We start from the raw sequence: 86,825 nt of genomic DNA, 5'->3' as shown, positions 1-86,825 counted from the left end.
CTGTAGAATTAAGTGACGGAAAAAGTATCACCGTCATGAGTGGAGAAAACGTTAATGCGCTAGTCCCCACTTTATCCGTAGATAACGAAGGATACTGGATTTATAGCACTGATGGAGGCACCACCTACATGCCTCTAAAAGATGCTAATGGCAATAAGATATATGCCATTCCAACCAGTAAGCCGACCGATCCTAACGGGCCGTCCAACCCTATTCAATCTCCTAAACTAAAAGTAGATGCAGAAGGCTATTGGCTAGTTAGCTATGATAATGGAAAAACTTATCAGTATCTGACCAATAATGACGGCAGCAAAATTGAAGCCATTGAAAGTGCCGGAAAAAATTCGATCTTTGACAAGGTAGAATATGATACTACCAGCAAGAAACTAACCATTATATATGGTAGCGATAAGACCATTGAACTTCAAGTGATCGATACATTCTATCTAAAGATAAAAGGTATGGAAAACACTCCTATTTTCCCGTTAAACGAAACACGCCTTTATGAAGTGGAACAACAAGATGTTACAGGAGCGGTGATTAAAGCTCCACAAGGATGGAATGTCGTTTTAAAAGATAATGAACTTTCCATTACTTCACCGAAAGCAAATGATATAGAGAATAAAGAAGAAACAATCAATATTATTATTACTTCTTCTAAAAACTATATCCGCATAATATCTTTCAAAGTACGACTACTGACAACAGGCTATGATGCCAACACATGTGATGTATGGAACAAATTTAACTTAGGACAAGCAGATAATGTACTGCTAGATTTCTCTTATGCTGGTTATAAACATGGTGAAGTCGCACCTCCCGATGTATGGTCTTTAGGTTACACTGTATATAATGTAAAAGATTACGGTGCTATTCCCAATGACGGCAAGTCCGACCGGGAAGCCTTAACCAAAATATTAGCCAAAATAGGCTCAAAAGTGGACAATGCCAAGGCGATAATCTATTTTCCTAAAGGAGAATACATTCTGCATACGGCAGCCGATGATGTAGATGGAAAATCACAAACAATTCAGTTATTAATGGGAGGAGTAATCCTGAAAGGTGACGGACGCGACCAAACTGTCATAAAAATGGATGCCCCTAACCAACCGACCAATCCAAGTGTCATGTATTCCTCACCTGTCATGCTGGAAATCAAGCATAATAGTGGATTATCCCCTATTACCGAGGTTACGGGAAACGCCGAAAAGGGGACTTTCTCAGTAGAAGTGGCCTCCACCACAGGTATTAAAGTCGGAGATTGGGTATGTTTACAACTGGCTGATAATAGTCCGGAACTTATCAAAGCAGAATTAGCACCTTACCAACCCACTTCAAACATGACTAATCTACATGAAGATGGCGTACAGGTCTTCGATTATCATTTAGTAGCAGCCATCGACGGGCAAACTGTTACTTTCAAAGAGCCAATCATGCATGCTGTAGATCCACAATGGAAATGGACTATCCAAAAATATCCCCACTATGAGAATGTAGGTGTGGAAGATATGACCTTTGAAGGAAAAGCTAAAGTTGACTTTACTCATCACGGTTCATGGGAGGACGATGGAGCCTACAAGCCTATCAATCTTATTCGCCTGACAAATTCATGGATGCGCCGCGTGGGCTTTCGTAGCGTCAGCGAAGCAAGTTCGATCGTCAACAGTTCCAATGTATCCGTATACGATGTGGTCATTGACGGAAACCGTGGTCACGCAGCTATCCGTTCGCAAGCCTCGTCACGCGTATTTATAGGCAAAGTGACGGACAAATCAAACGGATTCCTTATAGATAACAAAAATGTATACGAACAAGGAGCAGGCCAATACCACGCATGTGGTGTATCCAAGCAAAGTATAGGTGCTGTCATTTGGAATGTAGACTGGGGAACTGACGGTTGCTTTGAGTCTCATGCCACACAACCTCGTGCAACGCTGATTGACCGTTGTACAGGTGGTTTTATGAGATTCCGCCAGGGAGGTGATTACAACCAAATGCCTAATCACTTAGCCGATTTGACTTTGTGGAACTTTAATGCCAAGAACAATGTTGCGGATTCTCCATTCATCTGGTGGGACAACAATTCTCTTTGGTGGAAGTTCCTTCCTCCTATCGTAGTGGGATATCATGGCGGTAGTATTCATTTCGATGAAAGCCAAATGAAGTTGAATGAAGAACAGGGTAATACCGTTACTCCATATTCACTCTATGAAGCCCAATTACGCAAACGTTTAGGTGCAGTTCCGGCTTGGTTAAATTCACTCCAGTAATAACTTTAAAAACAAGATACAATTATGAAGAAACTTTGGTACGTATGTATGTTACTGACTGTATGTCTGGTAGGATGCAATAAGACAGACGACTTATGGGACGACGTTAACGATTTAAAGACTCGTGTTACCGCCCTTGAAAAAACCGTTCAAGATTTGAACTGGAACATTGAAGCCGTACGCGAACTTTGCAAAGAAGGCGCTACCATTACTGATATTGAATTAAAGGATGGTATATATACCATTACATTAAGTAATGGCAAGACACTCAAACTCGTTGAAGAAACCGGAGCGGGTGCCTTGATTCCTCAAATGGGCATCGACAACGATGGTTATTGGACGGTAAGCTATGACAACGGAAGCACTTTCACACAACTGAAAGATAAAAGCGGGAATCCTATAAAAGCAACGGCTGAAAATGGAAAGACTCCTCTTTTCCAAATCGATGCAGCAACAGGATACTGGCAAGTCAGCTACGACGGTAGTACTTATGAGAACGTAAAGGACTCTGCAGGCAATCCTGTAAAAGCAACCGACGGGGAAGCCGTAAAAGATAAATTTTTCAACTCTGTAGAAAAGGTTGGCAACAACTTCAATATTGAATTAAGAGATGGCACAAAGTTATCTATCCCTATCATCAGCAACTTCTACTGCAAGTTTGATGAAAGTATTGTAGGTATACAAAGAATCGCAGCAGGATCTACGAAAGATTTCATTGTACACATGAAGGGAGTAGAATCTTATATCATTACCGCTCCCGAAGGTTGGGAAGCGACTTTGTCTGAACCGTCCGCAGATAACGATGAAGGAACATTGACAATAAAAGCTCCTGCAACAGCAAAAACTCTATCGCGTGCCGTCGCTGATAATACCAAAGACGTATCTATTCTTGCAACTTCAGGAGCATATGCTGCCATCGCAAAAATACAGGTAGAGCTTGGAGAAGCAGAAACACGGATTGACTATAAAGCAAAATTCGATAACGGAGAAAGTATAACAATCGGTGATATCACATTTGATAAAAATACTTATCCCGATGCAGAAGTAGTAGAGTTGGATGGAACAGAACCAGAACTTGACAGCTATATCAATAATTCCAAGAAAGTCAAAATCTTATTCTTAACAGGAAATAATGATTTTACAACAATCAATCCTGTAAACCTTAATAATACAATTATTATCATTGGGAAATATTCTGATTCTAAACCTGTCATTAAACCTAGTAGGGTTTGGAAAACAGTCTCTGGAAATATCTTCATAAAGAATATTCATTTAGATATGAGTAGTTTCACTACTGATGGACAATATTTCAACAATTCGAATACTTCAAGTGCTACTGATTTCACAGCTTTGATCATAGATGAATGTAAGATCAGCGACGTTAAAAACCCAATTTATCAAGATACAGCAAAAGACAATTTGAATGGTATCAATACGATCATTATTAATAGAACTCGTATTATGGTCAATGCAGACAACAAAGCTCTCATACATCTATATACAACCAAAAACTTGGCTCCATACAAGAAATTTGCATTTACCAATAATATAGTATACAGTAAAACACCTTATGTGGGTCAAATATTGAATTGGGGATTACAAACAGACTTTACAGAAGGAAATCTTACTGCAATAATATCTAATAATACAGTAATTAATATTGCAGGAAACAATCCATATTTCAGACATAATAAAGGTAGTCTCACGATGACAAAAAACATCTTTTATGTAGACTCAAGTTTTGCAAAGAATAGCAACCTTTATACTTACGTGGGAAATGATACTCATCCTGTAAGTGTAACTACAGTAGATGTTAAAGATAATATCGTATATGGATTAACAAGTAACAGTAAATGGTATAATTACCATAGCAACTGTGATGCAAGTGCGAAAGTTGACCCCTATGTATTGACTCCTCACGCCACTGCACCACTGACCATTACTGATGTAGAAAACGGTATATTTGTCTTGGCAACAGATATGGATGGATACGGAGCAAACATAGAATAAGAAAACATTACAACATCAATAAAAAAGGATATCCGAATTTGGATATCCTTTTTTTATTGACTAATATCCCATTCCGAACTGCCACAACGGCACCACATTCATAAAGCCTCTTTCAATATCATCCTTCACCACAAATCCTTTCTGTACCTCCTGAATCTGCTTTTGTCCCTTTTTCTTTCCTCCCACCTCAAATGTCATATCATCAATCAAGAAATCAGAAACAGGAGAAGCTACTACATCCGAAAAAATACGGGTCTGGTTCAAAAAGAAAGTCTCCCTGATATTTCCAATATTAGAATTATCTTGAGCCAGACTATATATCAAATTGGTATTATCCAGATAAATTTTATCTACTTTCCCTAACCCGCGTATTCCGCCGGTAGCATCTCTCAACTGCGCTATCAACCCTGCCTCTTCAATATAAAGGCAATAATCGGATATATTATTACGGCTCACTTCAAGAATTTTAGCTATACTGCTAAAATTAGGCTTGAACGGCACACTCTTAGCAATGATAGCAAGAAGTTGCTTAAGTTTACGCCCAGTGGAAACATTCATATCAGCAAATTGAGGTATGTCCGACTCCAAAGTCAAATTGATGATCTGTCGCAAACGTATATCAAAATCTTCCTCCAATGCAAAAGGATAGTAGCCTTTCTGCAAATAGTCATGAAAGAGTGGAAGCGGATGCTCCAAACCCGGAATTTCCACTTTATGCGCTACAATATCCTGCAAACTGTATATTCCAGAAGGAATACGATGAAATAAATACAAATACTCACGAAAAGAAAGTCCCTGCATCTGATACATGACAGCGCGACGACTCAAATCTGAAGCTCCTTTATTAATATCCAATACAGATGAACCTGTAAAAACAATATTCAACTCTGAATGATAATCGTAAATCAATTTAAGCTCTTTCGACCAATCTTTATATTTATGAATTTCATCAATAAACAAATACTTGCCTCCCATTTTTACAAAAGCATCTGCCAAGTCAAGCAAACGATGGCTGGCAAAATAAAAATCTTCAGCCGTCACATATAAAGAGTCATTTAAATTCAGCTTTTCTTTAATGTGCTGTAATACAAGAGTCGTCTTCCCTACTCCTCTAGGTCCCGTAAGCCCTATCATGCGACTATTCCAATTTATCCTGGAATAAATATACCGGTGAAACTCAATATTAGTCTCCCGTATCATCTTGTGAAAATACTCAAATAACTTATCCATATAGCATTGGTTTATAGACAAAGATACGATTATTTGCACTATAATAGTGCAAATAACAAAACAAATTGCACTATCACAGTGCAATTTCAGCTAAAGCCACATCTTTTCCCCCACCACCTTGCAGAAAAACTTTTTTAATTTATCTTTGCATCCAAAACAACCCTACATGAAATACAAACTTATCGTGCTCGATCTTGACGGCACACTCACCAACTCTAAAAAGGAAATCACTCCCCGCAACAGGGAAACTCTGATACGTATGCAAGAGCAAGGAATACGACTGGTATTAGCTTCCGGTCGACCTACTTATGGTATTGTGCCATTAGCTAATGAGTTACGTATGAATGAATTCGGTGGATTCATCCTGTCCTATAACGGAGGAGAAATCATTAATTGGGAAACACAAGAGATGGTATATGAAAATGTGTTGCCTAATGAAGTTGTTCCAGTGCTCTACGAATGTGCCCGTACCCATCAACTAAGTATATTAACCTATGACGGAGCAGAGATAATAACCGAAAACTCTCAAGATCCATACGTATTAAAAGAAGCCTTTCTCAATAAAATGGCAGTTCGGGAGACAAATGACTTCCTGACAGACATCACACTTCCCGTAGCCAAATGCCTCATCGTAGGAGATGCCGATAAACTGATTCCACTTGAAGCCGAACTTTGTCTCCGGTTACAAGGTCGCATTAATGTTTTCCGTTCAGAACCCTATTTTCTCGAATTAGTCCCGCAAGGTATCGACAAGGCTCTTTCTTTGGCCGTCCTGTTAAAAGAAATAGGAGTAGCGCGTGAAGAAGTTATAGCCATAGGTGATGGATATAATGACCTATCCATGATTAGGTTTGCAGGACTGGGGATTGCCATGGGAAATGCTCAAGAACCTGTAAAGAAAGCAGCAGATTACATCACCCTGAGTAACGAAGAGGATGGTGTAGCCGAAGCAATCAATAAGTTTTGCAATCAACAATAGCCAAACATTTACTGACATGCCGGCAGAGTTTTAGTTTCTCGGTGAGAAACCTTTGGTTTCAAGGAATGAAACTATTGGTTCCTCGGTGTGAAACTGTTAGTTTCATACCGGGAAACAAATCACATTACTGGTAAAAACGACCCGACACTTAAAATCAACCGATTAAAGATAGGGCGCATATTCAGATTTTATACTAACTTTGCGGTTCCAATAAAACAAATATAAAATGTTATGGAACATCAACTTACCATTTACAACACCTTAGATAGAAAGAAAGAGTTGTTTGTACCGCTTCATGCACCTCATGTAGGCATGTATGTGTGTGGACCGACTGTTTACGGAGATGCCCATTTAGGACACGCCCGTCCGGCTATAACCTTCGATGTGTTATTCCGCTATCTCACCCACCTAGGATATAAAGTACGCTACGTACGAAATATTACCGACGTAGGTCATCTGGAACACGATGCCGATGACGGAGAAGACAAGATCGCCAAGAAAGCACGTCTGGAAGAGTTGGAACCAATGGAGGTTGTTCAATATTTCCTGAACCGCTATCATAAAGCAATGGAAGCGTTGAATGTACTTTCTCCAAGCATTGAGCCACATGCTTCAGGACACATCATTGAACAAATCCAACTGGTACAGAAGATTTTGGATGCCGGATACGCCTATGAAAGCGAAGGCTCCGTTTACTTCGATGTAGCCAAATACAATAAAGATTACCACTACGGAAAACTTTCCGGACGTAATCTGGACGACGTCTTGAATACCACCCGTGACCTCGACGGACAAAGCGAGAAACGCAATCCCGCCGACTTTGCCCTTTGGAAAAAGGCACAACCTGAACATATCATGCGCTGGCCGTCTCCATGGAGCGATGGTTTCCCCGGATGGCACGCCGAATGTACCGCTATGGGACGCAAATACCTGGGTGAACACTTCGATATTCACGGAGGAGGAATGGACTTGATTTTCCCTCACCACGAATGTGAAATCGCACAATCGGTAGCCTCACAAGGTGATGACATGGTTCACTACTGGATGCACAACAACATGATTACCATCAACGGAACCAAGATGGGTAAATCACTTGGCAACTTCATCACGCTGGACGAATTCTTCACCGGTACTCATAAGCTGCTGGCACAAGCCTACACACCAATGACAATCCGTTTCTTCATCCTGCAAGCTCATTACCGCAGCACGGTAGATTTCAGCAATGAAGCACTGCAAGCATCCGAAAAAGGCCTGCAGCGTCTGATGGAAGCCATTGACGCATTGGATAAGATTACTCCCGCATCGGCAACTTCAGAGGGAATCAACGTGAAAGAACTGCGCGCTAAATGCTACGAAGCAATGAATGACGACTTAAATACACCGATTGTCATCGCACAGCTTTTCGAAGGCGCCCGCATTATAAACAATATCATTGCCGGTAATGCCACCATCTCCGCCGAAGACCTGAAAGACCTGAAAGAAACATTCCATCTGTTCAGTTTCGACATCATGGGATTGAAAGAAGAAAAAGGCTCTTCAGATGGTCGTGAAGCAGCTTACGGCAAGGTAGTAGATATGTTACTGGAACAACGTATGAAAGCGAAAGCCAACAAAGACTGGGCTACTTCCGACGAAATCCGCAACGCACTGACAGCACTCGGATTTGAAATCAAAGATACTAAAGACGGTTTCGAATGGAGACTGAATAAGTAACAAGAAAAGAAAGTGCTCAACGCACCGTGTAAATACAAAGAAGACCGGCTCCCCATGAACCGGTCTTCTCTTTTTTCATAGAAATATGATGACTAATACCTCTCTTTAAATTCTTGTTTTCTCTTATCTTATTCACTAATTATTTATTTTCCATGAGCATTTCGACCGGCTGTCCATGCTGACAGGTTACTGTCAGTACGGTCTGGTCTCCCTGCTGTTCCAACCGGACATTTTCCATCGGGCTTGTCAATCTCCAATGTCCTTTAAGCCGTATCTCCTTAGTAATAGGACGACTGGGCTCTTTCGTTGTATACGTCTTCTCTTCTATATTCAGATTCGGATCACAGACGCTTAAACGGATACCCTTATCAGATTCTTTTGCATACATCACCATTGTTTCCGCAGGAATAGCGACGACCACTTTATCAGCGGCAGGCTGATAAGCTTCAAAAGCGGCATACGCCGTGATACCAGTCTTTTTATCATAAACAACGTGAGCAGTCTGATCGCGTTGCAACACCTCGTATGCAGGAGTTTTACGCAGTTCGTCGAGATCGGAAGCAGAAGGCTGTATCAATACCATATATTCATAAGTCCCCTCTTTCGGTGCCTTGCCATGTTCTATCCAGGCAGAAGAGAATTTTCCCTTAGTAACTTCACGCGTCTTTTCGTGCCGTGATTCCTGTTCTGCCACCTGTGCGCGAACGGTTCCGTCCACTACATGATAATAATTGTCATAACCATCATGAAGCCAATAGTTATCCTCTCCTACTTTGGGCTCCTTACCATTATATTTTGTCTGGAAAAGAGTCGTTTCCGTAGGATAATCCGCATTGGAGTTCGAAATACCTGTTCCCAGGCAAACCATCCGGTTATCAAAACAGAATACGGATTTACGGGCCACAAAGTCTGGTGTGAAATTCTCATAATCCCGTTCTGCCAATTTCATAGCGAACATTCCATTTTTACCATCTAAAGAACTGCTTCCGGAGAAATTCTCTTTGGAGCGTGCCATAGTCGTTCCTTTCAATGGGCTATCAAGCAAATCGAAAGGCAAATGAATGGTAGTTGTACCCGGCAAACGGTTCCAGTCCCATCCCTCCTGCACAAAACCGCTTCCGGCACGTGACACGGGATTTCCTTTCCCCATAATCTGCACGGAGCCATAACTCTGATAACGTCCGTAACGGTTATCTTTCGTATAAATTTCAGAGCCCCATACGTCAGTGGTATACCCTTTCAATGTCACCATCCAGTCCGCACGACGGAAAATGCCTGCCGAACCATAGTTGTAAACGAAGAATCCCTGTGGAGCCTGTGCCGGTTGAATACCTTCCTTCTTGAAGAAACGCGCATTCGGAGTATCACTATTGCGTATCAGACGTAAATAGTCGGCAGCCAGACCACGATCAAACGTATTTCCCTGACCGGACAAATCGCCGGATAAAGCGATATTGGCAAATGCTTCGATATCATCGCTTCCCATCTTCCCTCCAAAAGGATGACGGCCACTGATTCCGATGCCCCATTCATAGAAATTGCAATAATTGCGCATAGCAATAAAGGCTGATTTCATGTGTTTGCGCGCATCTTCGGTCAGTTCAAAACTTGTACCATTGGTAAATGCAATATATTCTCCTACAGTCGCAAGTACTCCAGTGGTATATCCCGGATAGAAACCGCCATGATGGAAAGTCGTACCGTCTACCTTTATACCACCGATCGTTCCCGGAGTATAACGCAAAGAAGAAGATAGCCAACGTGACAAGCCGCTCAAAGCTTGCGCCTGTTCCCTTGCATCGGGAAACATCATAGCGGAAATAAATTTCGCCATCAATAACGTATGCCAGGAATCCAACAATTCATCACGTGTTGGAGAACATGGCTGACGAGTTTCTTGCAGAGCCGCCCAAAAACGCAATGTGGAGAGATAAGCATCCCGATGAGGATGTTTATAGATAGCATCACGCATCAGCCAGGCAGTTGTATATATCTTACGTACCTGATAACCATAATGATGATTGGTACCCATACCGCTACCGTATGCAAATCCCTGATCGATAGCATAGTCGAATACGGTAAAGTAGTTTTTCTTTGATGTTTCGTTCTGGTTATAATAAGCATCATAGGCAAAGCCGGAAAGCATCGTTTCAATATCGTTCCATGACATTTCTCCTTTCTTCTTGTCCTGTTCATCAGGAGCAACAATAGGAGTTCCTATAAATCCCGTCCCAGCGATGGATGGACTGATAGCCGCTTTCTCAAATGTTTTATAGGCAGCATTAATCGGTCCTTGCGGAGCCTTTTTCACTTCCAGAAAGTCAGTCAAACGTTGTTCGATAGTCTTCAGCTCCTTCTTTTGTTCGCTTGTCAATTTAGAAGGCAGAGGAATATCATACGACTGTTGTTCCCATTTCCACACGAGACACCAATGCCACAGGTCACGATTAGACAGCCCATTATTGGTAGGCAACTGTTGGTCGGGAGTGGTACGAAGATTCATTTTCTTTTCCGGAAAAATCAGACGGTCAAGAAAGATACGTCCCTTCCGTTGCGGGGCAACCAGCCGATAGGCTACGATCTTCTTATCTTTCTTGTCGCCCTGCATATACTCAAAAGAGATCCAGCAAGCCCGCCAGCCTGCTGCCTGCAAACGATAAGAGAACCAGTAAGAGACTTCTCCCTCCTTATTCAGAAACTCAAAACGAATAGAATCCTGCTGCGGTTTCTCATTATAAATCCACAAGGTAATGCCGAACTGCTTCTCGTTTCTCGTATTCAACGATAAAGGAGCAATTTGAACATCCAGCGTAGAACCGGGCTGAAAGTCCCATTCCAGACTACTTTCACCCTCCTTGTAAAAAAGAGAAGAGATTTTCACTTCTCCCTTTCCGGAAACTGTAAATGCTTCGGGCACTTCTTCTTCAAATCCGATGAGTTGAGCGAAAGCTGAAGGAATGATTCCCAAAAGGAATAATACTATAAAACAACTGTTTTTCATTACTATTTTCAATTTAAACGCGGATGCGGATTAACACCTATTATTGTCGCAGAGATTTACTCCTAAAATTGGCACTTATTTGAGTTAATCAGCGTTTTATAAATTACTAATCGCTAATAAGGAATCCGATCCGACAGAATCTTTTCCGTATACCAAGGATCATTAATTTCCTTCAACATAGCTCCCATTTCACCGCAAAGTTGTGCCACAATCTCCTTATTTTCTTCCAAAGGCAGGTTATGCAGTTGATATGGATCTTTTACATCATCGAATAAGAGGCTTTTCTTCAATTGCTTCGTATCACGGTCGATATATAACGCCAATGTATATTGAGCCGTCTTGATACCTCTTGAAGAAGGGAAGTAAGTCTGCACCAATCCATTTTCATCTTTATCGCCATCTACATTCTGAATATACAGTGCACCTGTAGGACGAACAATTTCAGCCTTTTCATCGAAGAAAAGAGGAGCGAAATTACGTCCCTGCACTTCCGCCGGAATAGAATCACCCAGTCCGCACAAGCCAAGCACCGTAGGCATAATATCAGGAGCGGAGAGCAATAAATCATCCACCCTCGGCTGAATCTTACCGGGAAAACGAACCAGGAACGGAATATTCATGGATTCAGAATAAGGGGAATTCTTCGGATCATCAGTGCGCTGGCTACACATCGTCTCACCATGATCGGAAGCAAAGATTACGACTGTATTCTTGTCCAATCCCAATTCTTTCAATGTCGTCAAAATCTGTCCGAAAGCACGGTCTACTCCGGTAACGGAAGCGAAATAATAACGTGCAGACTCCGCTTTCTTCATCTTCAAATCGACATTCGGACGAATCAACAGACTATCCAGAGACTGATCTTTATAAAGATTAAAATCCTGCTCTTCACAGTCATTCAAGGAGCGATACGGGCTGTGAGGAGGATTCATGCCCACCATTATGAAGAAAGGTTTCTTGGTATCACGTACGTTACCGTCATTTTTCAGATAAGAAATGACTTTGCCTGATTCGTGCAAAGGTGACCATTCCTTCGGATCGTGTCTCTTACCATCCGTATCCCAATAATGCGGGTTCTTGTGTTCGTCAAATGTTCCGTAAGAATACCAGTAGTTAAAGCCGTGCCGGCGTTCTTTCGGTGTATAGGCATCCCATGCCGGACGTTTTTCTTCCACATACTGTCCCGGATGTTCGGGATCGTTCGGAGTCGGGAAGTCAGCGTGAAGTTTACCAAAATAAGCACAGTCATAACCTGCTTTGCTGAACACATCGCCGATACATTCCGCATCCTCGCGCAAGGAGCTGATCGGACGTGTAGAGTTGCAATTCAATGGTACACCACTTTTGTTCGGATACATACCGGTCAGTAACATTCCACGATGAGGGCTGCTCAACGGACAGTTACTCTGTGCAGACGACAAGACCATAGATTCACGTGCAAAGGCATCCAGATTAGGAGTATGCACGGGGTCTCCTTCAAAGTTTACTTTATCCCGGAATCCGTCCTGCCTCCAGAAGCCCATCGCCTGGTTACGGTATTGATCGGGAAATACATAGATTATATTAGGATGCTCCGCTTGTTGGGACGCTTGTTTCGGAGCCTTGCAACCTTGTGCGGCAAAGAGCGTCAAGCCTCCTACAAGAAGGTTTATAGGTTTATTCATGATGGTTTATGATAAATGATTAAAACAGGTTAGTGATAAATGATAAGAAGGGAATAATAAATAGCCAATGCTGAATGATAAACGGTAAACATGTTACGTCAGAATCTGTAGAGTATTCATCGTTCACTGTTTACCATTCATTATTTTTTGTTATTTCTTATTCCTTATTTCTTTTCCAAATCTCTTTTACGCATCAGTCCTTCCAGGAAGTAGTAGTCAGCATAATTCAGAGGGACATCGATTTCCTGACCGTGAGGAATACTACCTACTGAATGCATCAGGATAAAGTTTCCATTTGTTCCAACCTTCGCACGATAAGCAGGCGAGCCTAAACTTTCCATAATCTTATCAGCGGTTTCCTTGTAGTGATTACCCGGCAGGTAGCCATTCAGTTCGTAAAGGGCAGAAGCTGTACAAGCGGCAGCAGAAGCATCACGCGGTTCGTTTGGAATATTCGGAGCATCGTAATCCCAGTAAGGAATGAGATCTTCCGGCATATTCTTATTATTAAATATAAAATTATATACTTTTTGTGCCTGGTCGAGATATTTCTTGTCTTTCGTATAACGATAGCAAGTAGTATATCCGTAGAGTGCCCAAGCTTGTCCGCGAGCCCAAGCCGATTCATCCGCATATCCCTGCGCAGTTTGCCTCTTACGCACTTCGCCTGTCTCCGGATCATAATCTACCACATGGTAGCAGCTGTTGTCCGGTCGGAAATGGTGAGCCATCGTTGTATCAGCATGTTTCACTGCAATATTATAGAAAATAGAATCTCCAGAAAGAGCAGTTGCTTCAAATAAAAGTTCGAGATTCATCATATTATCAATAATCACCGGACATTTCCATCCACGTGTTCCCTGCCAGCCTCTATCGGCATCCCACGACTGAATAACGCCTGCGTTCGGACGGAAACGAGTGGAAAGCGACTTAGCCGTTTCAACAATTACATCTTTGTACTCTTTTTTGTTTGCCAGACGATAGCCGTTCAGATAGCTGCAACCAATCATGAAACCTACATCATGGTGCCATTTCAGATATTTCACCGAGTCAAGGGCTTCAGTATATTTCGCAGCCAACGGCAACCATTTCTGATCTCCAGTCAGGTTATATGTCAGCCACATACTGCCTGGGAAAAAGCCGGAACACCAGTCATCAATAGGTATATAAGATATACTACCGTCTTTATTGATAGTTCTCGGATTCAAAATTTTACCGGATTTTTCGATAATATCCGTTTGAATCGTGTTTTGTGCAACTGCGTTGTCGATGTTGTCCTGAATAAAGTCTACTTCAACCTTTTTTTGTCCACCGCAACTCGTTAAGATCAAAAGGGAAACTCCTAATGCGCTAAGAATTGTTTTCATAATACATGGATTATTTGTTAAGTGATTAATTTTCTTAATGGCAAAAGTAGTGCATTTAAATAGAATTGACCGACCCAAATAATCCAAATGAAAGACAATTTTGGTACATTTGCAAAAGAAATAGTAGATTTATAAAGATGAATCACACCTAGAGATACAAATGTTGACAACTTTAAACAAACTCATATGACTCCACAAGATTTCTTTAAGAATGATTTATTTGCCGAAAATACAGGAGTAGTACTGCTGGAAGTACGCAAAGGATACAGTAAAGCCAAGTTAGAAATAAAACCAGAACATCTTAATGCAGGCGCCCGTACACAAGGAGGAGCCATTTTCACATTGGCGGACCTGGCACTGGCCGCAGCAGCCAACTCGCACGGTACACTGGCTTTCTCTCTCTCGTCCAGCATCACTTTTCTACGCGCAAGCGGACCTGGTGACACCCTTTTTGCCGAAGCACGCGAACGCTACATCGGTCGAAGTACAGGCTGCTATCAGGTAGATGTAACGAATCAGAACGGAGATTTGATTGCCACTTTTGAATCCAGCGTATTCCGGAAAGATCAGAAAGTGCCTTTCGAAATTCAGGAATAAAAAACAGATAGGGCTGAAAGTACACCCGCAAAGGTAGCTTTCAGCCCTATCTATTTTTTCTCTTTATCTCTATTTAACGATAGAAGTCAGCGGATGCCGGTTGCCGGTCACATTATTCAAGAATGCTTTTGCCGAACCGAAATTCAGGAACAAGTCCAGACGGATAGGAAGATGGTTCAAATCGTCCGTCACAAAGAAAGTAATCACTTCCTTCTCTTTTCCTTTCTTATCATATTCAACTAATGAGAAAATCAAGCAACGGTAAGTCACTCCATTTTCTGCTTTTACATTTTCTTTACCGCGATAAATAAGCGTCTGTTCTTCCACTTTGCGGCCTGTAGCCATAGGGAACTTAATCTTATCTCCCACCTTATAATCTGCAGGGTCGTAAGAACGCGCTTGCGCCAGAATGCTCAACATATCGTATATACAGCGGCTATCACTATCTTCAGATTCATTAAACGCCCCATCCCGGTAAGTACGCTTCTGATTTACCAGGCAAAGACCGTCCTTATAAGAGAACCAAGCCTCATCGACCGTGTAACGTTTTCCCTCTTCGGCACCTTTGCGGAAATAGCGCGGTTCCAGTTTTTCACCGATCACACAAGTCAGCGTATCGCGCATCTTGAAAAAGAAATCCGCCCGTTTACTGCCCAAAGCAAGCAGGTTAATCCGGTAGGCAGGTTGTGAATGATAAGTAGTAGCATTCGTCGTCAGACTGGCAAGTCCGGCTTTCACCCAGACAAACTTCCAGTTAAAATATAAATCATACATTACGTGTTCGCCGGATTGAAACGCATCATTCTTCGCTTCACATTGAGCACTGGCTGGGAGGGCGAAAGCTCCCATCAGTAAGGCCACTAATCCGATAATAAAATTGCGCCGAACGCTAACGACGGCGGTTCTGACTATTTCGTTCCCGATCCTTTTTCTTCTTGTCTTCATCTGGTTTTTGTTTTTTAAGTTCATCCAGCTTTTGCTTATCCAGCGGAACTGCATGAATATCCCAACTTTGTTCTAGATCCCAGTTGGCTTTCGGCTCTAAAATCTGATTATAATAATACACCTCTTCGGGCTGCACCCCTTTTTCAAAATTGCCGGTATCCCATTCACCGTTTCCATTCCGGTCGTTAATCAACCGGGCGGAGTACTTACCGGGATTTAAGTAATAAAAGTCGGCATAACCTCCTTCCTCTACTCTTCTTCGGCGTACCACTTTATCCTGCGCATCCAACAGTTCAACGAAAGCATTAGGTTCCGCTCCCGTCACCACAAACGTGATTTTGGCATATTCTTCCAAACTACGCACCTTGAACCCTTGTTTTATTTTGTCTGTAAACAATCCGTATATACCATGGAACGCAGTCGAGTCTACCGAAAATTCATATTCCAGTGTCGGCTCCCAATCATAATACAGATTGAACCTCTTTAGATTCACAGAGTCCTGTTCAAAGTCGAATGGTATATCTTTCCAGAGCGTATCTACCTTTTGCCGTAGATGGATGGCCGCAGTATCGAAACTGGCTATCGGTTCTTCAAAACTCAAAGAGATAGAACCATATACATCCATTGACGAAGGAGCACCGACATTTACCGGCAAGAATTTTGTCGGTTCGGGTTCATCCTCTTCACCTTTCTTTTTCTTCTTTTTCTTTTTGTCCTTATCCGGCTCCTCTTTCTTATATTTCTGCTTCGAAACGAGGTTGAGCGTATCCGTACGGGGCACTAACTGATTCAATGTATCCGTATAAAGATAAGTCAGGCTCATGGCCAGCGTATCCTGCTTAAAGAGCAGGGAGTCTTTTACCCAATAATGGATGGTGTCGTTCCGCTGATTCTTTTCGATAACAAAAGCATCCTTTTCATCGAAGTTCAAGCCTTTCAATACAGGCAAAGTATCTGCCTTACCTGCAAAATAGAACGTAAACTTCTGCGGAACCAGTCTTTCCGACTTGATAAGGTATTGCGAATAATTGAGTTCCTTAAAGGCACGGAGGATGACATCATCCGGCAAATAATGCATATATTTCTTCTCAACAATCGTGTCATAAGTCAATGAATCCACCCAAGCCGTATCCATGCGGATACGTTCTTCCATACGAGGGATAATCAACGAGTCATGGAAAGCGATCTTCTCGCTCTTCTGATTAAAAGTGAAGTTCTGGTCGGCATCCATCAAACCGTAGATACGATACTTGCCGGGAGCTATACCCCGGATAGAGAAACGCCCACGGCTGTCCGTACGTGCCACACGGTCGAAAGGCAATTTGTTGAAAGCCGAATCGTTCAAGTTGGAATGTAGTCCGACAAGCATACCTTTAATAGGCTCCAGGTTAGAGGCATCGAGCATCGTTCCTGCTACTTCCATCGTATCGATTTCCGTACCGGTAGAGAACGTAAATGCAAAATTCCCTAGCGGGTTACCTTCATTATTGTCGACAATTGCATCCGAGAAGTCAATCGTATAGGTCGTGTTAGGCTTCAAAGAGTCGAGTAGGTTGACTTGTATTCTCTTGCCGGAAGCCTTGATTTCCGGTTGCTGTATCTGGGGAGGAGAAACAACGACTTTTTCGGTTGCTTTCTCCAGCTTAATAAACTCATCAAACATCAAAGAAATTTTAGTCCTTTCATTATTCAGAGCGCCCGCAGCAGGAGTACTACCGATGAAACGGGGCGGCGTCTCATCATAAGGGCCTCCGTCCGGCCGTCCAATACTGGCGCAGGAATATAACATAGCTCCCAGCGTTACTACCGGAAGCACCTTGCGAACTATTTGCTTTATCTTTTGATTCTCAAATTGTAACATGCTGCAAAAATAAGCGTTCTTATTCAATAAACACCACACTTTCTAGCTAATTTATTAAAAAAGGAAAGGGTGACTTAAGGTAATAAACAATATTTGCGACGTTTTTATTTTTTTCCTGCTAATATAATTAGTTTTATTGCCTAAAGAGATTACCTTTGTTGCCTAATCTTTTTTCGTTCCACTATAGTGTTCCGCAAAGAACACTATAGTTTCCCTTGCGGAGCACTATAGTGGGACGAAAGAGAAACTATAGTGGAACGAAATAAAAGTAGCAAGTGAAGTAAATCCGGATAGGCAAACGGATTTATCAATGTGCCTACACTAAATAAAAACGAATATGAGTATACAATATGACCTTTACGACACGCCTGACATTCAACAAACAGGCGACGCACAACCGCTTCATCCCCGCGTAGTATTCAAAGGAACCGTTGATCAGGAAGAATTTCTAGACCGTGTACACAAATTCACAGGAATAAGCCGCAGTTTACTGGCGGGCGCCATGCAGTCTTTCCAAAACGAGTTGAGAGATTTGATTGCCAACGGATGGATTGTGGAACTGGGAGATATCGGATATTTTTCAGTGTCTTTAAAGGGACCTCGTGTAATGAAGAAAAAAGATGTGCACGCACAATCTATTGAGCTGAAGAATGTCAATTTCCGGGTAGGCAGCCAGTTTAAGAAAGAAGTAGGCCAGCAAATGAGACTAGAACGTGGAGAATCGATGACTCGTCACCATGGGAAAGGGCACAGTGAAGAAGAATGTTTGACAATAATCAACCAGCATCTGAACAAATATCCCTGCCTGACCCGCACCGACTATAGCCGATTGACAGGACACGACAAAAAACGTGCTTTGAAAGAACTGAATGCTTTTATCGAACGTGGACTCTTAATCCGTTATGGAACAGGCAAACAGGTGGTTTATGCAAAGAAAACAGAAAGTTAAGTTAAAATCATCTAGCAGAATTACCTAGAATTCCAATTCTGAACTGAACAAAAAAACAATAATTCAGTGTAGGGTTCTTTTTATATTAATCATATTTATACTGACTTTTAGTAAATCAGAACTATCTATGAAATTATAAAACAAGATTACTTGCTTTATCAATATTTATTGCTACTTTTGTAGCGGTTTCCTTTCATACGTAGAGAGGAACATTTTATTTTTTTACAGAGAACGATTATTTATTGCATTCAACCATAAATTCGGCAAAAATTTACCGCGAATGGCAATAAGTGATGTCAGGTCTCGTGCACACTTCTGTATATAATTTGTTTATATACCCAATGGGCGTGGGACTATCACTTATGTCGCGGAGGGTCTTTGCCGAGCCTATGGTTGGCGTACAGTTGGTAGTTTCCCACGCTCTCTTTTTTAAACCGCGCACCACAGGGAAATGATGCGACAAACATAACAAAGATATGTACGATGACTTGAAAGAAAACATTATTCTATTAATGCAGCACCCTATCGCGCGCCGCCCCATCTCCAACTTATCAGATGAAGAACGAGAAAAAGCATTCGACTTGTTGAACTATCTTTCAACTTTATCCGTTGACGAAAACTATACCTTGTTAGATTACATCCAAATGGCACGTCTTGAATATGCACTTGGAGAGCTTGAGTATAAAACAACCAATGATACAGAAAAAGTAATACGACATTTTAGAACCGCCCTCCAACATCTGGAGAAAGGAGGGTTCGACTTAAGTATAAGCAAGTGGACAGAGTTAGTCAGCCTGCGAACCAAAGAAGATACGGAATAATTCAGAATCATACTCCTTACCAGTATATATAGAAGATAGACAACAAAGCGAAAAAGATTGCTTGTGCAAGTAGTCCTTTCGTTCTATCTTCGAAGAGGATGCCTTCCCCACACTTGACACCCCAATATCTTGATCGGCATCCTCTTCTTCTATCTTTCTGCCAAATTTTTTTTACATAAAATTCCCCAATACAGCAGCATTCTACTTATTAACTAATTTATTAACGCACAATTCTTTTTTAGCTTGGTCATGAATTTCGGAAACCATATCTTTGCATCGTGATCACAAAACAACAATAAAACAGATTAACTAACTATTAAAAGAAGAAAGACTATGGCATTAAAGTATGTTGTCAAGAAAAGAGTTTTCGGCTTTGACAAAACAAAGACTGAAAAGTATGTAGCACAGAATGTAATTACCAATACGGTAAATTTCAGAGATTTATGCAAGGAAGTATCCATGTTCGGTATGATTCCCGAAGGCGCAGTGAAACACGTGATTGACGCACTGATTGATGCGTTGAACACGAACCTAAACAAAGGATTGTCTGTGCAATTAGGTGACTTCGGATGTTTCCGTCCGGGCATGAACTGCAAAAGCCAGAAAGAGGAAAAAGATGTAGATGCCGATACCGTTCGACGAGTGAAAATTGTATTTACTCCGGGATATAAATTTAAGGATATGCTGGATAATGTAAGTATTTACAAGACGGAAGGAAACGGCGGCACCTCTTCTGGAAATGGAGGGGGAAATAAACCGGAAAATCCGGACGAAGGCGGTAGCGGTGAGGCTCCAGATCCTGCAGCATAAAACTGGAACAAGGGACCACACATAGAAAAGGACTTCTTCCCATAAAAATGAACCCTAAAAGTTAGACAAAAACTTTTAGGGTTCGCTTAGTCATAGTTACCAGCCTGTATTTTGACCTAAATTAGGATTCTTATAATATTCAGTCTGTGGTATAGGATATAAGTACATCTTATCATCCCAGTTACGTGTTTCAAGCAATTCTTTCTTATAAACAGGCAAGCCGTTTTCCATAGTGATCTTGATGCAATAAATAGCTTTGGTTTTATCACCGATTTTCCAACGGCGGATATCCCAGAACCTATGGTCTTCGAACGCAAGTTCCACTCGTCTTTCACGACGGACGCTTTCAGTAAACGCGTCGCCGCTTGTTGTAATGGCAGGCATATCAGCAGCAGCACGCACCTGATTCAGTGCCGCACGTGCAGACAACGGATGGTCATTATCCGTATAATCAGCGTCTTTCCAGGCATCCATTGCTTCCGCATAGTTCAGGAGAATTTCCGCATAACGGAATATGATGAAATGGTGCGGTTTCTTTTTCTCATTGGAAGGAGCTAGAGAAACAGTCTCATTCATATACTTCTTCAAATAATAACCTGTGGTAGTCGCTCCGGTTGTTCCGGCACCGTCTTTTCCTCCTTCATAAGACTGGATGGTCGAGTTCATCCATGTATCGCCATTGCAAAGCACCGTTTTATAGAATCTTGGGTCTCTGCCTTCATACGGATTCTGCCCCGGTGTAATCTGTTCCCAGTCAAAGTCTTTTCCATTAGTCATCTGGAAGGCATCCACCAGGTTCTGGGTGGGCACGTTGCCTGTTTTCCCCTTTTCATAACTGATGGGCAAATTGTTAGCTTCAAAATCAAAGCTTTCCCCATTTCTACGTTCAAAAATTAATTGCGGAGATTTCAATACATCGTTTCCACCATTCTTGTCATACAGAGGATCTACATTCGTCTTCGGCAAACTGTACCAGTTCTCTTTTATGATAGCATAAGCCGCATCGGCAGCCGCTTTCCATTTATCGGCATCCTGTGCGGGATTATGCAACAAACTCGCCGCATAAAGAAGAGCACGGGATTTCAATGCCAACGCTGTACCTTTGGTCACACGTCCCGTCTCCGCCCAAAAGTCCTGATGACTGACAGGCAGAGTTTTGGCCGCGTCACTACATTCGTCACAGATATATTTTATCACTTCATTGAAAGAAGTCTTTTCCACGCCGTTGATTTCATCCAAAGCATACGTACGTGTCAAAAGTGGAATATCACCGTATCGTTTAGCCAGTTCGAACAGATAAAAAGCTCGCAACACCCGTAATTCTTCACGATACATGGTAGCTTTGGCAATGTCTTCTTCATACGTGTCGTTCCAGCGGAAACGCTCCAGTTTTTCCTGTGAATAGTTTTCAAGAAATGAATTGACGGAACGGATAGCTCCATAGCACTTCGACCACATATTATCGACTGCATTGTTGGGACTCTAGGCATTGTTATAAAAGTCGTGAACACTATTATCACTCCAGACATAAACAGAATTATCCGTTGCAGACTCCCTCAAAGCCCCGTCGAGCACTCCGAGATCTCCGGGCAACTGGCTATAAACGTAGGTAGCCAAACCTTTCACATTGCTAAAGTAGGAATAGGCCTCTTCCCTGTCCAAGCCTGTCGATTCGTCCAATTCGAGCAAGCTACACCCCGATACGGATAATAGCAAACCTGTATATAATAGGATATATTTTCTCATGGTCATCTCACATTTTAGAAGTTAATATTCAACCCGAAATAAACAGAAGTCATATCCGGATAATTGATTTTCAGATCTTCACAGTTCATATACTTCACATGATCGAGCGAAAAAAGATTGTTAGCTCTCGCATACACCTGAATCTTCTCCATTTTCACTTTCTTCGCCCAAGAGGAAGGAAGGTTATAGTAGACATTCAGGTTACGAAGTTTGAAATAGCTCCCGTTCTCCAACCACTGTGTACTGTTTCTGAAGTTATTGGCATTATCCAGCGTAGTCAGGCGGGGGACATTTGCGATGTCTTTCGTTTCTTCCGTCCAGCGGATTCTGTCATTCAGATACCAGTTGGAAATATTCGTGTTGTTTCTCAACGGCCAGTATACGCTGGCAGTGTTCAACATCACACTATAATGGGCTACTCCTTGAAACAGAGCATCCACGCCAAAACCTTTATATTCAAATCCCAAATTAATGCCATAATAAATCTCCGGTATGGCAGTGGAATATCCTATCGCCTTCTGGTCATTGTTGTCAATCACGTTATCGCCATTCAGATCTCTGTACTTGACATCACCTGGACGTACTTCCGAGAATTTCTGCACCGGACTGCTCTTTATGTCCGCCTCATCTCTGAAATAACCGATAGCCTCCCAGCCAAAACACTGCCCGACAGGGTAACCTTTTTTAGACAAATAGCCATACGGCTGATATCCCTCACCATTTTCTACGACTTTACTTTTGGCATAGGAGAAGTTGGCTCCGATATAATAGTTGAAGTCCTTGTATTCCTTTTTCCACATGGCAGAGAGTTCCGTTCCTTTTGTTTCCACTTTTCCTGCATTCATCTGCGGAATAGTAACCCCGATTGCCGATGAGATCAGCCCACTTCCGTCAATCAGGATATTAGTGCGCTTGTCATAAAAACCGTCAATAGAAAAAGTCAGTCCCTTGAACAGGCTCATATCCAAACCGATATTATATTTATCCGCAACTTCCAGATCCAGTTGTTCCATTGCCAACACTCCTTCCTTCAGGCTACTTCCGGCAGAAGTATTTCCGGCCTGAAAATAGTAAGCACCGCTTCCTACCCAATATTGCTTATCCATGTCATAATCATAAGTATCATATCCGGAGCGTCCGTAAGAAGCACGAAGTTTCAGATAATCAAAAGCAGAAATTTCTTTCATGAAATTCTCGTTCGAAAGTATCCAGGCGGCAGAAATGGCGGGATATGCACGATACTTGTCGTTCTTCCCCAATACGCTGCTGCCAAAACAGTTGGCTACGATATCCACCATATAACGGTTGTCAAAATTATAACCTGCGGTTCCGATGATGTATTGACGGTAACGACTGTTATTAGCCCCTGTCAACGTCATTGATTCTTGACGAAACATAGCACTGGCCGTAAAATCATGTTTATCCCATGTCCGGTGATAATTGACCTTCGCTTCAAAATTGGCATGTATGTATTGATTGGCCAATCCTTTGTTGCTGATTTCCAGTTCATCGTTAGGATTTCCGTAATTCGTGTAAATCGGTTCTCCGTCTATGCCTTTTTCAATGGTCTGGTACATAAAACTTTTCTTAGCTGTTTCCTGATAGGTTGCATTATTATCATAAGCAATAGCGAGTTCCGCACTCAACCCGCGAGTCAATACAGACAAATCCTGCACCAACCGCAAATCCGCCTGCAACATACGCTGATTCAGTTTATAATAACCTACGTCCGCCAGATTGGCTATCGGATTTGTTTTCAGCACATTGTTACTGCCCCAGAATCCATTCTGTGTCTGCACGGGAAATGCGGCGGACGGGGTGTTGAAAATCTGTTCAAACAAAGTAGCTTCCGATGTGGTGGGACGCTTGGTCTCTCGCAGCATACCGAGCATACTCAATTTCAATTTTGTCGCGTCCGTAATATCCACATCCAGATTCATGCGAAGATTGAGGAAGTATTTCTTCATCTGGGAGTTATAGCGATCTGTATAATCAGTGTACTTGCTATTCAGCAGTCCCATATCGTTTTTGTAATTGAGGACACTGAAATAACGAAGCCGCTTGCCACCTCCGCGGAAAGTGATGTCCAGTTGATGACTGGTTGTATGATTGCGTAACGCTTCTTTCTGCCAGTCCACATTCGGATAAAGATCGCTATTGCCTCCGGACAGGAAAGAAGCCTCATCCATGTCCGGTTGCAAGCCATCATATCTCAATGCTTCATTACGGGCTTTGGCATAGGTATAAGCATCGGCAAATTCCGGCTGATTAACAGGTAAGCCTAAACCAAACTTGTAGTCTACTTTTATATCCTTCTGGTTATATATACCGCGTTTGGTAGTTATCAATACCACTCCGTTAGCGCCTCTGCCTCCCCAAAGAGCAGTAGCAGCACCGTCTTTCAAAACGGATATTGATTCTATTTCCGAAAGGTTGATATATTCGAGAGGGCGTGCAAAACCATCTACTACAAATAAAGGTGTATCTCCATTCAAAGAACCGCGTCCCCGCACATTGAGACGAGATTTATCTGTGCCCCAACTAGTGTTCTGCATCACACTCAATCCCGGCAACAGGCCATAAATGGCATTGTAAGGACTAGTGGTAGCATTTTTATCTAATTCATCCGAATAAATGGTAGAGACAGCCTGTGTCTTCCGTAATTCGGTGGTCGTCTGTGTGCCCAGATCGATTACCTTATCTTGTCCTTCATTATTTTGCGCTATACCCGTAGTGGCAAATGCCAACGAGAAAGCTACGATATAAAGTGATTTATTCATAATCATTCTTCTTATTGTTCAACGATTTGATTATTACCAACCCGGATTCTGAATCAATCCATATTTCTTGTTTATCTCATCTATAGGCAGAGGCAACAGGAAATACTTGTCGTTCCACTTTTCAGGTTTTGCATACTGACGCGTTTCCGCCATTGCATGAGATACGGCATAAGAAAAGCCGCTTGGCTCACCGGCCGCTTTTTTAATAATCAGACGTGACAATTGTCCGGTAAATATATCTGCGCGTTTCCAACGTACCAGATCGAAATAGCGTACTTCTTCATAGCCGAATTCAATGGCTCTTTCGCGTAATATTGCTTCACGCAACGGTTTGCCGGCCGGAACATCTGTTGCCGAAATCGCAGGCATACCCACACGCAGTCTGGTTTTATTCAGATAATCATAAGCCGTATTGCCAAACTCATCACGGACTTCCGCCTTATTCAATTCGTTCATCGCTTCGGCCATATTCAAATAAACCTCCGGAAGGCGGATCAACGGACAAGAATAAAATTTACCATTCACTTCGTCATTGAAGTTCCGTATGAATTTTCTCATGGCAACCCCATTGTAACTCATTCGTCCGTCTTTATAAGGCGCCTGGGTGGCTCCTTCATAAATCTGCACTTTCTGGGCGCCCTTAAACTTATCTCCATTCACAGCAACCGTTTCATATAAGCGGATGTCTCTTCTGGGGTTTCCGTCCTTATCAAAGAAAGGGAATTTATTATGGTCCGGATTGTTCCAGTCGAATTCTGTTCCGTCTTTCATCTGAAACATATCGACATAAGTCAATGTAGGAGAAGCAACTCCATAACGCACCTGGGCAAACGGAAGCTTTCCCGTAGCATAAGTGGTGAATCTTCTGGAAGAAATCAAGACTTCACCGTTATGGCGATTGAAATATCCTGCTGCAAAATCATCGCGGGGATTACCTGTATTCACCAGTTGATAAGCGTCCGAGTTCTTTTTATTAGCCCGCATAAATTCTAATCCGGCATCCAACGCCTTCTGCCACCTGTCTGGTGAATAGTTACCATACCAAGTAAGGAATTGAGACGAAGCATCTCCTTCCAGATAGGGTTTTTCAGCATTAAATAAAGGACTCGCCACAAACTGAAGCACCCTGGACTTTAACGCTAAAGCAGAAGCAGCCGTCATTCGTCCGTCATTATCTGCATTCACCTGCCAAGGCAGTACAGAGGCTGCCGCATCCAGTAATCCAACAATCTTCTGTACGGTTTCTTCCACTGTCATACGAGGAAATTTCATCGCATCTTCTGCCGTATATGCATGGTCTATCCACGGCATACCACCATAATAACGGAGCATTTGAGAATAATGATAGGCAATGATTACTTGCGCTTCCGCTTTTCCTATCGCTTTCTCATCCGCAGTCATATCCGGCACTCTATCCACATTCTCAATGTAAATGTAGGCTCTTCGAATACCATAAACCGGCCCTACTCCTATCGTAGCACTGGCGACATCCAACCGATATGGAAGATGTTCCAGATATGTATTTGTTCCGTCCACTGTTCCTGTATAGAATTTAGGCGCTCCCTTTTTCGTCCAGTCACCCAGATCGGTTAGCATTTCCAGAACGCCATATCCCAGACGTCCTTGCATCGGCAGATAATCCGGCAGGGAATGATAAGTTTCCGCCAGTGCCTGCTCAGCATATACCTTTTTGTTAAAAACAGAATCGATATTCTGTTCGTTACTTATCGGCTTATCCAGAAATTTCTCTCCAAATTTAAGGTCTTCGCACCCTATCAGTGTCAATACAGAGAGAGAAAGACAGCCTATATATTTTTTATAGTTTTTCATTGTCAGCACTATTAAAAGGTTAGATTAATACCTAAATTATATATTTTAATGATAGGGTAAGAATCCGCATTATTCGGATTACATTCAGGGTCCATGATGTCAAACTTATCAAAAGTCAGCAGATTATAGCCTGTCAGTTTTATACCTAACTGCTGGATACCCAGTTTCTTCAACATCTTCTTATCTGTGAAGTTATATCCTATTGTCACATTCTTCAGCTTCAAATAAGAACCGTCTCGCACCCACAAAGAGGAGGAACGCATATTATAGACTGCATTTGTCTCTGTAAACCGCGGTGTAGTAGCTGTATTAGCCGTTTCCGGTGTCCAGCGCGTATCTGCATGGAACTGCATCAAACCACGGATTTTACCATTACCAAAAGGTTCTCTGAAAGCTCCGTCCAGCAACAAAGAGCGTTGTGCAGCACCAGTCCAGTTCATCGTCAGGAAAAAGCCTTTGTAATTGATGCCATAATTCAATCCGAATGTATAAGCCGGACGAGTCGGGTTTCCAATGATAGTCTGGTCGTCGGAAGTAATTTCCTCATCACCGTTCAAATCCCGGTATTTCACATCACCCGGTTTCACGGACACACCCGGATCGGGCAGACCTGCTACCAGTTTGCCGTTCTCTCCGAAGTCCGCTTCTGTATAGAAACCGTCCGCTACATACCCGAAGAGTGTCCCGACCGGATTTCCTGTCCGCCACATATAAGGTTCATTAGGCTCAACCTCGTCTTGGAAAATAATCTTATTCTTTGAATAGGAAACGTTTGCCTGAACATTATACTGAACCTGCCCAATCTTGTCATTCCACCTCACTTCTACCTCATATCCACGGTTTTTCACTTTACCCATATTTACAGCAGGTAGAATTGATGAAGTCAACCCCGTTAATAAAGGTACTGTCTTACGATTGATGAGAATATCCTTACGTTCTTCGAGGAAATAGTCCAAAGAGATTTTCAGACGGCTCTTCAAGAAATGAACGTCCAATCCATAGTTCTGTTTCAGCGCAGTTTCCCAAGTCACGTTCGGATTGCCCAGACGCTTCTCCAATGCACCCAGAATTAACGCCTTGCTGTTATAACCAAAGTTGAATCCATACTTATTGTTATTCCACCCGTCTACTCCGCTCAGATTCACATCATAAGAATCCGGCAGGAATAAGAAGCGGTTATTTCCAAGATTGTCATTTCCGACCAAGCCGACAGAAGCACGGAATTTCAGATAATCAACCACCTTCTGTTTTTTCATGAAGGCCTCTTCCGACAGGATATAACCGATGGAACCGGCAGGAAACGCACCGAATCTCTTACCCGGAGCAAAATTCTCAGAACCATTATAACCGAAGTTAACTTCTGCCATATAGCGGGATTTGTAATCATACGTCAGACGGCCTACAAAACCGATGTAAGCAGACGGTACTCCCACCCATTGAGCGGGATAGTATTTCTTACTCTGATTGTACAAGAACAATCCCCCGACATTATGAAAACCAAACTTACGGTTATATCTCAAGCTTGCTTCCAGATACCAGTCTCGTGCCCGCGAGGAAGTTTCCTCATATTGCAAGCTCTTATTTTCTCCTTTGATCTTATAAACAATATTCTTGTTGAAATCTGGCGAATCATAACCAAGTGACGGATCTTCCAAAGAAGATTGATAGAAAGGCATAAATTGTTCCACTTGCCCTTTACGCTTTTTGGTAAAACCATAACTCGTATTATAAGCACCTTTTATTTCCGCCGACAATCCTTTGGTTATGAAGTCCAACTTCTGATTTAACAGAAGGTCCAGATTCATCGTATTATTAATAGCAGTTGAGTAACCCGTTCCATAACATTTAGGCAAAGCACTGTTGCCCAGATTTATTTTATTATCAAAACGTTCCTCGGGGGTAACTATGAGTTGTCCGTCAATTACACCCGGACTACTGAACGGAGTTGTCTGATTAATCAGTGTCCAGATCGAATTAGTCGCATCATTAATCATCGGCTCATTCCGGTTACCTACAATGCCGCCGATACCAATCTTCAGCGTGGTAGTCTTAGTTACATTAAAGTCTAAATTCGCACGATAATTGTATCTTTTGTATTTATAATTATTATCATACCCCACTCCTTCAAACTGTTTCAACAGACCATTCTGATATAAGAAACCTAAAGATATGAAGTAACGTATATCCTTTGTTCCTCCGGAAATATTCAGGTTATGCTGTGTCTGCATAGATGTTTTATTAAGCAGATACTTTCTCCAGTCGATACTGGGATACATAATAGGTTCATCATTCAATCTGAACCGTTCAACTGCATAATTATTGAACACCAAATCGTTCTCGGTAGCATTTGGTTTGTCATTTGTTATAATCTCGTTTCTTAAAGTAGCATACGTATAGCTGTCTGCCATTTCAAGCATACGGGTGGGCATCTGGATACCAACTGAAGAATTTACGGAAATTTTCGCTTTGCCTTCCTTACCACGACGTGTAGTCACCAAAATTACGCCATTTGCACCACGCACACCGAACACGGCAGTAGCAGAAGCGTCTTTCAGAACCGTCACGCTCTCTATTTCATTCGGGTCCATTTGATAAAACGAACGTTCTATACCATCCACCAAAATCAAAGGAGAGGAAGCACTTTCTGTCAAGGACCCCACTCCGCGAATAAACACCTTAGGGTCTTCCTGTCCCGGCTGACCGCTAGTCTGGACGGATGAGAGTCCTGTAATCTGACCCGCCAGGGAATTGGCCACACTTGCATTCGGCGAACGTATCAACGCTTCATTGTTTACAGCAGAAATAGCTCCTGTCAGAGTTTCTTTCTTTTGTGTACCATAGGCCACAACTGTAACTTCCTGAAGTTCATTGGCCGTTTCTTTTAAAATAATTTTCAGTTGTTTGCGTCCATTTAATGGCACTTCTTGAGGTTCATATCCCATGAACGAAATTTGCAGAACAGCTTTTTGAAGATTGCTTACTTTTAAATGGAAAACACCATTCATGTCAGTAATAGCACCGTTGGCCGTGCCTTTTTCCTTTACATTGGCACCAATCACCTCTAAGTTAGATTCATCCAATACAGTTCCCGTTACTGTATTTTGCGCCCATGCCAAGAGCGAACAACACATAAGCATTAACGTACTGATGCACCTCTTGCATCTTTTTAGTCTCGTCAGTTTGTTCATAATAATAAATTTAAGAATTTGAAATAGGTTTGTTAAAAACACTCGCTACAAATTAAGTGATTGTAATAGTTTTTAAGATACAATTATCATACTAAAAAGGGACAAAATAGTACAAAATAAGAAATAAAAAGCATTAAAATTAGCTGTATTACTCATAGTATCAGGATGTCACGCTAGAAAAATACAGCCTATTCATCGTTTCTTCTTGACTTTACCATACTCGAGAGGTGATACTCAAAAAGTTAATTTACCAAGTTCTTCTTTCACCGTAAATCTATGCCAACTCCACATACCATTACCAGACTCCATTGAATAGTTCATAAATAAATTAAAATTGAACTATTGACATACCTATTAGACTTATTATTCTCCTTTATTAATCAAATTATTCCCTATCTTTGACTCCCGAAATTCAAACCTAATACAAAAACCCATGAAGAAACAACTACTCTCTTGCTGCTTGGCTGCATTGGGACTGACAGCAATTCAAGCACAAAGCTTCAATGAGTGGAAAGACCCGGAAGTGAATTCCGTAAACCGCTCCGCTATGCACACTAATTACTTTGCTTACGCATCGGCTGATGAAGCTAAAGCCGGCATTAAAGAAAATTCAACGAATTTCATGACCCTGAACGGTCCGTGGAAATTCAACTGGGTAAGACATGCAGATGCACGACCGACCGACTTTTATCAAACTAATTTCAACGACAAAGGTTGGGATGACCTTCAGGTGCCTGGCGTTTGGGAGTTGAACGGTTACGGTGATCCTATCTATGTCAACGTAGGATATGCCTGGAGAAGCCAATTCAAAAACAATCCCCCGCAAGTACCGACAGAAAACAATCATGTAGGCTCTTACCGGAAAGAAATCATCCTTCCTGCTGACTGGAAAGGCAAAGAGATTTTTGCACATTTCGGCTCGGTAACTTCCAACATGTACCTTTGGGTGAACGGACGTTACGTAGGATATAGCGAGGACAGCAAACTGGAAGCCGAGTTCAACCTGACCAACTACCTGAAACCGGGTAAAAACGTGATTGCTTTCCAGGTATTCCGCTGGTGCGACGGCAGTTATCTGGAAGATCAGGACTTCTTCCGCTACTCTGGCGTAGGACGTGACTGCTATCTTTACGCACGTGACAAGAAATACATCCAGGATATTCGCCTCACTCCAGATTTGGATAGCCAATATAAAGACGGTACGCTGAACATAGCCGTTGATCTGAAAGGAAGCGGCACAGTTGCCTTGGACTTGACAGATACTCAAGGTAACAGTGTAGCAACTGCCGACCTGAAAGGCTCTGGCAAATTAAACACTACCCTATCCATCTCCAACCCGGCCAAATGGACTGCCGAAACGCCTAATCTCTACACGCTGACCGCTACACTGAAAAACGGCAACAACGTAGTAGAAGTAATCCCCGTTAAAGTAGGATTCCGCAAGATTGAGCTGAAAGGCGGACAGATACTCGTCAACGGGCAACCGGTACTCTTCAAAGGAGCCGACCGTCACGAAATGGACCCGGACGGCGGTTATGTCGTTTCTCTCGAACGTATGTTGCAGGATATCAAAGTGATGAAAGAATTGAATATCAACGCTGTACGTACTTGTCATTATCCGGACGACAACCGTTGGTATGACCTTTGTGACCAATATGGTCTGTATGTAGTGGCCGAAGCCAACGTAGAATCTCACGGAATGGGTTACGGCGATCAGACACTGGCAAAGAACCCGAGTTACGCTAAAGCTCACATGGAGCGTAACCAACGCAATGTACAACGCGGATACAACCATCCGTCCATCATCTTCTGGTCACTGGGCAACGAAGCCGGCATGGGACCGAACTTTGAGGAATGCTACACTTGGATTAAGAACGAAGACAAGACACGTGCCGTACAGTATGAACAAGCAGGAACCAGCGAATTCACCGATATTTTCTGCCCGATGTATTATGACTACGACGCTTGTATCAAATATAGCGAAGGCGACATCCAAAAGCCGTTAATCCAATGCGAATACGCGCACGCAATGGGTAATTCACAGGGAGGATTCAAAGAATACTGGGACATCATCCGCAAATATCCGAAATATCAGGGCGGATTTATCTGGGACTTTGTAGATCAATCCTGCCACTGGAAAAACAAAGACGGAGTAAATATCTATGGTTATGGCGGTGATTTCAACAAATACGACGCTTCGGACAACAATTTCAACGACAACGGTTTAATCAGCCCCGACCGCGTGCCTAATCCGCATGCATACGAAGTGGCTTATTTCTATCAGGATATATGGACTACTCCTGCAGATCTTGCCAAAGGTGAGATCAATATCTTCAACGAATATTTCTTCCGCGACCTCTCTGCATATTATATGGAATGGCAATTACTGGCAAACGGGGAAGTAGTGCAAACAGGCATCGTGTCCGACCTGAAAGTTGCACCCCAGCAAACTGTGAAAGTGCAAATTCCGTTGGACGTGAAGAATATCTGTCCTTGCAAGGAATTGTTGCTGAATGTGAGCTATAAACTGAAAGCCGCCGAAACGTTGCTGCCGGCAGGAACGACTATCGCTTACGACCAGTTAAGCATCCGCGACTACAAAGCACCGGAACTGAAACTGGAAAATCAACAGGCTTCCAACATTCCGGTTATCGTGCCCAGTATTTTGGACAACGACCGCAATTACCTGATTGTGAAAGGTGAAAACTTCTCTATGGACTTCAATAAGCACAATGGTTACCTTTGTCGCTACGACGTCAACGGCATGCAACTGATGGAAGACGGCAGCGCACTGACTCCTAACTTCTGGCGTGCACCGACCGACAATGATTTCGGAGCCGGACTGCAACATAAATACGCTGCCTGGAAGAATCCTGAACTGAAACTGACTTCTCTGAAACATGCTATTGAAAACGATCAGGCAGTGGTTCGTGCAGAATATGACATGAAGTCGATTGGCGGAACATTATCGCTGACTTACACCATTAACAACAAGGGAGCAGTGAAAGTTACCCAAAAGATGATGGCAGACAAGAGTAAGAAGGTTTCTGACATGTTCCGCTTCGGTATGCAAATGCGAATGCCTGTCAACTTCAACGAGGTAGAGTACTACGGTCGTGGTCCGGGAGAGAACTATGCTGACCGTAACCACGGAGCCATGTTAGGCAAATACCGCCAGACGGTGGAAGAACAATTCTATCCTTACATCCGCCCGCAGGAAACCGGAACCAAAACGGATATCCGCTGGTGGAGACTTCTGAACATTAGTGGTAACGGATTGCAATTCATATCGGATGCTCCTTTCTCTGCTTCTGCCCTGAATTATACCATCGAGTCATTGGATGACGGTGACGGTAAAGATCAACGTCACTCACCGGAAGTAGAAAAGGCAGACTTCACCAATTTCTGTATCGATAAGGCACAAGCGGGACTTGCTTGTGTGAACAGTTGGGGAGCCATTCCACTGGAAAAATACCGTCTTCCTTACCAAGATTATGAGTTAAGTTTTATTATGACTCCTGTATATCATAAAATAAAGTAAAAAACATAGTTAAAAAACACGGTATCAGAGAACAAGAATACCGAATTTAAAGTACTTTTGCAGCCGGAAACTAATTTAACCGAATTAGTTTCCGGCTTTTTCTTCCTTAACCTCCTTAATCTATATGGACGAACAGCACACTGACAACAAATGCATTAAATTAAAAAACAGATATTTATAAGTATGAAAAGTAGAATTGTTTTATTTGCATTTTGCGTAGCCCTCTTGTCAAGTTGTGGCAATAAGGGCAATGACACAGGAAAGGTTCCTGAATATGCAGTACAAGAGTTACAAAAGACGACCGCTAATTTAACAACTGCCTATCCGGCTACCATCAAAGGTAAACAAGATGTAGAAATCCGCCCCCAAGTATCAGGCTTCATCACAAAACTCTGTGTAGACGAAGGAGCAGCTGTACGTAAAGGACAAGTGTTGTTCATTGTTGATCCGACTCAATACGAAGCAGCTGTACGCACTGCCAAAGCAGCAGTGGCTACAGCAGAAGCAGCAGTGAGCACTCAACAGATGACGTATGACAATAAGAAAGAGTTGAACAAAAAGCAAATCATCAGTGACTATGACCTGGCAATGGCAGAAAACTCCCTGGCACAGACCAAAGCCCAGCTGGCACAAGCAAAAGCACAACTGACCACTGCTCAACAGAACTTGTCATTCACACAGGTTAAAAGTCCGTCAGATGGCGTTATCAACAATATCCCTTATCGTGTAGGAGCATTGGTAAGCCCTTCTATCGCTACACCGATGACTACTGTTTCCGAGATTGACGAAGTATATGTATACTTCTCAATGACAGAAAAGGAATTGCTGGCAATGACCAAGTCCGGTAGCACTATCAAAGAAGAAATCAGCAAAATACCGACTATCAAACTACAATTAATCGATGGTTCCACATACGATATAGAGGGTAAAGTGGATGCTATCACAGGCGTTATCGACCAATCTACCGGTTCGGTAAGCATCCGTGCCATCTTCCCGAATAAGGAACATGTATTGCGTAGCGGAGGTACTGCAAACGTTCTGATTCCTTATGCTATGGAGAATGTAATCACTATATCGCAGTCTGCAACAGTAGAAATCCAGGATAAGAAGTTCGTTTATGTTCTGCAACCGGACAACACGGTAAAATATACAGAAATCAAAATCTTCAATCTGGATAACGGAAAAGACTACTTGGTTACTTCCGGTCTGAATTCAGGAGATAAAATCGTAATCGAAGGAGTACAAAACCTGAAAGATGGCCAGAAGGTTCAGCCTATCACACCGGCGCAAAAAGAAGCAAACTATCAACAACATTTGAAAGACCAACACGACGGTAATTTAGCCACAGCCTTCAACTAATAATCAGATAATCATTATGAAATTAGATAGATTTATTAACCGTCCGGTACTATCAACCGTTATTTCTATCCTGATAGTCATCCTGGGGGCTATCGGATTGGCGACACTGCCTATCACGCAGTATCCGGACATCGCGCCTCCTACCGTTTCGGTAAGAGCCACCTATACGGGAGCCAGTGCATCGACCGTATTGAATTCCGTGATTGCTCCGTTGGAGGAACAAATCAACGGTGTAGAAAACATGATGTATATGACCTCAACTGCGTCAAACACGGGTTCCGGTGATATATCCATATATTTCAAACAAGGAACAGATCCGGACATGGCCGCCGTCAATGTACAAAACCGTGTCTCTATGGCACAAGGTCTGCTGCCTGCCGAAGTAACTAAAGTCGGTGTAACCACTCAAAAACGCCAGACTTCCATGTTGGTAGTATTCTCTCTTTATGACGAGACGGATACCTATAGCGAATCGTTTATTGAAAACTATGCTAAGATCAACCTGATTCCTCAAGTTCAACGTGTACAGGGTGTAGGTGATGCCAACGTTTTAGGTCAGGATTATTCTATGCGTATCTGGTTACGACCGGATGTCATGGCACAATACAAGCTCGTTCCCGGTGATGTTTCCGCTGCTCTGGCAGAACAGAATGTCGAAGCTGCTCCAGGACAGTTCGGTGAACGCAGTGACCAGACTTTCCAATATACCATCCGTTATAAAGGACGCTTGCAACAGCCTGAAGAGTTTGAAAATATCGTTATCAAATCTCTTCCTGACGGTGAAGTACTCCGTCTGAAAGATATAGCAGAAATTCAGCTGGACCGTTTGGGATATAACTTTACCAACCGGGTAGACGGTCACAAATCTGTGACTTGTATCGTATACCAGATGGCAGGAACCAATGCGACACAAACCATCAGTGATATTGAGGCATTGTTGGATGAAGCATCAAAAACGTTGCCTACCGGATTGAAACTGAACATCTCCATGAATGCCAATGACTTCCTTTTCGCTTCTATCCATGAAGTGGTGAAGACGTTGATCGAAGCATTTATCCTGGTGTTTATCGTAGTGTATATCTTCTTGCAGGATTTACGTTCCACATTGATTCCGACTATCGCCATTCCGGTAGCTCTGATCGGTACTTTCTTCATCCTGTCCCTGGTAGGATTCAGTCTGAACTTGTTGACGTTATGTGCGCTCGTGCTTGCTATTGCGATTGTGGTCGATGATGCGATTGTGGTCGTCGAGGGTGTGCATGCCAAGCTTGACCAAGGTTATACATCTGCCCGTCTGGCTTCTATCGATGCCATGAATGAATTGGGTGGTGCTATCGTATCTATTACGCTGGTTATGATGGCCGTATTCGTTCCGGTAAGTTTCATGGGAGGTACAGCAGGAACATTCTATCGTCAGTTCGGTATGACTATGGCTATCGCTATCGGTCTGTCCGCATTGAACGCATTGACTTTGAGTCCGGCTTTGTGCGCCGTTCTTCTGAAACCTCACAAAAAAGAAGATGGAACAACGGAAGACTCCACATTGAAAGAACGTATGAAAGTAGCCTATACGGCAGCCCATACAACTATGATCAACAGATATACCGAAGCTATCGGAAAGATGTTGCATCCGGGAATTACACTTACTTTGACGCTTATTGCCATTCTCGGCATGATCTTTGGTTTGTTCAGTATCAATCCGATAGTCACTGCAATTTTCGTAGTGCTTAGTATTCTGGCACTGATCGGAATGAGTACGAAGAAGTTTAAAAACAGATTCAACGATACATACGAATCAATCCTGAAACGTTATAAGAAACGAGTACTGTTCTTTATCCAGAAGAAATGGTTGTCTATGGGATTAGTTGTCGCTTCCATTGCGATACTTGTATTCTTCATGAACACCACTCCGACAGGTATGGTGCCTAATGAAGATACCGGAACGCTGATGGGAGCAGTGACATTACCTCCGGGTACTTCCCAAGACCGTTCTGAAAAAATCCTGGCACGTGTAGACAGTCTGATCGCTTCCGATCCTGCGGTATTGTCACGTACCATGATTTCCGGATTCAGCTTTATCGGTGGCCAGGGACCATCATACGGTTCTTTCATCATCAAACTGAAAGACTGGGACGAACGTTCCATGATACAGAATTCAGACGTTGTAGTCGGTTCCTTATATATGCGTGCACAAAAGATTATCAAAGAAGCACAGGTATTGTTCTTCGCTCCTCCTATGATCCCGGGTTACTCGGCATCTACGGATATTGAGGTCAATATGCAAGATAAGACCGGTGGTGATCTGAACAAATTCTTCGATGTGGTTAATGATTATACGGCAGCATTGGAAGCACGTCCGGAAATTAATTCAGCAAAGACTTCCTTCAACCCGAATTTCCCGCAATACATGATTGACATTGATGCGGCAGCTTGTAAAAAAGCTGGCATCAGCCCGAGCGATATCCTCACTACTATGCAAGGATATTACGGAGGTTTGTACGCATCCAACTTCAATCGTTTCGGTAAGATGTATCGTGTTATGATTCAGTCAGATCCGTTATCACGCAAAAACCTGGAATCTTTAAAAAATATCAAGGTGCGTAATAGTGCAGGCGAGATGGCCCCGATTGCCCAGTTCATTTCTGTGGAGAAAGTATATGGTCCGGATATTATTAGTCGTTTCAACCTTTATACCTCTATGAAAGTAATGGTAGCTCCGGCAAGTGGTTATACATCCGGTCAGGCATTGACGGCTCTTGCCGAAGTTGCTCAAGAAAACCTGCCTACCGGTTATACGTATGAACTAGGAGGTATGGCGCGTGAAGAGGCTCAAAGTAGCGGAAGTGCTACCGGACTGATTTTTGTACTCTGTTTTGTATTCGTTTACTTATTGTTGAGTGCACAGTACGAAAGTTACATTCTTCCATTGGCCGTATTATTATCCATTCCGTTCGGTCTGTTAGGCAGTTTCCTGTTTGTGAATGGTGTAAGTGCTATCGGTAATATTTCGGCATTGAAGATGATTCTGGGTACGATGTCAAACAATATCTATATGCAGATCGCGTTAATCATGTTGATGGGTCTGTTGGCGAAGAATGCCATCTTGATCGTAGAGTTCGCCCTAGATCGTCGCAAGATGGGTATGAGTATCACTTGGGCAGCTGTATTGGGTGCCGGTGCTCGTCTCCGCCCGATTCTGATGACATCATTGGCGATGGTAGTCGGTTTGCTTCCATTGATGTTTGCCTTCGGTGTAGGTGCCCACGGTAACCGTACACTAGGTACTGCCTCTATCGGTGGTATGTTAATCGGTATGATTTGCCAAATTTTCATCGTTCCTGCCTTGTTTGTTATCTTCCAGTATCTGCAAGAGAAAGTTAAACCGATGGAATGGGAAGATATTGACAATGCAGATGCCGTAACAGAGATTGAACAATACGCTAAATAATGAAATTCGATATGAAGAAACAGATTCTATATATGTTGTGCGCAACTGCTCTCTTGAGCAGCTGCCACATCTATAAGTCGTATGACAGACCCGAAGATATCACTACTTCCGGCCTGTATCGCGATCCGGTAGCGGATAATGATACACTGGTTTCGGATACAGCCAACTTCGGAAATCTGCCGTGGAGAGAAGTCTTCACCGACCCGCAACTCCAGTCACTCATCGAAGCAGGACTGAAACAAAATACGGACCTCTTGTCTGCTGCACAGAATGTGAAAGCGGCAGAAGCATCCCTGATGTCGGCACGTTTGGCTTATGCTCCGTCACTGGGATTGTCTCCGCAAGGAACGATTAGCAGCTTCGACAAGAACGCAGCTACAAAAACTTATTCATTACCTGTCACAGCTAGTTGGCAAATTGATTTGTTTGGTCAGCTACTGAATGCTAAACGGAGTGCCCAGGTTACTCTGAAGCAAACTAAGGCTTACCGCCAGGCAGTACAGACACAGGTTATCTCTAACGTCGCCAATATGTATTATACATTAATGATGTTGGACCGCCAGTTGGAAATAACCAAGGCTACAGCAGAAATTCTGAAAAAGAATGCAGAAACGATGGAAGCCATGAAAGATGCGGCCATGTATAGCATCAATTCAGCTGGTGTAGAACAAAGTAAAGCCGCTTACGCACAGGTACTTGCCAGTATTCCTGATATCGAGCAGAGTATCCGCGAAACGGAAAATGCACTGTCTACTCTTTTGGGAGAGGCTCCCCATGCCATCAAGCGTGGTGAATTGGAAGCACAAGTACTTCCAACCGAACTTTCCGCCGGTGTGCCTATTCAGCTATTATCCAATCGTCCGGACGTAAAAGCAGCCGAAATGTCATTGGCTAGTTGCTATTATAATACCAACTCGGCTCGTGCCGCTTTCTATCCGCAAATCACACTTAGCGGTTCAGCAGGATGGACAAATAATTCAGGAGCCGGAATCGTTAATCCCGGCAAATTGTTGGCCTCTGTTGTCGGTTCACTGACACAGCCATTGTTCTACCGCGGACAGAACATCGCTCGCCTGAAAGCTGCTAAAGCGCAGGAAGAACAAGCGAAATTATCTTTCCAACAAGCCTTATTGAATGCTGGTAGTGAGGTTAGCAATGCGCTAAGTTTATACCAAAAGACCAGTGAAAAGGTAGAATCTCGCCAAATGCAGGTAGAATCTGCTAAAAAAGCTTCGGAAGATACAAAAGAATTGTTTAACTTAGGGACCTCAACCTACCTGGAAGTATTGTCTGCACAACAGTCTTACCTGAGCGCACAAATCTCTCAGGTTTCTGATTGCTTTGATCGAATGCAGGCAGTAGTAAGCCTTTACCAGGCACTGGGTGGTGGAAGAGAAGAATAACTTTAAACATATACTATTATGATTAGTCCGTTAGCTTACGTAGATCCCGAAGCAAAGCTAGGCAAGAATGTAACTGTTCTGCCTTTTGCCTACATCGAAAAGAATGTAGAGATCGGAGATGACTGCGTCATCATGTCTTACGCTAGTATCTTGCAAGGTACTAAAATGGGAAAAGGAAATAAGGTACATCAGAATGCCGTCCTCGGAGCGGAACCGCAAGATTTCCACTACACAGGAGAAGAAAGTAGCCTGATTATTGGAGATAACAACGATATTCGTGAGAATGTGGTAATCAGCCGCGCTACATTTGCCGGCAATGCTACCAAAATCGGAAATGGAAACTACCTAATGGATAAGGTACACCTTTGCCATGATGTACAAATCAGCAATAACTGTGTAGTAGGCATAGGTACTACCATTGCAGGAGAGTGTATGCTGGATGACTGCGCTATCCTAAGTGGCAATGTCACCTTACACCAATATTGTCATATAGGTAGCTGGACACTGGTACAAAGTGGATGCCGTATATCTAAGGATGTGCCTCCATACGTTATCATGTCAGGAAATCCGGTGGCATATCACGGTGTAAATGCTGTGGTTCTCTCGCAACATCGCAATACATCGGAAAGAGTCCTCCGTCACATCGCCAACGCATACCGTTTGATTTATCAGGGTAATTTTAGCGTTCAGGATGCTGTACAGAAGATCATCGATCAGGTTCCTATGAGTGAGGAGATCGAGAATATTGTAAATTTCGTGAAGAACTCGGAAAGAGGGATTGTGAAATAAATAAAGTGAGTCTATATAAAGAAGGTTGATACTTTTTCAAGTATCAACCTTCTTTTTTATCTTCAAATTCAAAGATTCAATTCACTATTCAAACTCCAACGTTCCGAAGAAATCAGGGCGGTGGAAATCCGGCTGTTCAATCTGTATCGGATTCCATGAAAGGAAATGAGGGGTCTGCAATTCATCGCCACATTTATAGAAATTAGCTTTTATCTCCTTTCCGTCGAGCGAATCAATCTGGTGCTTAAAGAACACAGAATACGGAATAATAAGGGCCACCTCCCAGTCCGTTTCACCGATGCGTTCAGCAAAAGGCTGATTACCCAGACTAGACCAGCGTTGTACAAGAGCAGTCACCTCTTTCGGTGCATGTTCGCGGTTGTTACGCACAGGTCCGGCACCCACCAGAATAGTTCCGATGCAATTGCATTCTATATTATAATAGATTCCGTCGCCTGCAGGTATGGAAAAGAATTCCACGCAGGAGTCAGTCCATACAGAACCGTTATCTTCTCCATACTTGGCACGTACACTCTCCTCTTTCACTTTAAAATGTAGCAAAATCGAGTTCTGTGTGTGAGCAATTCGAAAATTCACTTTAGGTTTGTAAGGATATTCAGCCCAATTGACACACTGAACCGGCTGAAAATCTATTTTTTCTTCATCGAATAATTTAGGAAGCGAACAAGCCTCCACGTTAGCCGCACTAATTTTCTTTACTTTCATATATCTTTCGTTTGAATGATACAAATATAGTTACTTTCTTTGGTTTACACCTTATTTCTATGTTATTTTTAAATTGCAAATTATTATATTAAAAAATAATATTTAGTTAAATATTGCTCAACTATTATATAATGAGATATTTTTTCATATATTTGCCATCACTTAACCGATTAAATAGATACTGTTTATGAAAACATCCCTTAAAGACATAGCAGAAACCTTAAAATTATCCAAGACAACAATCTCTTGGGTACTTTCTGGTAAGGGGGATGAAAAAGGTATTAGTCTTGCTACACAAGAAAAAGTCTTTCAATGCGCCAAACAGTTGAATTACCAGCCTAATTTATTAGCCAGAAGCCTAAATACGGGTATATCAGGCACAATCGGATTAATCATACCGGATATTACAGACTCTTTTTACTCCAAAGTTGCCCGTTCTATAGAAAAGGAAGCGGAAACACAAGGCTATTCATTAATGATTTGTAGCTCTGAATCTGAAATAGAAAGAGAAAACAGAATGATCCGGTTATTCAAAGCGAAACAGGTGGATGGAATTATAGTAGCCCCCACAAAAGTTTCTAAAATTGAAATACAGAATCTAGTCAAAGAAGGCTATCCATTAGTCTTATTTGACCGCTACTTTCCTGAGATGCAGACAAACTACATCATTATTGACAATGAAGGCAGTAGCTACGAGTTAGTAAAGAAAATGATCGATAACGGATCATCTAAAATAGCTATTATTACCACGAATCCTCATCTCCGCACAATGAATATGAGACGAGAAGGGTATGCAAGAGCTTTAATTGAAGCCAACCTACCCGTTGATCCTGATCTATATGGAGAGGTGACCTTTGTTGATTATGAGAAGAATGTTTTCAAGACTCTTGATCAAATATTCAGCAAAGTACCTGATGTAGATGGGTTCTTCTTCACAACCCATATTTTGGCTCTGGAAGCATTCCGTTACTTTTATGAAAAAGGAATCAATATAAATAAAGGATATGAATTGGCTTGTATTCATGGAGTATCAGCATTCCGTGTCTTAGCACCTAATATGAACATCGCAAGAATGCCAATAGAAGAGATCGGTAAGAATGCCGTAAGGATTCTACTTGGCGATATCAAATATCGCTTGGAAAATTCGACCGAAAAAAAAGAAGTAGAAACACTTGTCCTGCCATGTTCATTACCCTAGTCATGATTTTACATTTTTTCTTCAATCACTTAACCGGTTTAGTAAAAATAAATAATGATATCAAATTAACAAATGTAACAATAAAGAAAATAGCCCTCTAATTATTAACATAAAGATACAGAATTATGAAGTTCCAAATTAAAAATGAAAAATACATGCTGGCTCTATTAGGACTTCTAGTATGGGCATGCAGCAGTAACAACATTGATATTGAAAATATGCGATGTGAATATCAAATTTCTCCAATTGGCATTGATTCACCAGCACCGCGTTTTACTTGGAATTACACAACCAATAATGAAGATGCAACAGAGTTTTCTCAAGACAGCTATCAGCTATATATCGCCACCCGGGAACAAGATTTGAGAAACTCATCCGATAATAGCTGGCAATCTGACACTATTTACTCTGACACTCCTCATGCGACCTATCAAGGATCAGAAAAATTGAAATCCAGAACTCGTTATTACTGGCAAGTAATAGCATGGGATAGAACAAAGGAACATAAGATTATCTCTCCTATATCCAGTTTTGAGACAGCTCAACTCAACCAAAGTGACTGGACAGGAGTATGGATTACTGATAATCATGATAAAGATTATACGCCAGCGCCCATGTTGCGCAAGTCGTTTATCGCTCAAGATGATATACAACAAGCAAGATTATATGTAAGTGCCGCTGCATATTATAAAATGACATTAAATGGTAAATCAATAACATCATCACATCTCAATCCGGGTTTTACTCATTATGATAAAAGAAATCTGTATAACACATACGACGTCACTTCACAACTGCTCAAAGGAGAGAACGTACTATCTGCAATACTTGGGAACGGATTCTACAACGAATCGGCCCCTGTAGCAACATGGAGCTATGAGCAAGCCCGCTGGCGTAACCGCCCAAGAATGATCTGCGAAATGGAGATATTATATAAAAATGGAGAAAAGCAAACCATCCATTCAGATTCTACTTGGAAAACGAGTACCGGTCCTTATATACAAAACAATATTTATAGTGGTGATACCTATGATGCATGTCTTGCAATTGCTGGATGGGACAAACCGGGTTTTGATGACTCTAAATGGACAAATGCAATTCAGGTGGCTGCCCCTTCTCCCCTACTAGTATCACAAAACATGCCTGCTATTGAAACGGAACAATTTATCACTCCAATCAATATGCGTTCTTTTGGTGATACAGTCTATGTATACGATTTTGGAGTTAATATGTCAGGGGTCTGTACTCTTTCTATCAATGGCAAGAAAGGCACTAAAGTCAGTATGCAACACGGCGAATTGCTAAAAGATAACGGACGCTTGGAAATGCGCAACTTAGATATTTACTACAAACCATTACCTGGCCTCGCTTTTCAAACAGACACTTATATATTGGACGGAAAACAAGGTACATTCACTCCAGATTTTACATATCATGGATTTCAATATGTAGAAGTTCGTTCAGATCGTCCTGTAAAACTTACTAAAGAGAGCTTAACCGCTCAATTCATACATACGGCTGTTCCTCCTGTTGGTAAATTCAGTTGTTCAAATGAACTATTAAATAAAATATGGAAAGCTGCTAATCAATCATATTTATCAAATCTGATGAGTATCCCGACTGACTGTCCCCAACGAGAGAAAAATGGATGGACTGCCGATGCACACATAACAATGGATTTAGGATTATTAAACTTCGATGGTATTACTTTCTATGAAAAATGGCTGGATGATATGATTGATAATCAAAATGAAGAAGGACGTATATCGGGAATCATTCCTAGTTCCGGATGGGGCTATGATGACTGGATAGGTCCTGTATGGGATGCTGCCATGTTTATCGTGCCAATGGCAATTTACCACTACTATGGAGATACAAGAAGCATCGAAAAACTATGGCCTGTATGCACCAAATACCTTGCCTACCTCGCAGGACGCGAGGACGCGGAAGGAACCGTAACTTACGGAATTGGTGACTGGGTATTCCATAAAACACAAACCCCTACAGAATTCACCACTACCTGCTATTATTATTTAGACAATCTGTATATGGCTAAATTTGCAGAACTCATTGGAAAAGATGGTAGTAGTTATGCTAAGAAAGCAGAAGAATTGAAATTGCTTATCAATCACAAATACTTCGACACATCCAAAGCTATTTATGCCAATGGTTCGCAAGCAGCACAAGGAGTTGCCTTATACCTTGGAATCGTTCCTAAAGAATACGAACAGCAGGTTGCAGATAATCTTTCTACGATGATAAAAGCCAATAAAAACCTGCTCGATTTTGGAGTTTTAGGCAGTAAAACAGTCCTGCGGATGCTTTCCAAATATGGATATGCTGACTTGGCATATCAGATGGCCGCACAAGAAGAAGCTCCATCTTGGGGCAATTGGATAAAACAAGGTTTCACTACACTAGCAGAAACATGGATACTTTCACCTGAATTTAGAGATGCCTCCGTAAATCACATGTTTCTTGGAGACATTAATGCATGGATGTACAATATATTGGCAGGCATTAATTATGATGAACAGAAACCCGGATTCAAACATATTCTTATCCAACCTCATTTCGTAAAAGGTCTTGACTGGGTAAAAGCAGAATATAAATCTGTAAACGGAATCATTCGTTCTGAATGGGAACGTAAAGGAGAACAAGTGATTCTCAAAGTCACGATCCCAGTCAATACGAATGCAACAGTAGAATATAATGGTAAAAAGATAGATTTAAGGTCAGGAAAACATCAACTCACATTTTAATTGAAACAAAAGAAAGGAGGTTTAATAGAGGTATATAAAGAAGCAAAAATGAGACCGTTATGTAATACTATAAAAATATAACACTAGTTACTTTGTCACACCATCAATCAAATCTATTAACAATGAATAAAATCAGTACACTGCTATTTTTGATATTTCTCACTTGTACAAGTGGTGTTTTTGCCGATTCCGGTAGTTCCATCTCCTTAAATGGAACATGGGAACTCTCTTATTGGATGCAACCTGAAGAACCTATAACTTCGCCCAAGGACATGCAACTAGCTGAAGTGAAACATCTATCAGCCCAAGTCCCCGGTAATGTAGAACTAGACCTAATGGCTGCCAACTTAATTAAAGATCCGATGATTGGCAGTAATGTAAATGAATTACGCAAATGGGAAGGCTATCAATGGTGTTATTCCAAATCATTCGTAGCGCCACAACTAAAACCAGGACAACAATATCAACTCTTCTTTGCCGGAATAGACTGTCTGGCCGATATATGGCTGAATGGAAAGCACATTGGCAAAGCAGAAAATATGATGATTGAACATGCTTTTGATGTAACTAAAGAAATAAAAGCAGGAGAAAGCAATCAACTCCAAGTGATACTCCGTTCATCTGTTATTGAAGGACAAAAACATCTGTTAGGGACATTCAGTATTGGAAACTTCCCGTCTGAAGAATCCGTATTCATCAGAAAAGCTCCGCACACCTATGGATGGGACATTCTGCCACGATTAGTCAGTGCAGGTTTGTGGAGAGATGTAGAATTACGCGTATTGAATCCGGCACGTCTCACAGATGTTCACTATATGGTCGCCAATGTAGACACTGCTACCAGAAATGTACGTTTGTATACTGATGTACAAGTAAAACTACCTTTCGAAAAGTTCGACAAAGTGAAAGCCGTATATACATTAAGTCGCCATGGGAAAGAAATATATAAAGGAAGCTCTGTTGTCGTTTCCCCAGCATTCCGATATATAATGGAAATCAAGAATGCTGATTTATGGTGGCCAAGAGGATATGGAGAACCGGCTTTATATGATGCAAAAGTAGAGTTAGTAGATTCTGACGGCACTATTTCATCAACAGATAATAAACGGGTAGGCCTCCGCACGATTCAACTAGACATTACAGACATCAACCTCCCACCGGATCATCCGGGTAAATTCTGTTTCATAGTCAATGGAGAACCTATTTTTATTCACGGAACCAATTGGGTACCCATGGATGCACTCCATAGCCGGGATCATTCTTTCGTAGACGAATCTATCCGCATGGCTGTAGAATTAAACTGCAATATGATACGTTGTTGGGGTGGCAACGTGTATGAAGATCATCATTTCTTTAATTTATGCGATGAAAACGGCATTATGGTATGGCAGGATTTTACGATGGGATGCACTTTCTATCCTCAACGCAGCTCATTTACACAAGCATTGGAAGAAGAGGCCATTTCCGTTGTATGCAAGTTACGCAATCATCCATCACTCGTTTTATGGTCAGGAAATAATGAAGACGATTGTGCACTGCGCTGGTCTTTGCAACCATTTAATATTAATCCAAATCAGGATGTAGTTAGCCGCAAGGTCCTCCCGGCAGTTATTTATGAGTTTGACCCTACTCGCCCTTATCTTCCCAGCTCTCCTTACTACAGCCAAGCGGTATATGAAAGAGGAAGTGCTGACCAATATTTACCAGAAAACCATTTATGGGGTCCCAGAGGATATTACAAAGACAAATTCTATACGGATGCTACCTGCTGCTTTGTCAGTGAAATCGGCTATCACGGCTGCCCTAATTTAGAAAGTCTCCAGAAAATGATGACAAAAGATGCCGTATATCCCTGGACAAAAAATCATGAATGGAATGATGAATGGGTTACCAAATCTGTTCGTAGATTCCCAGAATGGGGAAAGACATTCGATCGCAATAATCTTATGATTAATCAGGTACGTTTACTTTTTGGTGAAGTTCCCTCCAAACTGGATGATTTTATATTCGCTTCTCAATCCGTACAGGCAGAAGCTATGAAATATTTCATAGAAATGTGGCGTGGAAAGAAGTTTGACGACAAGACTGGTATTGTCTGGTGGAACCTGCGGGATGGATGGCCAGTGATCTCTGATGCGATTGTTGACTACTACAATTCAAAGAAGATGGCATATTATTTCATCAAGAATGTTCAACAGGATGTTTGTGTACTAATCAATGATGCAGAAGGCGGAAATTACCCACTGATAGGAACGAATGACACACGCAACGTACAAAGTGGTAATGTAACGGTAACAGATGCATCCTCGGGACGTAAAATCTATGAGAGCACTTTCCGTATTCCAGCCAATCAAAAGGTCAGAATAGCCTCACTACCGGAAGAAAGCGGTCAAGGAATCTATCTGATCCAATACCAGATCGGTAATCAGAAATTCATGAATCATTACCTATACGGCAAGGCACCTTTCAACTTGAAAGAATACAAGCGGCTGTTACAAAAAACCGGATTATACGCTAAAAAATAATAGTTATGAAAGAGAACTTGTTAGGAATTGACGTAGGAGGCACCAAATGCGCCATCATCTACGGTATCAAAGAAAACGACGAGCTACATATCATCGACAAAAAGAAATTTGATACGACCACAGTCGACGAAACAATAGACAGAATTCTCTGTGAAACCGAAAAGATGATGAACCTCCACCAGCTAACCCCTACTAACACAAAAGCGATTGGAATCTGTTGCGGAGGTCCTCTCAACAGTGAAACAGGCATCGTGATGTCTCCCCCTAACCTACCGGGATGGGACAACATCCCCATTGTGGCAATGGTGGAAAAAAAGACGGGCATTAAAACCAGTCTACACAATGATGCCAATGCCTGTGCTTTAGCCGAATGGAAGTTCGGAGCAGGAAAAGGAACTAAGAATATGGTCTTTCTCACATTCGGTACGGGACTGGGAGCAGGATTAATATTAAATGGCAAACTGTATACGGGCACCAATGACAATGCCGGAGAACTGGGACATATCCGCCTGTCGGATTTCGGTCCGATAGGTTACGGTAAAAAGGGCTCTTTTGAGGGATTTGCCAGCGGTGGAGGTATTGCTCAACTCTCCAAAATGTATGTGATGGAGAAATTGCAGACCGGACAGAAAGTTGAATGGTGTACCTTACAGGAACTAGATCAGCTTACTGCCCGAAAAGTGGCTGAAGAAGCTGCCAAAGGTGATAAATTAGCCCAAAGCATATATGAGACGTCTGCTATTTATCTGGGAAAAGGATTATCCATGGTGATCGATATCTTGAATCCGGAAGTCATTGTGATAGGTGGCATCTATACCCGGAATAAAAATATGATGGAACCCATCATGCAAAAGATAATCGATCAGGAAGCATTATCCTGTGCAAACAGAGTATGTAAAGTGAAACCAGCCGCCTTGGGAGAGCAGATAGGAGATTATGCAGCTCTTTCTGTAGCCGCTAACTTAACCGATTAACTATTATGAAAGAGCTTATTGAAACAACACTGGAAGAGGCTCGGCAAACGTTGGAGAGCTTTCTTGAGGAAACAACAACAGTCGGGATTATTTCACAGGCAGCCTCTACCTGCGCCGAAGCATTAAAAGCCGGAAATAAGATTATCAGCTGTGGTAATGGAGGTTCTTTATGTGACGCCACCCACTTTGCAGAAGAACTAACCGGACGTTACCGCAACAACCGCATCCCGCTACCGGCAATTGCAATCAATGACCCGGCTTACATGACCTGTGTGGGAAATGATTTTTCGTTCAACGAGATCTTCTCCCGCTATGTAGAAGCTATGGGATGTAAGGGAGATGTATTATTGGCCATCAGCACAAGCGGACATTCCGAGAACATACTGAAAGCTGCCGTACAAGCACACAACAATGGAATGAAAGTGATAGCGCTGACTTCAAAAGGAGAGAATGAACTGTCACGACTGGCAGACATTGCAGTCTGCGCGCCACGAGCAGCACATTCCGACAGAATACAAGAAATTCACATCAAAGTTATCCACATTCTGATTCAGGCAATTGAGGCAGAATTAGGCTTTGAATAATAACCTACTAAATTTAATCAATATGGCAATGAAAATGACACATATCAGTAAAACTCTATTGAGTATTGTTTGCACACTTTGGGGAATGTCCGCCTGCTCGGATGATTATAACAAATATGACGATTGCCCGGCTTGCAACTATTATCCTGTTGCAGTAGGGAATTCAACAGGAACTCCGGTTCATGCTATCGGTGTCGAGATGGATCCACACTTCTTCTCACAAAACATCACCCGCAATGATGGTTCAAAGGCTGAAGATTGGGAAAATATAGTTGTACAACGGGTAAAGAAAATGAAAGTACAACAATTCCGAATCATGATGCAGCCACAATGGTGGGAACCCTCCAATGACAACAACGATCCTAATGTCGCGGATATGAGCAAATTCACTTTTGATTCGGAAGAAATGCAATCTGTATACAAAGTATTGGATCTGGCCCAGGAGAATAATATCGGAGTGACATTAGTCGTATGGGGAGCCATTACCAATATCGACTTACTATCAGGCATTAACAATGGTCAAAAGCATTTCTTGTGTGATGCACGAAGTTATAACGTTAATCCGGGTTGGATTGCCGGTATAGATAACTATGAAGAATTTGCTGAAAACTTCTCCACAATGGTGAAATACCTGATTGAAGAAAAGCATTATACCTGTATCAATCAAATTACTCCATTCAATGAACCTGACAGTCATATAGCAGGTTACGGCCGCATCATGTGGCAAGGTGATTTTGAAACCATGGGTTGGCAGGACACCTACGCCCCCATGGTGAAAGCACTGGATGCCAAGTTTAAAGCAGATGGAATACGCAGTAAGGTACACTTCAACCTTTCTGACAATACAGACGGTACACCCGGATATATCGCTGCCTGTGTTTCCGCTTTCACAAACGATGAAGCCGACCTGTATAACTCTCATGTATACAAGTTTGACTACAACACCCCTAATTCGACTCTCGTAAATTGGGAACGTCAAAATATAGCTTCTGCAGGAGGTAAAAGACATTTTGTTGGAGAATTCGGTTTTCCTGGATACGGAAGTGCCCGTCAATATGGTATAGACACGTATACGCGAGGGGTACAGCTAATCCGCGTTGCTCTGAACTATCTGAATGCCGGTGCTTGCGGAGTAAGCTACTGGAGTCTGATCGATCAATATTATAACCGCAATGCCTCCTATTCGGAAATGCAGCAACTCGGTTTATGGAAATATCTAAAATCCGCTTATACCGAAGACCCAGATGTATATTCCAAAATCAAGGAAGACTACGAGGTACGTCCTCAATACTATGCATATAGTCTGTTGACACGTTTTGTCCGCCAGGGCGACGAAGTATATCCATTGGATCTCGGCGACGAGTTGATAGCCGGAAGTGCTTTTCTCAACACAGAGGGAAAATGGACGTATGTACTTTCCAACGCTACAGACAAAGACAAGATGATACAGTTGGAAAATGATAAAGAAGGTGCCAATGGAGAATACAATGTCTACAAATATATGGAAGGACGCCTACCGGAAGGTGATAATCTTATAGAATCAACAGAAACGGTCAACACGCAAGAGAATAACCTAAAACTTAAATTATCTCGTTCATCAATCAGGGTATTAGTACAAAAATAGAAGTATATACACCCCATTTAGTGGGGATATATATACACCGTATTGGGCATATATATTCACCATGTTAGCCATATATATCCGCCGTGCTGGATATATATGCCCACCAACCAAGTAATTTATCATCAAAAGTACACGAATGAAAAAAGAAATATCCATAGTAAAAATGCTCTCCGTCATGTTCGGATTCTTCGTTATGGGATTTGTTGACATTGTCGGAATAACCACGAGCTATGTGAAGAATGATTTCAGCCATCTCACCGATACGATGGTTAATCTCATCTCTCTATCCTGTTTCTTGTGGTTCCTGGTGCTTTCTATTCCCACCGGAATGTTAATGAATCGCATCGGACGCAAGAAAACCGTATTACTTAGCTTCGCATTCCATGTATTAGCTATGTGCCTTCCACTCGTTGCATATGACTTTACCGCCATATTAATCGCATTTGCCTTGATAGGTATCGGTAACACTCTATTGCAAGTTTCACTCAACCCATTAGTAACGGATGTCGTTGCAAACGATAAGTTGACAGGTACATTAACCCTAGGACAATTTGTCAAAGCAGTCAGTTCATTCCTGGGTCCTATCCTGGCAGCTTGGGTGACTGGTAGTTTTTTCGGATGGAAAATGATATTCCCCGTTTATGCCGGACTGTCACTGCTCGCTTTGATATGGCTATGGCTTACCCCTATACAAGAAAAACAACAGGAACGGAAGAACATTTCTTTCAAAGTCACTCTTGAATTATTCAAAGACAAATACATTCTTGCTTTCTTTATCGGTATTCTCGTGCTGGTAGGTGTAGACGTAGGTATCAATATGACTTTCCCTAAATTCCTGATGGAACGTTGTGATCTACCACTGACAGATGCAGGAATGGGAAATAGTGTGTATTTCTTCGCCCGCACTGTAGGAGCCTTTTTGGGTGGTATCCTACTGATGAAATATTCAGAAAGTAAATTCTATATTTATAGCGTCTGGATAGCTCTCGCAGGATTGATACTGATGACCATTAGCACTAATCTCTGGTTTATCCTCGGATGTGTAGCAGTTTTCGGGATAGGATATGCCAATCTGTTTTCCATCATCTTCTCTCTGTCTTTGAAACGTGTTCCCGAGAAAGCGAACGAAGTATCTGCACTTCTTATCGTCGGTGTATCTGGCGGTGCCGTCCTCCCGCCTATTTTAGGAGTAATTACCGATTCATTCCACAGTCAGTTATCTGCAATCATAGTACTTGCCATTGTATGGTGCTATCTGATCGGAATAATGAGAAAAATAAAAACCACATAAACCTATATTCTAATGAAACATTTCAAGAAAATCGAATCGAAATTCCTGTTCTCATTACTGATTATGAGTGTGTGGAGCATCATAGCCGTGGGTCAGACGACGGCTAAAATCTCCAAACACATTCCTGAAATCGAAAAATGGATTCAGAAACAATTCGCTAAAGGAAAAACACCTCCGTTCTCGTTTATATGTGACGGGAAACCTTCCGCAGAATTTATCCGCCAATGGGACTATTCCCAGCAAAAGATAGAATCCGAAGAAGCGGATGTGATAAAGTATCTCTTTACCTACTACAATCCTACCAACGGACTGAAAGTAGAATGTACCGTAAAAGGCTATCCCAGTTATCAGGCTGCCGAATGGGTATTGAACTTCACCAACAAAGGTACGAGCAACTCTCCCACTCTGGAACAAGTGAAAGTAGTGGACCTTGCCATGCAATACGCTTCTAAAGGAGAATTCAAGTTACACTATGCAGACGGAAACCATATCTCCAAATATGATTTCCATCCACGTTCGGTTACTCTGGCAACGGGTGAAACCAAACAGATGTCTCCACAAGGAGGACGCTCTTCAGAAGGGGACTATCTTCCTTTCTTCAACATTGAATCACCTGCCGGACAGGGAGTCATATTAGGAGTAGGCTGGTCGGGCACCTGGTATGCAGATGTATGCGCACAAGATAATCGTACAATATCCATGGCTTCGGGAATGAAAACCATGAAATTATACTTACGTCCACAGGAAACAATTCGTACCCCAAGTATCAGTCTGATGTTTTGGGAAAATATCGACCGGATGGCAGGACACAATAAATTCCGCCGTTTTGTCCTGGCACACAAGTCACGGAAAATCAACGGAAAATTTGCCGAATATCCTCTTTCCAGCGGATTCAACTATCGGGACCCCGCACCTTGTACGGAATACTCATGCCTGACAGCCGATTATGCCATTGCCATGGTGAAACGTTACATACAGTTCGGATTGAAGCCCGAAGTATTCTGGCTGGATGCCGGATGGAACACCGATGCTGCAGACTTCGAACATGGCAAGACCTGGGCCAACACAGCCGGTAACTGGACTGTAGATACATTGCGCTTCCCCAAAGGACTTCGTCCTGTAGCCGACGAAATACACAAAGTAGGAGCTAAATTCATGGTCTGGTTCGAACCCGAGCGTGTCATCCGTGGTACCCAATGGGCAGTAGAACACCCCGACTGGATGCTCGACATTCCCGAACACAACAATGACACCTACCTACTGTTCGATCTGGGAAATCCGGAAGCCTGCCACTGGATGAGTAAATATATAGGCGATATGCTCGAAGAAAACAGCATAGACTATTACCGTCAGGATTTCAATATGCAGCCGGATATCTACTGGGCAGCCAACGATGAGCCCGGACGTACAGGAATGAAAGAGATACGACACATCGAAGGACTATACTACTTCTGGGATTATCTGCTGAGCCGATTCCCGAACCTGCTCATAGACAACTGTGCCAGTGGGGGACGACGTATTGACTGGGAAACAATCGGCCGAAGCGCACCACTATGGAGGAGTGATTATTATCATTACGACGATCCGGACGGCTACCAATGTCACACGTATGGCCTGAATTTCTTCCTACCTTTACATGGAACAGGTAGTTTACAGACCGATCCGTATTCTTTCCGCTCAAGCGTCAGCACAGCTTTGATTTATAACTGGAAAATAACCGATAAAAATGCCTCCGTTTACGAAATGCAACGTTGTCTGAAAGAATTCCACGAAATCAGACCTTACTATTACGAAGATTATTACCCACTGACAGGTACAGAAGACATGACGCGGGATGATATCTGGCTAGCCTATCAAATGCATCGTCCGTCGGACGACAGTGGTATTATCGTTGCTTTCCGCAGAACCGCCTCCAAAGACAAAAAAATCACCGTCAGACTTTCAGGAGTGGATCCGGGAAAATACTATACAGTGACAGACATGGATAGCCGACAGAGCAAAATCTATCAGGGAAAAGAACTGACCAGTCAGTTGCCACTGATCCTCGAAAAGCCACATAGTTCCTTATTACTAAAATATAAAGTTACCAACGAAAAACCGAATAAAGAATGAAAAAAAGAATACTATATTATCTATTCATTCTGCTTCTGTTCCCTCATAATGGAACAGGACAGACGGTAGCCCGCATGAGCGACCGCCCGGTAAACACCAGCCAATGGATAACCACCCACTTTGCCCGCGGTGTAGTCCCTCCTTTCTCTTTCGAATATGGAGGTAAACCTTCACAGGAATTTATCAAAAGCTGGTCTTATACGGCTACGCGTCAGAAAAGTGACGATCCCAAGGTTCTGAAATACCTTTATACTTATCGTGAACCATCCGGAGGATTAAAAGTCGAATGTGAAGTGAAAGGCTTTACCGACTTCAATACGGTGGAATGGGTACTCCGTTTCACCAACCAGGGAAAGAAAAATACGCCGGAGATTGCCAACGTAAAAGTGTCTGATATCACATTCCGCTACCAGCATCCGGGAGCATTCAACCTTCATCATTCCGAAGGCAGCCATGCATCCAAATCAGATTTCAGCCAGCAACTTACAATCTTGTCTCCGGGTGATAATCTTTATATGAGACCGGAAGGTGGACGCTCTTCACAAATGCGTATGCCATTCTTCAATATTGAATCTCCGGCTAATCAAGGAGTTATCGTAGCCATCGGATGGACAGGAACCTGGTTTGCCGATGTGCGCTGTGCAGACCAGCAAAGCGTAGCGCTTACCTCCGGAATTGAACGTTTGAAAACCTATCTGTATCCGGAAGAAAGCATCCGCACTTCCAGTGTATGCCTGTCATTCTGGAACGGTTCCGACCGGATGAAAGGACACAACCAGTTCCGCCGTTTCGTGCAAGCCCACCACACTTGGAAAGTAGGTGGTAAACCGACCGTATATCCAATATCGACCAGTTTCAACTACGGTGATCCTACTCCCTGTAATGAATATACCTGCCTGACTACAGATTATGCCATTGCTATGGTGAAACGGTATGAACAATTCAAATTAGTACCCGAAGTATTCTGGCTGGATGCCGGATGGTACAATCACTCTGCAGATGTAGCCAATCATAAGAATTGGGCGAACACCGTAGGAAACTGGACCGTCGACTCTATTCGTTTCCCCGAAGGATTACGCCCCATCGCCGACGAAGTGCATAGAGTTGGTTCCAAGTTCATGGTATGGTTTGAACCGGAGCGTGTTATGAAAGGCTCAGCTTGGGCACTGCAACACCCTCAATGGATGTTGGATGCCAGAGGAAAAGCCAAACAGGAAGACTGGACAAGAGATGGTGAGCACGACTCTTATCTATTCAATCTCGGAAATCCGGAGGCATGTCGATGGATGAGTAAATATATCGGAGACTTCCTCGAAGAAAATGGCATAGACTACTACCGCCAGGATTTCAATATAGAGCCGGAAGGTTTCTGGGCTGCCAATGATGAACCTGGCAGACAAGGTATCTGCGAAATCCGATACATTGAAGGACTTTATTCTTTCTGGGAATATCTGCTGAACCGCTTTCCGGGCTTGCTGGTTGATAATTGTGCCAGTGGCGGACACCGTATTGACCTCGAAAGTATCTCACGCAGTGCACCGATGTGGAGAACAGACTACAGTTATGGAGAACCAATCGGCTATCAATGCCATACTTACGGATTGAACTTATACCTTCCCCTGCATGGTACAGGAACTGTGAGTGCCGATAAATTCACTTTCCGTTCCAGCCTCGGAACCTCTATTATCTACAACTGGAAAATAACCGAAGCTGGACAATCCATCTATGATATGCGCGACCGCCAGGCAGAGTTCAAAGAACTCCGCCCCTATTTCTATGAAGATTACTATCCGTTGAGTGGAATAAACAACATTACTTCGGAAAATATCTGGCTAGCATACCAACTTTATCGTCCGTCGGATGACAGCGGATACATCGTAGCTTTCCGCCGCAAAGACAATCCGGACAAGAGCTATACTGTCAATTTATCAGGGCTACACCCTGACCACACTTATATACTCACCAATAAAGATACAGGAGAAGCTATAAAGAAAACCGGTAAAGAACTGGCTAACGGCTTCACGCTGACACTGGATAACCCGCAAAGTAGTCTGATAATCAAATACCAAAGTTCAACAACTGCCATACAGAAACTTTCTGTAGGAAAGAAAACCGGTGTAAAGCTCCGTGCTATAGGTGCAGAACTAGATCCCCACTTTCTCTCACAAAATGTGACCCGCAATGATGGAGCTAAAGCTGAAGACTGGGAGCGCATCGTTGTGAAACGTGTCAAAGAAATGGGACTGCAAAGCTTACGGGTGATGGTGATGCCACAATGGTATGAGCCAAAGAATGACAATCCGGATGCATCCAAAATCGACTGGCATAATTTCACTTTCAACTCTGTAGAAATGCAATCACTCTACAAAGTATTGGATATGGCACAAGAACAGAAAATGGAAGTCACCCTTGTACTTTGGGGAGCCCCTCCGGGACATTTCCTGGCCGAAGGGAATTATGGTAACTGGGTAGTAGCCCCGACTAACTATGAAGAATGGAGCGAGAACTTTTCCGCACTTGTACAACACCTGCTCAACAACAAAAAATACACGTGCGTCAAAGAGATTACTCCGATCAACGAACCAGATTGGTCATATATCATCAAAGGTAAAGCTGCTCCCACCGCCAACTATATTGAAATGTGTAAAGTACTCGACAGACGTTTCAAAGAGGATGGAATACGAAATAAAGTACATTTCAGTCTTTCTGACAATTCAGACGGAGGTACAGGAACGCATAAATATCTGGCAGCCTGCACGAAAGGACTGGCGAACGTTGCTGACGTATTCAACTCCCACACCTATATCTTCGGCTACGAAACTCCGAACTCCACAATTCTGGATTGGGAAAAACAAAACTCTCAATTGGCCGCTTCAGTTGGAAAAGCCCATTTCATCGGTGAATTCGGAGGTAATCAATGCGTAGGTGCCACCAGGCAAAAAGATATCGACTTGTATGAACGAGGAGTACTCATGACACGCATAGCCATCAATCTACTCAATGCAGGAGCAAGCGGTGTTAGCTATTGGAGCCTGATAGACCAATACTATGGTAAGGATGCAGACTACGGAGCAATGCAGCAACTGGGTTTATGGAAGTATGTAAAGAAAACATACGCTTCGGAACCATACTACAACGATATCAAAAGTGATTACGAGGTACGCCCACAGTACTATGCCTATTCTCTGTTGACACGTTTCATACGCCCGGGAGCTGAAATCTATCCGATAGCAACACCGGAAGAATGGTATGCAGGAACTGCTGTTCGAAACACAAATGGCAAATGGGTATATGTTTTCGCCAATGGAATGGACCAGGAGAAAGCAATAAGCCTCATCAACCAACATACGCAAACCAAAGGGAATTATCAGGTTTACCGTTATATCAAAGACGGTTTACCTACCACAGACCAAATGTTGGCTCCGGACGCCCAGCCTCTCAAAGTGAACGATAAAATTCTATGTTTACTTCCGGCTCATTCTGTGATCATCTTAAAACAAGAATAACTATGTACTCTATTTATTCATTAAACAAATAGTATTTATGAAAACACATTTCTACATTTTATTAATGCTTGGAATGGTATTCCTTTTGGGATGTGAAGACGAAAAGTTAGGCACAGACCTAGGAGTAACCAATGTAGTGCTTCCGGATATTTCGGAAGAATCCCTGGGCACAGAGATTACCATTCAGGGAAATGGCTTTATCGACTGTGATGTACTGGCTCTTTCTCCCCTTTCAGGAGGAACCGAACAGCCCATCTACATGGAAACCAGAGAAGTAGCATCCGATCATATCACGGTACTTTACCCCTCTACGGCCACCAAAGATTCTTATGGACTTGTATTGGTACGCGGTAGCAAAATGCGAACATTAGGCGTCATCAACAGTACTGTTGGAGTTATGCCCGACGAAAACCTGCGTAATGCCTTGTCTGCTCTTTTCCCTGATATATTTAAAGGAGAAAAGATATCTTCCAGTGCTAAATATGTCACTTTCACTGATGGCACATTAAATATCAGCGATAAAAATATCACTTCTCTGGAGGGACTCGAATATTTCAGCAACATTCGGAAACTGATCTGCAACAATAATGATATCAGTGAAATTCCTGCAGAAGTACTATCCAGACTGTCTGAACTGACTGCACAAAACACTGGTCTGACCAAACTGGAACTAGCCACTTCGGAACAGCCGAACACGACATTGGTATCTCTCAACATAGATGGAAGTACCAAACTAGAATCTGTCGACCTGTATTATTGTTATAACATTGAGAAGTTCTCTGCTCTAAACTGTAAACTGGTATATCTGGATGTACGCAATTACCACAGTATCTATGGCGGATGTCTGAACTACAACAGCACAGACTTCAAATTTACTTTCAGCGATGACGCAAGTAAAGAACGACTCCTGAAAATGGAATCCTGGTGGATGGACTCATACTACAGCAATAGCGGTTCTATCGTAGATGCCATCAATAATGGAGTGACAGTGGAAGGGTACGACTGGATGCACGACTATCCCGATGGAAACAACAACTATTATTACAGTTACGGAAAATATCAGAAGACAATGAAAAAGTACGGAGAAATTCCTGATATCAATCTGCGAAACGCACTCAAAGCATTGGTTCCGGATGTATTCGATGGAGATAAAGTTCTGACAGTGGCTGCTCTGAATACTGAATACTTCAAGAATAACACGACCCTTGATCTTAGCAATAAGGGAATCACTAATCTGGAAGGACTACAATACTTCTGCGGATACAAAAACCTCATTCTGGATGGAAATAATCTGGGAGAAATCGATCTTAGTAAATACGCAATCAGTACCAGCTACACGGCAGGTCCGGTAGATGAGAAAGGAATTCAGACTTTCAGTGCCAAGAATGCAGGATTAACCAAATTCATTTCTGGCGATCAGTATATGATAACCTCTATAGATGTGAGCAACAATCCGGGATTAGCATATCTGGATATAAACCGGTGCAAATCCATCACATCACTAAATGCATCCGGTTGTCCGCTCACTTATGTTGATCTGCGTAATCTGGCAGGTACTTATTCCGTACTAGGTTACTCCGGTGGAGCTGTAGATGCCTCAAAAGTTCAGTTCTCATTTACCGACAGCTCTTCAACTCAAAGGAAGCTACTAGTAGAAGAATGGTGGATGGATAGCCCATGGAATGGCACAAGCCCATGTATTACCGCAAAGAATCAAGGTGTCCGGATAGAACGCTATGAATACATAGGATACGACAAGGATAAAATGTTGAGTTCATTTAATTAGACAGAAAACAATCTTAAACGTTATAGTTATGAAAAAAAGTTATTGGCTATACAAAATGTGCCTGTTGCTTGGGTTGGGAATCTGTATTCCCGTTACAGGAAATGCATCGGATATCGGAGATGCTACCCTGACACAACAACAGTCTAAAATAACAGCCTCTGGAGTCGTCGTAGACGAGTCCGGTGAAAGCCTGATCGGAGCTTCCGTCATAGAAAAAGGAGCAGCAACGAATGGTACTATTACAGACATAGACGGTCGTTTCTCTTTATCGGTTGCCCCCAACGCTATACTGGAAATCAGTTATGTAGGTTATCAAAAGCAGGACATTCCTGCTAAAAAAGACATGCGTATCATCATGCATCCGGACGTAGCGAACCTGGAGGAAGTTGTAGTGGTAGCTTACGGTACCCAGAAAAAGGTTTCTGTCATCGGTTCCGTAGCTTCCATTGATCGAAAAGATTTGATGAAATCCTCATCGCCCAACCTAAGTTCCGCTTTATCCGGAAAACTCCCAGGATTGACAACTATCCAGACCTCCGGTGAACCGGGACGTGACGAAGTCACCATGTTCCTGCGTGGTGCTGCCACTACAAACGGAACAAACCCATTAATTATGGTAGATGGAGTAGCTGTAGACGATATGCGATCTATCGACCCGAACGAGATTGCTAATATCTCCGTATTGAAAGATGCTTCCGCAACAGCAGTATTCGGAGTACGTGGTGCCAACGGAGTGATAATGATTACCACTCGTAGAGGTGAAAAAGGAACTGCCCGTATCAGTGCCAATGTAGAATTCAGCATGCAGGAAATCGCTTTCAAGCCCGAACGTCTGGATTCATGGGACTGGGTCAGACTTCGCAATGAAGCACTCGTGAACGACGGAAATTCCGCTGAATTCCTCGGGCCGGACATTGATAAGTTCGACTCATGGAAAACAGGTAATCCTGTAGACCCGGATTTTTATCCGAATAATAACTGGCAAGATATCTTGTTCAGAGATTATGCTCCCATGACCAGAGCCAACATGAACGTTTCGGGAGGTTCGGACAAACTTCAATACTTTGTAAGTGCAGGCTATCTGCATCAGGGAGGTATGTTCAACGTAGAACCTAAATCCAAGTTGGGATACAATGCCCAGTCTTCATTAGACCGCTACAACTTCCGCTCAAATATCGACTACAAAGTCAATAAGTCGGTAAAGATTAACTTAAACGCTTCCTCTTATCTGGAACGGATCAACGGAACTTCCGCAAGTATGTCAAGTGTATTCAACAGCGCTTTGACCTCACGCCCTACTTCCATGTATCTCACCCCGGAAGGTGCATACGCTACTGATGCTATACGTACTTTCCCTATTGGTGCCGGATTATCCGTAGAAGATCCCGCCAACAATTCATTGAGTGCATATCCGCTAATCAACCGTTCGGGCTATCAACTGGAAACCAGATCGGGAATCAATGTTATCGGAGGAGTAGAAATAGATTTGGGATTTATCACTAAAGGGCTCTCTGTCAAAGGCCAGGTATCTTTCGACTCCAAAGGATTTGGGAAAACAATCGGAAAACGTTCCTATACCTGGTATACGTATCAGACATTAGCTTCAGGAGAGCATTTGTTTATCAATCGCCATCCTAGCCTGGAGGACGAAGACGGCCCGATTGAACTCACAAAGTCTTCCGAATCTTATTGGGTTATGAACTTACAGGGACAAATCAACTATAACCAGACCTTCGCCGGAAAGCATAATGTCACTGCTATGTTTCTAGCTCAACGGGACATCAAAGAATCCAAAGAAACATCCGGTGACCTACTGCTTCCTTACAACGTCATCGGTATTGCCGGACGTGCAACTTATGACTATGACAGACGTTATTTTGCGGAGGTCAACGTAGGTTATAATGGCTCTGAACAATTTTCACCGGACAAACGATTTGGTCTCTTCCCGGCTGCCTCTTTCGGTTGGCTGATTACTAATGAGGGCTTCCTTCAGGATAATCCGGTTTTGACCAATCTGAAGTTAAGAGCTTCTTGGGGAAAAGTTGGTAACGACGCCTTCGGTTCAGCCCGTTTCCTTTATCTGGATAATATCAGTCAATATTCCGTAGTCACCGACAGTAAAGGAGATCATTGGTTATCCCCAAGCTTGGGATATGCTTCCAATGGTTCCGGTTGGGGACAAGGTTACAAGATAGCCGAAAACTACATAGGAAACAAAAGCATCACATGGGAAACAGCTGAAAAACAGAATTATGGTATAGACATATCCTTGTATCATGATCTTTCCTTCTCATTTGACTACTTTGTTGAAAAAAGAAAAAATATTCTGATTATCCCGCAGACTACTCCTATGATTCAAGGTCTTCCCTCATCCGCTCTTCCACTGATGAACGATGGTGAAGTAAAGAATCAGGGATTCGAAATGGTCCTCGGATATCAGAAACAATTCAAAAACGGGCTATCTGTTTCTGCTAATGCAAACTTCAGTTATGCCAAAAACAAAGTATTGGAATATGACGAGCCACTATTAGGTAAGGATTATGCTTATCGCACCCGCACCACCGGCTTCTCATTAGGACAAAACTGGGGATATATCATCGACCACAGCTATGATCCTGAAAAAGGGCGTGACGGCACAGGATTCTTCTATAGCGACGAGAGTATTGCCAAGAGCGGACTGACTTATGAAGGTGTAGGAACACCGGAACCCGGAGACTTTATTTATAAAGATCTCAACGGAGACGGTGTCATCAATGACCGTGACAAGGCTCCCATTGGCTATTCCTCCCTATTGCCTCGCATCAACTACGGTTTCTCTTTATCTGCCAACTGGAAAGGATTCGATGTTTCTATCATGTTGCAGGGAGTAGGCCAATACAGCAAGACTTATTCAGGAGCCGGTATTTATGAAAGCAGCGGCAACTTTTACAAGATGCACATGGAACGTTGGAGCGAAGAACGCTATAATAATCACGAAAAGATTACGTATCCTCGTCTGTCCAGCAGTGGCGGCCCGAGCTTGCAGCCCAACGACTTCTTTATCATGGATGCCTCATATATACGTCTGAAAAATGCAGAAGTAGGATATACATTACCGGAAAGCATCAGCAAGAAAATCGGTGCTTCCAATGTACGTTTCTATTTAAGTGGTAACAACTTGTATACATGGACTCACCTGAAGACTGACAGCTTCGATCCCGAACAAAACAGTCCGGCAGCCTATCCAACAATGCGTACGTACAATGTAGGTTTAAATATTACATTTTAACGGCTAAAACAAAACCGATATGAAAAAAAGATTTATTTATATATGCATGTTTGCTTCCTTGCTCACATTCAGTTCTTGTAATGAAGCGTTGGATGTAGCTCCCGACGGAAGATTATCACTGGACGAAGTATTCCAAGATCCCGATCTGACTAAAGCTTATTTCAGTACTTGCTTTGACTATCTGCCTAAAAAGAGTTTACGATATCATTTCTGGAGCAACTATCCCGTAGCACTTAGTGATGAAGCGTGGGATTGCACGGATGGTTCCGGTGCCGGCTTTGCACATGCCGCATCCGGCAACTGTACCACCACCGACTTCTATCTCGACGTTCGCAGAGATATGGGTGACACCTACTCAGAAGGAGGATACTGGCAGTTATACTGGGGGCAAATCCGTATTATCAACACATTCCTCCAACGGGCAGCCACCGCCGCCATACCAAGCGAAAGCGACCGTGACCGTTGGGTAGCAGAGGCTCATGTACTCCGTGCTTATTTCTATATGGAGTTACTGAAATGGTATGGTCCTGTGCCTATTGAGAAAGAGCCATACGGGTTAGACTATGATTATTCAACTCTATCACGTCCTACTTTCGAAGACTGTGCCCGATTCATTGTAGATGATTGCGAAATAGCTTTGCAATCCAGCAACCTCCCTTGGCGACTGACAACACTCAACGAGAAGATCAGAATGACCAAAGGTATCGCAATGGCTATCCGTTCCGAAGCATCTCTATTCGCAGCCAGCACTTACAACAATGGCGGCAAAGATCTTTGGGAATGGGCTTACACAATCAACAAAGACTGTCTGGAACAGCTGAAAGCCAATGGATATGAATTGTATACTAAATGTACGGATACTGAAAAGTACTATAACAATGCTTATATGGAGTACTTTACGCTCAATAACTATATCGGAACAGATCCCAGTGATAAAGAAACAATCTGGCAAAGTACCGAAGGCTATTGGCCCGACCCATACACCAATCCTTTGTATGACGTTATCGGAGCTCCGGTATTGGGAAACGCTCAATTAACTATTGTTCCTTCCCAAGAATTAGTAGACGCCTATGATATGCTAGCAACAGGAAAGCCTGTACTGGATTTATCGAAACCTTATAACGATGAGAAGCATCTGTCACCTAATTATAACCCTAATAGCGGTTATGACCCAGCCAACCCTTATAAGGGACGTGATCCTCGTTTCCAGGCTACAATTTTTTATAATAACAGTCCTGTGCTGTTAGGAAAGGAACCGGCAGTAGTAGAAACGTACGTGGGAGGAAATAGCGAAATCCGTACAAGTGGAAATACGAACACACGTACCGGTTATTATTGGAGAAAAAGAATGGTAAACGGTAACTGTAAGGCAGCCGGAGTGGCTGGATATGATGGCCGTTTCCGTTTTTACCGATTAGGCAAAATTTATCTGAATGCCGCCGAAGCCGCTATTGAAAGCGGACACCTTACCGAAGGCCTGGAATGGATCAATGAAATCCGTCATCGCGCAGGTTTTGATCCTTCGGTTGATCTGTCGACAAACGACAAGAACGAAGCTCGTTTATTGGTACGCCACGAACGCCAGATAGAGCTGGCTTGTGAAGAAGACAGATATTTCGATATCCGCCGTTGGACACCCGCCAATGAGAATATGGAAAATGAGAAGTTTACCACAGGTATGAGAATCACCAAAAATGGAAACTCATTCTCTTATGAAAGAATCAATCTAGGAACAGACGGCAGCAAACCGAGCAAAATGAGTTATGAAAAGAAATGGCACGTATATCCTATCCCTGCCAATGAAGCAGCCGTATTGGAAGGCACGACAGGACAGACGTGGCAAAATGCAGGATGGTAATCATAAAACAGAATGTATATGAAAAACAGAATAATCACATTTTTGTGCATCGTATGCCTGTTCACAGGCAATGAAGTATGCCGGGCACAAGTGCAAGAAGTTATATCCGGTGTGGTGCGGAATGAGAGCAACGAACCTTTAGACGGCGCAATCATTTCTGTCCCGGACAATCCCGAATACACCACAAGCAGTGATAAAGACGGAAAATTCATCATGGAGATTCCGTCGGGAGCCAGTATGGTCATTTGTAAGATTCCGGGATATCGGAACCAGACAATGAAATTCACTCTGAATAAACCGGTAGAGTTTTGTCTGATATCAGACATCGCCGGTCAGGATACATCTCTCGAAGTAGCCATGCTGCAGAAAGAGAGAAAAGGAGGTTATACAGGAGCAATCTCTACCGTTCAGGGAGAAGAGTTAGTTAAAACACCTAATAGCGGATTTTCAGCTACGCTGACCGGACGCTTGGCAGGATTGACTTCTATCCAATCCACCAGCACACCAGCCGATGATGCAACAACGATGTATATACGTGGTCTGAATTCCATAAACGGTAATTCACCTTTAGTTGTACTCGATGGAATTCCGGCTCCATTATTCGATATGAATACACTCGATGCCAACACTGTAGAATCTGTCAGTATTCTGAAAGATGCCGCAGCTAAAGCATTATATGGTCCGCGAGCTTCTTCCGGAGTAATTCTTATTACTACAAAAAGAGGCGAAATAGGACGTACTAAAGTAAATGTGAACATGGACTTCTCCATACAACAGGCTACCCAGCGTCCTAAAATAGTAAGTACCGGTGAATACGCACAAATGCGTAACCAGGCCTTACTCAATGACGGTGGCACTCCACTCTATTCTTTATATGAAATAGCCGGGTTTACAGATGGAACTATGCCGGGACACGACTGGTATGACACTTTCATGAATGATGCAGCCAGTATGCAACGTTACAACGTAAATATCAGCGGAGGTAACAACCGGGTTAAATACCTTGTTAATGCCGGTTATCTTCACCAAAACAGCCTGATTGATGCAGAGAAGAATGATAATTATAATCCTGCACTCAAATTGCATCGCTTCAACATTTTAGCTAATGTGGACGTCACTCTGCATCGTTATCTAAACTGTTTCCTTAACACAAATGTCACTATCGACCGGATGAATCAAGGATACAACGGGACAGGAGATATCATGAATTCGATCTATCAGATGGCCCCCACCGTACCTGGCCCTATCACCGAAGACGGAAAAGTGATTACTGCAGAATACAATGAATATCCTACTTACGGACTTATCAACCGCTCCGGATATAGCCATCAAACAGGTATCAATCTGAACGTCGCTTATGGAATGAATCTGGATCTGGGATTCCTGACTAAAGGATTGAGCGTAAAAGGAATAGTAGGTTATGAAGCAAACTATGACGGAACAATCTATGGTTCTACCGACTACGCACGTTATGCAGCCAATGGCAGCGGACTTTTCGGTACTCACACCACTCTTCCTCTAAGTTTAAGCAAGACCGCTAATATGCGCTACTTTATCAACTTCCAAGGATTCATCAACTATAATCGTATTTTTGGAGGCAAACATGAAGTAGATGCATTTGTCAGCTATTTCAATGAGAATATGATGAAAAACGGTGATCTCCCATACGATCGTTTGTCATTAATGGGACATGTGAAATACGGCTATGATTCACGGTACTATATACAGGGAGACTTTACCTATGATGGCACAGAACAGTTCAAACCAGGTAACCGCTTTAAATTCTTCCCGACAATATCTGCCGCTTGGGTGGTATCCAACGAAAGTTTTCTGAAAGACACAGATTGGTTGTCCTTCCTCAAAATACGCGCATCTGCCGGCTGGCTGGGTAATGACCAGATATCTGATACCCGTTTCCTGTATGCTACAGATGTACGTTATAAAGATGCAGGTTACTTACTAAGCAACTACTATGGCTTTCATACTGTAGAAGGTATGCAAGGTAATCCGTATATCCATTATGAAGAATCTTTCCAGCAAAATTACGGAATAGATATTACCTTATTCAACTCACTAGGTATCACATTTGATTATTGGAACGTGAAACAGACCCAAATGGCTATCCAAAATAACAGTGTATCTTCTGCACAAGGTATCGCCAGTGAAAATCTGCCATTTGAAAATCTGGGTAAGATGAACAACAAAGGATTTGATCTTGAACTATCTTATATCAAGAATCTGAAATGTGGATTAAGAATGACTATCAGAGGGAATATGGGATACAATAAAAATGAAGTAACTGACATAAAAGAGTTGAACCGTACCGCCAGCGGATATTACTATCCATATCGTAAAACCGGCTATTCTGCAGGACAACAGTTCGGATATCTGATTGACTATTCCAACGGAAACGGCTACTATAATAGCCAGGAGGAAATAGATAAAAGCGGTCTGCGATTCTCTGGTGCTTCTCCGCGCCCAGGTGATTTCATTTACAAAGACTTAAATAACGACGGAAATATAGATGAGCGTGACCAGGCACCGATGGACAAAGCCCAGACACTACCTACACTTTCTTATGGTGGTTCTATTCAACTGGAATACAAAAACTTTGACTTGTATGTTCAGTTACAAGGTGTATCAGGTACAGCAGCCTATTACAGTGGATGCGGTATCTTCGATAATGCTTACCAAGGAGTGTACACAGACCTGCACCGTAATGCCTGGACAGCAGATCGCTATGCGGCAAATGAAAAAATCAGCTATCCGGCTTTGACCACAGGAAGCTCTTCAAGTCTCCAATCGAATGAATTCTTCTATTCCAAAAATAACTATATGAGATTGAAGAATGTAGTATTAGGTTATACACTTCCTAAACGTTGGAGCAGTAAGCTGAAACTGGAGAAAATGAGATTCTATATCAGCGGAGCCAATTTGTTGACCACCTCATCTCTCAAGTTCGATAATCTGGACCCGGAACAATATTCCTACTCTGTATACCCCATTTACAGAACATTTAACATAGGACTTAACCTGAATTTCTAAAGACTGAAGTTATGAAAATAAATAAAATCATATCAGGAGTATTCTCCTTGCTCATATTATCCTCATTCATAGGATGTACTGAAATTGAAGATCATCCGGACGGCCGTACGGATTACAGCGATTTGTTTACCACGAACCGTAAAACGTATACTTATATGAATCAATGTTATGGATGGATTCTGAATTACGGGATGAACTATAACTATACCATGCTAGCTGGTTGTACGGATGAAGCCAAAGATTCCTGGGAACTACAGAACGGAGTTACCCGCAAATGGAATGAAGGACAATTATCTCCCTTCAGCAATCCGCTGGAGGGCATCGAAGGCAATCCGGAAAACTACAATTATTATTATCAAGGGATTCGTGCCTGTAATATCTTTCTTGCCAATATCCCTACTGCCAATGTCTACTCGGAAGATATACGTAACAGTTTCAAGGCACAGGTACTTACATTACGTGCTTTCTATTATCTTCAATTGGTGAAACGTTATGGAGGTGTTCCTATCATAACAACTCCCGACTACGATTATACCAAGGTTAAGAGAGGTACATTTGGCGAGTGTGCCCGCCAAATATTGGCTGATTGTCAGGCTGCTATTGATATTCCCACTGTTGAAGAATGGGGATGGCGTTCATTAGATAAGGAGAACTACCGTCACGTTATGACAAAAGCCATCTGTGCAGCCATCCGTTCGCAGATATCACTCTATGCAGCCAGCCCTCTGTACAATGACGGAACAATCACTTGGACAGAAGCCGCAGAAATTACTAAAAAATCTCTGGATGACTGTCTGGCGAACAATTATGAACTTTATAAGAAACAGCCGAATGCTACAGCTGGTTATTCTCCTTATGATGTGTATTTCTATTCGCGCACTGACTTGCCAGTAGTTAATGACAAAGAAACCATTATGGAAGTTGGACAGATGTATATGTGGAATTATGCTGGCCTGCCAACTACCGACGGGCAGACAGATGCCGGTGCGTGTCCGTCGCAAGAGCTACTTGATGCCTATGAAGTTGTGAACGGTGACATGACAGAATCTTATCCTCTGCTCAATTTAGAGAGCCCTTATCTAGATGCCAATCATCTGCAGCCTAACTTGAATTCGGCTGTTCAAGGTCTCTACAATCAAGCCAAACCGTATGAGAACCGTGATCCGCGTCTTAAAGCTTCTATTTATTATGATGGTTCCAAACTAAACCTGGAAACCGGTGCACTACTCTCAACCAAGACAGGAGGAAACTGTGCACTTGATCCCAGTAATGCACGTTACACCTGTACCGGCTATTATACACGTAAGTTCTCGCATTATAAATCCGGACGTTCCGGCAATCTGGATGGCTACTTCAAAGAGTTCCGCCTGGCTGAATTATATTTGAATTATGCAGAGGCAGCTAATGAAGCATCCACTACCGGAACTGTACCCAATGATGCGGTAGACGCAGTCAATGCAGTACGTTCCAGAGTAGGTATGCCAGGCATTCCTTACGGATTATCCTGTGATCAGTTTCGTCTGCGAATCAGGAACGAAAGACGCGTAGAACTTGCTTTTGAAGAACACCGCTTCTTTGATGTACGCCGTTGGAAGATACTGGATCAAACAGATAAAGTAATCACCGGAATGAAAGCAAACTCAGATGGAAGTTACTCCCGTTTTGTAGTAGATAATAACCGAAAAGCATATAGTGAAAAATTCCTATTATATCCAATACCGGGTGACGAAGCAATCCGGTTACAGAATGCTTCAGGAACTAACTGTCAGAATCCGGGCTGGTAATCAAATCTAAAAAATACAGATTATGCAAAAGTGGTTATTAACTATTATTATTGCCATACTTCCTGTTATCACTGCATGTTCTAAAACCGATACGGAAGCATCTGTACCGGAAGAAGAAACAGGAAAGAAAACAGAGATTAAGTTCCTTCAACTCAACTTATGGGTGGAGTGTACCAAGGTGGAGCATGCTCCGGAATATCTGATAGAACAGATTGCTACCCTACAGCCAGACATTGCTACATTTTGCGAATTATATAAAGGTCCACAAGACGATCCCGTGATGCCTAAACTAATGCAAGGGCTTAAAGATAAGGGACTCATCTATTACGATGCACGAATAGACGGAAGAGCGGTCATATCAAAATATCCGATCAAAGAGACAGAACGCATCAACAAATGGATGTTCAAAGCGATTCTGGATGTCAATGGGAAACGAGTGGCCGTTTACCCGGCACATTCAGAGTATCGTTACTACACCTGTTACTATCCCCGGGGATACAATGACGGTAGCGTTAATTGGGATAAACTTCCGGCTCCTATCACTGATGTAAACAAGATACTTGCTGTCTGCGAAGAATCAGACCGTATAGAATCCGCCCAAGCTTTTATCAACAACGCTGCCAAAGAGCTAGAGCAAGGAGCACTCGTGTTTTTTGCCGGAGATCTGAATGAGCCTTCTTATCTGGATTGGCAGGCCGATACAAAAGATCTATTCGATCATCGCGGATGTATCGTCAATTGGGGAACTTCCAAATTGTTGGTTCAACGGGGATATAAAGATGCCTACCGGGTAATTCATCCCGATCCGGTGAAATGTCCGGGATTCACTTTCCCTGCAGACAATAAATCTGTCATTCCAGAGAATCTCTCATGGGCACCGGAGGCAGATGAACGCGAACGAATTGATTTCGTTTACTATTATCCAAATAAAAATCTACAAATAAAAAGTGCCCAGATAGTAGGTCCAACAGGCTCTATTGTACGCGGACAAAGAATAGAAGAACAAACCAAAGATCCAATCATTCCGCCCGTAAACAATCAGTGGCCAAGCGATCATAAAGGAGTGCTGATTACGTTTTATATCAAAGAGTAATTACAATGATTAACAGGATGCAAAAGTGGATATACATCATTATACTCCTGACCGGATACTCAATAAAAAGTTATACACAGGAGACCATAAATCTCAATATTCCTGTTGAGCAAAACTGGATGTTCGATAACGAACATCCAGTACGCTTCATGCTGGAATTGACATCTGCACAGTCAAGTTTTTCGGATAGGATACGTATGGACATTGCAACAGATTTCGGCAATGCTGTATCGTCTACCTTTATAACCTACTCTTTCGGAACAGATTCGATGGCTCCCGGTGGAGGCTTTCGCAGTCGTGCACCAGTCAGTCTCACGAATCTCACTCCCGGGTTTTACCAGGCTTGTTTCATTGCCGGCACCGACACTCTGAAACATTTCTTCTTTGGATACGAAGCCGAACAGATTTTATCCAAACCGGATGGTCCCCCTAACTTAAAAAGATTTTGGAATAAAACCATCACCGAACTTAAACGTGTACACCCTGCCTATAAAATGACACGTCTACCTGAATCTTCGAAGCCAGAGCGTGATGTTTACGAAGTAGAAATGCGCTCGCTTGAAGGAGAAATCTTACGGGGGTATTGGGCAGTCCCTACAGATGGTCAGAGTCATCCGGCCGTAGTGGTTTATCAAGGTTATGATGCCGTCACCTGGATTCCCAGTCCCGACGACTATCCCGGTTGGTGTATCTTGGTCATTCCACCCCGTGGACAAGGCCTCAACAAACCTTATAACCGCTTTGGTGAGTGGATTGCTTTCGGACTGGATTCACCCAAACATTACTATTACAGAGGTGCTTTTGCTGATACAGTCCGCAGTATTGATTTTATTTTTGCTCAGCCATGCTTTGACGGACAAAACCTTTTTGCTACAGGTATTTCGCAAGGTGGAGCGCTCACATTAGCAGCAGCGTCACTCGACCATCGTATTTCCGCAGCTGCGCCTATCGTACCCTTTCTGTCAGACTATCCCGATTATTTCCGTTTGGTTCACTGGCCTGCCAACTTGGTATTCGAAGGAGCTGCCCGGCAGAATATTGACAAAGATAAAATATTCTCATTACTAACTTACTTTGACTTGAAGAATCTGACCGGATGGATCAAATGCCCAGTATTAATGGGATTCGGACTTCAGGACAACATTACACCACCACATACAAATTTTGCAGCATACAATCACATCCGTACACCTAAACGCTGGATATGTTACCCTACATCAGGACACTTTGCAGCTTATGAGAACATGGACTCATGGATTGCTGAAAGTACTCGTTTTTTCAATCAGTATGTAGTGTGGTAATAATCTGAACTGATAAAAACGAAACAGGCACAAACACTATAACAAGAGGTTAGTTAGGTTAGAAACCGGAAGAGTAATTCTGTTAAATAGAATTCTCTTCCGGTGTTTTATAGTTACTTTCTTCTAATAAGATTCACTGAAATCGAATAAAAACAATATATTTGCATAGATGTAAACACCTTAAAAAATAAATTAGTGAGAAAAGTAATTCTTTTATTTCTGCTATTTTTAAGCGTAGCTGGAGTCCGCACACAAGGTCAAAACATCACTTTTAGCCACTTGACCACGGACGACGGACTCTCCCAATTTTCTGTCAATAGCCTTTATATTGATGAACGGGGAATTATATGGATCGGCACGCGTGAAGGACTGAACCGGTATAACGGTAACGATATCAAAAGTTTCAAACTTAATAAAAACGATCCGAACAGTTTGTTCAGCAATACAGTGCTGCGTATCACCGGAAACAAAAACGGGAAGGTATACCTGCTCTGTACGGACGGGGTAGCAGAGTTCGATCTGACCACACAAAGATTCAAAACGTTGCTGCAAGGCAATGTGGATGCTATTTATTTCAACGAGAAATTATATATCGGGAAAAGAGAAGAAGTGTTTGTATATAATGAAAGTACCGGAAACTTCGATCTCTACTATCATCTTGCCGGAAAAGATATCACCCTCTCCTGTCTCCACCTGGACGAAAAGAAAAATCTGTGGATGGGAACTACCAGTAACGGACTTTACTGTTTATCGGGAGACAAAAAGATTTCCCAACCCGTCACAAGAGGTAATATTGCGAGTATTTACGAAGATTCGTCTAAAGAATTATGGATCTGTACTTGGGAAGAAGGACTCTACCGGATAAAAACAGACGGTACCATCGAGAACTTCCGTCATGATCCCAAAAATCCAAACAGTATTTGTGCTGACTTCGTAAGGAGTTGCTGTGAAGATAATGCAGGAAATCTGTGGATAGGAACCTTTCACGGGTTAAATCGCTATGAAAAGAGCACAGGTAAATTCCAACTTTACACTGCCAACGCGAACAAACCCGACGGACTTACCCACTCCTCCATCTGGTGCATCGTCAAAGATGAACAAGGAACAATTTGGCTGGGTACTTATTTCGGAGGTGTCAACTATTTCAATCCAGAATATGAAATCTATACCCGTTACAAAACCGGAGATACAGAGAAAGAAGGTCTAAGTAGTCTGATCGTCGGTAGAATGACTGAAGATAAGGACGGAAACCTGTGGATTTGTACCGAAGGCGGCGGCGTGAATGTGTATAACCGGAAGGATAACACCTATCGGTGGTATCGCCACGAAGAGGGCAAAAATAGCATTTCCCATAACAATGTCAAAGCAATCTACTACGACCGGACTAATGAAATCATGTGGATAGGTACACACTTGGGAGGATTGAACAAACTCGACCTGCGTACTAACCGTTTCACAGTCTACCGAATGAAAGCCGGAGACCCAACCTCACTACCTTCGGATATCGTCCGAGACATTGTACCTTATAAGGACAAGCTGGTTGTCGCCACACAAAACGGTGTTTGTCTTTTCAATCCGGCAACAGGCGCTTGCCAACAGCTCTTCAAAGAGACTAAAGAAGGAAGAGGTATTGGCATGGTAGCCAGTCTTTGCATTGATAAAGACGGTACATTGTGGATTGCGGCTACCGGGGAGGGTGTTTATTCTTACCGGTTCGACAGCGGTAAACTTACTAATTATCCACACAATCCCGCTAATCCGAACAGTCTTAGCAACAATAATATCAACAGTATCATGCAGGACAGTAACGGTAATCTGTGGTTCTGCACCTCCGGAAGCGGTCTCGACCGTTACCGTAAGGCAAGTGATGACTTTGAAAACTTCGATGTACAGACAGATGGTTTATCCAGCGACTGTATCTACGAAGTATGCGAATCGTCCATACAGAAAGGAGACTTATTGCTGATTACCAATCAGGGATTCTCACAGTTCAACTATCCAAGCAAGAAATTCTATAATTACGGTACGGAGAATGGATTCCCGTTGACTGCCGTCAATGAAAACGCACTATTTGTGACACATGACGGAGAAGTATTCCTTGGCGGTATTCAGGGAATGATTTCTTTCTGGGAGAAAAAATTACATTTCACTCCCAAATCATATAATATCATTCTTTCCCGCCTGTTTGTCAACGGAAAAGAAGTAGTTCCGGGAGATGAAAGCGGCATCCTGGAACAGTCGATCTGTCATACTCCGGAAATCAGTCTGAAAGCGAATCAATCGATGTTTAGCATCGAATATGCCACTTCCAACTTCATCCCTGCCAACAGAGATGAAATTCTCTATCGCCTGGAGGGTTTCTCAGACGAATGGAACCATACTTACCGGAAGCAAACGCTGATTACTTATACAAACCTGAATCCGGGTAAATATACCCTTGTCATCAAATCACAGAGGGAAGGAATAAAAGAGGCCAGACTGCTGATTATCGTACTCCCTTCATGGTATGAGACATGGTGGGCTTACCTGATTTATACCATTGTCACTATCAGCCTGTTATGGTATCTTATTCAGAACTATAATTCGCGCATCAAACTCCGTGAGTCTTTGAAGTACGAAAAGAAGCATATTGAAGACCTCGAAGCATTGAACCAGTCGAAACTCCGTTTCTTCACTAACATCTCGCACGAATTCCGCACACCGTTAACGCTGATCGTGGGACAAGTGGAAACTTTGTTGCAGGTGCAGACATTTACGCCTAATATATATAATAAGGTGTTGGGAATCTACAAGAACAGTCTCCAATTACGGGAACTGATTACGGAACTACTTGATTTCCGTAAACAGGAACAGGGTCACATGAAGATCAAAGTTAGCCAGCACAATCTGGTTAACTTCCTGTATGAGAATTATCTGCTCTTCCTCGAATATGCGAGCAGTAAACAAATCAACTTCAAGTTCAACAAACAGAAGGATGACATTGAAGTATGGTATGACCAAAAACAGATGCAGAAAGTGATAAACAACCTGCTGTCTAATGCAGTGAAGCATACCAAGGCCGAAGATACGATTTCGATTAATGTATCGCAGGAGAAAGACCATGTCATCATTGAAATAAAAGATACCGGTACAGGTATCGCCGCTGCCGAAATTGATAAGATATTCGACCGTTTCTACCAGACCGAACATCTCAACTCGCTGAATACCGGAGCCGGTACAGGCATCGGACTGGCACTGACGAAAGGAATTGTGGAACTTCATCACGGCACAATCCGGGTAGAAAGCGAACCGGGCAAAGGAAGCAGTTTCATTATCACCCTCAAACTAGGCAAGGAACACTTCACAGAAGAGCAAATAGCGAAAGATGATACGGAAACCATCCAGCAAACAGAGACTATTGTTCCTTCAGTAGAAATAATCCCTGATTCGGAATGGAAAGAAGAAGATAACAAGCGCATCGAAGACGCCAAAATGCTGATAGTGGAAGACAATGAATCTATCAAGCAGATGTTAGTCGGTATTTTCGAAACATTCTATCAAGTCAGTACGGCTTCCGACGGAGTAGAAGCATTAGAAATGATACAGAAGGATATGCCGAGCATCATTTTAAGTGATGTCGTAATGCCACGCATGTCGGGTACGGAACTTTGCAAACAGATCAAGACGGACTTTAACACTTGCCATATTCCGGTGGTATTATTAACTGCACGTACTGCTATAGAGCACAATATCGAAGGTTTGAAGATTGGTGCGGATGATTATATCACGAAACCGTTTAATACCAATCTTCTGATTTCCCGCTGCAATAACCTGGTTAACTCCCGCCGGCTATTGCAAGAGAAGTTCAGCAAACAACCACAGGCTTTTGCCCAAATGTTGGCTACCAACCCGATGGATAAGGAGATGCTCGACCGCGCGATGGCCATTATCGAACGCCATCTGGACAATACGGATTTCAACGTTAATATCTTCGCCCGCGAAATGGGTATGGCACGTACGAACCTATTCACTAAACTGAAAGCAGTTACAGGCCAGACCCCGAATGATTTCATCCTAAGCATACGTCTCAAAAAAGGCGCTGTCATGTTAAGGAATAACCCGGAGCTGAATATCACGGAGATCTCTGACCGGATTGGGTTCTCCTCCTCCCGCTATTTCAGTAAATGTTTCAAGGAGATTTATCACGTCAGTCCGCTGGCTTATCGTAAAGGAGAAGAGAGCGAAGAAGAAGGAGACGGAGAAGAAACAGATTAGCAGGTAACTATACAAGCACTCTTGCAAAATAATCTTATATTATTAGGCACGGATCACACGGATTTCACGGATTAAAAAACGATGAGTATGAAAACAACAGCGTTAATCCGTGTAATCCGTGCCTAAATTTATGATATAAACGGTTTCTTAGTCCGGACATCTTCGCCCGAATAAAGAAGGTAACTTCTTAAGTGTACTATTTTGTACTTCACTTGTACATTCCTACTCATTCTTTTTCTTCCAATCGCTTATCTTTGTGTTCATTACATTATTTCCTAAAACATTCAGCATTATGAAAAACGTTTCGCGTCTACTTCCCCTATTGTCCGGCATCGTCACGCTGTCAGGATGCAGTCATGCACCCCAAAAGAGCAATGGGCAGAATAACCAAAAGCCTAACATTATTTATATATTTGCAGATGATCTCGGCATTGGTGATTTAAGCTGTTATGGAGCAACGAAAGTGAGTACTCCCAACATCGACCGGTTGGCAGGACAAGGAGTACAATTCACCAATGCTTATGCAACTTCTGCCACCAGCACTCCTTCCCGTTTCGGACTCCTGACAGGTATGTACCCCTGGAGACAAGAAAACACAGGAATCGCTCCCGGCAACTCTGAACTCATTATCGACACTACCTGCGTCACCATGGCAGATATGCTGAAAGATGCAGGATACGCAACCGGTGCAGTAGGCAAATGGCATCTGGGACTCGGTCCGAAAGGTGGAACCGACTTTAACAACCGGATTACCCCTAATGCACAAAGCATCGGTTTTGACTACGAATTTATTATTCCGGCTACCGTAGACCGTGTACCTTGTGTATTTGTAGAAAACGGACATGTCGTAGGACTTGACCCCAATGATCCTATCACCGTAAGTTACGACCACAAAGTCGGCGACTGGCCTACGGGAGAAGAGAACCCGGAGCTCGTCACTTTAAAACCCAGCCAGGGACACAACAATACAATTATCAACGGCATTCCCCGTATCGGCTGGATGACCGGAGGAAAATCCGCCCTTTGGAAAGATGAAGACATAGCCGATATCATCACCCATAAGGCTAAGAATTTCATTGCATCCCATCAGGAAGAACCCTTCTTCTTATATATGGGTACGCAAGACGTACATGTACCGCGCATCCCCCACCCACGTTTCGCAGGCAAAAGCGGACTCGGCACTCGTGGCGACGTCATCCTGCAACTGGACTGGACTATCGGTGAAATCATGCACACACTGGACAGCCTCCACATCGCAGACAACACTATCCTGATCTTTACCAGCGATAACGGTCCTGTTATCGACGACGGCTATCAAGACCAAGCTTACGAACTTCTCAACGGACATACTCCGATGGGTATCTACCGTGGTGGGAAATACAGTGCTTACGAAGCGGGTACACGCGTTCCATTTATTGTCCGTTGGCCTGCCCGGGTGAAGCCGAACAAGCAACAAGCTCTTTTCTCTCAAATAGATGTGTATGCATCGCTCGCCTCACTTTTGGACCAACCTTTACGCAAAGGAGCTGCCCCCGACAGTCAGGAACATCTGAACGTTCTCCTCGGCAAAAATAATACAAACCGTGAGTATGTCGTTCAACAGAATCTCAATAACACACTTGCCATCATAAAAGGTCAATGGAAATACATCGAACCGAGCGACGGCCCCGCCATCGAACATTGGACGAAAATGGAGTTAGGCAACGACAAACAGCCTCAACTTTACGATTTATCCTCCGATCCATCGGAGAAAACGAATGTATCAAAACAACATCCCGACATAGTGAAAGAGTTATCCGAATTACTAGAATCCATAAAAGAGAAATAGTTTATGAGAACAGAAAAATTGTATGATTTTGCACCAATCTTGAATAATTCTATCCATATTAGAATATTCAATCCGTCTATCTTTGCAAGCGTAGATTCAATAAAATCACTTAATTTTTAATATATGAAAAAACATTTATCCACTCAAACTAGAAAAAGGATGCTCTCCTCCATCGGACTGATCTTATTTTCTGTTTCTTTTGTACTTGCACAGGTACTTGTTAAAGGTACAGTGAAGGACAACTTAGGAGAAGGAGTGCCGGGAGCCAGTGTTCAGGTACAAGGTACTTCACAAGGAACAATCACTGACCTTGATGGTAAATTTGCTTTTAACGTACCCAATAAGAATTCAATATTGGTTATTTCTTTCATTGGTTATGTCACTGTAGAAATAAAGGCGGACACTCAAAAGCCAATGGTTATCACATTGAAGGAAGATACAAAGACATTGGACGAAGTGGTAGTAGTCGGCTATCAGGAAATACGCAAGAGAGACCTGACGGGTTCTGTTGCCAAAGCCAGCATGGCAGAACTGCTTAGCACTCCGACTGCTTCTTTCGGCGAGACATTAGGCGGACGTATTGCCGGTGTCAACGTAAGTTCGGGCGAAGGTATGCCGGGCGGACAGATGAACATCGTCATCCGTGGTAACAACTCTTTGACACAGGACAACTCTCCTCTTTATGTCATTGACGGTTTCCCGGTGGAAGATCCTTCCATAGCCGCAGCCATCAATCAGAACGATATCGAGTCACTCGATTTCCTGAAGGATGCCTCTGCTACCGCTATCTACGGTGCCCGTGGTGCCAACGGTGTCGTGATGATTACAACCAAGAAAGGCACAATCGGTCAGCCTAAAATTAAATATGACGGAAGTTTCGGTATTCAGCATATCACCAAAACGATTCCGATGATGGATGCATACGAGTTCGTCAAACTACAGGCAGAACGTAGTCCCAAAGATATGGAAACTACCTACTTCATGAATTATGACGGTAAGAAATGGGGACTGGAAGATTATAGGAATATCCCGCAATATAACTGGCAGGATGAAATCTTCCGCAGCGCATGGATGCAAAGCCACAATGTCAGCCTGACCGGTGGTTCGGAAGGAGTTCGCTACAATGCTTCTTTATCTTATTATGACCAGGACGGTATCTTATTGGAATCAAACTACAAACGTGTACAAGGCCGTATGGGTACTACCATCCAAAAGAAGAAACTGAAAATCTATCTGACAACCAACTATTCAAGCACTACAACCACTGGTGGTTCTCCTTCCCAGAACTCATACAGTGGTATGAATAACCTGTTCTATAGTGTATGGGGATATCGCCCCGTGACCGAACCGGACAGACCATTAAACTCATTGATGGATAACATCATGGACGACGCGATAAACAATACCAACGATTATCGTTTCAATCCTATCATGTCCTTGAAAAACGAATATCGCAAGACGTATGCGAACTACATTCAGTTCAACGGATTTGCAGAATATGAATTTATCAAAGGATTGAAGTTGAAAGTTTCAGGCGGTTACACATTCGATACCCGCAAAGGGGAAACATTCAACAACTCGAAGACCCGTTATGGTAATCCGAAATCATCCGATAAGGTAAATGCAGAAATCTACCATTCTCAACGTGCAACATGGTTGAATGAAAATATTCTGACCTATCAGAGCAATATCAAACGGAAGCATTTCTTCAATAGCATGGTAGGTGTAACCCTGCAGAATTCCGACTATGAATACTATTCATACAAAACGGTACAGATTCCGAACGAAGCACTCGGCATGGCGGGAATGAGTGAAGGAACTCCCAGTACGACTAAATCATTAAAGAGTTCCTGGTCTATGCTTTCTTTCCTGGGACGTTTGAACTATAACTATAAATCATTGTATTATGCAACGGTTTCTTTCCGTTCCGACGGTTCTTCCAAGTTCCGTGGTGATAACCGTTTCGGCTACTTCCCTTCCGGTTCATTGGCATGGGGATTCATGGAGGAAGATTTTATGAAACCATTGAAGTCTGTTGTTTCTTCAGGTAAATTAAGAGCAAGCTGGGGATTGACCGGTAACAACCGTGTAGGCGAGTATGATACGTATGCTTTATATCAGATATTGAAGGATAAAGTCGGAGACTTTATTTCGATCGGTAGCCTCCCCAGTGGCGTATATCCGTTCGAAAATAGTCTGACAAGTGTAGGTACAGTGCCCACTTCCTTAAGAAACAGAAAACTGAAATGGGAGACTACCGAACAGTGGAACCTGGGGCTGGACTTAGGCTTCCTGGACGAACGCATCGGATTAACCGTAGATTGGTATCGTAAAACGACTCGTGACCTGTTGCTGAATACTGCACTCCCCACCTCTTCCGGTTATTTCAGTGCCATGAAGAATGTAGGAAAGGTACGCAATCAAGGTATCGAGTTCACATTGAACACGACCAATATCAAGAACCGTCATTTCTCATGGACTACTAACTTTAATATTGCATTCAACAAGAACAAAGTATTAGAACTGGCCGAAAACCAATCTTCTCTATTGAGTGCAGCCAAATTTGACCAGAACTATAACTCCCAATACAGCTACATTGCCAAAGTGGGTTATCCGATGGGAATGATGTACGGATTCATCTACGAAGGTACATACAAATACGAAGATTTCGACAAAGTGGGTGATACATATACACTGAAACGCAATGTTCCGTATTTCTCTTCCGAAAGTAATACACAACCGGGTATGCCGAAATACGCAGACCTAAATGGTGACGGTATCATCGACGATAACGACCGTACTATGATCGGTAACGGTATGCCGAAACATACGGGTGGATTTACCAACAATTTCGAATACAAAGGATTTGACTTGAGCATCTTCTTCCAATGGTCGTATGGAAACGATGTATTGAATGCCAACCGCCTGTTCTTCGAGAACAGCAATAAAACACGTGACTTGAACCAATACGCAAGTTACGCAGACCGCTGGACACCGGAAAATCCGGAAAGTAATATTCCGAGAGCTACCGACTCCGGTTCTAACAAAGTGTTCTCTACACGTATTATCGAAGATGGTTCGTTCCTTCGTCTGAAGACCGTATCTTTAGGATATACACTGCCGAAACAACTGACCAAAAAATGGAAGATAGACAATGCACGCGTATTCGTTGCCGGTCAGAATCTATGGACATGTACAGGGTATTCCGGTTACGACCCGGAAGTATCTATCCGTGAAGGCGCACTGACTCCGGGACTGGACTTCTCCGCTTATCCGAGAGCCTACTCTATCAGTTTTGGTATAAACTTAGGTTTCTAATCAATCATCCTTCAAACAATTACGTATATGAAAACAATAAAAATAATCATCATATCACTTCTTGTCGGACTTAACCTGACTTCCTGCGATTTCCTGGAAAAAGACCCGACATACACCACTCCTGAAAACTTCTTCAAAAATGAAGCGGACGCTACCTCTTGGCTAACAGGAACCTATGCCATTCTGGGACAAAGTTCCTTCTACGGAAATGAATTCTTATACCTTGTAGGAGGTGACGATCTGGGACACTATGGTGGTGCCAACCGCGGACCTAACAAAAGTGGGTTGATCTGTAACAATGCCAATACAAGTGATCCGGCCGTTGCAGCATTGTGGTACACATTATACTCCGGCATCAACAGAGCCAATATTTTCCTGGAAAATATTGATGCAGTGCCCGATATGAACGACGATACCCGCAAGCAGTACAAAGCCGAAGCCCGTTTCTTACGCGCATTCTATTATTTTACTTTGGTAGAATGTTGGGGAGATGTACCTTTCAAGACTACTTCTACAGAAGATGCCTATAACCTCTCCATTCCACGTACGGACAAACAGACGATTTACGACTTTATCATCAAAGAGATGTATGGTTCTGCCGAGGATCTCAAATCTGCTCAAGATTTGAACTATTTACCGGGACGTGTTTCTAAATCGGCTGCTTGGGGAATGTTGGCGCGTGTATATATGTTCCGGGCCGGTGAGCCTAAACGTGACAAGGAAGTGGGTTTAGCCAACAACACGACTAGTGCCGAGATTACAGAATATTTCAAAAAAGCAAGTTACTATGCACAGTTAGTTAAGAATGAGGGTCATTCACTGACTGCCAAATATTGGGACTTCTTTATCGACATTTGTTCTGATAAGTATAACACTGCTCTCAATAAGGATGGTGCCAAGGCTAATGAAAGTATTTGGGAAGTAGAATTTACAGGTAACCGTTCAACGGATGTACGTGCAGAAGGTAGAATCGGTAATATTATCGGCATTCAGGGTAAGGACCTTTCTTCCAAAGCATCCATCACCGGTAAAGGTGATCCGGGCTATGCATACGCTTTTATCTGGAATACTCCTAAACTGCTGGAATTGTATGAAGCAAACGATGACATTGACCGTTGCAACTGGAATATCGCTCCATTCACTTACACCCAGTCAGCAGGAGAAGGTACTCCGGTAGACGGTCGTGAATTTGTAAAGGGAAAAAGAGATGAAGTGGAACAACAATACTGGGATAAATCCTTCAGCTATGGTAAAACAGAGCCGGGGTCTACTTACGGTGATCGTGAATCGAAGAACGATGCCAATAAGAACCGCAACAGGGCTGCCGCCAAATATCGTAGAGAATATGAAGCAGACAAGAAGAGTAAAAACGATACTTCCATCAACTTCCCTCTTCTCCGTTACTCTGACATTCTGCTAATGATTGCAGAGGCAGAAAATGAAGTCAACCATGGTCCCAATGATTTGGCGTATGAATGTATCAATGCAGTAAGAGAACGTGCAGGAATCAAAAAACTTGCAGCAAATCTGGATGAAGAGAGCTTCCGCAAAGCTATCAAAGACGAACGTGCAATGGAACTCTGTTTCGAGTACACACGTCGTTTCGACCTGATCCGTTGGGGAGACTATTACAAACTGATGCAGGAACAAGTGGACAAGGCACAGGCTGACGAATCCTGGAAATTCGGAATCAATGTATATACTTACTTCAATATTCCGAAGTCTTACAACTATTTCCCGATTCCTGCCAATGAAATAGGATCAAACGGTGCTATCAAGACGAATAATCCGGGTTGGTAATTCTCTTAATAACTTTAAAAAGAAAAGGACATGAAAATAATATATAAAAGTTTGATGACTATCGCTTTTGCCGGACTATCCCTGGCTTCATGCGACAAGGAATTAAAAGAAGAAACAGCAATGGAAGTGGGTGTGGTGACAGACAGCAATGTCAGCTTCGATGGCAAAACTGTGACTGTAAAGAAAGGAAACCCTGTAACGTTCAGCTTCGATGGTGACCCTGATTTTATCAGTTTCTTCAGCGGTGAGATAGGGCACGAATACAAACACCGGAACAGAATTGAAATGCAACCGGAAGACGTAGAAAAATGTGAAATCAACTTCTCCGTAGTATATGACTATGGTAGTGCGAAAACCATCGAAGGTTCTACTCACATATTAATATCCGATCAATTCGAAGGAATTAGTGGCAACAATGTGGAAAAAGACAAAGAAGCAGTTACTAATTGCGAATGGACAGAACTTGTCAGCCAAGATGAGCTTCCTAAAGCAACCAAAGATACTAAAGACTATTCTTGTCCTTTAATATCTTACTTGGGTAAAGAAATCAGCATTGCTTTCCGCCTCAACCCTCTTGATAATAGCAGCACAATGCCTGTAATACATATTAAAGGCTTACAGCTTAATCTGGAGTTCAACAATGGAAAATCAACCACAATTAATGCAAAGAACTTCGAATTCTCGGCTTTAAATGTAACCTACAATTTAGATGATCTTTCAAAAAACAACACTCATCTTACCAAATTGAAGGAAGCATTAGGAAATAAAAACCTCACACTTGAAGAGATGAAAAGCGCAGAATATGCAGATAAAATAGCATATGCTACTGTAGACGGTAATATTCCTTATTTCTGGAGAATTAGCCAGCCAAGCGATTTCGTAACCAGTGGCGGAGCAGCAGGGTATACAAAAGGAGATACTTGGCTTATCTCCAATTCCATCCTCCTTAACGGTTCCTGCGATCCTGACGCTGGTGTAGCTATCAAGAATATCTCGCAATCGTTGGAGATATACTCACATACCTATGAAGAGGCCGGTACATATACCGCTACTTTCGTAGCCAACAATGCAAACTACGTCCATCAAGGTGGTCAAGTAGTACGTGAACTGACTATAAACGTTGTAGAATAAAAATATATCCCCCAATTTTTCTAACCTTCAATCATAGAAAACGTTTATAAAAATCAGACTTTAATCAATTTAACATCAGAAAGAGAGGGACCGCGAGGTTCCTCTCTTTTACTTTTTCTGTATCTTTGCACAAAAATAAAAATAATGCCAAAGACTCTTCCTATTCATTTTGCCCCATTACAAGGTTACACCGAAGTGTTTTACCGTAATGCTCATGCTGCCTGCTTCGGAGGTATAGATACTTATTATACCCCATTTGTACGACTCGAAAAAGGCGGATTCCGCCATAGAGATGTGCGAGGAATCGAACCCGGGAATAATCAGGTAGCCCATCTGATTCCCCAACTGATAGCCCCTTCTTTTGAAAAAGCAGAAAAAATCTTATCCCTATTCATTGAAAAGGGATATAAGGAAGTCGACATCAATATGGGATGTCCTTTTCCCATGCTGGCTAAACGCCACAATGGTTCCGGCATTCTTCCTTATCCCGAAGAAGTTCAGGCGTTACTTAGCCTGATTACAGAATATCCGCAAATAAGTTTCTCCATCAAAATGAGGTTGGGCTGGGAAGATCCGGAAGAATGTCTGAAACTGGCTCCGATTATCAATGAGCTACCCTTGCGACAAGTGGTTATGCACCCCCGCTTGGGAAAACAGCAATACAAAGGAGAAGTTGACCTTAAAGCGTTTGAGGCTTTTCAGAATGCCTGCAAGCATCCGCTCATCTATAATGGAGATATCAATAGTGTAGAAGATATTCACCGCATTCAGGAACAGTTTCCCGGACTAGCCGGAATGATGATAGGACGGGGATTACTTGCCAACCCGGCATTAGCTTTGGAGTATAGACAAAACCGTGCACTCGAGTTCGATGAAATGAGAGAAAAATTGCAATCTATGCACAAATGCGTATACAATCAATATGCAGAACAGTTGGAAGGAGGAGACGAACAACTTCTGAACAAAATGAAAACTTTCTGGGAATATTTAATGCCGCAAGCAGACAGAAAATTACTGAAAGCAATTCATAAAAGCACAAGTCTCAACAAATATAATCAGGCAATCCTTGTCTTTTTTAATCAACGATGAACTGATAACCAGTAATTTTACGTAATTTTGCGCCCGTTTACAAACATGCACATTATGAAAAAATACATTCTAATCTTTCTTTGTCTGATAACCGTATCAGGCAGTTTCGCACAAATGCAGGATTTCAAGTTCAAATTCTATGGACAGATTCGTACTGACTTCTATTATAATAGTCGTGCTAACGAAGAAACCGTAGACGGATTGTTTTATATGTATCCAAAAGACAAAGTGCGTGATCCGGAGGGGAACGATTTGAACTCAACACCCAACAGTAACTTCTATACTTTATATTCGCGCCTTGGAGTAGACGTTGCCGGTCCAAAACTGGGAACAGCCAAGACATCTGCCAAAGTAGAAGTCGACTTCCGCGGCACAGGCACTTCTTATTCGGTCATTCGCCTTCGTCATGCTTATTTGAATCTGGATTGGGGAAAATCAACTTTATTACTCGGACAGAACTGGCATCCCTTATTCGGAGATGTGTCTCCGCAGATTCTTAATCTCTCCGTAGGAGCACCGTTTCAGCCCTTCAGCCGTGCGCCACAAATTCGTTATCGCTATACAAACAAGAATTTCCAACTTACCGGAGCCGCAGTGTGGCAATCACAATATACTTCACAAGGACCGGAAGGGAAAACACATAAGTATCTGAAGCAAAGCTGTATTCCCGAATTTTATGTCGGAGCTGATTATAAGAATGGCGGTTTGCTGGCCGGCGTAGGCATTGAGTTGTTATCATTGAAACCACGTACGGAGTCTATAGTAAATACAGATAAATACAAGGTAGACGAACGCATCACAACTCTTTCATACGAAGCTCATGTGAAATACACCAACAAAGACTGGTTCATCGCTGCGAAGAGTGTATTAGGATCCAATCTGACACAAGCTTCCGGTTTGGGTGGATTCGGGATCAAGTCTGTCAACGAACAAACGGGAGAACAAGAATATACTCCGATACGTTTCTCCAGCTCTTGGTTCAACGTTGTCTACGGACAGAAATGGAAGCCGGGAATCTTCGTAGGCTATGCCAAGAATCTGGGAACAAGTGATGCACTATATGCTCCCAAAGGAAATGATGCAAAACTTTATGGAACAGGAACTGACCTTAACCAATTAGTTACGGCAGGAGCAGAACTGACCTACAATGTCCCCCACTGGAAATTCGGGTTGGAATATACATTAAGCTCTGCATGGTATGGTTCGCTCAATACGTCCAATGGGAAAATTCAAGATACCCATGCCGTATGTAACAACCGTATTGTTGCCGTTGCCATGTTTATGTTCTAACCTCTCTATACAATTATTTTAATTATATATCTGTCACCTGTCACCGATTGCTGCTTAACGGTTTGATTATTAACAATTAACACCGTGACAGCAATAGGTGACAGCAGTGTGACAACAATAATGCTGTCACCAGAAACAGATAAACTACATTTCACAACGCGGAGGTATTCACTCTGGAAGCTCCAGGCAATCCTATTTATTTCATGAATGCATTACCTTTGTTTCTCGTGGGGAAACTGTAGTTTCAGCACCGAGAAACTAGTGTTCCCCTATCAGGAAAAGCAAATGATCTCCTATTGTCTGTACTGTACTGGATTTAGTTGACAACTTCGCTTGTTATACCTAAGTTAGTTTACTCAATATTTTTTAAAACCTAA

46 protein-coding genes and 1 pseudogene are annotated in these 86,825 nt (G+C 42.6%); 36 read left to right on the top strand and 11 right to left on the bottom strand.

What is annotated here, in order from left to right; all coding sequences use genetic code 11:
• Together AB5217_RS17975 and AB5217_RS17970 are read left to right on the top strand one after the other, a co-directional pair.
• Positions 1–2,270, top strand: a 2,270-nt coding sequence (locus AB5217_RS17975; protein ID WP_368117376.1) for a DUF4955 domain-containing protein, incomplete at its 5' end; no start/stop codon positions are given.
• Positions 2,271–2,294: 24 nt separating this feature from the next.
• On the top strand, positions 2,295–4,280 hold the full coding sequence (locus AB5217_RS17970; RefSeq protein ID WP_004324310.1) for a PL29 family lyase N-terminal domain-containing protein: 1,986 nt from the start codon (positions 2,295–2,297) through the stop codon (positions 4,278–4,280).
• A gap of 60 nt (positions 4,281–4,340) precedes the next feature.
• Here the strand turns inward: AB5217_RS17970 and AB5217_RS17965 are convergent, their stop codons facing one another.
• A complete protein-coding gene (locus tag AB5217_RS17965; protein ID WP_004324308.1) occupies positions 4,341–5,510 on the bottom strand; it encodes an ATP-binding protein in 1,170 nt (389 codons plus the stop codon).
• Positions 5,511–5,676: 166 nt separating this feature from the next.
• Here AB5217_RS17965 and AB5217_RS17960 point away from each other — a divergent pair, with 166 nt between their 5' ends.
• Together AB5217_RS17960 and cysS are read left to right on the top strand one after the other, a co-directional pair.
• A complete protein-coding gene (locus tag AB5217_RS17960; RefSeq protein ID WP_008776090.1) occupies positions 5,677–6,489 on the top strand; it encodes a Cof-type HAD-IIB family hydrolase in 813 nt (270 codons plus the stop codon).
• A 231-nt stretch (positions 6,490–6,720) separates the two neighbouring features.
• Positions 6,721–8,202 (top strand): cysteine--tRNA ligase, encoded by a 1,482-nt coding sequence (gene cysS, locus AB5217_RS17955; RefSeq protein ID WP_032847439.1) that lies wholly within the window; start codon positions 6,721–6,723, stop codon positions 8,200–8,202.
• A gap of 139 nt (positions 8,203–8,341) precedes the next feature.
• Here cysS and AB5217_RS17950 read toward each other — a convergent pair whose 3' ends face one another.
• The 3 genes from AB5217_RS17950 to AB5217_RS17940 form a co-directional block, all read right to left on the bottom strand.
• The gene (locus AB5217_RS17950; RefSeq protein WP_151923833.1) at positions 8,342–11,203 is read right to left on the bottom strand and encodes a chondroitinase family polysaccharide lyase; all 2,862 of its coding nucleotides are present in this window, start codon (positions 11,201–11,203) and stop codon (positions 8,342–8,344) included.
• Between the two features lie 113 nt (positions 11,204–11,316).
• Positions 11,317–12,867, bottom strand: coding sequence for a sulfatase (locus AB5217_RS17945; RefSeq protein ID WP_032847435.1), 1,551 nt, complete (start codon positions 12,865–12,867; stop codon positions 11,317–11,319).
• 164 nt (positions 12,868–13,031) lie between these two features.
• A complete protein-coding gene (locus AB5217_RS17940) occupies positions 13,032–14,234 on the bottom strand; it encodes a glycoside hydrolase family 88 protein (protein WP_032847432.1) in 1,203 nt (400 codons plus the stop codon).
• A gap of 186 nt (positions 14,235–14,420) precedes the next feature.
• Here AB5217_RS17940 and AB5217_RS17935 point away from each other — a divergent pair, with 186 nt between their 5' ends.
• Entirely contained in the window at positions 14,421–14,831 is a 411-nt protein-coding gene (locus tag AB5217_RS17935) for a PaaI family thioesterase (protein ID WP_032847430.1), read from the top strand.
• Between the two features lie 69 nt (positions 14,832–14,900).
• Here the strand turns inward: AB5217_RS17935 and AB5217_RS17930 are convergent, their stop codons facing one another.
• Together AB5217_RS17930 and AB5217_RS17925 are read right to left on the bottom strand one after the other, a co-directional pair.
• Positions 14,901–15,776, bottom strand: a complete 876-nt coding sequence (locus AB5217_RS17930) for a DUF3108 domain-containing protein (protein WP_032847427.1) — start codon at positions 15,774–15,776, stop codon at positions 14,901–14,903.
• A complete protein-coding gene (locus tag AB5217_RS17925; RefSeq protein ID WP_032854543.1) occupies positions 15,721–17,637 on the bottom strand; it encodes an Ig-like domain-containing domain in 1,917 nt (638 codons plus the stop codon). The genes AB5217_RS17930 and AB5217_RS17925 overlap by 56 nt, the downstream gene beginning before the upstream one ends.
• A 337-nt stretch (positions 17,638–17,974) precedes the next feature.
• Between AB5217_RS17925 and AB5217_RS17920 the strand changes: the two genes are divergently transcribed.
• From AB5217_RS17920 to AB5217_RS17910, 3 genes are all read left to right on the top strand, one after another.
• On the top strand, positions 17,975–18,586 hold the full coding sequence (locus AB5217_RS17920; protein WP_004307474.1) for a DsbA family protein: 612 nt from the start codon (positions 17,975–17,977) through the stop codon (positions 18,584–18,586).
• Between the two features lie 476 nt (positions 18,587–19,062).
• Positions 19,063–19,407: a hypothetical protein gene (locus tag AB5217_RS17915; RefSeq protein WP_004298335.1), complete on the top strand. Its 345-nt coding sequence runs from the start codon at positions 19,063–19,065 to the stop codon at positions 19,405–19,407.
• Between the two features lie 333 nt (positions 19,408–19,740).
• Complete coding sequence (locus tag AB5217_RS17910) at positions 19,741–20,217, top strand: HU family DNA-binding protein (RefSeq protein ID WP_032847419.1); 477 nt, start codon at positions 19,741–19,743, stop codon at positions 20,215–20,217.
• A gap of 96 nt (positions 20,218–20,313) precedes the next feature.
• Here AB5217_RS17910 and AB5217_RS17905 read toward each other — a convergent pair.
• From AB5217_RS17905 to AB5217_RS17890, 4 genes and pseudogenes are all read right to left on the bottom strand, one after another.
• Positions 20,314–21,969, bottom strand: a pseudogene (locus tag AB5217_RS17905) (RagB/SusD family nutrient uptake outer membrane protein).
• An 8-nt stretch (positions 21,970–21,977) separates the two neighbouring features.
• Complete coding sequence (locus AB5217_RS17900; RefSeq protein WP_032847418.1) at positions 21,978–24,749, bottom strand: SusC/RagA family TonB-linked outer membrane protein; 2,772 nt, start codon at positions 24,747–24,749, stop codon at positions 21,978–21,980.
• Positions 24,750–24,776: 27 nt separating this feature from the next.
• Positions 24,777–26,573 (bottom strand): RagB/SusD family nutrient uptake outer membrane protein, encoded by a 1,797-nt coding sequence (locus AB5217_RS17895; protein WP_032847416.1) that lies wholly within the window; start codon positions 26,571–26,573, stop codon positions 24,777–24,779.
• A gap of 11 nt (positions 26,574–26,584) precedes the next feature.
• Complete coding sequence (locus AB5217_RS17890; protein WP_004298342.1) at positions 26,585–29,710, bottom strand: SusC/RagA family TonB-linked outer membrane protein; 3,126 nt, start codon at positions 29,708–29,710, stop codon at positions 26,585–26,587.
• A 484-nt stretch (positions 29,711–30,194) separates the two neighbouring features.
• Between AB5217_RS17890 and AB5217_RS17885 the strand changes: the two genes are divergently transcribed.
• The 5 genes from AB5217_RS17885 to lpxA all read left to right on the top strand — a co-directional run bounded on the left by AB5217_RS17885 (position 30,195) and on the right by lpxA (position 40,301).
• Positions 30,195–33,302, top strand: a complete 3,108-nt coding sequence (locus AB5217_RS17885; RefSeq protein WP_004298344.1) for a glycoside hydrolase family 2 TIM barrel-domain containing protein — start codon at positions 30,195–30,197, stop codon at positions 33,300–33,302.
• 183 nt (positions 33,303–33,485) lie between these two features.
• On the top strand, positions 33,486–34,661 hold the full coding sequence (locus AB5217_RS17880) for an efflux RND transporter periplasmic adaptor subunit (RefSeq protein ID WP_032845063.1): 1,176 nt from the start codon (positions 33,486–33,488) through the stop codon (positions 34,659–34,661).
• A 16-nt stretch (positions 34,662–34,677) separates the two neighbouring features.
• Positions 34,678–38,109: an efflux RND transporter permease subunit gene (locus tag AB5217_RS17875; protein ID WP_004298349.1), complete on the top strand. Its 3,432-nt coding sequence runs from the start codon at positions 34,678–34,680 to the stop codon at positions 38,107–38,109.
• A gap of 11 nt (positions 38,110–38,120) precedes the next feature.
• Positions 38,121–39,512 (top strand): TolC family protein, encoded by a 1,392-nt coding sequence (locus AB5217_RS17870; RefSeq protein ID WP_032845064.1) that lies wholly within the window; start codon positions 38,121–38,123, stop codon positions 39,510–39,512.
• A gap of 18 nt (positions 39,513–39,530) precedes the next feature.
• Entirely contained in the window at positions 39,531–40,301 is a 771-nt protein-coding gene (lpxA, locus tag AB5217_RS17865) for an acyl-ACP--UDP-N-acetylglucosamine O-acyltransferase (protein WP_004307481.1), read from the top strand.
• Positions 40,302–40,385: 84 nt separating this feature from the next.
• On the opposite strand, the gene AB5217_RS17860 is transcribed toward lpxA, so the two are convergent.
• Complete coding sequence (locus tag AB5217_RS17860; protein ID WP_008998206.1) at positions 40,386–41,027, bottom strand: carbohydrate-binding family 9-like protein; 642 nt, start codon at positions 41,025–41,027, stop codon at positions 40,386–40,388.
• 187 nt (positions 41,028–41,214) lie between these two features.
• Between AB5217_RS17860 and AB5217_RS17855 the strand changes: the two genes are divergently transcribed.
• From AB5217_RS17855 to AB5217_RS17745, 23 genes are all read left to right on the top strand, one after another.
• Entirely contained in the window at positions 41,215–42,225 is a 1,011-nt protein-coding gene (locus tag AB5217_RS17855; RefSeq protein WP_004310382.1) for a LacI family DNA-binding transcriptional regulator, read from the top strand.
• 125 nt (positions 42,226–42,350) lie between these two features.
• A complete protein-coding gene (locus AB5217_RS17850) occupies positions 42,351–44,987 on the top strand; it encodes a family 78 glycoside hydrolase catalytic domain (protein WP_008998207.1) in 2,637 nt (878 codons plus the stop codon).
• Positions 44,988–45,109: 122 nt separating this feature from the next.
• Entirely contained in the window at positions 45,110–47,512 is a 2,403-nt protein-coding gene (locus AB5217_RS17845; RefSeq protein ID WP_032844982.1) for a glycoside hydrolase family 2 protein, read from the top strand.
• A gap of 5 nt (positions 47,513–47,517) precedes the next feature.
• On the top strand, positions 47,518–48,486 hold the full coding sequence (locus AB5217_RS17840) for an ROK family protein (RefSeq protein WP_008998209.1): 969 nt from the start codon (positions 47,518–47,520) through the stop codon (positions 48,484–48,486).
• Between the two features lie 5 nt (positions 48,487–48,491).
• The gene (locus tag AB5217_RS17835; RefSeq protein ID WP_004310374.1) at positions 48,492–49,070 is read left to right on the top strand and encodes an SIS domain-containing protein; all 579 of its coding nucleotides are present in this window, start codon (positions 48,492–48,494) and stop codon (positions 49,068–49,070) included.
• Between the two features lie 22 nt (positions 49,071–49,092).
• On the top strand, positions 49,093–50,694 hold the full coding sequence (locus AB5217_RS17830; RefSeq protein WP_008998210.1) for a hypothetical protein: 1,602 nt from the start codon (positions 49,093–49,095) through the stop codon (positions 50,692–50,694).
• 136 nt (positions 50,695–50,830) lie between these two features.
• Positions 50,831–51,985 carry an MFS transporter gene (locus tag AB5217_RS17825; RefSeq protein WP_008649023.1) on the top strand — a complete coding sequence of 385 codons (1,155 nt, stop codon included), beginning with the start codon at positions 50,831–50,833 and terminating at the stop codon, positions 51,983–51,985.
• Between the two features lie 12 nt (positions 51,986–51,997).
• Complete coding sequence (locus AB5217_RS17820) at positions 51,998–54,097, top strand: glycoside hydrolase family 36 protein (RefSeq protein WP_008998211.1); 2,100 nt, start codon at positions 51,998–52,000, stop codon at positions 54,095–54,097.
• Entirely contained in the window at positions 54,094–57,603 is a 3,510-nt protein-coding gene (locus tag AB5217_RS17815) for an alpha-galactosidase (RefSeq protein ID WP_368112764.1), read from the top strand. Before AB5217_RS17820 ends, AB5217_RS17815 begins: the two co-directional genes overlap by 4 nt.
• Positions 57,604–57,640: 37 nt before the next feature.
• Positions 57,641–59,389 carry a leucine Rich repeat-containing domain protein gene (locus tag AB5217_RS17810; RefSeq protein ID WP_032844978.1) on the top strand — a complete coding sequence of 583 codons (1,749 nt, stop codon included), beginning with the start codon at positions 57,641–57,643 and terminating at the stop codon, positions 59,387–59,389.
• A 28-nt stretch (positions 59,390–59,417) separates the two neighbouring features.
• Positions 59,418–62,657, top strand: coding sequence for a SusC/RagA family TonB-linked outer membrane protein (locus AB5217_RS17805; RefSeq protein ID WP_008641742.1), 3,240 nt, complete (start codon positions 59,418–59,420; stop codon positions 62,655–62,657).
• Between the two features lie 19 nt (positions 62,658–62,676).
• A complete protein-coding gene (locus tag AB5217_RS17800) occupies positions 62,677–64,515 on the top strand; it encodes a RagB/SusD family nutrient uptake outer membrane protein (protein ID WP_368112765.1) in 1,839 nt (612 codons plus the stop codon).
• Between the two features lie 12 nt (positions 64,516–64,527).
• Positions 64,528–67,560: a SusC/RagA family TonB-linked outer membrane protein gene (locus AB5217_RS17795; protein WP_217724699.1), complete on the top strand. Its 3,033-nt coding sequence runs from the start codon at positions 64,528–64,530 to the stop codon at positions 67,558–67,560.
• An 11-nt stretch (positions 67,561–67,571) separates the two neighbouring features.
• Positions 67,572–69,344 (top strand): RagB/SusD family nutrient uptake outer membrane protein, encoded by a 1,773-nt coding sequence (locus AB5217_RS17790; protein WP_217724698.1) that lies wholly within the window; start codon positions 67,572–67,574, stop codon positions 69,342–69,344.
• 22 nt (positions 69,345–69,366) lie between these two features.
• Positions 69,367–70,437 (top strand): endonuclease/exonuclease/phosphatase family protein, encoded by a 1,071-nt coding sequence (locus AB5217_RS17785; RefSeq protein ID WP_195443553.1) that lies wholly within the window; start codon positions 69,367–69,369, stop codon positions 70,435–70,437.
• A gap of 5 nt (positions 70,438–70,442) precedes the next feature.
• Positions 70,443–71,738 carry an acetylxylan esterase gene (locus AB5217_RS17780; protein WP_128857391.1) on the top strand — a complete coding sequence of 432 codons (1,296 nt, stop codon included), beginning with the start codon at positions 70,443–70,445 and terminating at the stop codon, positions 71,736–71,738.
• 195 nt (positions 71,739–71,933) lie between these two features.
• Positions 71,934–75,992 (top strand): two-component regulator propeller domain-containing protein, encoded by a 4,059-nt coding sequence (locus AB5217_RS17775; protein WP_368112766.1) that lies wholly within the window; start codon positions 71,934–71,936, stop codon positions 75,990–75,992.
• 292 nt (positions 75,993–76,284) lie between these two features.
• A complete protein-coding gene (locus AB5217_RS17770) occupies positions 76,285–77,820 on the top strand; it encodes a sulfatase-like hydrolase/transferase (RefSeq protein WP_004324282.1) in 1,536 nt (511 codons plus the stop codon).
• A gap of 159 nt (positions 77,821–77,979) precedes the next feature.
• Positions 77,980–81,138: a SusC/RagA family TonB-linked outer membrane protein gene (locus AB5217_RS17765; protein ID WP_175353455.1), complete on the top strand. Its 3,159-nt coding sequence runs from the start codon at positions 77,980–77,982 to the stop codon at positions 81,136–81,138.
• Between the two features lie 27 nt (positions 81,139–81,165).
• Positions 81,166–82,938 carry a RagB/SusD family nutrient uptake outer membrane protein gene (locus tag AB5217_RS17760; RefSeq protein ID WP_115484892.1) on the top strand — a complete coding sequence of 591 codons (1,773 nt, stop codon included), beginning with the start codon at positions 81,166–81,168 and terminating at the stop codon, positions 82,936–82,938.
• Between the two features lie 30 nt (positions 82,939–82,968).
• On the top strand, positions 82,969–84,069 hold the full coding sequence (locus AB5217_RS17755) for a DUF5017 domain-containing protein (protein ID WP_004298363.1): 1,101 nt from the start codon (positions 82,969–82,971) through the stop codon (positions 84,067–84,069).
• Between the two features lie 144 nt (positions 84,070–84,213).
• Entirely contained in the window at positions 84,214–85,158 is a 945-nt protein-coding gene (locus tag AB5217_RS17750) for a tRNA-dihydrouridine synthase family protein (protein WP_115484893.1), read from the top strand.
• A 54-nt stretch (positions 85,159–85,212) separates the two neighbouring features.
• Positions 85,213–86,448 (top strand): DcaP family trimeric outer membrane transporter, encoded by a 1,236-nt coding sequence (locus tag AB5217_RS17745; protein ID WP_115484896.1) that lies wholly within the window; start codon positions 85,213–85,215, stop codon positions 86,446–86,448.
• The last annotated feature ends 377 nt before the right edge of the window (positions 86,449–86,825 follow it).

The sequence above is a fragment of the Bacteroides sp. MSSM.1001136sp1_RTP21357st2_D2_RTP21359_211015 genome, from assembly GCF_040913205.1.
Lineage (GTDB): Bacteria > Bacteroidota > Bacteroidia > Bacteroidales > Bacteroidaceae > Bacteroides > Bacteroides ovatus.
The sequence above is the reverse complement of the archived record's forward strand: the minus strand, read 5'-3'. Positions and strand labels throughout refer to the sequence as shown.

Coding starts and splice junctions, on each gene's coding strand:
- AB5217_RS17810 (WP_032844978.1), top strand. CDS start 57,641: ATGAAAACACATTTCTACATTTTATTAATGCTTGGAATGGTATTCCTT.
- lpxA (WP_004307481.1), top strand. CDS start 39,531: ATGATTAGTCCGTTAGCTTACGTAGATCCCGAAGCAAAGCTAGGCAAG.
- AB5217_RS17920 (WP_004307474.1), top strand. CDS start 17,975: ATGAGTATACAATATGACCTTTACGACACGCCTGACATTCAACAAACA.
- AB5217_RS17860 (WP_008998206.1), bottom strand. CDS start 41,027: ATGAAAGTAAAGAAAATTAGTGCGGCTAACGTGGAGGCTTGTTCGCTT.
- AB5217_RS17840 (WP_008998209.1), top strand. CDS start 47,518: ATGAAAGAGAACTTGTTAGGAATTGACGTAGGAGGCACCAAATGCGCC.
- AB5217_RS17845 (WP_032844982.1), top strand. CDS start 45,110: ATGAATAAAATCAGTACACTGCTATTTTTGATATTTCTCACTTGTACA.
- AB5217_RS17890 (WP_004298342.1), bottom strand. CDS start 29,710: ATGCTTATGTGTTGTTCGCTCTTGGCATGGGCGCAAAATACAGTAACG.
- AB5217_RS17815 (WP_368112764.1), top strand. CDS start 54,094: ATGAAAAAAAGAATACTATATTATCTATTCATTCTGCTTCTGTTCCCT.
- AB5217_RS17940 (WP_032847432.1), bottom strand. CDS start 14,234: ATGAAAACAATTCTTAGCGCATTAGGAGTTTCCCTTTTGATCTTAACG.
- AB5217_RS17820 (WP_008998211.1), top strand. CDS start 51,998: ATGAAACATTTCAAGAAAATCGAATCGAAATTCCTGTTCTCATTACTG.
- AB5217_RS17970 (WP_004324310.1), top strand. CDS start 2,295: ATGAAGAAACTTTGGTACGTATGTATGTTACTGACTGTATGTCTGGTA.
- AB5217_RS17800 (WP_368112765.1), top strand. CDS start 62,677: ATGAAAAAAAGATTTATTTATATATGCATGTTTGCTTCCTTGCTCACA.
- AB5217_RS17750 (WP_115484893.1), top strand. CDS start 84,214: ATGCCAAAGACTCTTCCTATTCATTTTGCCCCATTACAAGGTTACACC.
- AB5217_RS17855 (WP_004310382.1), top strand. CDS start 41,215: ATGAAAACATCCCTTAAAGACATAGCAGAAACCTTAAAATTATCCAAG.
- AB5217_RS17875 (WP_004298349.1), top strand. CDS start 34,678: ATGAAATTAGATAGATTTATTAACCGTCCGGTACTATCAACCGTTATT.
- AB5217_RS17910 (WP_032847419.1), top strand. CDS start 19,741: ATGGCATTAAAGTATGTTGTCAAGAAAAGAGTTTTCGGCTTTGACAAA.
- AB5217_RS17880 (WP_032845063.1), top strand. CDS start 33,486: ATGAAAAGTAGAATTGTTTTATTTGCATTTTGCGTAGCCCTCTTGTCA.
- AB5217_RS17770 (WP_004324282.1), top strand. CDS start 76,285: ATGAAAAACGTTTCGCGTCTACTTCCCCTATTGTCCGGCATCGTCACG.
- AB5217_RS17745 (WP_115484896.1), top strand. CDS start 85,213: ATGAAAAAATACATTCTAATCTTTCTTTGTCTGATAACCGTATCAGGC.
- AB5217_RS17830 (WP_008998210.1), top strand. CDS start 49,093: ATGGCAATGAAAATGACACATATCAGTAAAACTCTATTGAGTATTGTT.
- AB5217_RS17825 (WP_008649023.1), top strand. CDS start 50,831: ATGAAAAAAGAAATATCCATAGTAAAAATGCTCTCCGTCATGTTCGGA.
- AB5217_RS17760 (WP_115484892.1), top strand. CDS start 81,166: ATGAAAACAATAAAAATAATCATCATATCACTTCTTGTCGGACTTAAC.
- AB5217_RS17870 (WP_032845064.1), top strand. CDS start 38,121: ATGAAGAAACAGATTCTATATATGTTGTGCGCAACTGCTCTCTTGAGC.
- AB5217_RS17900 (WP_032847418.1), bottom strand. CDS start 24,749: ATGATTATGAATAAATCACTTTATATCGTAGCTTTCTCGTTGGCATTT.
- AB5217_RS17915 (WP_004298335.1), top strand. CDS start 19,063: ATGTACGATGACTTGAAAGAAAACATTATTCTATTAATGCAGCACCCT.
- AB5217_RS17755 (WP_004298363.1), top strand. CDS start 82,969: ATGAAAATAATATATAAAAGTTTGATGACTATCGCTTTTGCCGGACTA.
- AB5217_RS17850 (WP_008998207.1), top strand. CDS start 42,351: ATGAAGTTCCAAATTAAAAATGAAAAATACATGCTGGCTCTATTAGGA.
- AB5217_RS17895 (WP_032847416.1), bottom strand. CDS start 26,573: ATGAAAAACTATAAAAAATATATAGGCTGTCTTTCTCTCTCTGTATTG.
- AB5217_RS17765 (WP_175353455.1), top strand. CDS start 77,980: ATGCTCTCCTCCATCGGACTGATCTTATTTTCTGTTTCTTTTGTACTT.
- AB5217_RS17960 (WP_008776090.1), top strand. CDS start 5,677: ATGAAATACAAACTTATCGTGCTCGATCTTGACGGCACACTCACCAAC.
- AB5217_RS17835 (WP_004310374.1), top strand. CDS start 48,492: ATGAAAGAGCTTATTGAAACAACACTGGAAGAGGCTCGGCAAACGTTG.
- AB5217_RS17885 (WP_004298344.1), top strand. CDS start 30,195: ATGAAGAAACAACTACTCTCTTGCTGCTTGGCTGCATTGGGACTGACA.
- AB5217_RS17945 (WP_032847435.1), bottom strand. CDS start 12,867: ATGAATAAACCTATAAACCTTCTTGTAGGAGGCTTGACGCTCTTTGCC.
- AB5217_RS17965 (WP_004324308.1), bottom strand. CDS start 5,510: ATGGATAAGTTATTTGAGTATTTTCACAAGATGATACGGGAGACTAAT.
- AB5217_RS17795 (WP_217724699.1), top strand. CDS start 64,528: ATGTATATGAAAAACAGAATAATCACATTTTTGTGCATCGTATGCCTG.
- AB5217_RS17805 (WP_008641742.1), top strand. CDS start 59,418: ATGAAAAAAAGTTATTGGCTATACAAAATGTGCCTGTTGCTTGGGTTG.
- AB5217_RS17935 (WP_032847430.1), top strand. CDS start 14,421: ATGACTCCACAAGATTTCTTTAAGAATGATTTATTTGCCGAAAATACA.
- AB5217_RS17785 (WP_195443553.1), top strand. CDS start 69,367: ATGCAAAAGTGGTTATTAACTATTATTATTGCCATACTTCCTGTTATC.
- AB5217_RS17790 (WP_217724698.1), top strand. CDS start 67,572: ATGAAAATAAATAAAATCATATCAGGAGTATTCTCCTTGCTCATATTA.
- AB5217_RS17780 (WP_128857391.1), top strand. CDS start 70,443: ATGATTAACAGGATGCAAAAGTGGATATACATCATTATACTCCTGACC.
- AB5217_RS17950 (WP_151923833.1), bottom strand. CDS start 11,203: ATGAAAAACAGTTGTTTTATAGTATTATTCCTTTTGGGAATCATTCCT.
- AB5217_RS17925 (WP_032854543.1), bottom strand. CDS start 17,637: ATGTTACAATTTGAGAATCAAAAGATAAAGCAAATAGTTCGCAAGGTG.
- AB5217_RS17930 (WP_032847427.1), bottom strand. CDS start 15,776: ATGAAGACAAGAAGAAAAAGGATCGGGAACGAAATAGTCAGAACCGCC.
- cysS (WP_032847439.1), top strand. CDS start 6,721: ATGGAACATCAACTTACCATTTACAACACCTTAGATAGAAAGAAAGAG.